The following is a 114520-nucleotide window of genomic DNA, read 5'->3' on the forward strand; positions in this document are numbered from 1 at the left end:
ACGGCGCGGACCTGTCGATCCACAAGATCGGTGCGGTCAGTCAGGATTGATCGGCGCTTGTTCATCAGTGTGTGGCGGCGGATAAAACCCGTGCAGCAAGCGATAGTGGTTCTGCCGCACTTCATCCACCCGAGCCTGTACCTGTTGGTCCGGCAGGCCCAGCAGGATCAGGGCGTGGGACGCGAGCATCAGGCTTGACTCAAGCAACTCGGGCACCACTTCGCTGGCCCCCGCGGCCTTGAGTTCAGCCAACTGGCTGTCATCACGGGTGCGCACCAGGATCGGCACCTGTGGGTTGATCCGTCGCGCTTCCTTGAGCACCACCAGCGCGACATCGCTGTTGTCGACGGCGATCACCACCAACCGCGCGCGCTCCAGGCCCACGGCACTGAGCAAGGCACCCCGGCGGCAGTCGCCATAATGCACGCTGCTTTCCTCGGTGGCGGCCTCCTGCACCCGTTCGGGGTCGTCATCCAGGGCGATAAACGCCTGGTGCTCGCGGCGCAAAAACCGCCCGATCGATTGTCCCACCCGACCATAACCGCAAATCACCGCGTGCCCGTGCAACTGAGCGTTGAGCGCGGTGATGTACTCCAGTTGCACTTGCTGGTTGGGCTTGCGATGCAGGCGCAGGGCAATGGCCGGCGCTGCGCGCAACAGCAGCGGCGTCAACAGCATCGAGCAGAACGTGGCGGCCAGTAGCAGGCCGTTGAACTCATCCGGAATCAACCGGCTCTGCTGCATCTGCGCCATCAGCGCGAAACAGAACTCGCCACCCTGGGCCAGGGCCAGGCCGCTGCGCCAGGCGGTTTCAGTGTCGCTGCCACGCAGCTTGACCAGTACGGCCACCACAGAGCCTTTGACCAACATCAGCGTAAGGGTCAGGCCGAGGATCAACAGGCTGTGGCTGACGAATAACTGCAGGTCGATCAACATGCCGATGCTGACGAAAAACAGCCCCAGCAGAATGTCGCGAAACGGCCGGATATCCGCTTCTATCTGGTGACGATAATGACTCTCGCCCAGCAACATACCGGCCAGAAACGCACCAAGGGCAGGGGACAGGCCGAGCAGGTGGGTGAGCCAGGCGGTGAGCAAGACAATTACCAGCGCCAGCAGCACGAACAACTCTGCGGAATGGGACGCGGCGACCTCATGGAACAACCGCGGCAGCAACCAGCGGCTGGCGAATAACAGGCCGACGAACAACACCACGGTTTTGCCCAGGGTCAGCGGCAATGCCCAGTACCAGGCTTGGTCACTGCTGCCGGCAAACACCGGCACCAGTGTCAGCAGCAATACCGCCACCACATCCTGGAACAGCAGCACGCCTATCGCATTCTGGCCGTGGCTGCTGAAGATCTCCCCAAGACTGGTCAGTTCCTTGCTGACGATGGCCGTGGACGACAACGCCAACCCTGCACCCAGTAACAGCGCGATGCCCGGCGCCAGGCCCAAGCCCATCAGCGCAGCGCCGAGCAGGGCGCCGCATCCCAACACCTGCAAACTGCCCAGGCCGAACACCACGCGGCGCAGGGCGAACATTTTCGACAGGGAAAACTCCAGGCCCAGGGAGAACAGCAGAAACACCACGCCCATCTCGGCCAAGTCCGGCAGGTCCTCGTTGTCGTTCACCCAGTCCAAAGCAGTCGGCCCCACCGCCAGGCCCACGCACAGGTAGCCCAGCACGGGCGGCAGTTGCAGCCGGCGAAACAGCGCAATCACCACCAGGGATGAGGCCAGGATGATCAGCAGGTTGGCAAACACAGGCATCTCCATTGCAGGTGGACGGGCAAAAAGCCGCGAGAATCGCTGAATCAGTTATAGGCCATGGTGACCTGGATCAGGTGTTTTGTCGGCAATGGGATTTCACGGCGCGAGCGGGTTTAGAATGGTCACTTGTTTTTCTGACCGGGTTCTTTCGTCATGCCTCCTGAATGCCAGCTGTTCGGCACCCTGGGTTGCCATCTGTGTGAAATTGCCGAAGCCGAAATCATGCCGCTCGTCGAACACGGGCTGCTGGTGGAGTTGGTGGATATCACTGAGCCAGATGACCTGACAGAAGACTACGGCCTGCGGATTCCGGTGCTTCGCCGCAAGGACACCGGGGCGGAACTGGACTGGCCGTTCGACACCGACCAGGTCGTTGCCTTTCTGCGCTGACGTTTATCCGATGGCGGGCTTGCGAATATTACGTTACTGTATATTCGTACAGCGATTGAATAGAGGGAACGCCCGTGGTGAATGTTGAACAATTGAAAAGCAGCGTCAATCGCATGTCCGCCGATGTGGTGCGCGACGCGGTCAACGAACTGCGCCTCGATGGGCTGGTCACGGAAGGCAAGACGCCCTTCAACAAAGTGCATTTCAACACCTGCTTTGCGGAAATCGAGGCGCTGTTCCAGCGTGCCGGTTATCACAAACAGTTGGATGTGGTGGGTTATCAAGGCTTGCTCTACGCGCTCTATGATCCGGGCCGTTGGGAAGCAGTGGACGTACTGCGCTGGCTCAAGGAGTTCACCGAGGCGGCGAGCGCTTCGCCGGTGCTGCGGGCCCAACTGGCCAAGGCATGAGAACGGCCCTAGGCGCAATCGCGCTCCATGCGGGATAATGCCCGCCTGTTTCCAGGTTCGAGCATTTGCATGTCCACTTCCGGTTTTTCCGCCGCCCAGCACCAAGCCAGCACGTTGTATCTGCCACCGGGGCCTTGGGCAACGGTGATCGACTGCCTGTGCGATCACTTCCCGGCCATTGGCCGTGAGCAGTGGCTGGACCGCATTGCCCGGGAACGAGTGCTGGATATCAATGGCAGCCCGATCAGCCTGGGCCTGGCCTACAAGGAAGGCCTGTGCATCTATTACTTTCGCGAAGTACCCAACGAAAAAGTGATTCCGGTACAGGAAACTATCCTGTACGCCGATGAACATCTGGTGGTGGCGGACAAGCCGCATTTCCTGCCGGTGACTCCCGCCGGCGAGTACGTTGAGCAAACCCTGTTGCGTCGCCTGATCCGTCGCCTGGACAACCCCGCCCTGGTGCCGTTGCACCGCATTGACCGGCACACGGCGGGGCTGGTGCTGTTCTCGGCCAACCCGCAAAGCCGCTCGGCGTACCAGCAACTGTTTCCCACGCGGCGTATCGACAAATTCTACGAAGCCATCGCCCCGGCCCTGCCGAATCTGAGCTTTCCCCTGGTGCATAAAAGCCGCCTGGTGGATGGCGAACCCTTCTTTCGGATGCAGGAAGGGCAGGGCGCCAGCAACACCGAGACGGCCGTTGAAGTGCGCGAGAAAAAGGGTGGTTTATGGCGTTACGGTCTGTTCCCGGTGACCGGCAAGAAACACCAGCTGCGCGTACACATGACTGCCCTCGGGGCGAGTATCTGCAATGACCCGTTCTATCCCGAGGTGGTCAAGGACGCCGAGGACGACTACGCCCACCCCCTGAAGCTGCTGGCCCAGGGCGTACGTTTCATCGACCCGCTAAATGGTGAAGAACGCAGTTTTCACAGCCGTATCACCCTCGATTGGTAAACGCCGCAAACGACAAGGCCCGCGCGAGGCGGGCCTTGTTGGCAAGCGTTAAGGCTTACAGATCTTTAACGGTGCGAACCTGGTCTTTATTGATGCGGGTGCGCTTGCCGTCAAGCTGTTGGAATTCGTAGAAACCCGAATCTTCGTCAAATTTCGGGGTGTCGACGGCCTGGATTTCGCGACCGTCATTCAGGGTGATCACTGTTGGCGAGGCGCAACCGGCGAGGGTGGCGAGGCCCAGTGCAAGCATGAGAGCGGCGATGGTCCGTTGAGTCATGAGTTTGTCTCCGAGAAAATACTTTTAAATTGCTGACCTTGTGACGTATGGGACGTCGGCAAAGTTCCTTGTGAAAGGCTCATTCTGACACGCCAGCCCGTGGGTGCAACAGCTCGGGCGTATTAAGATTGGCCAGGCGCGGGTCGTCGGCCGGGCATTCCAGGCCAACGCCACCCAGTTGCAGCAGGACCTTGCGCGGGCTGCGTTCACCCGCTTGCCAGGCCCGTTCCACCTGATCTTTCAGGTCTGTTGGGATAATGCACAGCAAGGGTTCCCAGAACTCGCCATGACGCACCATGACGGGAACCTGCGGATTGCGTTGGGCAATCTGACGCAAGTCGGCCAGCAGTCGCCCATCAATCTGCGGCACGTCGCACGGCAATATCAGCAGATGCTCGTGCCGTGCGGCGAGCAGTCCCGCACGCATACCTGCAAGCGGGCCGGGAAAGTCCGGGCTGTCATCACTGACCAGTTGGTCGGCATAGGGCGCGTAGTGTTCAAGGTTTCGATTGCACGAGATGATCAGGTCATCCGTGAGCGGCCTGGCCAGCCGTTGCAGGTGGGCAATCAAGGGCTCGCCCCGCCATTGAAGCAGCCCCTTGTCCCGGCCGCCCATGCGTTGGCCACGACCACCGGCCAACAACAGAATCGAACAAGGCAGGGGTGAAGATTCAAGAGACATGACGGTTCCACTGCGGCAGGTAAAGAGGGGCCTGTGATATAACATCGGGCTGTTTTTTCGACAACTGGACCGAGCCATGAAAGCCAAGGCCGATGCGCCCTTTGTACCCTTGAATATTGCTGTATTGACCGTCAGCGACACCCGCACCCTGGACACCGACACCTCCGGCCAGGTCTTCGTCGATCGCCTGACCGCCGCCGGCCACCACCTGGCCGAGCGCGTGCTGCTCAAGGACGACCTCTACAAGATTCGCGCCCAGGTTGCCCACTGGATCGCCGAAGACGTGGTGCAAGTGGTGCTGATCACCGGGGGCACCGGCTTCACCGGCCGTGACAGCACCCCTGAAGCCGTGAGCTGCCTGCTCGACAAGCAGGTCGATGGCTTCGGCGAACTGTTCCGCCAGATCTCCGTGGCCGATATCGGCACCTCCACCGTGCAATCGCGCGCCCTGGCCGGCCTGGCCAATGGCACCCTGGTGTGCTGCCTGCCGGGCTCCACCAATGCCGTGCGCACCGGTTGGGATGGCATCCTCGCCGAGCAACTGGATAATCGTCACCGCCCATGCAATTTCGTCCCGCACCTGAAGCAGGCCCAACCCTGTGAATCCCGTGGATAAGCCGGGCAAGACCGGCGCACTGATGCCGGTGGAAGCAGCCTTGCAGCGGCTGCTCGCCATGGCGGAATCGGCGCCGATCCGTGACCAGCATGTGCTGCCCCTGGCGCAGTGCGATGGCCGCGTACTGGCTCAGGACCTGATCTCGACGCTCGACCTGCCGCCGTGGCCCAACAGTGCCATGGACGGCTACGCCGTGCGCCTGGCGGACTGGACCGGGGAACCGCTGGTGGTGAGCCAACGGATTTTCGCTGGCACTGCGCCCGAGCCGCTGGCGGCCGGCACCTGCGCACGGATCTTTACCGGCGCGCCGGTACCCGAAGGCGCAGACTGCGTGCAAATGCAGGAAAACGCGGTGGTTCATGCCGATCAGCGCGTGAGTTTCACCGAGCCGTTACGGGTGGGCGACAACATCCGACCACAGGGCCAGGAGACTACGTTGGGTGAGTGCGTACTCAGCGCCGGAACGCGCCTGGGGCCCATCGAGTTGGGCCTGGCTGCGTCTCTGGGGCGGGATCGGCTCGATGTGGTGCGTCGCCCGCGCGTGGCCGTGCTGTCGACCGGCGACGAATTGATCGAGCCAGGCTTGCCGTTGGGCCCGGGGCAGATCTACAACAGCAACCGTCGCGTGCTGTGCAGCTGGCTGGCGCGCATGGGCTGCGAAGTGATCGATGCGGGGATTCTGCCGGATGATCTGGAACAGACCCGTACGTGTCTGGCCGGCCTGGGTAGCGTCGACCTGATCTTGTCTACCGGCGGTGTGTCGGTGGGCGAAGCGGACTTCCTCGGCATTGCCTTGCGTGAAGAGGGCGAGTTGGCGTTGTGGAAGCTGGCGATCAAGCCAGGCAAACCGCTGACCTTCGGGCATTTTCGTGGCGTGCCGGTGATCGGCCTGCCAGGTAACCCGGCCTCGACCCTGGTGACCTTTGCGCTATTGGCGCGCCCGTACCTGCTGCGCCGCCAAGGCGTGGCGCAGGTGCAGCCGCTGCGTTTCGAGGTGCCGGCAGGATTCGACTGGCCCAAGCCTGGCAACCGCCGCGAATACCTGCGCGGGCGTATCGAGCAGGGCAAGGCGATTATCTATCGCAACCAGAGCTCCGGGGTGCTGCGCAGTGCGGCGTGGGCGGAGGGGTTTGTGGAGGTGATGGAGGGGACCACATTGGCCATTGGCGACCGGGTCAATTTCATCCCCCTGAGCGAAGTCCTGAACTGAACACAGATCAAAAAATGTGGGAGGAGGCTTGCTCCCGATAGCGGTGTATCAGCCCCAGATAGGTTGGCTGTAATGACGCTATCGGGAGCAAGCCCCCTCCCACAGTGGATCTTGGTATGCCTGTGGCTACTCAGTAATCGTCGCCACGCTCAGTGACATCCCGCTCCATTGGCCCCGCATCCGGGTCGTAGCCCACCGGGAACTTGCCCTTCAACGTCCATGCAAACGCAATGATCTCGGCAATCGTGCGATAGAGCTCTTCTGGAATACTGTCCCCCAGTTCCATACGCGCCAGCAGCTTCACCAGCTCGGCATTTTCATAGATCGGTACTTCATTCTCCCGTGCCAGCTTGAGAATCGCTTCGGCCAGGGCGTCATCGCCCTTGGCGGTCAGGGTGGGGGCTTGTTGGCCGTCGTACTTGAGGGCGATGGCCTGGCGGGGTGGGGCGGCGTTCTTCATGCGGTTTCATCCACCCAGCGTTGTTCCAATCCGGTTTTTGCACCGCGTGGCGGGGTGCCCAGGTGGCAATCCAGGTCGCCGACGTTAAGTCCGGATGACACCAGGCGCTCGCGCAGGCTGCCCAGGTGACTTTCGATCAGGCTGGCGGTGAAAGGGCGACTGGCCCACAACTGGCTGGACAGTTTGCCCTGGGACAACTGCGCCTGAACTTGCAGCGGCCCCAGCGGCTCCATGTCGAAGGCCAGCTCGACGCGCCAGAGCATCTGCTTCGGATCTTTTTTATCCTTGCGCTCGGGCTGATCCTTGTCGGGCGCAGGCTCCTCGCGCTGAAACTTGACCTGCAACGGCACGATGTCTTGCAGGGTGCGCATGGGGATTTCCAACTGCCACGTGGTTTGCAGGCGGCCATCGGCGGTGGTGCCGGTCTGTTCCAGGCTCGACAGTTGGTGGCTCTGCAAGCGCGAGATCGCCCCGGCGGCCAGGCGCAGCAGGTTTTCCAGGTCGCCTTCACCTTCCAGTTTCGCGATCAGCCGCTCCGGCAAGGGGAAACCGGCAGGTATCTGCCGAGCGCCAACCTGGCCGAGAGTGTTCAACGGGCTGCGCACAAAGTGCGGCAGCACCTGGGCCAGGGTATTGGCGGCGAGGATCGCATTCAGGTTGGTGTTGGCGGGCAGGGCGGGCAGCAGGTCCGCGACCAGGCGCAACAGCGCGCCTTTCATATCCAGCGGTGGGATTTGTGGGTTCTGCCCAGCGAGCAATTTGGCTTCCAGGAAGGCGCCGCTGTTTTGCACCACTTGTGCCAGTACCTTGGGATTGCTGACTTGCGCCAGATCGGGCAAGGCTGCCAGTAAGCGCTCGGCAGCGGCCCGCAGCTCGGCCGAGGTGTTGTTGCCACGGGGCAGGTTCTGCAGGGCAGTGAACACCGCATCCAGCGAGCCTTGGCGACTTTGCTGGGTCGCCAGTTGCTGCGTCACGGCCAGTTGGTCTTTCAGCCCGCTCAGCGGCACAAAATTCAGGGTTTGCGCGTTCTGCACCACGGCACTGAGCAAGCTGCCGACCCGCAAGGGTTGAGGGCTTTCCAGCGTCAGCGTGGTACCGGCCAGGGCATTATTGAGCACACTCACCAGCGAGCGATAGATCGCCGCTTGCGCTGAGCCTTGAGGCAGCATCTGAGTGGTCAGCACCTTGGCTTGCAGCAGGGTGCCCACCGGCATTTGTGTGGTGTCGAGGCGGGTGAGGGCGGCCACGTTGGCGCTCATGGCTTGCTGCAAGCTGATGGCCAGGTTGCCCGCAGGCGTTTGGCTCACTGCCACATTGCTGCCCAGGGGCAAGGGCTGGGCGCTGCTGGCTTGAACCAGGGTCTGGCGACCACCTTCAAGGGTCAGCTTGAGCAACAGCTGAAAGGCTTCACTGCCTTGTTTCAGCGCGATGACTTCAGCGTTTACGGTTTTTCCGGCGCCAATCAACCCGGCCTGTGGCTCCAGGAGCTTGAGCAACTCGCCAGCCGCAGGCAGCGGGGCAGCCTTGGGTGCTGAGGCTGGAGGCAGTGGAGGAAGATTGATCTCACCGGTCATCGTGCGCATCGTCTCTGGGGAAATTGCCCTCTTTAGAGTAGGGCATCGCATGTATAATGCCGCCCGTCTGCAAAGAGAGCGGTAAAAACCGCACAACTATTTGATCCAGCTCTCTAAAATCGGTCGCCAAAGTCGTTATTGTGCATCTCTCTATAACGGCCGCTGCACCGCCGACTTGAACCGTAAAGGCCCGCGATCTCTTGACCAGCCCTCTTCTTGAAGCCGTAGCGCTTGCCTGTGAACGCGACCTGCGCCTGTTGTTCGAGCAACTCGACCTGCGTCTGGCGGCTGGCGACATGGTGCAAATCAGCGGCCCCAATGGCAGCGGCAAGACCAGTTTGCTGCGTCTGCTGGCCGGTTTGATGCAGCCCACGGCGGGTGTTGTTCGGCTCAACGGTAAGCCCCTGCACGAACAACGTGCCGAGCTGGCACGCAACCTGGTCTGGATCGGCCACGCCGCCGGTATCAAGGACGTGCTCAGCGCCGAAGAAAACCTCAGCTGGCTCAGCGCCCTGCATCACCCTGCTACCCGCGATAGCATCTGGCAGGCCCTGGCCGCCGTTGGCCTCAAGGGCTTTGAAGATGTGCCCTGTCACACGCTGTCAGCCGGCCAGCAGCGCCGCGTGGCCCTGGCGCGTTTGTACCTGTCCGGCCCGCCGCTGTGGATTCTCGACGAACCCTTCACCGCTCTCGACAAACAGGGCGTAGCCCAACTCGAAGAGCACTTGGCCCGGCACTGCGAGCAGGGCGGCCTGGTGGTGCTCACCACCCACCATACCCTGGCGCGCAAGCCGGGTGGTTACCGGGAGCTGGATCTCGGACGGTGGTCGGCATGAGTGTGTTTGCCCTGTTGGTGGCCCGTGAAGCGCGGCTGTTGTGCCGTCGCCCGGCCGAGCTGGCCAACCCGCTGGTGTTCTTTGCGATTGTGATCGCGCTGTTTCCGTTGGCGGTCGGCCCGGAGACTAAACTGTTGCAAACCTTGTCCCCGGGACTGGTGTGGGTCGCGGCGCTTTTATCGGTCCTGCTCTCGCTGGACGGGCTGTTTCGCGGTGATTTCGAAGACGGATCCCTGGAGCAGTGGGTCCTTTCGTCGCACCCCCTGCCACTTCTGGTACTGGCCAAGGTACTGGCACACTGGGCTTTTTCCGGCCTGGCGCTAGTCTTGCTCTCGCCGCTGCTGGCGATGATGCTGGGCTTGCCCGTCGAATGCCTGCCCGTGTTGCTGGTGTCCTTGTTGCTCGGTACGCCGGTGCTCAGCCTGTTGGGGGCGGTGGGCTCCGCCTTGACTGTGGGCCTGAAAAGGGGTGGCCTGCTGCTGGCCCTGTTGATTCTGCCTTTGTATATCCCGGTGTTGATCCTGGGCAGCGGCGCTTTGCAAGCCGCGCTCATGGGGATGCCGGCGACCGGTTACCTCTTGTGGCTTGGTAGCCTGACCGCCCTGGCGGTAACCCTGACACCCTTTGCTATAGCCGCCGGCCTGAAAATCAGCGTCGGTGAATAATGAGGTCTGACTCGGCGTTAATGACGTTGAGTCAGTAAAGACCCTAAGCTTTTCGCCACGACGAAAAGCACCCGTGATGGAAAATGCAATGAACTGGACCTGGTTTCACAAGCTCGGCTCGCCCAAATGGTTTTATGGCATCAGTGGCAAGCTGCTGCCGTGGTTGAGCGTCGCCGCCGTATTGCTGATCGGCACCGGCCTGGTCTGGGGCCTGGCCTTCGCGCCGCCGGACTACCAGCAAGGCAACAGCTTTCGCATCATCTATATCCACGTCCCTGCTGCGATGCTGGCCCAGTCCTGCTACGTGATGCTGGCGGTTTGCGGCATCGTCGGCCTGGTGTGGAAGATGAAACTGGCCGATGTGGCCCTGCAATGCGCTGCACCTATTGGTGCGTGGATGACCGCCGTGGCGCTGGTCACCGGCGCGATCTGGGGCAAGCCGACCTGGGGTTCCTGGTGGGTGTGGGATGCACGCCTGACCTCGATGCTGATCCTGCTGTTCCTGTACTTCGGCCTGATTGCCCTGGGCAACGCCATCAGCAATCGCGATAGCGCCGCCAAGGCCTGCGCGGTGCTGGCGATTGTCGGCGTGATCAACATCCCGATCATCAAATACTCGGTAGAGTGGTGGAACACCCTGCACCAGGGCGCCACCTTCACCCTCACCGAAAAACCGGCGATGCCCGTGGAAATGTGGGCGCCACTGCTGCTGATGGTGCTGGGGTTCTACTGCTTCTTCGGCGCCGTGCTGTTGCTGCGCATGCGCCTTGAAGTGCTCAAGCGTGAAGCCCGCACCAGTTGGGTCAAAGCCCAAGTGCAAACCAGCCTGGGAGCGCGGGGATGAACTTTGCTTCTTTCAGTGATTTTCTCGCCATGGGCCACCACGGCCTGTATGTCTGGAGCGCCTACGGCATCTGCCTGGCAGTGCTGGCCCTCAACGTTGCCGCGCCGATCCTGGCCCGCAAGCGTTACCTGCAACAAGAGGCGCGACGTCTGCGCCGGGAGACCGAAAAGTGAATCCGCTGCGTAGAAAGCGTCTGTTGATCATCCTTGCCATCCTGGTCGGCGTCGGCATTGCCGTGGGCCTGGCCTTGAGCGCCCTGCAGCAGAACATCAACCTGTTCTACACCCCCACCCAGATCGCCAACGGCGAAGCCCCGCTGGACACGCGCATCCGCGCCGGCGGCATGGTGGAGCAGGGCTCGTTGAGGCGTTCCGGCGATTCTCTGGACGTGACCTTCGTGGTCACCGATTTCAACAAGGCCGTGACCATCACTTACCGCGGCATCCTCCCGGACCTGTTCCGCGAAGGCCAGGGCATCGTCGCTCTGGGCAAACTCAACGCCGATGGTGTGGTAGTGGCGGACGAAGTGCTGGCCAAGCACGATGAAAAGTACATGCCGCCCGAGGTCACCAAGGCCCTGAAAGACAGTGGCCAGTCCGCGCCCGCGACCCCAGCCAAGGAGGGCTAAGTGATGACGTCCGCATTGTTTATTCCTGAACTGGGCCAACTGGCGATGATCCTCGCCCTGTGCTTTGCCGTGGTCCAGGCCGTGGTGCCGTTGCTCGGTGCCTGGCGCGGCGATCGTTTGTGGATGAGCCTGGCGCAGCCGGCCGCCTGGGGTCAGTTTGCTTTCCTGCTGTTCGCCTTCGGTTGCCTGACCTATGCCTTCATGACCGACGACTTTTCCGTCGCCTATGTCGCGAACAACTCCAACAGCGCCTTGCCCTGGTACTACAAGTTCAGCGCCGTGTGGGGCGCCCACGAAGGTTCGTTGCTGCTGTGGGCGCTGATCCTCGGCGGCTGGACCTTTGCCGTGTCGGTATTCTCGCGCCAACTGCCGCAAGTGATGCTGGCGCGAGTCCTGGCGGTGATGGGCATGATCAGCATCGGCTTCCTGCTGTTTCTGATCATGACCTCCAATCCATTCAGCCGCATCCTGCCGCAGATCCCCGCAGACGGGCATGACCTCAACCCACTGTTGCAGGACATCGGCCTGATTGTGCACCCGCCGATGCTCTACATGGGTTACGTGGGCTTCTCCGTAGCTTTTGCGTTTGCCATCGCGGCCTTGCTTGGCGGGCGGTTGGATGCGGCGTGGGCGCGTTGGTCACGGCCATGGACCATCGTCGCCTGGGCTTTCCTCGGTATCGGTATCACCTTGGGTTCGTGGTGGGCCTACTACGAACTCGGCTGGGGCGGCTGGTGGTTCTGGGACCCGGTGGAAAACGCGTCCTTCATGCCCTGGTTGGTGGGCACGGCGCTGATTCACTCCCTGGCAGTGACCGAAAAGCGTGGCGTATTCAAAAGCTGGACGGTATTGCTCGCCATCGCCGCGTTTTCCCTCAGCCTGCTCGGCACTTTCCTTGTGCGTTCGGGGGTGCTGACGTCAGTGCATGCGTTTGCCTCCGACCCCGAACGCGGCGTGTTCATCCTGATCTTCCTGCTGTTTGTGGTGGGCGGTTCCCTGACCCTGTTCGCCCTGCGCGCGCCGGTGGTCAAGAGCCAGGTCGGTTTCAACCTGTGGTCGCGCGAAACCCTGTTGCTGGGCAATAACCTGGTACTGGTGGTAGCCGCGTCAATGATCCTGCTCGGCACCCTCTACCCGCTGGTGCTGGATGCCTTGAGCGGCGCCAAGCTGTCCGTGGGCCCGCCGTACTTCAATGCGTTGTTCATCCCGTTGATGGGCCTGTTGATGGTAGTGATGGCGGTCGGTGTGCTGGTGCGCTGGAAAGACACCCCGGTGAAATGGCTGGCAGGCATGTTGATGCCGGTGCTGTTGGGCAGCGTGGCCCTGGCAGTGATCGCCGGGTTCGCCTACGGCGACTTCAATTGGGCGGTACTCGCCACGTTCCTGCTGGCAGCCTGGGTGTTGCTGGCCGGCGTGCGGGACATCTTCGACAAGACGCGCCACAAAGGCCTGATCAAAGGCTTGCCCACCCTGACCCGCAGTTACTGGGGCATGCAGATCGCTCACATTGGCATCGCCGTGTGCGCTTTGGGCGTAGTGCTCTCCAGCCAGAACAGCGCCGAGCGCGACCTGCGCCTGGCGCCGGGTGAGTCCATGGACCTGGCCGGTTACCAGTTCATCTTCGAAGGTGCCAGGCACTTCGAAGGGCCGAACTTCACCTCGGATAAAGGCACCGTGCGCGTAGTGCGCAATGGCAAGGAAATCGCCGTATTGCATCCTGAAAAGCGCCTGTACACAGTGCAAAGTTCAATGATGACCGAAGCCGGTATCGACGCCGGTTTCACCCGTGACCTGTATGTGGCGCTGGGTGAACCCTTGGGCGACGGCGCCTGGGCTGTGCGGGTGCATGTCAAACCCTTCGTGCGCTGGATCTGGTTCGGCGGGTTGCTCACAGGCTTTGGCGGTTTGCTCGCCGCGCTGGATCGGCGTTATCGGGTCAAGGTCAGCAGCCGTGTGCGTGAAGCATTGGGCCTTTCGGGAGCTGCGGTATGAAACGTTGGTTGATGGTGGTGCCGCTGGCATTGTTTCTGCTGATGGCAGTGTTCTTGTATCGCGGGTTGTACCTGGACCCGGCCGAGTTACCCTCGGCGATGATCGGCAAGCCGTTTCCCGCGTTCAACCTGCCGACGGTGCAGGGTGACAAGACCCTGACCCAGGCCGACCTGCAGGGCAAGCCGGCGCTGGTCAACGTGTGGGCCACCTGGTGCATCTCCTGCCGCGTCGAACACCCGGTGCTGAACAAGCTGGCCGAGAAGGGCGTGGTGATCTACGGCATCAACTACAAGGACGACAATGCGGCGGCCTTGAAATGGCTGGCCGAGTTTCATAACCCTTACCAGCTCGATATCCGTGATGAAGAAGGCAACCTGGGTTTGAACCTGGGCGTCTATGGCGCGCCGGAAACCTTCTTCATCGACGCCAAGGGCGTGATCCGTGACAAGTTCGTCGGCGTGATCGACGAGGTAGTCTGGCGTGAGCAACTGGCCGCCAAGTACCAGGCCCTGGTCGATGAGGCCAAGCCATGAAGCGTTGGTTGACCGCTGCTGTTTTAGCCCTGGGCCTGGCCGGTGTGGCCCATGCCGCCATCGACACCTATGAATTTGCCAATGACGCCGAGCGTGAGCGTTTCCGCGACCTGACCAAGGAACTGCGCTGCCCCAAGTGCCAGAACCAGGACATCGCCGACTCCAACGCGCCCATCGCCGCTGACCTGCGCAAAGAAATCTTCCGCATGTTGGGGGAGGGCAAGGATAACCAGCAGATCATCGACTTTATGGTCGACCGCTACGGTGATTTCGTGCGCTACAAACCGGCCCTTACCGGCAAAACCGCGCTGCTCTGGTTCGGCCCCGCCGGGCTGCTGCTGGCCGGCGTTGTGGTGATGGCGGTGATCGTGCGCCGTCGCCGCGCCGCGCCTACCGATGGTTCCGATGCGCTGTCCCCTGAAGAGCGTAAACGCCTCGACCAATTGCTGGACACCAAGACTGATGATTGATTTCTGGCTCGCAGCCGGCTTGCTGCTTCTGATTGCCCTGAGTTTCCTGTTGATTCCTGTACTGCGTGACCGTCGCGCCCAGCGTGAAGAGGATCGTACCGCGCTGAACGTGGCGCTGTATCAGGAACGCGTCGCCGAGCTGCAAGTGCAGCAGGACGAAGGTGTATTGAACGCCGTGCAACTGGATACGGGCCGCGCCGAGGCGGCTCGCGAGTTGCTGGCCGATACCGAGGGCGTGGAAAAGCCCCGTGAATCGCGCATGGGCAAACCGCTGCCGTTTTTGGCGGCGTTTCTGGTGCCGGTGCTTGGCGTTGCGCTGTACCTGCATTATGGGGCGAGCGACAAGGTCGAACTGACCCGTGAATTCTCACAGCCTCCGGTGTCCATGGCCGACATGACTCAGCGCCTGGAGCGTGCCGCGGCAGCCCAGCCGGATTCGGCCGAGGGCCTGTATTTCCTGGGGCGCGCCTACATGGCTCAGGACCGTTCCGCCGATGCCGCCAAAGTCTTTGAACGCACCGTAGCCTTAGCCGGGCGCCAGCCGGAATTGCTTGGCCAGTGGGCCCAGGCACAATACTTTGCCGACAATAAACAGTGGTCGCCCAAGGTGCAGGCGCTGACCGACGAGGCGTTAAAGCTCGATCCCAAGGAAGTCACCAGCCTTGGCCTGTTGGGGATCGCGGCTTTTGAAGGCCAGCGTTATCAGGAAGCGATCGATTACTGGAACCGTCTGCTGGCGCAACTGCCACCGCAGGACAACTCCCGTGTAGCGCTGCAAGGCGGTATTGACCGGGCTGGCGAGAAGCTTAAAGAGAGCGGCGGTACGGTCGCGCACAAGGCGGTAATGACCGTGCGTGTAGACCTGTCCGCCGAAGCGAAAGCCAAAGCCTTGCCGACCGACACTGTGTTCATCTTCGCCCGTGCAGTCAGCGGCCCACCGGCACCCTTGGCGGCCAAGCGCGTCACCGTTGCCGAACTGCCCATCACCGTCGAACTGGGCGATGCCGACGCGATGATGCCGCAGTTGAAACTGTCCAACTTCCCCGAAGTCCAACTGGTTGCGCGCATATCCCGGGCCGGCCAACCGACCACTGGCGAATGGATCGGCCGCAGCCAACCGCTGGCCAGCAGCACCACTGCGCTGCAGCAATTGACCATCGACACTCCGGACAAGTCATTCTGAGGAAACGCCCATGACCGCATTTGCACGCATCACCCTGCTCAGCCTGGTACTCGGCCTGAGCGCCTGTGCGGTCCACCGCCCACCTGCGGCACCCACCGGCCCGACCATCCCGCCATCGGGCCCGTCGACTCAGCCGAGTACCAAGCCTTCCGGCCCGGTGACCCCGCCGCCAAAGCCACTGCCAAGCAAGTCACCCACCTTTGCTCCACCACCGGGGGCTGCCAGCCACTGGGACGGCAAGATGCAGGTGTACGTGCTCGACGACCAGCCCGACACCTTCTACCGCCAGCGTACCTACTACCGCTGGAGCAACGGCTGGAGCCGTTCCATCAGCCCCAACGGGCCCTGGGAAGAAACCAATGTGCAAGGCGTGCCGCCGGGGTTGAGCAAGCAGTACGCGCAATGACCTGTGGCGAGGGAGCAAGCTCCCTCGCCACAGTTGCCAGTTCTGTCTTAACTGACTTGCAGCAGGGCTTGCCCCCTCCCACAGGTGCGCGGCAGCGCGCACTCGGGTAATGTGGCCGCCGCCGGCCTGGCTGGCGAAAAATTGCTGGATATACTTTCCAGTGGCCGCTACCTGGCGCAGGTCGGTTGCTGCGAAGCGTTGCCGGGGGCGCAACAAGCCTGGAGACAAGCCAAGAGGGTGTTTTGATGACGGGCAGGTTGATCTATCTCATCGGGCCATCGGGTTCGGGCAAGGACAGCCTGCTGGATGCCGCACGCCTGCGCTTGCAGGCGTGTGGTTGTCGCATGGTGCGCCGGGTGATCACACGCTCGGCGGAGGCAGTCGGCGAAGCGGCGCAAGGGGTGAGCCCGCAGGAGTTTGCGCGGATGGACGCCGAGGGCGCGTTTGCCTTGAGCTGGCAGGCCAATGGCTTGTCGTATGGCATCCCCAGGGAAATCGACGAGTGGCTGGCCGCAGGGGACGATGTGCTGGTCAATGGCTCTCGCGCCCACCTGGCGCAGACCCGTGAGCGTTACCCGACATTGTTGGTGTTGCTGCTGACGGTCGATCAAGCCGTATTGCGCCAACGTTTGATCGCACGCGGGCGTGAGTCATTGGCGGACATCGAAGAGCGATTGGCGCGCAACGCGCGATTTACCGCTGAGCTGATTGCCGGAAACGGCGCGGGTTTGTTTGTGTTGGATAATTCCGGGCCCTTGGTGCATACCGTCGAACGCTTGCTGTGCTGCCTGGATCAGGCGCACTCGGTAGCTGCGGGCAATCAAGGTGTGTAGGCATTGATCATGTTTCAGATCAGATAAAAGCCTTCACCTCAAGCGTGTTTTCTTCGGTATGTTTGAGTGGGTTTCTTGATGTTGTTAAGTAAAACTCTTGAATGAATTAAGTTGATTTGTTGAAAACTGTTTCTTCTGTGGCTTAACGCCTTTGTGGCGATTGGTATGTAGGGGTATGTCGATCCGATTAATACTTGTACGGACTTTTTGCTGTTGTGTTTAATAAATGCTTTCGCAAAAAAATAACGGTAGTTAAGGTGTTTTTGATATGGGATTTTTATCGGGCTGGCCACGGATAAGTCAGTGTCGGTAATTCATGTATGGACGGTTAACTCTTCACTGTTCAGAGTATCAATACACCATGCAAATCCCTGTTAGGCATTCTGCCCGTACGCGCGCTCCGGCGATGTCGCAGTCCCGGTTATCAGCCGCTGAGAACGCAGTTGTTCTCTGGGCAAACAATAAAAAAACCTTCACCACGGATCAGGCAGCGAAACATATTACGCGCAGTGGATCCAAGTTTCATGATCTCAATAAAGATGGCAAGGTTGTCGTCGGCTTTAATTTTGCTGGCGGTTTCAATGCCGCGCAGAAAGAGCGAGCCAGACAAGCCCTGCAATACTGGGCGGATGTCGCCAATATCGAATTTGTCGAAAACGGCTCGAACACCGATGGCACCATCAGTATCAAGGGCACGTCGGGTTCGTCGGGCTGGGCAAGGCTGCCTAACAGGCATTACTCCAGAGTCCAGGCCAACATCGGCACCAGCGGTGCGCATAACCCGACCATGGGCAGCCACTTCCTGGGTTTGTTGATCCATGAACTGGGGCACACCCTCGGGTTGAGTCATCCGGGTGGATACGATGGTGGTGGCTTCAATTACGAGCGCTCTGCCGAATATGCCCAGGACACCAAGGCACGCAGTGTCATGAGTTATTGGGCGGAGACTTATCAGCCTGGGCATAATTTTGCCAGGCACAGCCCGGTAGCGCCGATGATGGATGATATCGCCGCGGCCCAGCGGCTTTACGGGGCGAATAGCAAAACCCGCAATACCGATACCACCTACGGCTTCAACTCCAACTCCGCTCGGGAGTTCTATAGCCTCAAGCGCGGGAGTGACAAACCGATTTTCACGGTTTGGGACGGCGGTGGTAACGACACGCTCGACTTCTCCGGGTTCACCCAGAACCAAACCATCAGCCTCAAGGCCGAAACGTTCTCGGATGTAGGTGGCTTGCGGGGGAATGTGTCGATTGCCAAGGGCGTGAGCGTGGAGAATGCCATTGGTGGTTCCGGCGACGATACATTGATAGGCAACGAAGCTGGCAATCGTCTTACGGGCGGCCGGGGTGCGGATAAGCTTCACGGTGGTGCTGGGGCGGACACGTTCGTTTATCACCGTGTCGTCGATTCAACGCCGCAGAACCCGGACATCATCCAGGACTTCCAAAGCGGGATCGACAAGATTGACCTGACCGGAGTGCTTCAGACTGCGCAGCTCAAGTCGCTGAATTTCTCCGACCGATTCAAAGGCCGGGCGGGGGATGCGGTGCTCGGGCATGACTCGGCGACGGGGCGTTTCACCCTGGCGGTGGATACGACTGGCACTGGCACAGCGGATCTGTTGGTGACCAGCCAAGGCCAGATCAAACAGACGGATGTGGTGTGGAGCGGGCAGGCCCCAACGGTAATTCCTTTCCCCACCCCTGAAACCATTGTCGCGCCTGTTCCAGAACCTCTCCCGACGCCTATTCCAGAACCGACTCCAGACACAGACCAGCCGCACGAACCGGGTCCCAGGCCAGGGGGGAGCTTTATCCAGAACGTTTTTTCATCGTTCACGGGTTTTATAAGCAGGCTGTTTTCGATTTTTTCGTGAGTTTTCAACATTCGGTAAAACAGCCGCCAGTCCGGGCGATGCTTTTTGCGCTTGAATAATGGTAACTCTAGGGTTACTTTTATTCAGGCCAAGCCACGGAGGCAGCGGTGCAGAGCAGGCTATTGATCAAGGAGTTGCAGGAAGCGCGCCGGGTTGTTTCAGTTTTAAGGAGAGCATTCATGCAATACCCAATCTGTATCGAATGGGGCGATGATTTCACCGCCACCGGTATCCAGATCCCTGATATCCCAGGCGCGGTCACTGCCGGGGACAGTTTCGAAGAAGCCTACAATGCCGCCGTGGAAGTGGCGCATATCCTTTTGCAGGAAATCGCCGCAGAGGGTGGGGGGATTCCGATGCCAACCTCGGTCGCCACTCATCACGCTCATGAAGACTATCTGGGCATGGGCTGGGGCATGTTGGAACTGGACATCTCGCCTTATCTTGGCAAGACCGAGAAGGTCAATGTGACCTTGCCCGGCTATGTCATTCAGCGCATTGACCGTTATGTGCGCGAGCACAAGGTCAAAAGCCGGTCCTCCTTTCTGGCGGACGCGGCGCTGGAGAAGTTGGTGCGCTCTTAGGCGGTTGCCACCTTCACCTGGCGCGATGCAGAAAGGAAACGCAACAACGCCACCAGTGGGAAAGCGCTGCCCACCAGCATCACGCTCAGCCAGCCGCCGTGTTCATACACGCTGCTGGCAATTGCCGAACCGAACGCACCGCCGATGAAGATGCTGGTCATGTACAGCGCGTTCAGGCGGCTGCGGCTGTGGGCATCGAGGGCGTATACAGCGCGCTGGCCGAGGACCATGTTCATCTGCACGCAGAAGTCCAGAACCACGCCGGTCACTGCCAGGCCGATCACGCTGTACACCGGATGCACGAACGCGGGCAGGAAACTCAACGCGCCAAACAGCATTGCCAGCAGCGAGGCGCGGTGGGTGTGGCCGGCATCGGCCAGGCGACCGGCGATGGGCGCGGCGATGGCGCCCAGGGCACCCACCAGGGCGAACAGCGCGATTTCACTTTGGCTCAGGCCATGGTTGCGCGCCAGCTCCAGTGGAGCAGCGGTCCAGAACAGGCTGAAGGTGGCAAACATGCACGCCTGGTAAAACGCACGCTGGCGCAATACCGGCTGCTTACGCAGCAAGGTGCCCAGGGAGCGCAGCAATTGGGCGTAGCTGGCGCTGTGATCGGGTTGACGCTTGGGAATGGTCAGCATCAGCACCACGCTGATAAACGCCATCAAGGCGGCGGCGGCCATAAACATCGCACGCCAGCCGAAGTGGTCGGCCACCACGCTGGACACCGGCCGCGCCAGCAGAATGCCCAGCAGCAAGCCGCCCATGATGCTGCCGACCACACGACCACGGGACTCGGCAGGGGCCAGGTGCGCGGCGAGCGGGATGAGGATCTGCACCGATACCGAACTGAAACCGATCAGTAGCGACACCAGCAAGAACAGGTTGGGCTGTTCGGTGAACGCTGCGCCCAACAGGCTCGCGATAGCCACCACGGTGGTGAAGATCATCAGCCTGCGGTTTTCCAGCAAATCACCCAACGGCACCAGGAAGAACAGGCCCAAGGCATAACCGATTTGCGTCAGCGACACGATCAGGCTGGCCATCGCCGGCGTCAGGCCGATGTCCGGGGCAATCAGTTCGATGATTGGCTGCGCGTAGTAGATGTTGGCGACGATGGCGCCGCAGCAAAACGCGAACAGCATGACCATGCTCCGGGTCATGGTGCCTGTGGCGTGAGAGGTAGCGTTCATGGCGTGCTCGTAAGGCGAAGGACGATGGGGTGAGAGAGTAAAGGCAAGGGCCGGCAGTGAGTAGGCCGCTTGGCGTGATAACTGTCATGCCGCGAAATAATGACTCAATGCAAAACCCAATGTGGGAGGGGGCTTGCTCCCGATAGCAGTGTGTCAGTCAGCACAGGCATTGGCTGACACACCGCTATCGGGAGCAAGCCCCCTCCCACAATTTTGATCGAGTCTATTCAGCCAAGATCATTCACTGGCCGGAGTAGATCTGGTCAAACACCCCACCATCGTTGAAGTGGGTCTTCTGCACCGTGCGCCAGTCACCAAATGTTTTCTCCACCGACAGGAAGTCCACCTTCGGGAAGCGGTCGGTGTATTTGGCCAACACCTTCGGATCCCGTGGGCGCAGGTAGTTGTTGGCCGCAATTTCCTGACCCTCTGGCGACCACAGGTACTTCAGGTAGTCTTCAGCGGCAGCACGGGTGCCTTTCTTTTCGACCACTTTGTCGACCACCGAAACGGGCGGCTCGGCTTCGGCGGAAACGCTTGGATAGATCACTTCGAACTGATCGCGGCCAAACTCACGGGCGATCATTTCTGCTTCGTTCTCAAAGGTCACCAGCACGTCGCCGATCTGGTTGGTCATGAACGTGGTGGTCGCGGCACGCCCACCGGTGTCCAGCACTGGCGCTTGTTTGAACAGTTTGCCGACGAAGGCCTTGGCCTTCTCTTCGTCGCCGCCGTTCTTGAGCACATAACCCCAGGCCGACAGGTAGGTGTAGCGGCCGTTACCCGAGGTTTTCGGGTTGGGCACGATCACCTGCACGCCGTCCTTGAGCAGGTCCGGCCAATCTTTCAGGGCTTTGGGGTTGCCTTTGCGCACGATGAATACGGTCGCAGAGGTAAAGGGTGCACTGTTGTTCGGCAGGCGCGTGACCCAGTTGTCCGGCACCAGCTTGCCATTGTCGGCCAGGGCATTGATGTCGGTGGCCATGTTCATGGTGATCACATCAGCCGGCAGGCCGTCGATGACCGAGCGCGCCTGTTTGCTGGAGCCGCCAAAGGACATCTGCAGGGTCAACTTGTCGTTCGGGTGCTCGGCTTCCCAATGCTTCTGAAAAGCGGCGTTGTAGTCCTTATAGAAGTCGCGCATCACGTCGTAGGAGACGTTGAGCAGGGTGGTCGCTGCCTGGGCAGAGCCCGCCAGGGCCAGGCCGGCGGCCAGAAGAGAGGCGCTGAGGATTTTTTTCACTGCTCATTCCTTGTTGTTCGAGAAGAGGGGAGGCAATTTGCCAGCGACTATAGCCGGGCCTGCATAGACCTTTAAAGATTAAAACGAACTTTGCTTATTCCAGTTTATGGAAAAGATTGCTGCCACAGCGCGAGCAAAACGCGGCGTTGGGTTCGTGGCTGTCTTTCTTGCACGCCGGGCACTCGGTACGCAGCTGTTCACCACGCATGGCACTGGCCAGCTCGGCGGTAAAAATGCCCGTGGGTACGGCAATGATCGAATAACCGGTGATCATGACCAGCGATGAAATCACCTGGCCCAGCGGTGTCTTGGGCACGATATCGCCGAAGCCTACGGTGGTCAGGGTCACGATGGCCCAGTAGATGCCCTTGGGAATGCTGGTAAACCCGTGTTCCGGGCCTTCGATCACGTACATCAAGGTACCGAACACCGTCACCAGCGTGCACACGCTGACCAGGAACACCACGATCTTCTGCTTGCTGCCGCGCAGCGCCGCCATCAAATAATTGGCTTGCTTGAGGTACGGGCTGAGCTTGAGCACGCGGAAGATTCGCAGCATCCGGATGATGCGGATGATCAGCAGGTACTGCGCATCGCTGTAGTACAGGGCGAGGATGCCGGGGACGATGGCCAGCAGGTCCACCAGGCCATAAAAACTGAAGGCATAGCGCAGCGGCTTGGGCGAACAATACAGGCGCAGGCCGTACTCGATGGCGAAGATCAGCGTGAAGCCCCATTCGATATAGGCCAGCACGTCCGCGTAGTTCTGGTGGATCTGGTCGATGCTGTCGAGCATCACGATCACCAGGCTGGCGAGGATGATCAGCAGCAGGATGCCGTCAAAGCGCCGCCCGGCGACGGTATCGCTTTGAAACACCATGATGTAGAGCCGCTGGCGCCAGTCGTTGTTGCTGTCCATAAATCCTGCCTGAAGCGAATATCGAGCAAGCCTAGGGGGATTCGAACGGGCTGTCCATGCGGGGTTTGTGAAGCAACCGGTGACCGGCGCGCACCAGCCAGCAGGCGAGGATAAACGGTGCAGTCAGTGCGGGCAGGTGCAGGGCGGTGAAGCCCGGCGTGAGCAGGATGGCCAGGCCGATGCCCAGCAGCGGTAACCAGGGCTGGCGACGTAACGGGCTCAGGGCCAGGGCCGCCAATGCCGGGTTATAGCTGTGCAGACCGAGCAGGGCACCGGAAGGCTCATTCAACCACAGGCCGGCCAGCACACCGAGGCTGGCGCCGATCATGGCCCATGCGGCGGCACGGCGGTCAGCCAGCAGCAAACCCAGGGCGATTAAAAGACCCGCCAGGGGCTGCTCCAGCAGCATGATTTGCCCAAGACCGGAAAAGGGCGCCGTGAGTACCGCGAACATGTCGGCCTGGGCCGGCGCAAGCGTAGTTTGAGGTACATGGCCGAGCAGCAGCCAGCCGAGGCCAACAAAGGGGGCAGTGTAGGCGGGCAAATTGTGGGGCCGGCTGGCGTGTTTCAACCATTGCCGGGTGAGGATAGCGCTCAAGCCGCCGCCCGCCAGGATCAGCGGCGGCACCAGCGCCGACCAGGCAAAGTGCTGGCTGATCAACAAGCCCAGCAGTACGCCGTTGTAGCTATACAGCCCGGCCTGACGCTCAGCTTTGGGATACCCACGGCGCTGGGCGGTGAGCAACCCCGCGACACCGCCCAGCAACGCACCGCCCAGCAAGTCCGGGGCGCCGATCAGGATCGCCAGCAGGCACAGCAGGCCGCACAGCGGGTGGCGCTGCAGGAAAATCTGGCTGAAGCCGTTGAGCAGGGCTTCGGCCCAGTCGGGGCAGGTGTGGTTGTGCATGATAGGTATTCAATGAGACCGAGTTGTCCCCATCGCAGGCAAGCCAGCTCCCACATTTGACGGTGTTCACACATCCAAATGTGGGAGCTGGCTTGCCTGCGATGAGGCCCCTACAGGCGCTAGAGCAATGTCTCGATACGCAGCGAGTTGGTCGACCCCGGCTGCCCGAACGGCACCCCTGCGGTAATCACCAAGGTATCCCCACGCTGCGCCATACCCTGGGCCTGGGCAATTTCCAGCGCGGTGGAACACACCTCGTCGACCTGACGCAAACGATCATTGACCACCGAATGCACGCCCCACGCCACGCTCAAGCGTCGCGCCGTGGACAGGTTCGGCGTGAGGTTGAGGATCGGCGCCACCGGGCGCTCCCTTGCGGCGCGCAAGCTGGAACTGCCCGACTCGCTGTAGTTCACCAGCACCGCCACCGGCAGGATGCTGCTGATGCGCCGGATCGCGCAGCTGATGGCGTCCGACACTGTGGCATCCGCCTTGGGCCGGCTGACGTCCAGTTGCGCCTGGTAATCCGGACCATTTTCCACCTGACGGATGATCTTGCTCATCATCTGTACCGCTTCCAGCGGGTACTCGCCCGACGCGGTTTCGGCCGACAGCATCACCGCGTCCGCGCCTTCGGCCACGGCGTTGGCGACATCGGTGACTTCGGCACGCGTCGGCGCCGGGGAGAAGCGCATGGATTCGAGCATCTGCGTGGCGACCACTACCGGCTTGCCCAGTTGGCGGCAGGTGCTGATGATGTCTTTCTGGATCTGCGGCACGCTTTCGGCCGGCACTTCCACGCCCAGGTCGCCTCTGGCCACCATGATCGCATCGCTCAACTCGGCGATTTCCTGCAGGCGCTGCACGGCTGAGGGCTTCTCGATCTTGGCCATCAGGAAGGCCTTGTCGCCAATCAGCTCGCGGGCCTCGCGGATATCTTCCGGGCGCTGCACAAAGGACAGCGCCACCCAGTCCACGCCCAGCTCCAGGCCAAAGCTCAGGTCGCGGCGGTCCTTGGCGGTGAGCGGGCTGAGTTCCAATAGCGCTTGTGGGACGTTTACGCCTTTACGGTCGGACAGCTCGCCGCCGTTGAGCACGGTGGTGTCGATGGCATCGGCGTGTTTGGTGATCACCCGCAGGCGCAGCTTGCCGTCGTCGAGCAGTAGGTCCATGCCCGGTTCAAGGGCTGCGATGATCTCTGGGTGGGGCAGGTTGATGCGGCGTTGGTCGCCGGGTGTCGGGTCGAGGTCCAGGCGCAGAGCCTGGCCGCGAATCAACTGTACCTTGCCTTCGGCAAAACGTCCGACCCGCAGCTTCGGCCCTTGCAGGTCCATGAGGATGCCCAGCGGGTAATTCAGCTGGCGCTCCACTTGGCGAATCCACTGGTAACGCTGCGCATGGTCGGCGTGCTCACCGTGGCTGAAGTTGAGGCGGAAGATATTCACCCCGGCTTGCACCAGCTCGCGAATGTCATCGATACCGTCGGTGGCCGGGCCCAGGGTGGCGAGGATTTTAACCTTCTTGTCAGGCGTCATGGTTGGCAGTCTCAAGGATCAGGATGGCGCGGAAATCGTTGACGTTGGTGCGGGTCGGCTCGGTGACGATCAAGTCGCCCAGGGCGGCGAAATAGCCGTAGCCATTATTGTTATCCAACTCGTCGCTGGCGCTCAGGCCGAGGGCTTCGGCACGGCGGTAGCTGCAGGGGGTCATGATCGCGCCGGCATTGTCTTCCGAGCCGTCGATACCGTCGGTGTCGCCGGCCAGGGCGTAAACGCCGGGCATGCCCTTAAGGCTATCGGTGAGGCTGAGCAGGAATTCGGCATTGCGTCCGCCACGGCCGTTGCCGCGCACGGTGACGGTAGTTTCGCCGCCCGAAAGGATCACGCACGGCGCTGCCAGGGGCTGGCCGTGCTGCACAATCTGCCGGGCGATGCCGGCATGCACCTTGGCCACCTCCCGCGCTTCACCTTCCAGGTCACCGAGGATCAGTGGGCTGAACCCTGCCCGGCGGACCTTCACGGCCACGGCTTCCAGGGATTGCTGGGGGCGGGCGATCAATTGGAAGTGGCTGCGGGCAAGTATCGGGTCGCCAGGCTTGACGGTTTCCGAGGCGGGGTTTTGCAACCAACTGCGCACCGAGGCGGGAGCGTCGATGCCATAGCGCTTGAGGATTGCCAGGGCTTGTTGCGAAGTGCTCGGGTCACCGACGGTTGGGCCCGAGGCGATCACCGTGGCCTGGTCGCCCGGCACATCGGAAATTGCGTAGGTGTACACGGTAGCCGGCCAAGCGGCCTTGGCCAGTCGCCCGCCCTTGATCGCCGAGAGGTGCTTGCGCACGCAATTCATCTCGCCAATGGTGGCACCGGATTTGAGCAGGGCTTTATTGATGCTTTGCTTGTCGGCCAGGCTGATGCCTTCGGCGGGCAAGGCCAGCAGCGCCGAACCGCCGCCGGACAGCAGGAAAATCACACGGTCTTCTTCGCCCAGGTTGCTGATCAGCGCCAGTACGCGCTGGGCCACAGCCAGGCCGGCAGCATCCGGCACCGGGTGGGCCGCTTCGACCACCTCGATTTTTTTGCACGGCGCACCGTGCCCGTAGCGGGTGACCACCAGGCCCGATACCTCTCCCTGCCAGCAGTCTTCGACGACCAGCGCCATGGCGGCCGCGGCCTTGCCGGCGCCGATCACGATCACTCGGCCACTGCGGTCAACAGGCAGGTAGGGTTCAAGGACTTGCCGGGGGTGGGCGGCGTCGATGGCTGTGGCAAACAGCTCGCGAAGCAGGTGTTGCGGATCGACCGACATAAGCGGGCTCCCGGGGGATTCTTGTTGTTAGGAGTGCAGCCATTTCAGATTTGAAATGCGGTCAAAATGTGGGAGGGAGCTTGCTCCCGATAGCGGTGTATCAGTCGACATAGTGGTTGAATGACCGATTGCTATCGGGAGCAAGCCCCCTCCCACACTGGATTGCATTCCAAGGTGGGTTACTTGTCGCGGATGGAGAAATTGGCCATGTGCTCCAGGCCCTTGATCAGTGCCGAGTGGTCCCAGTTACCGCCGCCAATCGCCGTGCAGGTGCTGAACACTTGCTGGGTGCCGGCGGTGTTCGGCAGGTTGATCCCAAGTTCCTTGGCGCCGGCCAATGCCAGGTTCAGGTCTTTCTGATGCAGGTTGATGCGGAAGCCCGGATCGAAGGTGCCCTTGATCATGCGTTCGCCATGTACTTCCAGAATCTTCGACGACGCAAAGCCACCCATCAACGCTTCACGCACCTTGGCCGGGTCGGCACCGTTTTTCGAGGCAAACAGCAAGGCTTCGGCCACCGCCTGGATGTTCAGCGCGACGATGATCTGGTTGGCGACCTTGGCGGTCTGGCCATCGCCGTTACCGCCCACCAGGGTGATGTTCTTGCCCATGGCCTGGAACAGCGGCAATGCGCGTTCGAACGTCTGCGGTTCACCACCGACCATGATGCTCAAGGTACCGGCCTTGGCGCCGACTTCACCGCCAGACACCGGTGCATCCAGGTACTGCGCGCCGGTTTCGTTGATCTTCGCCGCGAACGCCTTGGTGGCGGTGGGGGAGATCGAGCTCATGTCGATCACTACTTTATTGGGTGACAGACCGGCGGCCACGCCATCGGCGCGCAACAGCACGTCTTCGACCTGTGGGGTGTCGGGCACCATGACGATGATGAATTCCGATTCCTGGGCGACCTGCTGCGGGTTGGCCAAGGCGATGGCGCCGGCAGCAAGCAGCTCGGCGGGCGCTTTGCCGTGGTGCTCGGAGAGAAACAGTTGGTGACCGGCTTTCTGCAAGTTGGCGGCCATGGGTTGGCCCATGATGCCGGTGCCGATAAATCCGATTTTAGCCATGATCAAAATCCTCTTTTAATGTGGGAGCTGGCTTGCCTGCGATGGCATCAACCGGACCTGACTGATACACCGAGGTGTTTGCATCGCAGGCAAGCCAGCTCCCACATTGTTTTATGTTGTGTCAGTTGTCAGATGGCGTTATGGGTCTTGAGCCAACCCAAACCCGCCTCGGTCGTGGTCAACGGCTTGTACTCACAGCCGACCCAACCTGCGTAACCAATGCGGTCCAGATGCTCGAACAGGAAGCGGTAGTTGATCTCACCGGTACCTGGCTCGTTGCGCCCCGGGTTGTCTGCCAGCTGGATATGGTTGATCTCACCCAGGTGCGTTTGCATGGTCCGCGCCAGGTCGCCTTCCATGATTTGCATGTGGTAGATGTCGTATTGCAGGAACAGGTTGGCGCTGCCCACTTGCTCGCGAATCGACAGAGCCTGCGCCGTGTTGTTGAGGTAGAAGCCCGGAATGTCGCGGGTGTTGATCATCTCCATCACCAGCTTGATACCCGCCGCCTGCAGCTTCTCGGCGGCGTACTTGAGGTTGGCGACGAAGGTTTTTTCCACGGTCTCGTCATCGACGCCTTGTGGCCGGATACCTGCCAGGCAGTTGACCTGGGTGTTGCCCAATACCTGGGCATAGGCGATGGCCAGCTTGACCCCGGCGCGGAATTCCTCGACCCGGTCCGGGTGGCAGGCGAGGCCGCGCTCGCCCTTGGCCCAATCACCGGCCGGCAGGTTGAACAGCACCTGGGTCAGGCCGTTGGCATCGAGCTGTGCCTTGATATCGGCAGAGCTGAATTCGTACGGGAACAGGTATTCCACACCTTCGAAGCCGGCATCGGCGGCTGCCTTGAAGCGAGCAAGGAAGTCCTGTTCGGTAAACAGCATGGACAGGTTGGCGGCAAAGCGCGGCATAGGGTTCTCCTTAATCGAGCAGGGAAATGGCAGTCGGCGCATCGTTGCCGACCAGGGCCAGGTCTTCGAATTCGTTGACGGCGTTGATCTCGGTGCCCATGGAAATATTGGTCACTCGCTCCAGAATAATCTCAACGATCACCGGCACTTTGAATTCTTCGATCATTTCCTGAGCCTTGCGCAGGGCCGGTTGGATCTGGCCCGGCTCGAACACACGCAGCGCCTTGCAGCCCAGGCCCTCGGCGACGGCCACATGGTCGACGCCATAACCGTTGAGTTCCGGGGCGTTGAGGTTGTCGAAAGACAGCTGCACGCAGTAGTCCATTTCAAAGCCGCGCTGGGCCTGGCGGATCAGCCCCAGGTAAGAGTTGTTCACCACCACGTGGATGTACGGCAGCTTGAACTGCGCGCCCACCGCCAGTTCTTCGATCATGAACTGGAAGTCGTAGTCGCCTGACAGCGCCACCACCTTGCGGCTCGGGTCGGCCTTGACCACGCCGAGTGCCGCCGGAATGGTCCAGCCCAGCGGGCCCGCCTGGCCGCAGTTGATCCAGTGGCGTGGCTTGTACACATGTAAAAATTGCGCGCCGGCAATCTGCGACAGGCCGATGGTGCTGACGTAGCAGGTGTCTTTGCCGAACACCTGGTTCATCTCTTCGTACACGCGTTGCGGCTTGACCGGCACGTTGTCGAAGTGCGTCTTGCGGTGCAGCGTGGCTTTGCGTTGCTGGCAGTCATGCAACCAGGCGCTGCGATCCTTGAGCTTGCCGGCGGCTTTCCATTCGCGGGCGACTTCAATGAACATCGTCAGCGCGGAACCGGCGTCGGAGACGATACCCAGGTCCGGGGTGAACACGCGGCCAATCTGCGTCGGCTCGATGTCAACGTGAATGAATCTGCGCCCTTCGGTGTACACCTCCACCGAGCCGGTGTGACGGTTGGCCCAGCGGTTGCCGATACCCAGCACCACGTCCGACTTGAGCATCGTCGCGTTGCCATAACGGTGGGACGTCTGCAGGCCGACCATGCCTACCATCAGCGGGTGGTCATCGGGAATGGTGCCCCAGCCCATCAGGGTCGGAATCACCGGGATGCCGGTCAACTCAGCGAACTCCACCAGCAACTCGCTGGCGTCGGCGTTGATCACGCCACCACCGCTCACCAGCAATGGGCGTTCAGCCTGGTCCAGCATCGCCAGGGCTTTCTCGACCTGGATACGGGTGGCCAAGGGCTTGGCCAGGGGCAGTGGCTGGTAGGCGTCGATGTCGAATTCGATCTCGGCCATTTGTACGTCGAACGGCAAGTCGATCAGTACCGGGCCTGGGCGCCCGGAACGCATTTCATAGAAAGCCTTCTGGAACGCGTAGGGCACCTGGCCGGGTTCGAGCACGGTGGTGGCCCACTTGGTCACGGGCTTGACGATGCTGGTGATATCGACGGCCTGGAAGTCTTCCTTGTGCATCCGTGCACGTGGCGCTTGCCCGGTGATGCACAGGATCGGAATCGAGTCGGCCGAGGCGCTGTACAGGCCGGTGACCATGTCAGTGCCCGCCGGGCCCGAAGTGCCGATGCACACGCCGATATTGCCGGCCTTGGTGCGGGTATAGCCCTCGGCCATGTGCGAGGCGCCTTCAACGTGGCGAGCAAGGACGTGATCGATGCCACCCACCTTCTGCAAGGCTGAATACAGCGGGTTGATCGCGGCGCCCGGGATACCGAAGGCGGTATCCACACCTTCACGGCGCATCACCAGGACAGCGGCTTCGATTGCTCTCATTTTGCTCATGGTTTTGGTGCCTCTTGCGTTTTGTAATTGTATACAAGTGGTGTCTGTCCAAAGTGTATTCACGGCGGACGGCGCAGGTCAATGCATTTTATGAAACGGCCTTTGCGTTCGTCGGAACGGCTTTTTTCGACGTATGGAGCCTTTGTTTGAAAATATTGTATACAAAAACAAATGTCATTGTGTTCTATTTATTCGATCGAGCATCTGATCAAACAGAACTCCACCGCTTTCCAATAACAAAAGAAGGACGGCACCATGAGCGCTTTAACCTTGAAACTCGCCACCCAGTTGGCCGGCCATGCTATCGCCGCAGGCCGCACGATTTCTGCAGCGCCGCTGACCATCGCGGTACTCGATAGCGGGGGGCACTTGATTACCTTGCAGCGCGAAGACGGCGCCAGCCTGCTGCGCCCGCAAATCGCCATCGGCAAGGCCTGGGGGGCGATTGCCTTGGGCAAGGGCTCACGTTTACTAGCACTGGATGCGCAGCAGCGGCCGGCGTTTATCGCAGCGTTGAACAGCCTGGGGCAGGGCAGTGTGGTGCCGGCGCCGGGCGGGGTGTTGATACGGGATCAGTCGGGGGTGGTGTTGGGGGCGATTGGAATCACCGGGGATACGTCGGATATTGACGAGCAGTGTGCGATCACGGCGATTGAGGGGGTGGGGTTGATGGCGGATGCGGGGGTGTCGGCTTGAGTCGTTCTGACTGTGAGTAAGCTATCGCAGGCAAGCCAGCTCCCACATTGACGGTGTTCACAGATCTAACTGTGTGAGCCCACTCAGTGTGGGAGTTGGCTTGCCTGCGATGCAGTCGACTCGGTCTACAGTCAAACCCAAATGGCATCCCATAGCGGATAGTCGCCAAATTTCTTTACCAGCCCGGCCCTGAGTGGATTGGCTACGATGTAACGTGCAATCCCCTCAAGGCTTTCCTCTCGACGCACGGCATGATCATGAAAGCCCGGCTGCCAGAGGCGACCTTGGCGGCCCGCCACCGCATTCACCACTCGTGTGCTCTTGGATTTAACTTGGCGCATCAAGTCGGCAAGCGAACCTTTCTCCAGAGAAACAAGCCAATGGAAATGATCAGGCATCACTACCCAGGCCAATGATGTTGCGAGCCCTTTATATTGAGCGATCCTGAATGGGTGTACGACCAGACGGCCAAGTCTGAAGTCGCTGAAGATGGGCTCACGTTCAAGGGTGTTGGTGGTGAGCAGGTAAATGCGGTTGGATTCGTTATAGCGACCGATGCGCAGGCGTTTTGAAGCAGGTAGATCAGGCATTCCTTGGCCTCTCTTCAGATGGTGTTCTGAGAGGCCAGACTGAGGGGCGAAGGCTGATCGGCAGGCTTTTAGCAGGATGTGTCTGGATGGGCGCTATCGCGGGCAAGCCCGCTCCCACAGGGGATTGTGACCACTTTACATTTTGTGTCCGGCGCAAATCCGTGTGGGAGCTGGCTTGCCTGCGATAGCCTCGCCGCGGTCTATCAATCCGGCTCACACCCCTTGAGCACCAACCGAATAATCGTCTGCGCCGCCGCCTCATAATCGGCTTCATCCAACTTGGCCTTGCCGGTAACGGCTGAGATCTGCCAGTCAAAGTCCGCATAGGTCTGGGTCGCCGCCCAGATGCTGAACATCAGGTGATTAGGGTCGATAGCCGCAATCAACCCACGATCCACCCAGTTCTGGATGCAATCGATATTGTGCTTGGCCTGGGCATTGAGCTGTTCAACCTGCTCGGCGCTCAGGTGTGGGGCGCCGTGCATGATTTCGCTGGCGAAGACCTTGGAGGCGAACGGCAGGTCGCGGGAGATGCGGATTTTGGAGAGGATGTAGTTGCTCAATACTTCCTTGGGCTCGCCTTCGGGGTTGAACGGCGTGGAAGCGGCCAGGATCGGCTCGATAATGCTTTCGAGTACCTCGCGATAGAGGTTGTCCTTGGACTTGAAGTAGTAATAGACGTTGGGCTTGGGCAGCCCGGCCTTGGCGGCGATGTCGCTGGTTTTGGTCGCGGCGAAGCCCTTGTCGGCAAACTCCTCGCTCGCCGCCCGCAGGATTTTTTCTTTGTTGCGCTCGCGAATGCTGCTCATAAACCAGACGTTTCCTTGCCATGACAGGCGGTTGCGCATGGTAGCACCGGCCATCAGCAGGCCTCAACAATCTGGCCGCAAGGCCGTGCGCCGGGCTATGCTCGCGTCATCTCTCTCTAACGGAAGTCCGGTTCATGGCAGGAAGCAGCTTATTGGTATTGATCGACGATATCGCGGCGGTACTCGATGACGTCGCGCTGATGACAAAAATGGCCGCCAAGAAGACATCGGGCGTGCTGGGCGATGACCTTGCACTGAACGCCCAGCAGGTCTCCGGCGTGCGCGCCGAGCGGGAAATCCCGGTGGTGTGGGCGGTGGCCAAGGGCTCGTTTATCAACAAGTTGATCCTGGTGCCTACCGCGTTACTGATCAGCGCCTTCGCTCCCTGGGCCGTGACCCCCTTATTGATGCTGGGCGGCGCTTACCTGTGTTTCGAAGGTTTTGAGAAGCTCGCGCACAAATTCCTGCACAGCAAGGCTGAAGACCAGGCCCAACACGCGCAGTTGGTAGAGGCTGTGGCCGACCCGGCAACCGATCTGGTGGCCTTTGAAAAAGACAAGATCAAGGGGGCGATCCGTACAGACTTCATTCTTTCAGCGGAAATCATCGCCATCACCCTTGGCATCGTTGCCGATGCGCAGCTGACTCAACAGGTGATCGTGCTGTCGGGTATCGCCATTGTCATGACCATTGGCGTTTACGGCTTGGTCGCCGGTATCGTCAAACTCGACGACCTGGGGCTGTGGCTGACGCAGAAGCCGGGTCAGGTGGCGCGCAGTATTGGCGGCGCGATTCTGAGTGCGGCCCCCTACATGATGAAGAGCCTGTCAGTGATTGGCACGGCGGCGATGTTCATGGTCGGTGGCGGCATCCTCACCCATGGCGTGCCCGTGGTGCATCACTGGATCGAAACGGTAAGCCATAGCACCGGGGCGCTGGCATGGTTGATGCCGACGTTGCTGAATGCGGTGGCGGGGATTATTGCCGGGGCTGTGGTGCTGGCGGCGGTCAGCATCGTGGGCAAGGGCTGGAAAGCACTCAGGGCATGACGTAGCACGTACAAAAAAGGCCATTCAATCGAATGGCCTTTTTCATGGGGGCGAATTACTCGGCAATCTGCAACTTGCGCGATTCGGTGTAGATATACCGCACCTTCTCATACTCGAACGGCGAGTTCATCTGGCCGTAGCGGAAGCTGGTCTGGTAGCGCTTATCGACGGCGCGCAGGGCCCAGACTTCCGGATGGTTGGAGCTGACTTCGGACACGTTGAGGAAGTTGATCTGCGATTCTGCCGTGTAGTCCACCAGCAAGCCGGTGGTATCACGCAGGTTCGACGGGCCAAAGATCGGCAACACCACATAGGCACCGCCCGGTACGCCGTAGAAGCCCAGGGTCTGGCCGAAGTCTTCACTCTGGCGTGGCAGGCCCATGGCCGTTGCCGGGTCCCACAGGCCGGCGACGCCGATGGTGGTGTTGACCAGCAGGCGCCCGGTGGTTTCCAGGGAGCGATGGCCCTTGAGTTGCAACAGGCTGTTCAACAGATTGGGCACATCGCCCAGGTTGTTGAAGAAGTTGCTCACACCGGTGCGCAGGAAGCTCGGCGTGACGTAGCGGTAGCCATTGACCACCGGCAGGAACACCCATTGGTCGAAGCGGTAGTTGAAGTGGTAAACGCGGCGGTTCCACGACTCCAGCGGGTCGTAGACGTTGAGCGCGGTAAGCGTGGAACGCTCGAATTCACGCTGGTCCAGGCCCGGGTTGAACTTGAGCTTGGTCAGCGGCTCCTTGAAGCCGTCGGCATCGACCTTGATGGGCTCTTGAGCTTTACTGTTGTCGGCATTGGCCACGCCTGCGCACAACATTGCGGCGAGCAGCAGAAGATATTTAGCCACGGAAGAACTCCAGCATGGCGTCGGCGTTGACGCGGTAATTGAGGTTGCCGCAGTGGCCGCCCAGCGGGTAGACGGTCAAGCGATCGCCGAAGGTTTTACGCAGGAAACCCAGATCGCCAGGGCCGAGGATCACGTCATCGGCGTTATGCATTACGGCGATTTTCGGGCTGTCGCGCAGGTAGTCCTTGAGGGCGTACAGGCTGACCTGATCGATCAGTTGCAGCAGGCTGCCGCCGTCGGAGCGGGCGCGCCACATCGGGATCACTTGCTCGGTGAGGTAGCAGTCGAAGTCGCATTGCAGGGCACGCTTGAGGAACGGCGTGAGGCTGGTGCCTTCGGTGATCGGGTATTTAGGCGGAATGATCAGGCCACGGCGGTTGATCAGGTCCGAGGTAAAGGCAATGTCGGCAGCCGAGAAGCGGAACGAGGTGCCGATCAACATGGCCATCTGTTCGTTGCTCAGGTGCTGCTTGGACTGCTGGAAGTCATAGAGCAGCGCATCGTTGAGGTCGATGTAGCCTTTTTGCTGGAAGTAGCGGGTCAGTTTGCTCAACACCAGTTCATAGAAAGTGGTGGTGTTGTTGATGCCCTTGACCTCGGTCTGTACCAGCTTGTCGAGGTTGGTGATCGAGGTGTAGAGGTTGACCGGCGGGTTGAGCAGCAGCACTTTCTTGAAATTGAAGGTGCGGCGCGTCTCATCGAGCTTGCTGACGAACGCCGCATCCAGCGCCCCCAGGCTATAGCCGGTGAGGTAGAAGTCGGTGACCGGCAGCGAGGCGTTCTGCGCGCGCACGGCTTGCATCACGCGGTACATGTCTTCGGCGTCTTCCTGGGTGATACCCGGGGTGGCGAAGCGCGAGGCAGCGCTGATGAAGTCGAAGCTGGTGGGCGATGACAACTGCACCACGTGGTAGCCGGCCTGGTAATACAGCTTCTTCAGGTATTCGTTGATGCTGCTGTCGAACCGCGCACCGGTGCCCGCGATCAGGAAGATCAGCGGCGCGGCGCGGTCCTGCTTGGCGATGCGATAGGTGAGCTTCTTCACTGCCCAGAAGTTATCGGGCAGGCTGAACTCACGCTCGGGGCGCATATTCAGGGTGTAATCGGATTGGTTGATCTCATCATCGGTCGGCAAGGTTGGCCGAAGGTCGGGAGGCGTGGTGGCGATGGTCGCTTCGAACGGGTTGGTCAAAGGGTAGCCATAGCTGGCCTGGTCGATATCGACGGCCAGTGCTGACGCACTCAAAAATAGGCTGCCCAGCAAGGCAGCACAGCGCAAGGAACGGAGCATGACTTAATCCCTAAGAGGAAACGTGCTGAATGAAATTCGCAGGCTATGACCACCGCGTTGCCACCGAAGTGCCAGGCAGCGGCACGAAAAGTCGGAAAAAACGTCGGAATCGGGGTAATAGTAGCCAGACGATACACTTTGCCATGCATTGTTGAACAGATATCTGCGCGAACACCTTGCTAACGGCCGCGGTGGGATTAAGCTGAGCGCCGTTTTTGCCTATCGGAGTGCCCCATGTCCCGCCGCTTGCCGTTGATTTTGCTGCTTGTTGCTCTGCCGTTATGGCTGGCTGCCAGTTATGCCGCACGTTATGGCTTTATGGAGGATGGGCAGTGGGTCGGCCTTTGCGCAGAGGAGGCCAGCCGCTGGGAGTGCCAGGTGCGTGCGAACCTGGGGTTGATGATTCACTTCAAGGTGCTGGGCTGGGCGGCGTTGATCACCTCGGTGTTGGGCTTTTTTGTACCGGGGCGTACGGGATGGGCGTTGGCAGTAGTGGGGTTGGTGTTCGGGTTGCCGGCGCTGGCGTTGTACAACACGACGTTTGCGGTGTTTGCGGTGGTGATTGCGGGATTGCGGTTGGTCAGGAAGCCTGGCGGCGCCTGATGTAGCCTCATCGCAGGCAAGCCAGCTCCCACAGTTGATTGGGTTCACACATTTCTATCTGTGAGCACGGTCAAATGTGGGAGCTGGCTTGCCTGCGATAGCGATCTTAAGCCTTGCGCACTCGCAAGCAACGCCACAAAGCCGCAACCATCAGCACGCTGACCACTGCCCAACCCCAGGCCTGCTGATTCAATAGCCCTTCGCGGTACAACTGCGGCGCAATGCCGGCACCGATAATGAAGGCCAGCAGCGCAATCTCCCGACGCGGCCCGGTCACCGGGCGCACCAGGTACACCAGGGCTGGCAGCACCAGCGCCGCGCTTGGAAAGCTGCGATAACGCGGGTCAAACACCAGCGCCAGCATCATCACCGCCCCCGCAAACCCGGCAATCGCCACCAGCCAGCCAGCGCGTTGCTCCAGCCAGTTGAATGCACGCTCGCGCCAGCCGTCACGGGCGCTGAGGGCCAGGGCGGCGTGGGCCAGCACCAACAGGTTCAAGGCCACCAGCAAGCCTGCCCATACCCATTCATCGTTGAAACGCGCAGTGACGCGGGTCAGTTCGGCCCAGGTGCCGATGGAGCAGGCAGCAACCGCACCGAGCAGTGGCAGGAGCACCGCGGAGCGCTTGCTGCGAATGCGGCCACCGAGCGCCAGGGTACCGAGCAGAATCACGGCGCCTACGCCCAGCCACAACGACCAGTACGGCACATTGGTCACCGGCCCTGCGAGGATGCCCTTGTCCTGGCGGTCTGCATCGAACAGCCCCCAATACCCGCCGACGGCACCTTCACTGGCGCGCTTCCAAGGTTGGTCAAACGCTTCGATCAGGTTGTAGCGCCAGCCATTGGCTTCGGCCATGGCGACAAAGCCGCGCATGAACCTGGCTTCATTCACCCGGCTCGGCACGGCAGTCTCGCGCTGACGGCCTTCGCTGGGCCAACCGGTCTCGCCGATCACGATGTCCTTGGGCGCGAACTTGTGGCCGAAGGTCTGGCGTACGTCGCCTACATGCTTGAGCGCCTGGTCGATGCCGGACGGCTCATCTTCCCAGTACGGCAGCAGGTGAATGGTCAGGAAGTCCACCGCCGGCTCGATTTCCGGGTGTTGCAGCCAGAACTCCCACACATCGGCATAGGTGACCGGTTGCTTGATCTGGCTTTTGACTTGATGGATCAGCGCCACCAGTTGCTTGGCCGTGACTTCCTTGCGCAGCAGCGCCTCGTTGCCGACGATCACCGAAGTGACGATATCGGGATTGGTGTTGGCCGCCGCGATCAGTTCGTTGATTTCTTTCTGGGTCGCCACCGGATCACTGCTGACCCAGGCGCCGGCCATGACCTTCAAACCATGCTTGCGTGCCATGTCCGGCAAGGCTTCCAGGCCGGTCATGGAGTAGGTGCGGATGCATTCAAAGCGTGTGGCCAGCAAGGCCAGGTCGGCATCCATGCGTTCGGGGCGCAGCTTGAATGGCTGGTCAAACGGCGACTGGTCTTTGTCGAAGGGCGTGTAGGACGCACACTGCAACTTGTGGCTGGCGCTCGCTACATCCGGCAGCACTACCGGCCGGCCGAGGCCATACCAGTAGCCAGCGAGTGCAAGCACACCAAGGATCAAGGCAAGAAAATAGGGCAGGGCAGGAAAGCGGGCAGTCGCAGGCATGGTCGGCTTATCTGGGGGAGCAAAGGCGCGCATCTTACCCGGATTTGGCGCGTGCCAGTGCGGCTGCATAATTTTGACATGCAAACTTCGGGCGGGATTCTGACGATAACTCCTACAAAACGTCCTGCTGGCGATGTGATGTCGTTTCTTGCTCAACCAAGGTCGCCCACAGAGCAGGGCAAAGGCCTACGCAGGTTGATGATAAAACTGTCAGTACTCCACTGATGCCTCAGCAACCGGATCGATGCGCGTGAAGGGGGCGCGGTGCACCGCATAACAACAGGTTGATGTCGCTCGGCATCCGTCGGGCGCAGCACTTTCGGGGAAGTACATATGAAGATGCGACGACTCTTGGGCGCAGCTGCCACGCTGGTAGTTGCGATGGGCTCCACACTGGTCAGTGCCGACAGCAAAACCCTGAGCATCGGTTACGTGGACGGTTGGTCCGACAGCGTTGCCACGACCCATGTGGCGGCGGAAGTGATCAAGCAAAAGCTCGGTTATGACGTGAAACTGCAAGCGGTCGCCACGGGGATCATGTGGCAGGGCGTCGCCACCGGCAAGCTCGATGCCATGCTGTCTGCCTGGCTGCCGGTGACCCATGGTGAATACTGGACCAAGAACAAGGACAAGGTGGTCGACTACGGCCCCAACTTCAAGGATGCAAAAATTGGCTTGATCGTACCGGAGTACGTCAAGGCCAAATCCATCGAAGACCTCAAGACCGACACCACCTTCAAAAACAAGATCGTCGGCATCGACGCCGGTTCAGGCGTGATGCTCAAGACCGACGACGCCATCAAGCAATACGGCCTGGACTACAAACTGCAAGCCAGCTCGGGCGCGGCGATGATCGCTGAACTGACACGTGCCGAAGACAAGCAGGAATCCATTGCGGTAACCGGTTGGGTGCCCCATTGGATGTTCGCCAAGTGGAAACTGCGTTTCCTGGACGACCCAAAAGGGATTTATGGTGCTGCTGAAACCGTCAACAGCATCGGCAGCAAGGGCCTGGAAAAGAAAGCGCCGGAAGTGGCAGCTTTCCTGAAAAAATTCCAGTGGGCCTCCAAGGATGAAATCGGTGAAGTCATGCTCGCTATCCAGGAAGGCGCCAAGCCAGACGCCGCGGCCAAGGATTGGGTGGCCAAGCACCCTGAGCGCGTCGCCGAGTGGACCGCTAAATAAAAGCCACTGATGCACCCCTGTGGGAGGGGGCTTGCTCCCGATAGCGGTAGGTCGGTCACAGATTTTTTGACTGGCACACCGCTATCGGGAGCAAGCCCCCTCCCACATTGGTTTCGCACCGCCTCAAATCTTCCTGCGCTTTGGCCATCCCTCGCTACACTCGATCTACTACTAAGGTCGTCTGGAACCTCTTCCGCAGCCGCATACAGTGGATATGTTCCAAAATAATAAAAAAGCTGTGCTGCGAGGATAAAAACAATGAACGACAGCATTTACCTCTCGATTCAAAACAGCCCGCGTTTCAAGGAGCTGGTCAGGAAAAGGGAAAGATTCGCCTGGATTCTCTCGGCGATCATGCTAGGGCTTTACTCCGCTTTCATCCTGTTGATTGCCTACGGGCCACAAATACTGGGGGCCAAGATCAGCCCCGGTTCCTCGATTACCTGGGGCATTCCCCTTGGCGTCGGGCTGATTGTGTCTGCCTTCATTCTCACTGGCATCTACGTACGCCGGGCCAACGGCGAATTTGACGACCTGAACAATGCGATTCTCAAGGAGGCTGCGCAATGATCCGGCGTCTATTGGCTATATTCGGCGCTTCGCTGTTTGCTCCGGCCGTCTGGGCGGCGGACGCATTGACCGGTGAAGTGCACAAGCAACCGCTGAACGTCTCGGCCATCGTGATGTTCGTCGCGTTTGTCGGCGCCACCCTGTGCATCACGTATTGGGCGTCCAAGCGCAACAAGTCGGCGGCTGACTACTATGCGGCAGGCGGCAAGATCACCGGTTTCCAGAATGGCTTGGCGATTGCCGGTGACTACATGTCGGCCGCGTCCTTCCTGGGGATTTCCGCGCTGGTGTTCACCTCCGGCTACGATGGCCTGATCTACTCGATCGGCTTTCTGGTGGGCTGGCCGATCATTCTGTTCCTGATCGCCGAGCGCCTGCGTAACCTGGGCAAGTACACCTTTGCCGACGTGGCGTCCTATCGCCTGGGGCAAACTCAGATCCGCAGCCTGTCGGCCTGTGGCTCGCTGGTGGTGGTGGCGTTCTACCTGATCGCGCAGATGGTTGGCGCGGGCAAGTTGATCCAGCTGCTGTTTGGTCTGGATTACCATGTGGCGGTGATCCTGGTCGGCATCCTGATGTGCCTGTACGTGTTGTTCGGCGGCATGTTGGCGACCACCTGGGTGCAGATCATCAAGGCAGTGCTGCTGCTCTCCGGTGCTTCGTTCATGGCGCTGATGGTGATGAAGCACGTCAACTTCGACTTCAACACGCTGTTTGCCGAGGCGATCAAGGTTCACCCTAAAGGTGAAGCGATCATGAGCCCGGGTGGGCTGGTGAAAGACCCGATCTCGGCATTCTCCCTTGGCCTGGCCCTGATGTTCGGTACCGCCGGCCTGCCGCACATCCTGATGCGCTTCTTCACGGTGAGCGACGCCAAGGAAGCGCGTAAAAGCGTGCTGTATGCGACCGGCTTCATTGGTTACTTCTACATCCTGACGTTCATTATCGGCTTTGGCGCGATTCTGCTGGTCAGCACCAACCCGGCGTTCAAGGATGCAGCAGGCGCCTTGCTTGGCGGTAACAACATGGCGGCGGTGCACCTGGCCAACGCGGTGGGCGGCAGTATCTTCCTGGGCTTCATCTCGGCCGTGGCCTTCGCCACCATTCTTGCAGTGGTTGCCGGCTTGACGCTGGCCGGCGCTTCGGCGGTGTCCCATGACCTGTATGCCAGCGTGATCAAGAAAGGCAAGGCCAACGAGAAGGATGAAATTCGCGTATCGAAGATCACCACCATCGCCCTGGCGGTGCTGGCGATTGGCTTGGGCATCCTGTTTGAAAGCCAGAACATTGCGTTCATGGTCGGCCTGGCGTTCTCGATTGCCGCCAGCTGTAACTTCCCGGTGTTGCTGCTTTCCATGTACTGGAAAAATCTCACCACCCGTGGCGCCATGATCGGCGGCTGGCTGGGCTTGATCAGTGCCGTGGGCCTGATGATCCTCGGCCCGACCATCTGGGTGTCGATCCTGCACCATGAAAAAGCCATCTTCCCGTACGAGTATCCGGCGCTGTTCTCGATGATCATTGCGTTCATCGGCATCTGGTTCTTCTCCATCACCGACAAATCGGCGGCGGCAGAGAAAGAGCGTGCGCTGTATTTCCCGCAGTTTGTGCGTTCGCAGACTGGCCTGGGGGCGAGTGGGGCGGTTAACCACTAAGGTTATAGCTGGATAGAAAATGCCCCGGTCGAAAGGCCGGGGTATTTTTTTGCCTGAAGATTTGTGTTGGGTGGACTTGCTCCCGATGGCGGTACACCAGGCACCACAAACAAAAACGGCCTCCGCTAAGGGAGGCCGTTCTCATGACAAACAAGCAGTTAAGTGCTTATTTGCGATCTTCCAGCTTGGTAATGTCACGCGACTCGTAGCCGGTGTACAGCTGGCGTGGGCGGCCAATCTTGTACGGGCTGGAGAGCATTTCCTTCCAGTGGGAAATCCAGCCCACGGTCCGTGCCAGGGCGAAGATCACGGTGAACATGCTGGTTGGAATGCCGATCGCCTTGAGGATGATCCCCGAGTAGAAGTCAACGTTCGGGTACAGCGAGCGCTCGATGAAGTACGGGTCGGTCAGGGCGATCTCTTCCAGGCGCATGGCCAGTTCGAGTTGCGGATCGTTCTTGATGCCCAGTTCCTTCAGCACTTCGTCGCAGGTCTGCTTCATGACGGTCGCGCGAGGGTCGCGGTTCTTGTAGACCCGGTGACCGAAGCCCATCAGCTTGAATGGATCGTTCTTGTCCTTGGCCTTGGCGATGAACGTATCGATGTTGGATACATCGCCGATTTCATCGAGCATGGTCAATACGGCTTCATTCGCACCGCCGTGGGCAGGGCCCCACAGTGCGGCGATACCGGCGGCGATACAGGCAAACGGGTTGGCACCCGAAGAGCCGGCCAGGCGGACGGTAGAAGTGGAGGCGTTTTGTTCATGGTCGGCGTGGAGGATGAAGATCCGGTCCATTGCCTTGGCCAGCACCGGGCTGATCGGTTTGATCTCGCACGGGGTGTTGAACATCATGTGCAGGAAGTTTTCCGCGTACGTCAGATCGTTGCGCGGGTACATCATGGGCTGGCCCATGGAGTACTTGTAAACCATTGCGGCCAGGGTCGGCATCTTGGCAACCAGGCGGATCGCGGAAATTTCGCGATGCTCGGCGTTATTGATGTCCAGGGAGTCATGATAGAAGGCCGACAGGGCACCGACCACGCCGCACATGACGGCCATCGGGTGGGCGTCGCGACGAAAGCCGTTGAAGAAGGTCTTCAACTGCTCGTGAACCATGGTGTGGTTCTTCACGGTGCTGACGAACTGGGCCTTTTGCTCGGCTGTTGGCAATTCGCCATTTAGCAGCAGGTAGCAGGTTTCCAGGTAGTCCGACTTTTCAGCCAGTTGTTCGATCGGGTAGCCGCGATGAAGCAGAATGCCATTGTCACCATCGATATAGGTGATCTTCGACTCGCAGGAAGCGGTCGACATGAAGCCTGGGTCGAAAGTAAAACGGCCCGTGGCCGTCAGGCCCCGTACGTCGATAACATCGGGACCAACGGTGCCGGTTAAAATGGGCAGCTCGACGGGGGCTGCGCCCTCGATGATCAACTGCGCTTTTTTGTCAGCCATGTGGCCTCCTATTTATGCTTCAAATCATCAGACAGACCCCCCACGCAGGGCCCGCACCACTATATTGATATAAATCCAGATGTCAATTTGCCTAAAGTCTTGCGCCAGAAGGCTTTAACCGTACTTTTTCGTCGAAATTGCCTGCCATTTACGCCTTTTATCCCGCCAGCGCAATCAGCTATTAGGGTGAGGTGTGCGCGTTGTCATTAGTAACCTAACTGTCTATACTCGGCCACCGACCGCCAAGGGCTTTTGGGCTTGCTTTCATTGGGGGTCGCACTCCCTGGGTGGTGCTTACCTGACCAGTCGCACTCCCCAACAACTTTGCCCTGATTGTTAGGGGCTCTTCAGTGTGAAAAAAAGCCGTGAATAGCCAACGACCTGTAAACCTAGACCTAAGGACCATCAAACTCCCCATCACCGGCGTTACGTCGTTCCTGCACCGTGTTTCCGGCATCATCCTGTTCCTGGGCTTGGGCATCATGCTTTATGCATTGAGCAAATCCCTGGGTTCCGAGGAAGGTTACGCCGAGGTGAAGGCATGCTTGACCAGCCCGCTGGCCAAGTTCGTAGCATGGGGCCTCCTGTCCTCTCTTCTGTATCACCTGGTAGCCGGTGTGCGCCACTTGATCATGGACATGGGCATCGGTGAGACGCTGGAAGGCGGCCGCCTGGGCTCGAAAATCATCATCGCCATTTCCGTGGTGCTGATCGTTCTGGCAGGAGTTTGGATATGGTAACCAGCGTAACGAATCTGTCGCGTTCGGGCCTCTATGACTGGATGGCACAGCGTGTGTCTGCGGTCGTTCTCGCGGCTTATTTCATTTTTCTGATCGGATACCTCGTCGCAAACCCGGGCATCGGCTATGAGCAGTGGCACGGCCTGTTTTCCCACAATGCGATGCGAATCTTCAGTCTGCTGGCCCTTGTAGCCCTGGGCGCACACGCCTGGGTCGGCATGTGGACCATCGCGACCGACTACCTGACGCCTATGGCGCTTGGCAAGTCCGCGACTGCAGTACGTTTCCTCTTCCAGGCAGTATGCGGCGTCGCGATGTTCGCTTACTTCGTCTGGGGTGTGCAGATTCTTTGGGGTATCTGATTCATGGCTAACATTCCAACTATTTCATTCGACGCCATCATTATTGGTGGCGGCGGTGCGGGCATGCGCGCTGCGCTGCAGCTGGCCCAGGGCGGTCACAAGACTGCCGTGATCACCAAGGTGTTCCCGACGCGCTCCCACACCGTATCGGCCCAGGGTGGCATCACCTGCGCCATCGCCTCCGCCGACCCGAACGATGACTGGCGCTGGCACATGTACGATACCGTCAAGGGTTCCGACTACATCGGTGACCAGGACGCTATCGAGTACATGTGTCAGGAAGGCCCGGCCGCAGTGTTCGAGCTGGACCACATGGGTCTGCCGTTCTCGCGTACCGAGCAAGGTCGTATCTACCAGCGTCCATTCGGCGGCCAGTCGAAGGATTACGGTAAAGGCGGGCAGGCTGCCCGTACTTGCGCTGCGTCCGACCGTACCGGTCACGCGCTGTTGCACACCCTTTATCAGGGCAACCTGAAAGCCGGTACCACGTTCCTGAACGAGTACTACGCTGTTGATCTGGTGAAGAACGGCAAGGGCGAGTTCGTCGGCGTGATCGCCATCTGCATCGAAACCGGTGAAACCACCTACATCCGCGCCAAGGCTACCGTGCTGGCGACTGGCGGTGCAGGCCGTATCTACGCCTCGACCACCAATGCCCTGATCAACACCGGTGACGGCGTCGGCATGGCACTGCGTGCTGGCGTACCGGTGCAAGACATCGAAATGTGGCAGTTCCACCCCACCGGCATCGCCGGCGCCGGTGTACTGGTAACCGAAGGTTGCCGTGGTGAAGGTGGTTACCTGATCAACAAGCACGGCGAGCGTTTCATGGAGCGTTATGCTCCGAACGCCAAAGACCTGGCTGGTCGTGACGTCGTGGCCCGTTCGATGGTTAAAGAGATCATCGCCGGTAACGGTTGTGGCCCGAATGGTGACCACGTACTGCTCAAACTCGATCACCTCGGTGAAGAAGTGCTGCACAGCCGCCTGCCAGGTATCTGCGAACTGTCCAAGACCTTTGCTCACGTTGATCCAGTGGTTGCTCCGGTTCCGGTTGTTCCGACCTGCCACTATATGATGGGCGGCGTACCGACCAACATTCACGGCCAGGCGATCACCCAGAATGCCGAAGGCGTGGACGAGATCATCCATGGTCTGTTCGCGGTAGGTGAAGTGGCTTGTGTATCGGTTCACGGTGCCAACCGCCTGGGCGGCAACTCGTTGCTCGACCTGGTAGTGTTCGGTCGCGCGGCCGGCCTGCATCTGGAAAAGGCGCTGACCGACGGCATCGAATACGATGACGCCACCGACGCCAACATCGAAGCGGCCCTGGCGCGCCTGAACGCTCTGAACGAGCGCACAGATGGCGAAGACGTGGCAACCCTGCGTCGCGAGCTGCAAAACTGCATGCAGAACTACTTCGGTGTGTTCCGTACCGGCGAATACATGCAGAAAGGTATCGCCCAGTTGGCTGACCTGCGCAAGCGTATCGCCAACGTCAAGATCAACGATAAGAGCCAGGCGTTCAACACCGCTCGTATCGAAGCCCTTGAGCTGCAAAACCTGCTGGAAGTGGCTGAAGCGACGGCGATCGCCGCCGAGGTTCGTAAAGAATCCCGTGGTGCTCACGCTCGTGAAGACTTTGAAGATCGCGATGACGAAAACTGGTTGTGCCACACCCTGTACTTCCCGGGTGACAAGCGCGTAACCAAGCGTGCCGTGAACTTCTCGCCGAAGACGGTGCCGACGTTTGAACCGAAGATTCGGACTTACTAAGGGTGGCTGCCATGTTGAAAGTCAGTGTTTATCGCTACAACCCTGATCAGGACGCTGCGCCGTTCATGCAGGAGTTCCAGGTCGATACCGGTGGTAAAGACCTGATGGTGCTGGATGTACTGGCACTGATCAAAGAGCAGGACGAAGGTTTCTCCTATCGTCGCTCTTGCCGTGAGGGTGTTTGCGGCTCCGACGGCATGAACATCAACGGCAAGAATGGCCTGGCGTGCATCACGCCGCTGTCTGCTGTTGTCAAAGGCAACAAGCTGATCGTTCGTCCTCTGCCAGGTTTGCCGGTTATCCGTGACCTGGTCGTCGATATGAGCATCTTCTACAAGCAATACGAGAAAGTTAAGCCGTTCTTGCAGAATGACACGCCGGCTCCGGCCATCGAGCGTCTGCAATCCCCGGAAGAGCGCGAGAAGCTTGACGGTCTGTACGAGTGCATCCTGTGTGCTTGCTGCTCGACGTCGTGCCCGTCTTTCTGGTGGAACCCGGACAAATTCCTGGGTCCTGCTGCACTGCTGCAAGCGTACCGCTTCCTGGCAGACAGCCGTGACACCAAGACGTCCGAGCGTCTGGCTTCGCTGGATGACCCGTTCAGCGTATTCCGCTGCCGCGGGATCATGAACTGCGTCAACGTATGCCCCAAAGGCCTGAACCCGACTAAGGCCATTGGTCACATCCGTAACATGCTGCTGCACAGCGGCGTGTAACTGACGTTGTAGTAAAGCAGGACCGTTGTGCCCGTAAATGCTGCGGCGCAGGCTTCAACCGGCGCCGTAGTTTTAACTTGAGCAGCGACTTACAAAGCCGCGGCTCTTATTTTGAAGAAATGAGACAAGCAGGGGCATTCGGGTTGGTACCCGAACTATCAGCGTGATCCTAAGTGGCTTGTTTTGGTCGCTGCACTTGGCCTTTTGCAAGCAAACTCGGTGTTTTCGCCGGTGGTGTCCCCAAATCGAGGGTGACCAAGCATGCAAGAAAGCGTGATGCAGCGCATGTGGAACAGCGGCTATCTTTCAGGTGGTAACGCTGCCTATGTGGAAGAGCTTTATGAGCTCTACCTGCACGACCCTAACGCTGTGCCAGAAGAATGGCGCACCAAATTTCAGACGTTGTCTTCAGACGGCAACGCTGCCACCGATGTATCGCACGCAACAATTCGCGATCAGTTCGTGCTGCTGGCAAAGAACCAGCGCCGCGCCCAACCGGTTTCCGCCGGCAGCGTGAGCAGTGAGCACGAGAAGAAGCAAGTTGAAGTACTGCGACTGATCCAGGCCTACCGTATGCGTGGCCACCAGGCAGCCCAGCTTGACCCGCTGGGGCTGTGGCAGCGTCCTGCACCTGCAGACCTGTCGATCAATCATTACGGCTTGACCAATGCCGATCTTGATACGACCTTCCGTGCCGGCGACCTGTTCATCGGCAAAGAGGAAGCGAGCCTACGCGAAATTCACGAAGCGTTGCAGCAGACATATTGCCGCACCATCGGCGCTGAATTCACGCACATCACCGATTCCGAGCAGCGCCAGTGGTTCCAGCACCGCCTGGAAGGCGTGCGTGGCCGTCCGGTCTTGTCCGCCGATGTCCGCAGCCACTTGCTGGAGCGCGTGACCGCGGCCGAGGGCCTCGAGAAATACCTGGGTACCAAATACCCGGGCACCAAGCGTTTCGGCCTGGAAGGCGGCGAAAGCCTGATTCCGATGCTCGACGAGCTGATCCAGCGTTCCGGTTCCTACGGCACCAAGGAAATCGTGATCGGCATGGCTCACCGTGGTCGCCTGAACGTGTTGGTCAACACCTTCGGCAAGAACCCGCGCGAGCTGTTCGACGAGTTCGAAGGCAAGAAGAAGGTCGAGCTGGGTTCCGGTGACGTCAAATACCACCAGGGCTTCTCGTCCAACGTGATGACCACCGGCGGTGAAGTTCACCTGGCCATGGCGTTCAACCCATCCCACCTGGAAATCGTTTCGCCAGTGGTCGAGGGTTCGGTACGTGCGCGCCAGGATCGTCGTAACGATGCCACCGGTGAGAAGGTTCTGCCGATTTCCATCCACGGTGACGCGGCATTCGCCGGTCAAGGCGTGGTCCTGGAAACGTTCCAGATGTCGCAGACTCGCGGCTTCAAGACCGGCGGTACCGTTCACATCGTCATCAACAACCAGGTCGGCTTCACCATCAGCAACCCGTTGGACGCGCGCTCCACCGAGTACGCCACCGATGTTGCCAAGATGATCCAGGCGCCGATCCTCCATGTGAATGGCGATGATCCGGAAGCCGTGCTGTTCGTGACCCAACTGGCAGTCGACTACCGCATGCAGTTCAAGCGTGACGTGGTGATCGACCTGGTTTGCTACCGCCGTCGCGGTCACAACGAAGCGGACGAGCCAAGCGGCACCCAGCCGTTGATGTACCAGCAGATCACCAAGCAGCGCACCACCCGTGAGCTGTACGCCGAAAGCCTGACCAAGGCCGGCGTGGTTGACGATGCGCGTGTTCAGGCGAAAGTCGATGAATACCGCAACGCGCTGGACAATGGCCTGCATGTAGTGAAAAGCCTGGTCAAGGAGCCGAACAAAGAGTTGTTCGTTGACTGGCGTCCGTACCTGGGCCACACCTGGACTGCACGTCACGATACATCCTTCGATTTGAAGACGTTGCAGGAACTGTCCGCCAAGCTGCTGGAAATTCCCGAAGGCTTCGTCGTACAGCGCCAGGTGGCGAAGATCTACGAAGATCGTCAGAAGATGCAAGCCGGCGGCCTGCCGATCAACTGGGGTTACGCCGAAACCATGGCGTACGCGACCCTGGCGTTCGAAGGTCACCCAATCCGCATGACCGGCCAGGACATCGGCCGCGGTACGTTCTCGCACCGCCATGCTGTATTGCACAACCAGAAAGATGCGGGCACCTACATCCCGTTGCAGAACCTGTACGAAGGCCAGCCACGTTTCGACCTGTACGATTCGTTCCTGTCTGAAGAAGCCGTACTGGCGTTCGAATACGGCTACTCCACCACCACGCCTAATGCGCTGGTGATCTGGGAAGCCCAGTTCGGCGACTTCGCCAACGGTGCCCAGGTGGTTATCGACCAGTTCATCACCAGCGGCGAGCACAAGTGGGGCCGCCTGTGCGGTCTGACCATGCTGCTGCCACACGGTTATGAAGGCCAGGGTCCGGAGCACTCTTCGGCCCGTCTGGAGCGTTACCTGCAATTGTGCGCCGAGCACAACATCCAGGTGTGCGTGCCGACCACCCCGGCGCAGATCTACCACTTGCTGCGTCGCCAGGTGATCCGCCCGCTGCGCAAGCCGCTGGTCGTGCTGACCCCGAAATCGCTGTTGCGTCACAAACTGGCCGTTTCGACCCTGGAAGATCTGGCCCAAGGTTCGTTCCAGACCGTGATTCCAGAGATCGATACACTGGACGCCGCCAAGGTCACTCGCCTGATCCTGTGCAGCGGCAAGGTCTACTACGATCTGTTGGAAAAACGCCGTGCCGAAGGCCGCGAAGACATCGCCATCGTGCGTATCGAGCAGCTTTACCCGTTCCCGGAAGATGACCTCATGGAGATCATCGCGCCTTACACCAACCTCACGAACGTGGTGTGGTGTCAGGAAGAACCGATGAACCAGGGCGCCTGGTACAGCAGCCAGCATCATCTGCGTCGCAGCATCGGCAATCACAACAAGGCCTTGGTTCTTGAGTACGCCGGTCGTGATGCTTCTGCTGCACCTGCGTGTGGCTATGCGTCGATGCACGCCGAGCAGCAGGAAAAACTGCTGCAAGATGCTTTCACTGTTTAACGCCTTCGCGCTGACTGAAACCGAATTTTAAGGACCTACAGATAATGGCTATCGAAATCAAAGCCCCGTCATTCCCGGAATCGGTTGCCGATGGCACCGTTGCCACCTGGCACAAGAAACCAGGCGAGGCCGTCAAGCGTGACGACCTGATCGTCGACATCGAGACTGACAAAGTCGTACTGGAAGTGTTGGCCGAAGCTGACGGCGTGCTGGGCGCGATCGTGGCTGAAGAGGGCGCTACCGTTCTGTCGAACCAGGTACTGGGTTCGATCGAAGAGGGCAGCGCTGCTGCAGCTCCTGCTCCTGCCGCCGCTGCTGCTGCACCGGCTGCTTCGGCGCCTGCCGCTGCACCGGCAGCCGGTGGCGAAGATCCAATCGCTGCACCAGCTGCGCGTCAACTGGCTGAAGAGAACGGCATCAACCTGGCTTCCATCAAGGGCACCGGCAAAGACGGCCGCGTGACCAAGGAAGACGTGGTTGCTGCGGTTGAAGCCAAGAAGAACGCTCCGGCTGCCGCGCCTGCCAAGGCTGCTGCTCCAGCGGCTGCTGCCCCGGTGTTCGCTGCCGGCGACCGTACCGAGAAGCGCGTACCGATGACTCGCGTGCGTGCCACCGTGGCCAAGCGCCTGGTTGAAGCGCAGTCGAACATGGCGATGCTGACCACGTTCAACGAAGTCGACATGACCGAAGTCATGGCCCTGCGCTCCAAGTACAAGGACCTGTTCGAGAAGTCCCACAACGGCGTGCGCCTGGGCTTCATGTCGTTCTTCGTGAAAGCGGCCACCGAAGCACTCAAGCGCTTCCCGGCAGTCAACGCTTCCATCGACGGCGGCGACATCGTTTACCACGGCTATGCAGATATCGGCGTTGCCGTGTCCAGCGACCGTGGCCTGGTGGTTCCAGTGCTGCGTAACGCCGAGCTGATGAGCCTGGCCGAAGTCGAAGGCGGCATCGCCGGCTTCGGCAAGAAAGCCCGTGACGGCAAGCTGACCATCGACGAGATGACCGGCGGTACCTTCACCATCACTAACGGTGGTACCTTCGGTTCGATGATGTCGACGCCGATCGTCAACCCACCGCAAGCCGCGATCCTGGGCATGCACAACATCATCCAGCGTCCGATGGCCATCAACGGCCAGGTCGTGATCCGCCCAATGATGTACCTGGCATTGTCTTACGATCACCGCCTGATCGATGGTAAAGAAGCCGTGACGTTCCTGGTGACCATCAAGAACCTGCTGGAAGACCCGGCTCGCCTGCTCCTGGACATCTGATAGAAGCAGCTGCAAGTTGCGAGCTACAAGCTGTAGGAAAAAGCAGCTTGGCTTGCAGCTTGTGGCTAGAAGCTTGTCGCAAATAGAGGATCTATTTTCATGACACAGAAATTTGACGTTGTAGTGATTGGTGCAGGCCCTGGCGGCTATGTTGCCGCCATCAAGGCTGCGCAACTGGGCCTCTCGACTGCTTGCATCGAAAAGTACACCGACAAGGAAGGCAAACTGGCGCTGGGCGGTACCTGCCTGAACGTTGGTTGCATTCCTTCCAAGGCGCTGCTGGACAGCTCCTGGAAATTCCACGAAGCCCAAGACGGCTTCGCGATCCACGGCATCAACCATGCTGGCGTGACCATGGACGTGCCAGCAATGGTCGGCCGTAAAGCCAACATCGTCAAAGGCCTGACTTCCGGCGTTGCCACCTTGTTCAAGGCCAACGGTGTGACTTCCATTCAGGGTCACGGCAAGCTGCTGGCCGGCAAGAAAGTCGAAGTCACCAAGCCAGACGGTTCGGTTGAAGTCATCGAAGCCGAAAACGTGATCCTGGCTCCTGGCTCGCGTCCAATCGACATTCCGCCTGCTCCAGTTGACAACAACGTGATCGTTGATTCGACTGGCGCCTTGGAATTCCAGGCTGTGCCTAAGCGCCTGGGCGTGATCGGCGCTGGCGTAATCGGTCTGGAACTGGGTTCGGTATGGTCCCGTCTGGGCGCTGAAGTCACCGTGCTGGAAGCCCTGGACACGTTCCTGCTGGCGGCCGACACTGCAGTCTCCAAAGAGGCGCTGAAAACCCTGACCAAACAAGGTCTGGACATCAAGCTCGGCGCCCGTGTCACCGGCTCCAAGGTCAACGGCGAAGAAGTCGTGGTGACCTACACCGATAAAGACGGCGAGCAGACCATCACCTTCGACAAGCTGATCGTTGCCGTTGGTCGCCGTCCAGTGACCAACGACCTGCTGGCTTCCGACAGCGGCGTGAACATCGACGAGCGTGGCTTCATCCACGTTGACGATCACTGCGCAACCACCGTACCGGGCGTATATGCGATCGGCGACGTGGTTCGTGGCATGATGCTGGCCCACAAGGCTTCCGAGGAAGGCATCATGGTCGTCGAGCGCATCAAGGGTCACAAGACCCAGATGAACTACGACCTGATCCCGTCGGTTATCTACACCCACCCGGAAATCGCATGGGTCGGCAAGAACGAACAGCAGTTGAAAGCTGAAGGCGTTGAAGTTAACGTCGGCACCTTCCCGTTTGCCGCTTCCGGCCGTGCCATGGCAGCCAACGACACCGGTGGTTTTGTCAAAGTCATCGCTGATGCCAAGACTGACCGCGTATTGGGCGTCCACGTGATTGGCCCAAGCGCTGCAGAACTGGTTCAGCAAGGCGCGATCGGTATGGAATTCGGCACCAGTGCCGAGGACCTGGGTATGATGGTGTTCTCCCATCCGACCCTGTCCGAAGCGTTGCACGAAGCAGCGTTGGCAGTGAATGGCGGTGCCATCCACATCGCCAACAAGAAGAAGCGCTAAGCGAGATAATAAGAAACCACGGCGGAGTTGCCCGTCGTGAGCCTTGCGCGCAAGACTCACCGCGGAATATCCGCTGGACGCAGCCTTGCGCAGCTTTACGGGCCATAAGCCCCGCAAGTTGCGCAAGCAGCAGTCACAGGTGGTGCGGCACTCATAATGAGCGCAGCGCCGAATGCGCAGTACCTAACGAAGACGGTAAAAAGCATGAATCTTCACGAGTATCAGGGTAAGCAGCTGTTCGCTGAATACGGCCTGCCAGTTTCCAAGGGCTACGCAGTAGACACCCCGGAAGCAGCAGCAGAAGCTTGCGACAAAATCGGTGGCAGCGAGTGGGTTGTCAAAGCCCAGGTCCACGCCGGTGGTCGCGGTAAAGCGGGCGGCGTTAAGCTGGTTCGCAGCAAAGAAGACGCCAAGGCCTTCGCACAGCAGTGGCTGGGCAAGCGTCTGGTGACTTACCAGACTGATGCCAATGGCCAGCCAGTCACCAAGATCCTGGTTGAATCGTGCACTGATATCGCTAAAGAGCTGTACCTGGGCGCTGTCGTTGACCGTTCGAGCCGTCGCATCGTGTTCATGGCTTCCACCGAAGGTGGCGTGGACATCGAGAAAATCGCTCACGAAACCCCAGAAAAAATTCTGAAGGCCACTATCGATCCACTGGTTGGCGCACAGCCGTTCCAGGGTCGTGAACTGGCGTTCCAGCTGGGTCTGGAAGGCAAGCAAGTTGCCCAGTTCGCCAAGATCTTCGTAGGTCTGGCCAAACTGTTCCAGGATCACGATCTGGCCCTGCTGGAAGTGAACCCGCTGGTGATCAAGGCTGACGGCGATCTGCATTGCCTTGATGCCAAGATCAACATCGACGCCAACGCCATGTACCGTCAGCCTAAGCTGAAGACTTTCCACGATCCGTCGCAAGACGATCCGCGCGAAGCGCACGCTGCCAAGTTCGAACTGAACTACGTGGCCCTGGAAGGCAACATCGGCTGCATGGTCAACGGTGCCGGCCTGGCCATGGGTACCATGGACATCGTCAACCTGCATGGCGGCAAGCCAGCCAACTTCCTCGACGTAGGTGGTGGCGCTACCAAGGAACGCGTTACCGAAGCGTTCAAGATCATCCTGTCCGACTCCAACGTCGCAGCAGTACTGGTCAACATCTTCGGCGGCATCGTTCGTTGCGACATGATTGCCGAAGGCATCATCGGTGCAGTGAAAGAAGTCGGCGTTAAAATCCCGGTTGTTGTTCGCCTTGAAGGTAACAACGCTGAACTGGGCGCTAAAGTACTGGCAGAAAGCGGTTTGAACATCATCGCGGCTACCAGCCTGACCGACGCTGCTCAACAAGTTGTCAAAGCTGCGGAGGGCAAGTAATGAGCGTCCTGATCAATAAAGACACCAAAGTTATCTGCCAGGGTATTACCGGTTCGCAAGGTAGTTTCCACACCCAGCAAGCCATTGAATACGGCACCCAGATGGTTGGTGGCGTAACTCCGGGCAAAGGCGGCACCGAGCACCTGGGCCTGCCAGTGTTCAACACCGTGAAAGAAGCGGTAGAAGCCACTGGCGCCACTGCCAGCGTGATCTACGTTCCAGCTCCTTTCTGCAAGGACTCGATCCTGGAAGCGGCATTCGGCGGCATCAAGCTGATCGTGTGCATCACCGAAGGCATTCCTACCCTGGACATGCTGGACGCTAAGGTTAAGTGCGACGAGCTGGGTGTAGTCCTGATCGGCCCTAACTGCCCAGGCGTGATCACTCCAGGCGAATGCAAGATCGGCATCATGCCAGGTCACATTCACTTGCCAGGCAAGGTCGGTATCGTTTCCCGTTCCGGCACCCTGACCTACGAAGCTGTGAAGCAGACCACTGACGCCGGTTTCGGTCAGTCGACTTGCGTCGGCATCGGCGGTGACCCGATCCCAGGCTCCAACTTCATCGACATCCTGAAGCTGTTCCAGGAAGACCCGAAGACCGAAGCGATCGTGATGATCGGTGAGATCGGCGGTTCGGCTGAAGAAGAAGCGGCTGCCTACATCAAGGCACACGTGACCAAGCCGGTTGTTTCCTACATCGCTGGTGTGACTGCCCCTGCGGGCAAGCGCATGGGCCATGCTGGCGCAATCATCTCTGGCGGCAAAGGCACTGCAGACGAGAAGTTCGCTGCACTGCAAGACGCAGGTGTGAAAACCGTGCGTTCGCTGGCAGACATCGGCAAGGCCCTGGCCGAGCTGACCGGTTGGGCTGTCAAGTAAGCCTCGCGCTTAGCTGACGCTTCACCACACAAAGGCCACCTTCGGGTGGCCTTTGTGCATTCTGAAATAGAGTGAGGATGTACTTGGTCCCGTGTGGGAGCTGGCTTGCCTGCGATGCAGGCACCTCGGTGCATCAGACACATCGAGTCGATGCCATCGCAGGCAAGCCAGCTCCCACAGGGGCCAGCATTGCCCAATTAAGTATGAAAACGCGACATTCAAATGTCGCTTATCGGACAGTTCGCCCCGCAACAGTGCGTTTGTCAGCCTGATTCTGTACTCTAGCCGCCTCTTTATGCGTCCGCATCCCAAAAGGAAGCTGCGCGCTAGACCGGTCGGTCCCCATAAGGGCCGGCAGCATTTCCCTCATCCATAGGGAAGCCCTCTCTAAATTCCGATTCAGTAGTGTGGTATTTCCTCAAATGAAAGTGTTGAAAAGCCAGGATATCCTGGCGCTGGGCTTTATGACCTTTGCCCTGTTCGTGGGCGCTGGCAACATCATCTTCCCGCCTATCGTGGGTTTGCAGTCCGGGCCCCATGTCTGGATGGCGGCGCTTGGCTTTTTGATCACCGCGGTCGGTTTGCCGGTGGTCACCGTGATTGCCCTGGCCAAGGTCGGTGGTGGCATGGATGCGCTGAGCAGCCCGATTGGCAAGGTCGCCGGTGGCCTGCTCGCGGCGGCGGCGTACCTGGCGGTGGGGCCGCTGTTCGCTACCCCGCGTACTGCGACGGTGTCATTCGAAGTGGGCCTGGCGCCACTGACCGGTGAAAGCCCGTTGGCGCTGTTCCTCTACAGCTCGGTGTATTTCCTGATGGTGTTCTTTGTGTCCCTGTACCCAGGTCGACTGCTGGACACCGTGGGCCGCTTCCTCGCGCCGCTGAAGATCATCGCCCTGGCCATCCTCGGCATTGCCGCGTTTGCCTTGCCGGCCGGTGAAGTGGGCGTCGCTACGCCGGAATACGTGGCCGCACCGTTCTCCCAGGGCTTTATCAATGGTTATCTGACCATGGATACGCTGGGTGCGCTGGTGTTCGGCATCGTGATCGTCAACGCGATCCGTTCACGGGGTGTCGAGTCGCCCCAACTGATCACCCGTTACGCCATTATCGCCGGCCTGATTGCCGGCGTGGGCCTGGCGCTGGTGTACATCAGCCTGTTCCGCCTGGGTTCGGGCAGCCATGCCGTGGCTGCCGGTGCCAGCAACGGCGCAGCCGTACTGCACGCTTATGTGCAACACACATTCGGCTCCCTGGGCAGCGGCTTCCTCGCCGTGCTGATCTCCCTGGCGTGCCTGGTCACTGCCGTCGGCCTGACCTGCGCCTGCGCCGAGTACTTCAGCAAAATCCTGCCGCTGTCCTACAAGACACTGGTGGTGATTCTGGCGTTGTTCTCGCTGTTCGTGTCCAACCTGGGCCTGACCAAACTGATCGCGTTCTCGATTCCGGTGCTTACAGCGATCTACCCGCCGTGCATCGTGCTGGTAGCCCTGAGTTTCTGCAAAGGCTTCTGGCAGGAACAGGGCCGTATCGTCGGCCCGGTGATGTTGGTGTCATTCATCTTTGGTTGTATCGACGCACTCAAGGGCGCGGGCCTGGCGGGTTGGATGCCTACACAATTGGCAAACTTGCCGCTGAGCGAGCAAGGCTTGGCGTGGTTGGTGCCATCAGTGATGACGCTGGTGGTGGCCGTGGTGATCGATCGTATGCTGGGCAAGCGTAGCGAAGCCGTCGCATAACCCGCGGTTTGTGCTGCACTGAAATGCCCCGTATCAAACGATACGGGGCATTTTTTTTGAGTCGATGGCAGTGTCTTTTTTTTGGGGATGGCGTCAAAAATCTCAAGTTGAAAACACCGGTCGGTGTGGGAGCTGGCTTGCCTGCGATGGCGGTACATCGGTTGGCGCGGTGGTGACTGCAAAGACGCTATCGCAGGCAAGCCAGCTCCCACATTTGGACCGTGTCGGCCCTATCATCCTGTGTACAAGGACCCGCATGTCGTTCGTCGAAACCAATCAAGTCCATCTGCTTGCCGCCCTCTGGTTCATCCTGTGCTGGGGTGGCTATACCCGTTATGCCACCTGGAAAGCCCGGGATACGGCCTGCCTGGCCAGCGTATTGCACCTGTACCGCGAAGACTGGATGCGTCGCATGTTGTTGCGCGATAACCGCATCGCCGATGCCAGCGTGATCGGCAACCTGGAGCGTAATGCCTCGTTCTTTGCCTCCAGCACCTTGATCATCCTTGCGGGTATTCTGACCGTGCTCGGTGCTTCCGAGCGGGCGGTGTCGTTGCTGGCAGACATTCCTATGGTGCAGCAGGCCTCCCAAGGCATGTCGGAGATCAAGTTGCTGTGCCTGGCCCTGGTATTTGTCTATGCGTTTTTTACTTTCAGCTGGTGCATGCGCCAGTACAACTTCGCTGCGGTGCTGGTGGGCTCGGCGCCGATGATTGGTGAGCGGCACGTGTCGGAGCAGGAGCGCAATGCATTTGCCTTGCGGGCGGCGCGGGTGATTTCGATGGCGGCCAACCAGTTCAACTTTGGGCTGCGCGCTTATTACTTCGGCATGACCATGCTGGCCTGGTTTGTCAGCCCTTGGTTGTTCATGTTGATGAGCAGCGGGGTGGTATTGGTGCTTTATCGCCGCGAGTTTCACTCCGACGTCTTGCAGGTGATGGTGTATACCCCGACTAATATGCAAGCTTCGGATGCTGCAAAAGAGAGTGTTTCTTAAAGGCCGGATAAAACAGCAGGCAAAGAAAAGCCCGCTTTATAAGCGGGCTTTCTTTTGCAGCACTACAGGTTCACACCCGGCAATTACTGCTTGGCAGGTTCTGCAGGTGCGGCAGGTGCAGCTTCTTTTGCAGCTTCGGCGTTCGATTCAGCCTGAGCTTTGGCAGCTTCGGCGTTTTCTTTCGCAGCGTCGTTCACTTTATCCTGTGCTTTAGCCATGTCTTGCTGTGCTTGCTCAGAATGTGCAGCGGCATCTTGGGCTTTGTCTTCGGATTTCTTGTCGCAGGCAGCCAGACCGAGTGCAGCGGCCAGCATCATGGAAATAGCTAATGTCTTGCGCATGGGGTGTTTCTCCTTATTGAAGATATCTACTGGCCTTTCGAACCCAAGGGGCCAGCATTAGTTCCTTTTGTCCCACAGATATATAACGCTTTTCGCACAAAAACTTTTTCCGGCGATTTAGTCCGCTGCTTTCACACTAATAAGAGTCTAAAAACAATGACCGAAAACCCCTTGTTAGAGCGTGCTGCGCGCTTTGTCTCGGCGCTGCGCCATTGTCAGGTGCTGGGTGTGGCTGTTCACGCTGCAAGCGAGGAGGGCATGACCCTGGTGTTGCCGTATGGGCCACATCTTGTTGGTGATCCCGCAACCTGCGTGATTCATGGTGGCGCCCTGACCTCGTTGATGGACACAGCCTGCGGCATGGCCACCTTGTGCGTGTTACCCGAATTCGAGGTGTGCCCGACCCTGGACCTGCGTATCGACTACATGCGTGCGGCCGAGCCGCACAAGCCGGTGTATGGCTTCGCGCAATGTTACCGGGTGACCACCGATGTGATCTTCACGCGCGGGTTCGCCTATCAGGATGACCCGCAACAACCCATCGCCCATGTGGTGGGCACGTTCATGCGTATGGGCAAGCGCCTAAAAGGCACGCAAGGGCTGGGCAGCACGATCAAGGGAGAGCAGGCATGACGCATCGATTCAAGACCCGTCTGGAGCAGGCTCTCGAGCGTGGCAACTACGACGCACTGCTGGGCTTGGTGCCCTACGCCAAGCTGATCGGCATCGAATGCACCCGTCTGGGAGATGAGCTGCTGTTTCGCCTGCCGGCCAACAAGGACAATATTGGTAACCCCATATTGCCGGCGTTGCACGGCGGGGTGATCGCCGGCTTCATGGAGCTGTCGGCGGCCCTGCATCTAAGGGTATTTACCGGGGCTCCGGGCCTGCCAAAAATCATCGATTTTTCCCTGGATTACCTGCGCGCCGGCCAGTTTCGCGACACTTACGCCAAATGCCAGGTGTGCCGCCAGGGCCGGCGCGTCGCCAATGTGGCGATCACCGCCTGGCAAACCACCGAGGCCGAGCCGATTGCCACCGCCCGCGCACATTTCAAGATTGAGGAATTGGCCCGCCCTTGAAATCCCGGTCTTAGCCCCCAACTTTGATGACAACCCGCCGCCAACCCTTTCGGGCGCGGCCACTGCCATCCAATTGGAGTTTGATGACCATGAGTGTGGAAACTCAAAAGGAAACCCTGGGCTTCCAGACCGAGGTGAAGCAACTGCTGCACCTCATGATCCATTCGCTGTATTCCAACAAGGAAATCTTCCTTCGCGAATTGATCTCGAACGCCTCTGACGCTGTCGACAAATTACGTTTCGAAGCCCTGTCCAAGCCTGAGTTGCTGGAAGGTGGCGCGGAACTGAAAATCCGTGTGAGCTACGACAAGGACGCCAAGACCGTCACGATCGAAGACAACGGTATCGGCATGAGCCGTGAAGACGCGATTACCCACTTGGGTACCATCGCCAAATCCGGCACCGCAGATTTCATGAAGAACCTGTCGGGCGACCAGAAAAAAGACTCTCATCTGATCGGCCAATTCGGCGTGGGCTTCTATTCGGCCTTCATCGTTGCCGACAAGGTTGAAGTATTCAGCCGTCGTGCCGGCCTCGACGCCAGCGAAGGCGTGCATTGGGCGTCCAAAGGCGAGGGCGAGTTTGAAATTGCCACTGTCGACAAGGCAGATCGCGGTACCCGCATCGTGCTGCACCTGAAATCCGGTGAAGACGAATTCGCTGATGGCTGGCGCCTGCGCAACATCATCAAGAAATACTCCGACCACATCGCTTTGCCGATCGAGCTGCCGAAAGAACAGACGGCTGCCGAAGGCGAAGAGAAGCCTGCCGAGGAATGGGAAACCGTCAACCGCGCCAGCGCCCTGTGGACCCGTCCGCGTACCGAGATCAAGGACGAGGAATACCAGGAGTTCTACAAGCACATCGGCCACGACTACGAAAACCCGCTGAGCTGGAGCCACAACAAGGTTGAAGGCAAGCTGGAATACAGCTCGCTGCTCTACGTACCGGCCCGTGCTCCGTTCGACCTGTACCAGCGCGAAGCGCCGAAGGGCTTGAAGCTCTACGTGCAGCGCGTGTTCGTGATGGACCAGGCGGAATCCTTCCTGCCGCTGTACCTGCGCTTTATCAAGGGCGTGGTCGACTCCAACGACCTGTCGCTGAACGTGTCGCGGGAAATCCTGCAAAAAGACCCGATCATCGACTCCATGAAGTCGGCGCTGACCAAGCGTGTGCTCGACATGTTGGAAAAACTGGCGAAGAACGAGCCTGAGCAATACAAGAGCTTCTGGAAAAACTTCGGTCAGGTGATGAAGGAAGGCCCGGCGGAAGACTTTGCCAACAAGGAAAAAATCGCCGGCCTGCTGCGTTTTGCTTCGACTCAGGGCGAAGACGGCGAGCAGGTTGTGTCCCTGGCTGACTACCTGGCACGCGCCAAGGAAGGTCAGGACAAGATCTACTACCTGACTGGCGAAACCTACGCGCAGGTTAAAAACAGCCCGCACCTGGAAGTCTTCCGCAAGAAAGGCATCGAAGTGCTGCTGCTGACCGACCGTATCGATGAGTGGCTGATGAGCTACCTCACCGAGTTCGACGGCAAGTCGTTCGTTGACGTTGCCCGTGGCGACCTGGACCTGGGCAACCTGGATTCCGAGGAAGACAAGAAAGCCGCCGAAGAAGTCGCCAAGTCCAAAGAGGGCCTGGTTGAACGGATCAAGGCGTCCCTGGGCGAAGCAGTCAGTGAAGTGCGTGTTTCCCACCGCCTGACCGACTCCCCGGCGATCCTGGCCATTGGCGAGCAGGACCTGGGCATGCAGATGCGTCAGATCCTTGAAGCCAGCGGCCAGAAGGTCCCGGACTCCAAGCCGATCTTCGAATTCAACCCGGCTCACCCGCTGATCGAGAAACTCGATGGCGAGCAGAGCGAAGAGCGGTTTGGCGACCTGTCGCACATCCTCTTCGACCAAGCGGCTCTGGCCGCTGGCGACAGCCTCAAAGACCCGGCCGCCTATGTGCGCCGACTGAACAAGCTGTTGGTTGAATTGTCGGTTTAACACCGTTGTAGAAAAAACCCGCTTCGGCGGGTTTTTTCGTTAATCCTCCTCAACTGGAGAAAATGATGAGCCAAGTCACAGTACGTTCCGTGGTCTATCAGATTGATGGCCAGTCTTATGAAAGCCGCCTGGCGTTCGATGCCAGCCACAAGGGCCCGCTGCCGGGGCTGCTGATGGCACCGAACTGGATGGGCGTGAGTGCGGGTGCCGAAGAAATCGCCAAGAGTGTTGCCGGCAAAGGCTACGTGGTGCTGATTGCCGACTTGTATGGGCAAACTGTACGCCCGACCAATGGCGATGAAGCCGGCGCAGCGATGATGCCGTTGAAAAATGATCGTCCATTGTTGAACAAGCGTATGCAGGCGGCCTTCGAGCAACTGCAAGGCCAGACCGAGGCAGCCGTTGATAAGTCGAAGCTGGCAGCCTTCGGTTTCTGCTTCGGCGGTTGCTGCGCTCTGGAATTGGCACGTACCGGTGCGCCGGTGAAGGCGGCTGTCTCTTTCCACGGTACCCTCGACACGCCGAACCCGGCGGATGCGAAAAACATCAAGGGTTCAGTGTTGGTATTGCATGGTGCGTCCGACCCATTGGTGCCCAAAGAGCAACTGCCAGCGTTCGAAGAGGAAATGAACGCAGCGGGTGTGGATTGGCAGTTGCTGAGCTACGGCGGCGCAGTGCATTCCTTCACCGATCCCCATGCCAATGTGCCAGGCAAGATGATGTACGACGCGAAGACCGCTGCGCGGGCTTTCCAGTCGATGCATAACCTGTTGGATGAAGTGTTCAAGGGCTGACTCTGCGGCGCCTGACCTGACGCCATCGCGGGCATGCCCAGCTCCCACATTTTAAGGTGTACACCCATCCAGTGTGGGAGCTGGCTTGCCTGCGATAGCTATTTCACAGGCAACTCAATTCGTTCTGACTCCCCCGGCACCCTCGGCCAGTCCCCAGCAGCCCAGCGCTGTCTGGCGTGCTCGATCACTGCCGGATCGCTCGCCACGAAATTCCAGTTGATCCGCCGCGGCCCGTCCAGCGGCGCCCCGCCAAACACCACCACGTGGCAGTCGGTTTCGGCAAACAATGTCATCTCTTGCCCTGGCGGCAATACCACCAGGCTATGCACTGCCAGCGGCTCACCGTCGAGCTGCGCCTCACCTTCCAGCACATACACCGCGCGCTCCTCATGCTCATCGGGGATCAGCAAGGTGGTGGCTGTTTGCATCTGCACCTCGGCATACAACGTCGGCGAGAGCACCGGCACTGGTGACTTGAGACAGAAACCATCACCGGCAATCAGGCGCACCTGCACGCCCAGGTTATCGCTCACCGGCAAGCTCGCCGCCGGGTGATGGCTGTAATGGCCGGGGCCGGTCTCGTGGTCCTTGGGGGAGGCCAGCCACACCTGCAGGCCGTGCAGGTTGAAACCACTGGCCTTGAGCGCTTCGGGGGTACGCTCGACATGGGCAATCGCGCTGCCAGCGGTCATCCAGCTGACATCGCCGGCCTGCACCACCTGATCCGAGCCGAGGCTGTCCTTGTGCTGCAAGGCGCCTTCAAACAGGTAGGTGAGGGTAGACAGGCCGATATGCGGATGTTGGCGGATATTCATGCCGGTACCCGGTGCATAGGCGGTGGGCAGCATATGGTCGAAAAACACAAAGGGCCCGACGCTACGGCATTCACGGGAAGGCAGCGGGCGCAGGATCGGCTGCCCTTCGACATCTTCGGCGCGGGGGCGGATCACGGTAAGGGTGGTCATGGTGCATCCCTGTCTGAGCGGGTTGGATGCGTCTGAGCATAACCCGCCCGATGGGACGTTGGCGCTATGCGCTGAAGGCACCTTCCGATAATTTCGTCTCGATGCTGATTTCGGCGGTGGTCATCAGCTTGTGTACCGGGCACTTGTCCGCAACGCGATGCAACTCCTCGCGCTGCTCATCGCTCAGCACACCCTTGAGGGTCAATTTGACGCTGAGTTTGTATTTGCCTTTCTGCTCTTCGGCGGCGTCGTGGGTCACTTCAACGGTCACGCCGGTGAGCGGGATATCTTTCTTCTGCGCGTAGAGCTTGACCGTCAAGGCTTTGCATGACGCCAGCGCAGCATCGAAATAGTCGTGGGGAGAGGGCGCCGAGTCGTCGCCACCCAGGCTCTTTGGCAGGTCGGTAAACAGTTCGTGGTGATTGATATTGACGCTGTGACGGAAGTTTTCAGCGTTCAATGTATTAACGGTAACAGGCATGGCGAACCTCTCAAGGGGCAGGATGAAGGTCATGCAGTTATAGAGCATGCTGGCGCCCAAGTGTTCCAGTTTTTCCGCGCTGAACCTCGAAGGTAGGCGCAAGGTCTACCCGTATCAGCCCTGATTGAGGTTTCACCGTGCTTCGGACCCGCCTGAGTCTTGCCTTGTTGCTCGCTGCCAGCAGCCTTGCCGCGCAGGCCCGCGACTATGCCTACAGTGACGCGCACATGCATTACGTGGATTTTTTCCAGGAAACGGCAGGCATGGACAAACTGCTCAAGGCGATGTCCGAGAACCGCATCGAACATGTAATGATTTCCGGCATCCCCGTGGCCAAGAAATGGCACGAAGACGAGCCCAAGCGCCCCCGCTACTACGCTGGTGATGACGCCGATGCCTATTGGTACAGCGCCACCGATGTGATTGTCGCGGCAGCGGTCAATAAGCTGACCCCCGAGCAGCGCCAGCACTTTCACCCGTTCCTGGCCGGCTTCAACCCCAACGACAAGAACTCCGCTGCCCATATCCAGCGCATGATCGACCTCAACCCCGGGCTGTGGCAGGGTATCGGTGAAGTGTTTACCCGCCATGACGACCTTACCGCCCTGACCTCAGGCGACACGCCCCGCGCCAACAACGAAGCCATGACGCGTATCTACCACCTGGCCGCCGAAAACGACCTGCCCGTGATGCTGCACTCCAACATCACTTCCAAGCGAGAGCGTAACCCACTGTACCTGGCGGAAGTCGAAGAGCCGTTGCGTAACCACCCGCATACGCGCTTTATCTGGGCCCATGCTGGCACCAGCAAGGAAATTCACCGGCATCAGGTGCAGATGGACTTTTTGCTGCCCACCTTGAACCGTATGCTCGAGGCGTACCCCAACCTGTATATCGACCTGTCCTGGAGCATGCTCACGCCCTATCTGCTGGATGAGGCGGGTCAGCCTCGGCAGGAGTGGGTGAAGCTGGTGGAGCGCTTCCCTGAGCGCTTTATGCTGGGATCTGACGTGGTAGGGCGTTTCAATAAGTTAGGTAAGGAGATGCGTCGCTTCGAGCCCTTCCTCGATGCATTACCCGAGGAGGTGGCGCACAAGGTGGCGCGGGATAATTTCCTTGCCATCCTGCCCAAGCCGCCTGGCAATGGTCAGGTGCGTTGATATCGCGTTTTCGTCTTACATAAATGGCGGAGGGTGCCGATAACTTCCAAGACCACACTGCAGGTGGATGCAGTACTTTTTTGGAAGGAATCCAGGCATGAATATCCGTAGTTTGAATATCGCGCCTCGCGCCGGCTTGGGCTTTGGCGTGCTGGCCTTGATGGTATTCGCGTTGGGCGGCTTTGCCCTGTTGCAGATGGCCAATATGCGCCAGCAGTCGGACCAGGTAGAGAACAACTGGTTGCCCAGCGTCATGGCGGTGGGGGAGATGAATCAGGACCTGCTGCGCGTGCGTGCGCTGACCCTGCGCTTGTTGGTTAACCGCGATCCGCAGGCGCTGGCACAAAACGAGCAGAAACTGACCGACCTCAAGAATGGCATGCCCCATGCGCAAGCCCTCTACGAAGGGCTGATCGTGCTCCCTGAAGAGCGCACGCTGTTCGATCGTTTCAAGGCCCAGGAACAGCAATACCTGCAACGTCAGGATCAGGTAATGGCGTTTTCCAAGGCCAACCGGCTCGATGAAGCGATCAAAGTGGCCAACGGTGAGATGAATCAGCTCGCCGATCAAATCGCCGTCACGTTGCGCGATCTGGTCACCCTCAATAAAACCAGTGCCAACCAGGCGGCCAGCCTCGCGCAAAGCGTTTTCAGTCAGTCGCGTACCGGGGTGATTGGCATGATCATCCTCACGGCATTGATCACCATTGGCCTGGCGGTCTGGCTGACCCGCAGCATCGTGCTACCGCTGGCCCAATCGCTGAAAGTAGCTCAGGGCGTGGCCAGCGGCGACCTGACCGGTGAGATCCGCGTGAGCGGCAGCGATGAGCCGGCGCGTTTGCAGCAGGCTCTCAAGGGCATGCAAGAGAATCTGCGCGATACTATCCGGCGCATTGCTGAATCGTCCAACCAATTGGCTTCTGCTTCCGAAGAACTCAGTTGCGTGACGGAGGATGCCACGCGCGGCCTGCATCAGCAGAACCAGGAGATTGAACAGGCGGCCACGGCGGTCAACCAGATGACGGCGGCGGTGGAAGAGGTGGCGAGCAACGCGGTGGCCACGTCCCATGCTTCACGCGATTCTGACCGCATTGCCCAGCAGGGCCGTGAGCAGGTGCAGCAGACGGTGGTGTCGATTGAAGCCCTGGCTACCGATGTGACCGCCAATGTGACCCAGGTCGAGGCGCTGGCGCAAAAGGTCTATGGCATCAGTAAAGTCCTGGACGTGATTCGCTCGATTGCCGAGCAAACCAACCTGCTGGCACTGAACGCGGCCATTGAAGCGGCGCGAGCCGGGGATGCCGGGCGCGGTTTTGCGGTAGTGGCCGATGAAGTGCGTGCCTTGGCCCATCGCACGCAACAGTCGACCCAGGAAATCGAGCAGATGATCAGTGGGATTCAGCAGGGCACCGACCAGGCCGTCAGTTCCATGCAACAGAGCAACACGCGGGCGCGTTCCACGCTGGATATCGCCAAGTCTGCCGGCACGGCGCTGGAAGAGATCGCCTCGGCATTCACCCTGATCAACGAGCGCAACCTTTTGATTGCCAGTGCTTCGGAGCAGCAGGCAGCAGTGGCGCGGGAGGTGGATCGTAACTTGACGAATATCCGCGACCTGGCGCACCAGACGTCTGCCGGGGCGAACCAGACAAGCGCGGCGAGCCAGGAGTTGTCGCGGTTGGCGGTTGACCTGAATTCGATGGTGGCGCGGTTTTCGGTGTAGGGCGGGGAACCGGGTTGACCCATTCGCAGGCAAGCCAGCTCCCACACTGGACTGCATTCCTTCAGGATGAACGCGATCGAAGGTGGGAGCTGGCTTGCCTGCGATGAATGCGACGCGGTTTCAAATCAAAGCGCAAAAAAAGCCCCGAACCAGTCGGGGCTTTTTCATGTGATCAACCTGCGAGGCTTACTTGCCCTGCCAGCGTTTCAGCACGAGGGTGGCATTGGTGCCACCGAAGCCGAAGCTGTTGCTCATCACGGTGTCGATTTTTGCATCTTCACGGGTCTTGGTCAGGATCGGCATATCAGCAACGGCTGGGTCCAGCTCGTCGATGTTGGCCGAGCCGGCCATGAAGTTGCCTTCCATCATCAGCAGGCAGTAGATCGCTTCGTGAACGCCGGCGGCGCCCAGGGAGTGACCCGACAGGCTCTTGGTAGAGCTGATGGCCGGAGCCTTGTCGCCGAATACCGCGCGCACGCCTTCCATTTCCTTGGCGTCGCCGACCGGAGTCGAGGTGCCGTGGGTGTTCAGGTAGTCGATTGGGGTATCAACGGTGGACATGGCCATCTGCATGCAGCGGATCGCGCCTTCGCCGCTTGGGGCAACCATGTCGTAGCCGTCGGACGTCGCGCCGTAGCCGACGATTTCCGCGTAGATCTTGGCGCCGCGGGCCAGAGCGTGTTCCAGCTCTTCAACCACGACCATGCCACCACCGCCGGCAATGACGAAACCGTCACGCTTGGCGTCGTAGGCGCGAGAGGCTTTCTCTGGGGTTTCGTTGTACTGGGTGGACAGTGCGCCCATGGCGTCGAACAGGAACGACTGGCTCCAATGTTCTTCTTCACCGCCGCCGGCGAATACGATGTCCTGCTTGCCCAGCTGGATCTGCTCAACGGCAGTCCCGATGCAGTGGGCGCTGGTGGCGCACGCGGAGGAGATCGAGTAGTTCACGCCCTTGATGGCGAACGGCGTCGCCAGGCAGGCGGAAACGGTGCTGCCCATGGTCCGCGTTACACGGTACGGGCCAACGCGCTTCACGCCTTTTTCGCGCAGGATATCCAGCGCTTCCATCTGGTTGAGGGTCGATGCGCCGCCGGAGCCGGCAATCAGGCCGGTGCGTACGTTCGAAACCTGGTCTTCGCTCAGGCCCGAATCGGCGATCGCGTCTTTCATGGCCAGGTAGGCGTAGGCGGCAGCGTGGCCGACGAAGCGATAGATCTTGCGATCGATCAGTTCTTCGAGGGGCAGGTCGATGGAGCCGGAAACCTGGCTACGCAGACCCATTTCGGCATATTCCGGGTTGAAGCGGATGCCAGGGCGACTTGCACGCAGGTTAGCGGTGACGGTCTCTTTGTCATTGCCCAGGCAAGAAACGATGCCCAGACCAGTGATAACGACGCGGCGCATGCGGATAACCCTTAAAAGTTGTCAGTGGAAGTGAATACGCCGACCCGAAGGCCTTCGGCAGTATAGATCTCGCGACCGTCGACAGTCACCGAACCGTCGGCGATGGCCAGGTTCAGCTTGCCCTTGAGGACGCGCTTGATTTGAATGTTGTAGGTGACTTTCTTGGCGGTCGGCAGGACTTGGCCAAAGAACTTCACTTCGCCCGAACCCAGGGCGCGACCGCGGCCCGGCAGGCCTTGCCAGCCCAGATAGAAGCCGACCAGTTGCCACATGGCGTCGAGGCCCAGGCAGCCTGGCATCACAGGGTCGCCTTCGAAGTGGCAGGCGAAGAACCAGAGGTCCGGGGTGATATCCAGCTCGGCGACCAATTCACCTTTGCCGTACTTGCCACCTTCTTCGCTGATATGGGTGATGCGATCCACCATCAGCATGTTCGGGGCGGGCAGTTGCGCGTTACCTGGGCCGAACAGCTCACCGCGACTGCAGCGCAGCAGGTCTTCCCGAGTAAAGGCGTTTTGTTTGGTCATGCGAGCTCCTCAATAATCCCATGCGGCTGGGTTGGGCAAATCTTCCCGAACCGAATGAAGCGTTCATGCCTCATAGCGGCAGCCTACACATAGACTATTGCGTTGTAGTGAAAGTCACAGCGGCAAGGCACTCAATGTACACTTGTTCACTGAAATTTTAAACCGGGCCTGTTTATCGGCCCGTTCGGGTGCCTAAGACTGCCGCACTTTCGTCTTTCACGCCAGTCGCAGTTGGTTGATGGCGCGGCGCTATTGCACCCAGCGTTGCAGGATTTGCTGCAAATCCGTGCGTTTGAACGGCTTGGCCAGGTAATCGTTCATTCCGGCTGCCAGACAGGCTTCGCGGTCGCCCTGCAAGGCATTGGCCGTCAGGGCGATGATCGGCAGATCGGCGCAGCCAGGCAGTTGGCGAATCTGGCGAGTGGCTTCGTAGCCGTCGATCAATGGCAGCCGGCAATCCATCAGGATAGCAGTGAAAATCAGACTCTCGGCGCTGCGGATCGCCTCGGCGCCGTCGGTGGCCAGGCTGACTTCAAAGCCCAGGCTGCGCAGCATTGCTTCGACCACGGTACGGTTGACCGGGTTGTCTTCCACCAGCAATACGTGGCGTCCGTCGCCGGCACTGGCCTTGCCGAGGGCGTCGGGCGTAATGGCCTGTACTTGTTGCTGATCGATGGCCAGCGGGATTTCCAGGGTAAACACCGAGCCCCGGCCTTCTTCGCTTTGGGCCCGCAAGGTGCCACCCATGCGTTCGGCCAGGGTGCGGGCGATGGGCAAGCCCAGGCCAGTCCCGCCGTAGCGTCTGGAAATGGAGCTGTCGGCCTGCTGGAACGCATCGAACATCAGCTCCAGGCGTTCGGCGCAAATACCGATACCGCTGTCGCGCACGGTGCAGGTGAACCACACCAGTTCGTGGTCCAGGGTTTGCCAATGGGGCTCGACGGTCACGCTGCCGCGTTCGGTAAATTTCAACGCATTACCGATCAGGTTTACCAGGATCTGCCGGATCCGCGTCGGATCGCCTCGCACCCGTAGGGCCTCCATGCCCGCAGGAATCGGCAGCTCCAGGCTCAGCCCGCGTTGCTGGGCACTGTGCTGGAAGGCTTGGGCGCAACTGTTGATCAGGTCGGCAAGGTTGAACGCAATATGTTCCAGTTCCAGGGCGGCGCGCTCAATGCGTGAGAAGTCGAGGATGTCGTTGATCACCTTGAGCAGGTGCTCGGTGGACTCGGAGGCCAGCGCCGCGTACTCGGTCTGTTCGGCAGTCATGTCGGTGGTTTCCAGCAGTTGCAACATGCCCAGCACGCCGTTCATGGGCGTGCGCAGTTCATGGCTCATCATCGCCAGGAAATCCGATTTGGCATTGTTCGCACGCTCGGCCTCCTCGCGGGTCTGGATCAACTGGGCCATGGCTTGTTGCTGCTCGCGACTGGCCTGGTTCAGGCCTTCGGCCAGGTTGTTGATATGCCGCGAAAGGTCACCCAGCTCCGAGTCATCGACAATCGGTAGCGGGGTTTTGTAATCGCCTTGCTGGATAGCCTTGACCGCATGGCCCATCGCGCTTATTGGTTGCGACAGGCTTGCCGCCAGGCGTCGTGCCAGCAGGAAGGTAAACAGCAAGGCGAACAGCGCCAGGATCCCGGCCTTGAACAGGATTTCCTGCTGGCGCTGGCTGAACGCGTCATTGGACATGCCGACAATCACCCGCCCCAGGTAGTCGGCTCGGGGTGCCTTGGGTTCGTTGAGGTTGTCCTGGAAAAAGTCATTGTTGAGCTGGATGTGTTGCAGGCGGATTGGCGCCTGGAACACCTTCACGGACAGCGAGCGGTCATGTCTTTCCGACGGCTGCTCGACATACACCAGAATGTTTTCGGCGCTGTTCTGAATTTCCAGGAAGCGCACGTGAGGCGTGGCCAAGGTCGCACGCAGCAGCGCTTCAAGCACATCGTTGTTGCCGGAAATCACTCCATACTCAGTCGCGGGCGCCAGTTGGTTGGCGATCAATTGGCCGGTGTGGTCCAGCTCCTGGCGCAAATCCTGGATCCGTACGAAGGTAAAGAAGCTGATCAACAGCAGGGTCAACAATAACGCGGGGCCCAGGGTAATGAGCTGGGTGCGGGTGTTGATATCCCAACGGCGACGCAAGGTCATGGGCGTTTCTCTCCTTCGGCCAAGCGGGCGGCGACGGCGGTTTCATCAACCTGTTCGATGCCCAGTGAGCGCGCGACTTGCGGGTTGCCCACGACTTTGAAGTGTTGCGGGTACAACGTGTGCGGCCAATTGGCCGGCGGGTGATCCAGCAGACGGTCGAGCACGGCAAGCCAGTCGGGCTGATCGCTGTAGGTGCTGGCCAGGCTGCCGGCCCGGACAAACCCGGCATTGGGCCCTATCAGGGGCAGTTGCTGGGCGTAGCTGCTCAGCAACAGGTTCTTTACCGTTTTGGGGTTGTACAGTTGCGGGTCGTCAAGGCCGAGCAGCACATCGCTGTTCTTGAACAGGGTTTGCAGCGGGCGGCTGTCACTGGTGTTGTCCCAGAGCTGAGGCACGATTTCCAGGCCCAGGGGGGTGGCAAACCGGATCAGCTCGCGCAGCAGGAATTCACTGTCGGCACCGTAAAGCACACCGATGCGTCGCGCCTGCGGCAGGGTGTCGGCGATCAGGCGCAACTGGCGCTCCAGCGGCGGGTCGCTCCATAGCAGGCTGATTTTGGCCGGGTGCGTATTACCCAGGCGTTGCCGCGCCTGCAGGCGGCTGATGCGCAGCACCAGGGTCGGCGGTCCCTGGGTATCCAGCAGGCGCCAATCGAGGCTGGGCAGGTCCAGGAGGATCAAGCGAGTGCCGGCGGGCAACTTGCTTGGTGCCGGCAAGTCCTTGAGCAGGGTGAAGCTGACCCGGTCCTCGGGGCGCTGCTGGGCAAGGGCCTGGGTGAAGGCTTGCACCCCGGCGCCGTCTTCGGCAGCCGTCAGCAGGATATCGGCACTCCACGCCGGCACCGCCAGCAGCAGGCACGCGAGCAGCACGCCACGGCGCCACAATCGTGAAAGCAGCAAGAGGGTCATCCGTGACTGATCGGCCATGTCAGAAGTCCAGCTCGGCGCTGAAGTAGAGAACGTGACGATGGTCGTAATTATTGTCGGCCCAGGTGGTGGGCTGGTCATCAAGGCGTTGCTGCAACATGCCGGCCAGCTCCACATTGGTTTTGCCCACGGCAATGCGTTTGGCTACCCGCAGGTCGACCCGTTGGAAGCGATACTGGTTAAGAGCGTCGTCGCCATAGTAGAACAGGGCGCTGGACCACCCTTGGCCCCACTCGCGCAGCCAACCGGCCGAGCCGCTGTTGCGCGCGGTTTGCGCCTTGTCCCGTGGGTTGCTGGAAGTAGCGTCGACATAAGCGTAGGTCAGGCGCAGGCGGTCGGTGTTGCTCATGCGCCAGTCGAACTGTGATTCGGCACCGGTAAAGCGCGAGCTGTTGGCGTTGCTGGCGATGTATTGGTTGTTGCGCAGCGGCGAGCTGATCATGTCGGTGATTTCGTCATAGAACAGCTTCACGTCGACATTCAGCCCCAGGTCGGCAAAGAACCCGTTGTAGCCCAGTTCTCGGGAGCGCATCAACTCTTTGTCGAGGTCGCCAGGGCCGCGCGTCACGACAAAATATTGCCCGGAGTTTTGTCCGTAGGCCGGGGAGCTGAGGTTGTTGACGCGGTAGCTCCAATTGACGTTGTTCTCGAACATGTCCGGCGAGCGGATCGCCTCGGAGTAAACCGCCCGCAACCCGTGACGCGGGTTGATCAGGTAATTGACCGCCACACGCGGCGTCAGTGAGTCGCCGCTCAGGTGACTGTCTTCGTACATGGCGCCACCCTGCAGCAGCCAGTGTTCGCTGGCCCGCCATTCAAGGTGCCCGAACAGGCGCCAGGTGGTGTCGTCCAGGGTTCCATTGAAGTAGGTGTCCGAGTCGGCGCGGTCATAGCGATAGTTGATGCCGCTGACCAGGCGCAAGCTGTCGGATAGGCTCAAGGTGTCCTGGATCTCCACGTCGTAGCGGCTTTCGCGGGTGCTTTGGTCGATATCGCCGCAGACGGTGTCCTTGCCGCCGTGGTTTTTCCATTGATCCAGCACCTGGTTGGCCAATGCCTGCTCGGCGGCGCTTCCCGGGGGTGGAGAGCCTTGGCTGTAGGTGTCCATGTGCCGCGCCAACAGTTCGGCATAGTTGGGGTTCAGTTGCCACAACTGGGTCAGCTGCGGGCTGAACGAGACCTTGGCATCACAGGCTTTCCAGACCTGTCGGCGGTCCCATTGCTGGGCTGAACCCTGGATATACAGACTGTGATCGGGATTGAAGTCGAAATTCCAGCGCAAAGAGCCAGCGTAGTCCTTGGCGACAACATCGGAATTGCTGCCGCCTTCGCTGATCCCGTCAAACACCGGGGTGTAGGTATAAGGGCGCTGATTGGTGCCTTCCTTGGCATTGAGTTGCCAGTCGATACTTTGTTGCGCGTTCAGCGTCTGGCTCACTGCCAGGCTGAAACGGTTGAGACGGCGACCGTCACGGCGGTCGGCGCCGACCGCGTCGCTGTCAAAACCGTCGTCCTGTTGCCCGGACAGGGATAAGCGCAAATCGCCGGTTTCCCAACCCACGCCCTGGCTGGCATAGAAGTCGTTGATCCCCCGTTCGCCGCGGGTGACCTTCACCCGCGAGCCCTGGCTGTTGGCGGGGGAACGGGTGAGGATATTGACCACCGCCATCAGTGCATTGGCGCCGTAGCTGACGGTATTGGGGCCGCGAAATACCTCAATGCGTTCGATATCTTCCATGGCCACCGGGATATCGCTCCAGTCCACCGTGGCCAGGCCGGCGCGGTACACCGAACGCCCGTCGATCAGCACCTGCATCCGCCGCGCATCACTGGCGCTGGTGCCGTGGTAGTTGACCGACGCCTGGTTGCCGGTGGTATAGCCGACCATCATCCCGGGCACCAGGCGCAGCAGTTCGGCGATGTCCCGGGCGCCGCTGGCCTTGATCAGCTCACTGTCGATCACCGTCATGCTGCCGGGCACGGCGGCGGCCGATTGCTTGAGGCGCGTGGCGGTCAACACCTGCGGCAGCGGCTGGCTGTCGAGAAACAGATCGTCAGCCAGGGCAGGTACGCTGCACAACAGCATCAACCATAGAGATGAGCGAGGAGGAGGGCCCAGGTACACGGCACGGCCTTGTTAATGACGGATAGCCGCCCATGTTAACTGAGGTGGGGCTATTTGCCAGTCGTCGGACTTGCAATTACTTCGTACAAACGTGGCATTTTCCGACAAGTGCGCGAATTGATACGGGGGCTGGCCGCAAGCCGGGCGGCCCGTATAATGCCGCCATCGCCATTGGTATGGATTAACGGATTGCATATGACTCAACAGCGCCCTATTGCGGTCCTGGGAGGCGGAAGTTTTGGCACCGCCGTGGCTAACCTGCTGGCCGAGAACGGCCATGCCGTGCGTCAGTGGATGCGCGACCCCGAGCAGGCTGAAGCCATTCGCGTGCACCGGGAAAACCCCCGTTACCTTAAAGGCATCAAGATTCATCCAGCTGTCGAACCGGTTACCGACCTGCTGGAAACGCTCACTGCTTGCGACCTGTGCTTCGTCGCGCTGCCCTCCAGTGCGTTGCGCTCAGTGCTGGCGCCGCACGCCGAGCGCCTGGCAGGCAAGTTGCTGGTCAGCCTGACCAAAGGCATTGAGGCCCAGACCTTCAAACTGATGAGTGAAATCCTCACCGAGATTGCCCCACTGGCCCGCATTGGCGTGCTGTCCGGCCCGAACCTGGCGCGGGAGGTGGCCGAACACGCCTTGACCGCCACGGTGGTTGCCAGTGAAGACGACGCCTTGTGTGAGCAGGTACAGGCCGTGCTGCATGGCCGCACCTTCCGGGTCTACGCCAGCGCCGATCGCTTTGGTGTCGAGTTGGGCGGGGCGTTGAAAAACGTCTACGCGATCATTGCCGGCATGGCCGTCGCCTTGGGCATGGGTGAAAACACCAAGAGTATGCTGATCACCCGTGCGCTGGCCGAGATGACCCGCTTTGCGGTGAACCAGGGTGCCAACCCGATGACGTTCCTGGGCCTTGCGGGCGTGGGTGACTTGATCGTCACCTGCTCATCGCCCAAAAGCCGCAACTATCAGGTAGGTTTTGCCCTGGGCCAAGGGCTGAGCCTGGAAGACGCTGTGACGCGTCTGGGTGAAGTGGCCGAAGGGGTCAACACCCTCAAGGTATTGAAGGCCAAGGCCCAGGAAGTGGGGGTGTATATGCCGCTGGTCGCCGGTTTGCACGCGATCCTGTTCGAAGGGCGCACCTTGGAGCAGGTCATCGAGTTGTTGATGCGGGCGGAGCCCAAGACCGATGTCGACTTTATTTCTACCAGTGGTTTCAACTGAGGAACGCGCCATGAACGATCCGAAAGCAGCCCCCAAATATGAGTCGATTGCCTTGCGCATTCTGTGGATGCTGGCGTTTGCGCTGGTGTGGCAGGTGGCGCAATTGCTGCTCGGCGCGTTGGTGGTGGTGCAATTGATTTACCGGCTTGTCTACGGTGCGCCGAACCTGGGCCTGATGAATTTTGGCGATAGCCTCAGCCAGTTCCTGGCGCAGATCGGCCGCTTCGGTAGCTTCCACACCGACCAAAAGCCTTGGCCGTTTGCCGATTGGCCAGCCCCGCGTGCACCCGAAGGCGAAGCCGCCCACAGCGTGCCGCCAGCACCGCACCCGGTGCGTGATGAAGAGCCAAAGCTATGAAGTTGTGGGTTTTGCGCCACGGGGAGGCCCAGGTGCACGCCCGCACGGACGCTGAACGCAATCTTACCGAGCATGGCCGTGCCGAAGTATTGCTCAGCGCTGCGCACCTGATCGGGCAGCCTCTCAGTGCCATCATCGCCAGCCCTTATGTGCGGGCGCAGCAGACGGCTCAATTGGTGCGCGGAGTTTTGGGGTTCGAGCCGGATGTGCGCACGGTGCCGTGGCTGACGCCTGATGGTGATGTTCAGCAGGTGCTGAGGGAGCTTGATACTGATGACAACGTGTTGCTGGTCAGCCATCAGCCTTTGGTGGGCAGTTTGATCAGCTTTTTGCAGCATGGGCATCAGCGCCAGCCACAGCCGATGTATACGGCCAGCCTGGCGGAGCTTGAGGGGGATTTTCCGCTGGCGGGTTTGATGAGTCTGGTGGGGGTGAAGAATCCCGAGGCATAAGGGGCGAGGCTGGGCCTGTGGCGAGGGAGCTTGCTCCCGTGACGACCTGTAAGTCGCCGAATCGATATCTGATGTGCTGGGGTCCAAATGTGGGAGGGGGCTTGCCCCCGATGGCGGCCTGAGGGCCGGCCAGGATGTTGGATCAAATCGAGTACATATCCATTGCTGCGGTAACGGCTGATATTGGTTCCGCTCTTACAGCGGGTCACTTTCGAAAAGCGCGAAAGTAACCAAAGCGCTCTTGCCCCACCACTCGGCACCTCGCTTAGGCTCGGTGTGCCCGTAATCCGCCATGGATTTGGGGGGCCGCCGCCACGCGCCATCCATGGCGCGGGGCGGCTAAACCGGCATCCCTGCCGGTTTACCCCCCAAATCCCTGTCGAATTCCGGCCAGCGTGGTTTGACGGGGCGCCTGAGATCAAGAGCAGATCAAGATCAAGAGCGGCTCGCTTCGCATCGTGGTTACGGTTGGCTGTTCTGTGTTCCCTGAGAAATGGTTGGCTTTGTGTGTGCTATACAGTCAGCCAAGCAAGTGCTTGGTTGGCTGTATCTCGGATCACAAAGGAGCGCGTCCCATGCCTGTCGCTTTTCGTTTGCCGTTGCAGGTCTTCTTCGAGCGTGAAGCGCGGCACCCGCGTAAGGTTTTTCTGGTGCAGCCCATTGACGGTGGCGAGGTGCAGACCCTCACCTGGGGCGATGTCGGCCACCAGGCCCGGTGCGCTGCCCACTGGTTGCGTGCACGTGACTTGCCCCAAGGTTCGCACATCGCCCTGATCTCGAAAAACTGCGCACACTGGATCATCGCCGATCTGGCGATCTGGATGGCCGGGCACGTTTCGGTGCCGCTTTATCCCAACCTCACCGCTGACTCTGTCGCCCATGTGCTGACCCATTCCGAGGCGGCGTTGGCGTTGATCGGCAAGCTCGATGACTGGCCGGCAATGGCGCCGGGTGTGCCAGCGGGTGTGCCAACCATTAGCCTGCCGCTGTGCCCGGCGGGGACGTTCGATTTCAGCTGGGCGGACCTGCAAGCCTGCTCACCGATCCAGGACCACCCCGAACCCCTTGGCTCGACACTGGCCACCATCGTCTACACCTCCGGGACGACCGGTTTGCCGAAGGGTGTGATGCAAACGTTCGGGGCACTGGGCTTCGCTGCCACCCGCGGCACCGAGTTGTTCGGCCTGGGGGAGGGCGATCGGTTGCTGTCCTACCTGCCGCTGTGCCACGTCGCCGAACGCATGTTTGTGGAAATGGCGGCGATCTACACCGGGCAAACCGTATTTTTTGCGCAAAACCTGGATACCTTCCTGCAAGATTTGCGCAGGGCACGGCCGACGGCCTTGTTTGGCGTGCCACGTATCTGGACCAGGTTCCAGTTGGGTGTCTACGCCAAGATCCCGGAAAAACGCCTCGACACCCTGTTACGCCTGCCTTTTATCGGCAAGCGCGTCGGTCATAAAGTGCTCGCGGGACTGGGGCTGGATGCACTGCGTATTGCCCTGTCCGGTGCGGCACCCGTGCCCGAGGCGTTGCTGGGTTGGTATCAGCGCCTTGGCCTGGACGTGCTGGAGGTGTACGGCATGAGCGAAAACTGCGGCTATTCCCATGTATGCCGCCCCGGTGCACAGATGCTGGGTTGGATTGGCCTGCCCTGCCCAGGCGTAGAAGTGCGCATCGACCCATCAGGCGAAGTGCAGGTACGCAGCGGCGCGACCATGCTGGGCTACTTCAAGGACCCGCAAAAAACCGCTGAGACCCTTACCGAAGATGGCTTCCTGCGTACCGGCGACAAGGGTGAGCAGGACGCAGACGGCCGTCTGCGCTTGACCGGGCGCCTCAAGGAGATTTTCAAGACCAGCAAAGGCAAATACGTGGCCCCGGCGCCGATTGAAAATCGCCTGGCCGAACATGCACGCATCGAACAGGTGTGTGTAGTCGGCGAGGGGCTTGGCGCACCGATCGGGCTATGCGTGTTGTCGGCACAGGGCCAAGCCCGCCAAACGCTTGAAACCCACCTTGACCACTGGCTGGCACAGGTCAACGCCGGGCTGGATAAACATGAGCGCTTGCGCCAATTGGTGGTGGTGAAAGACAACTGGGCGGTGGAAAACGGCTTTCTCACGCCGACCTTGAAGATCAAGCGCAACGTGATCGAGTCGACGTACGGGCCACATTTGCACACTTGGAGCGAGCGCGCTGAAACCGTTCTGTGGCAGGATTAGGATCGTAATAAAACCAACAAGGACAACCCTATGAGCCTGTGGCGCACCCAACCGAATATCGAACAACTCAACGCGATCCAGAAAAACACCATCGGTGAGTTGCTCGATATTCGTTTCGAAAGCTTCGACGAGCACTCCCTCACTGCCAGCATGGTGGTCGATCACCGCACCCATCAGCCCTACGGCCTGCTGCATGGTGGCGCCTCGGTGGTGTTGGCCGAGAGCGTCGGCTCCATGGCTGCTTACCTGTGCATCGACGCCAGCAAGTTTTATTGCGTGGGCCTTGAGGTCAATGCCAACCACCTGCGTGGCGTGCGCAGCGGGCGGGTGACGGCGGTGGCCAAAGCCATTCATATCGGGCGCACCACACAGGTATGGGATATCCGTCTGAGCAGCGATGATGGCAAGGCCAGTTGCGTCTCGCGCCTGACAATGGCCGTGGTACCGCTGGGCGAAAACCCGCCGGCACGATAGGCGTGGCGTGAGTGTCATCATTCCTGGCAGTTACAGTCATTGCTGTAGGCGGCCGGTATGGTGACAATCAACCTCTGTTTTTATCGATGGAACCTGTATGTCGCAGCACGTGTTTTTTACCCACGCCAATGGCTTCCCTTCGGCCACCTACGGCAAGCTGTTTGCCGCGCTGGCCCCGGAATATACGGTGGCGCATCTGCCCCAGCACGGTCACGACCCCAGGTTCCCGGTGGATGATAACTGGCAGAATCTGGTGGACGAGTTGATCCACCACCTTGAGCAACAGCCGGAACCCGTGTGGGGCGTCGGCCATTCCCTCGGTGGCGTGCTGCATTTGTACGCGGCCATGCGTTGCCCGCAGTTGTACCGTGGCGTGGTGATGTTGGATTCGCCGGTGCTCACCCGTGCCGACCGCTGGGTGATCCGCGCCGCCAAGCGCTTTGGTTTTATCGATCGACTGACACCGGCCGGACGTACCCTTGGCCGGCGTGAAGAATTCACCGACCTGGACACCGCACGCAGCTACTTCTCCGGCAAAACCCTGTTTCGTGGCTTCGACCCCGAATGCTTTGACGCGTATTTGGAGCATGGCTTGCAGCAAGTCGGCGACCGCCTGCGCCTGCGCTTCGACCCGGCCACCGAAATCAGCATCTACCGGGGCGTGCCGCACACCAGCCCGGGCCAGGTACGCCAGCTGAAAGTGCCACTGGCCGTGGTGCGTGGTCGCCAGAGCCGAGTGGTCATGCGTCACCATGCCAGCGGCGTCGGCCGCTTGCCCATGGGCGAAATGCTCACTATGCCAGGCGGTCATATGTTCCCCCTCGAACGCCCCCAGGACACGGCTGCCTTGATCAAGAACCTGTTCGCCCGCTGGCAAGCCCGCGAGCGCAGTTGCGCATGAGTACACCGGTCGAAGAGGTTCGCCTGAGCCTGGGGCATATCGAATTGGCCGCGCACCTGTTCGGGCCCGAGGATGGCCTGCCAGTGATTGCCCTGCATGGCTGGCTGGACAACGCCAACAGTTTTGCGCGCCTGGCGCCGAAGCTGCACGGGTTGCGCATCATCGCTCTGGATATGGCTGGGCACGGGCATTCGGCCCATCGCCCGGCAGGCGCCGGTTACGCCTTGTGGGATTATGTCTACGACGTGCTGCAGGTAGCCGAACAACTGGGGTTGAAACGTTTTGCATTACTTGGCCACTCCCTGGGCGCCATCGTCTCGCTGGTGTTGGCCGGGGCGCTGCCGGAGCGAGTGACGCACCTGGGTTTGATCGACGGTGTGATCCCGCCGACCGCCAGCGGCGAGAATGCAGCCGAGCGTCTGGGCATGGCCTTGCAGGCGCAACTGAACCTGCAAGAAAAGCGCAAGCCAGTCTACAACACCCTCGAAAAAGCGGTTGAAGCGCGAATGAAGGGCGTGGTGGCAGTCAGTCGTGAAGCGGCGCAACTGCTGGCCCAGCGCGGTTTGATGCCGGTACCGGACGGTTACACCTGGCGCAGCGACAGTCGCCTGACCCTGGCATCGCCGATGCGTCTGACCGATGAACAGGCCATGGCTTTTGTGCGTCGCGTCAGTTGCCCGGCGCAGTTGGTGGTGGCGGCTGACGGCATGTTGGCGAAACATGCTGAATTGCTTTCTCAGCTACCCTTCAGCGTTACTACGCTGCCAGGTGGCCATCATTTGCACCTGAATGATGAGTCCGGCGCCGCTCTTGTTGCAGACTGTTTCAATCGGTTCTTCTCCACGCCTTGACTTGGCGGGGTCAACTGCCGAGGCTGGGCGGATTGAAAGGGAGTCAACCATGAACACACTCAACATCGCTGTGACCTCCATTGGCCAGGGCCTATCGATCCGATGAGCCTGGGTAAAGGATGTATCCGTGCCCTTGGCCTTTGCTGTTTCAGCCCCCTGGTGTTTGCCGCCGATATACCCGGCAGCCAGGATTTACCTGCTGTGTCCCGCCAGGTTGACGCGCAAATAGTCGACTATCGCCCCGCTGAAGAGAAGGAACGCATCTACCCCATGGGCGCGATCCGCAAGATCAGCGGCCAGTTGCGTTACGAAGGCCAGGCCACCGCGCGCGGCCAGGCCACTGCAATCACCTATGAATTGCCCGCGGAGCACAGCTCCAGCGCCGCCTTTACTGCAACGCGCGAAGCTTTGCAGGCCAAGGGCGCGCAGCTGTTGTTCTGGTGCCAGGCCCGCGATTGCGGCGAGAGCAGCCTATGGGCCAATGAAGTGTTCGGCAACGCCAAGCTGGTGGGGGCCGATGGCCAGCAGGAATACCTGCTGCTGCGCCTGGCCGCCCCGCAGAACAACTCGCTGGTCGCGCTGTACGGCATTACTCGCGGCAACCGACGCGCTTACCTGCATGTGGAGCAACTCGATGCCAGCGCGCCCTTGGGCGATCTGCTACCCACCTCGGCCACCCTGCTGCGAGAGCTCAAAAGCACGGGCGAGCTGGATCTCCCTGCATTGGCCGCCGAGCCTGATGACACCTGGCTGACCTTGATTTCCCGTGGGTTGAACCTTGATACCACCTTGCGCGTGAGCCTGACCGGCCCGAAAGCCGAGGCCTGGCGCCAGGCCCTGGTCGACAAGGGCGTGCGCGCCGCACGCCTGGAAACCGGCAGCGGTGACGCTAAGGGTTTGCACCTGCATCTGATACGCTGACCGTTACAAGGCGAACGGACCCGTGCCGTTCGCCTAAGCTCTCTTCCTACAGCCTTATTCTCGAGATACCCGATGCTCAATAACGATCGCCTGCTGGTGCAAATCCTGCTGCTGGTGCTGTTTGGCGCCAGCTTCTGGGTCATGGCGCCGTTCTGGTCGGCGCTGTTCTGGGGCGCGGTGCTGGCGTTTGCCAGTTGGCCGCTGATGCGTTTGCTCACTCGCTGGCTGGGCGGGCGGGAGTCTCTGGCTGCCGGCATCCTGACCCTGGGCTGGATGCTGCTGGTGGCGGTGCCGCTGGTGTGGCTGGGGTTCAACCTGGCCGACCATGTGCGCGATGCGGTGGCGCTGATCAAAGACATTCAGGTCGACGGCTTGCCCGAGGCGCCGACCTGGTTGGGCTCGATCCCGTTCGTCGGCGAGCGCCTGGTGGCGATGTGGGACAGCATTGACCAACAAGGCGCGGCGCTGATGGTCAGCATCAAGCCGTACCTCGGCCAGGTCGGCAACTGGTTGCTGGCACGCAGTGCGCAAATTGGCGGCGGTATTCTTGAGCTGACCCTGAGCCTGGTCTTCGTGTTCTTTTTCTACCGTGATGGGCCGCGCCTGGCGATGTTTGTGCACCGTCTGCTGGAACGGCTGATCGGTGAACGTGCCGGCTATTACATCGAGCTGGTGGCCGGTACGGTGCAGCGGGTGGTCAATGGTGTGATCGGCACTGCGGCGGCCCAGGCCTTGCTGGCGCTGATCGGCTTCCTGATCGCCGGCGTGCCGGGTGCGCTGGTGCTGGGTATCGTCACTTTCCTGCTCAGCCTGATCCCCATGGGCCCGCCGCTGGTGTGGATTCCGGCCACGGCCTGGCTGGCGTGGAAGGGTGACTACACCTATGCGGTGTTCCTGGGGGTATGGGGTACGTTTGTGATCAGCGGTGTGGATAACGTGCTCAAGCCGTATCTGATCAGTCGTGGCGGTAACCTGCCGTTGGTGATTGTGCTGCTGGGGGTGTTTGGGGGGTTGATCGCCTTTGGCTTTATCGGGCTGTTTATCGGGCCGACGCTGCTGGCGGTGGCGTACAGCCTGTTGACGGACTGGAGCGCTACCCAGGCGCAAGTGCGTCGTGACGACAAGCCGTGTAATTGAGGGGCTAGGCATCAGGATGTGATGCGACGCTGCACCTGTGGGAGGGGGCTTGCTCCCGATGGCGGCCTCAGGGCCGACCAGGATGTTGGATCCGACTGAGTACATATCCGTTATTTGGGTAACGGCTGATATTGGTTCCGCTTTTACAGCGGGTCACTTTGGAAAAAGAGCCCCAAAGTAACCAAAGGGCTCTTGCCCCACCACTCGGCACCTCGCCTAGGCTCGGTGTGCCCGTAATCCGCCATGGATTTGGGGGGCCGCCGCCACGCGCCATCCATGGCGCGGGGCGGCTAAACCGGCATCCCTGCCGGTTTACCCCCCAAATCCCTGTCGGATTCCGGCCAGCGTGGTTTAGCGGGGCGCCTAAGATCAAAAGCAGATCAAGAGCGGCTCGCTTCGCATCGTGGTTACCGTGGGTGCGGCAAGCTGCACAGTTGTATAGAAGGGAGAAGCCTCAGCCCCTCGGCAACCACATCACTGCAGTCAACCCACCACCCGGCGTGTCCTCCAGGCTCAAGTGCCCGCCAAGCCGCTCGACGGCCTCTCTGGCAATGGTCATCCCCAAACCGACCCCTCCGGAATTGCGGTTGCGCGATCCCTCCAGCCGAAAGAACGGTTCGAACACCGCCTCGCGTTTATCGGCGGCGATTCCCGGGCCGTTATCGATCACTCTGATCACCAGTGCGCCACGGCTGTCGGCCAGTTCTACCCGGGCCATGCCGGCATAGCGCAGCGCGTTGTCGATCAGGTTGTTGAGGCATGAGCGCAGGGACATGGGCTGCACTTGCAAAGGCGCGCAGGTGCCTGAGAATTGCACGTCGCAGCCCTGGTCCTGGGCGTTCTCGCTGAGGGACTCCACCAGTGCCTGAACGTCAAGCCAATGCCGCGTTTCGCTGGTGCGTTGTTCATGCAGGTAGCTCAGGGTGGCGTCGAGCATATCGATCATGTCGTTCAGGTCCTGACGCATCTGGCCTTGCAGCTTGGTGTCTTCGATCTGTTCCAGGCGCAGTTTGAGGCGTGATAACGGGGTGCGCAGGTCGTGAGAGACCGCACCGAGCATACGTGCCCGCTGGCTGACTTGTTCGCGGATGCGCTTTTGCATCAGGTTGAAGGTCGAGGCCGCTTGCCTTGCCTCGCGCGGGCCGGATTCCACCAGCGGCGGGCTGTCGAGGTCGACGCTCAAGCGCTCGGCTGCGGCACTCAGGCGCTGGATCGGCCGGCTAAGCAGCTTGGCGCCGTACCAGGCTGCAATGATCAACGAGATGAATTGAAACGTCAGCGGTACCAGCGGGCCACCAAACCAAGGGCGAGGTTCCTTGCGCAGCGGTTTGAGGGTGCCGTCCGGTTGTTCGACGAACGCCTGGGGAGGCGGAGGCGGTGGCCGGCCGTAGTGGTGAAACCAGAAGAGCGCCAGCACGTGGGCCAGCACAATGGCCACCAGCAATAGGCCGAACAGTCGCCCGAACAGCGTATTGAAGGTAGCGCGCATCAACCGATATCCCGGGCGTCGAACAGGTAGCCTTCGCCGCGTACGGTCTTGATCAACTGCGGGGCCTTGGGGTCATCCCCCAGTTTCTGGCGCAGGCGTGATACCAGCAAGTCGATGCTGCGATCAAAGGCTTCGATGGAGCGACCACGGGCCGCATCCAGCAGTTGCTCGCGGCTCAATACGCGGCGCGGGCGTTCGATGAACACCCACAGCAAGCGAAACTCGGCATTGGACAGCGGCACCACCAGGCCGTCATCGGCCACCAACTGGCGCAGTACGCTGTTGAGGCGCCAGGTGTCGAAGCGGATGTTGGCCCGTTGCTCGGTGCGGTCATCGCGCACCCGGCGCAGGATGGTCTGGATACGGGCCACCAGCTCCCGGGGCTCGAATGGTTTGGACATATAGTCATCAGCGCCCAGTTCCAGGCCGATGATGCGGTCGGTGGGTTCGCAGCGGGCCGTGAGCATCAGGATCGGAATGTCCGACTCGGCACGCAGCCAGCGGCACAGCGACAACCCGTCCTCGCCCGGCAGCATCAGGTCCAGTACTACCACATCAAAGGTTTCGGCTTGCATGGCTTGGCGCATGGCGGTGCCGTCGGTGACGCCCGAGGCCAGGATATTGAAGCGCGCCAGGTAGTCGATCAGCAGTTCGCGGATCGGCACGTCGTCGTCGACGATCAGCGCACGGGTGGTCCAGCGCTTGTCTTCGGCGATCGTCGTGCCTTTAGGCTCTTCGTTTACGGGGACGGAAGGGGTCTGCATAGTGCGATCATCTGCCTGAGTAGTGCTGTCAGCATAGGCGCCCAGCGCCGTGGCTGGAAATGCTGGGCGTGCGATAGTGTGCGAGGCTAGCCGGGCGGCGTGTTGAGGGCGTGTCGTGAATGTATCGACTTTGAAACAAGTGCTCGAAATCGCGTGTATCGGGCACTTGATCAGTATTTACCGATCATCGGATCCCGCAACGGCGCTGCTTGCGCTACAATCCGCGCCGATTTCGACTTGCCTGAGAGCCCATTCCAATGTCCGTCTGCCAGACTCCTATCATCGTCGCCCTGGATTACCCCACTCGTGACGCCGCACTGAAGCTGGCTGACCAGTTGGACCCCACGCTATGCCGGGTCAAGGTCGGCAAGGAACTGTTCACCAGTTGCGCGGCGGAAATCGTCGGCACCCTGCGGGACAAAGGCTTCGAAGTGTTCCTGGACCTGAAATTCCATGACATCCCCAACACCACGGCAATGGCCGTGAAGGCTGCGGCCGAAATGGGCGTGTGGATGGTCAATGTGCACTGCTCCGGCGGCTTGCGCATGATGAGCGCGTGCCGCGAAGTGCTGGAACAGCGCAGCGGCCCCAAACCGCTGCTGATCGGCGTGACCGTGCTGACCAGCATGGAACGCGAAGACCTGGCCGGTATTGGCCTGGATATCGAGCCTCAGACGCAGGTATTGCGCCTGGCGGCTCTGGCGCAGAAAGCCGGCCTCGATGGCTTGGTATGCTCGGCCCTGGAAGCCCAGGCCCTGAAGAACGCCCACCCGTCGTTGCAACTGGTGACGCCGGGTATTCGCCCGGCGGGCAGCGCGCAGGATGACCAGCGCCGTATCCTGACCCCGCGCCAGGCCCTGGATGCCGGTTCGGACTATCTGGTGATCGGCCGTCCGATCAGCCAGGCGGCGGATCCGGCCAAAGCACTGGCGGCGGTGGTTGCCGAAATCGCCTGAATGTCCCCGATATTAATGTGGTAGCGGGCTTGCTCGCTCCCACATTTAGATCAGCAGTGCGTCAGACTACTTTTAAAACCAACTTCCCGAAGTTCTCGCCGCTGAACAGCTTCATCAGCGTTTCCGGGAAGGTCTCCAGCCCCTCGACAATATCCTCCTTGCTCTTGAGCTTGCCCTGGGCCATCCAGCCGGCCATTTCCTGCCCGGCCGCTGCGAAGTTCGCCGCGTGGTCCATCACCACAAACCCTTCCATGCGCGCACGGTTGACCAGCAACGACAAGTAGTTGGCCGGACCTTTGACGGCTTCCTTGTTGTTGTATTGGCTGATCGCGCCGCAAATCACCACGCGGGCTTTGAGTGCCAGGCGGCTGAGCACGGCGTCGAGAATATCGCCGCCGACGTTATCGAAATATACGTCCACGCCTTTGGGGCACTCGCGTTTGAGGGCGGCGGGTACGTCTTCGCTTTTGTAGTCGATGGCGGCGTCAAAGCCCAGCTCATCGAGCAGGAACTTGCACTTGTCGGCACCGCCGGCAATCCCCACCACGCGGCAGCCTTTGATCTTGGCGATCTGCCCGGCGATGCTGCCCACGGCACCCGCGGCGCCGGAAATGACCACGGTGTCACCGGCTTTCGGCGCACCGGTCTCCAGCAGGGCGAAGTAAGCCGTCATGCCGGTCATGCCCAGGGCAGACAGGTAACGGGGCAGGGGCGCAAGCTTGGGGTCGACCTTGTAGAAACCACGGGGCTCGCCGAGGAAGTAATCCTGCACGCCCAGGGCGCCATTCACGTAGTCCCCCACCGCGAAGTTCGGATGGTTCGAGGCAATCACCTTGCCGACGCCCAGCGCCCGCATCACTTCGCCGATGCCGACCGGCGGGATGTAGGACTTGCCCTCATTCATCCAGCCACGCATGGCCGGGTCGAGGGACAGGTATTCATTGCGTACCAGGACCTGGCCGTCGGCAGGCGTGCCCACCGGCACTTCCTGGTAGGTGAAGGTCTCTCGCGTGGCCGCACCGACCGGGCGTTTGGCGAGCAGGAATTGGCGGTTGGTCTGGGCGGTCATGGCAAGGACTCTTTGGAAATGAATCATGAGTGATAGCCCTTCAGTGACGCCAGGGCAAGGTTGTCTGCGGGAGGCGAATGCCCGTCGATAGGCATCGCTGATAACCATCCCGGTAGACTTATCACTGCGATTCATGCAGCGCTAACCCGCCGTCTGATAGTGCTGACGCGCTGATCCCTGTGTTGGCTAGACTCGCGCCACCGTTACCACTCCCATAGGACAGTTCCCATGAGCATGACATTTTCTGGCCAGGTCGCCCTGGTAACCGGCGCCGCCGCGGGTATTGGTCGCGCCACTGCGCTGGCGTTCGCGGCCGAAGGCTTGAAGGTGGTCGTTGCCGACCTCGACGTGGCGGGGGGCGAGGGGACTGTTGCGCTGATCCGCCAGGCCGGCGGCGAAGGGGTGTTTGTGCGTTGCAACGTCACGCTCGAAACGGACGTACAGCAATTGATGGCGCAGACGGTCGCCATCTATGGACGACTGGACTATGCCTTCAACAACGCCGGGATTGAGATCGAGAAAGGCAAGCTGGCCGACGGCAGCCTGGATGAGTTCGATGCCATCATGGGGGTTAACGTCAAAGGCGTCTGGTTGTGCATGAAGTATCAGTTGCCGCTGTTGTTGGCCCAGGGCGGCGGAGCAATCGTCAACACGGCATCGGTGGCCGGGCTGGGGGCGGCGCCGAAGATGAGCATCTATGCGGCGTCCAAACACGCAGTGATCGGCCTGACCAAGTCGGCAGCCATTGAGTATGCGAAAAAGAAGATCCGCGTGAACGCGGTCTGCCCTGCCGTGATCGATACCGACATGTTTCGCCGCGCCTACGAGGCCGACCCGCGCAAAGCCGAATTCGCGGCGGCCATGCATCCGGTCGGGCGCATCGGCAAGGTTGAGGAAGTCGCCAGCGCCGTATTGTACCTGTGCAGTGATGGTGCCGCCTTTACCACCGGCCAGTCACTGGCGGTGGATGGCGGCGCGACGGCGATCTAGGACGGCAAGTCGCACGGCATTCGAAAATAGGGCGAGGTGCTGTGGGGCGTTTCCATAGGGGGCAGTGGGCCGTGTTCGAATATGTATCAGTAGGTAAATAATCCAATAAAATCAATACTTTAATAAAACTTGGCAGCAAGTTTTGGCGGGCTTCTGTGCTTAACTGTTTTGGGTTAACAAACAGTTGAAGTGAGTGGCGCATGGATTTAGGGATCGATCGACAAGCCCTGGTACCGGTTGTTCAGCAAATCGTCAGCGCGGTGGCCCATTGGATTCGCAAGGAAGGAGTGAGCCCTGGAACGCGCTTGCCGTCCATTCGGCAACTGGCCCTCGACAACCTGCTGAGCCAGTCCAGCGTGATCGAGGCGTTCGAGCGGTTGGTGGCCCAGGGCCTGTTGGCTCCGAAGCACGGCTCGGGTTTTGTGGTGGCGCAACCCGCCACTGACCAGGAACGCCACTGGTACGAAGGCGCGGAGCAACTGTGGGGCGCTTTTACCGATAGCCCGCTGGGCGAGCTGAAGCTGGGATGCGGCTGGCTGCCGGACGCCTGGCGCGAAAGCGATGACATCAGCTATGCGATCCGCGAACTCAGTCGTACCGATACCGGGGCCTTGTTCAATTACAGTACGCCCTTGGGGCTGCCGGTGCTGCGCGAACAACTGCTCAAGCGCCTGACCCAGATTCACATAGCCACCCGCCTGGACTGTATTCTCACCACCCATGGCGTCAGCCATGCCCAGGACTTGCTGATACGTACCTTGCTCAAGGCTGGTGATGAGGTTGTGGTGGAAACACCCGGGTATGGCAACCTCTATCGCCAGTTGGCGTTGCAGGGTGTCACGCTGCTGGAGGTTCCGCGCGCCCGTGGCGGCCCGGATATCCCAGCCTTGGAGATATTGCTGCAAACCCATCGGCCCAAGTGCCTGTTCATCAATAGCCTTTATCACAATCCCACCGGCACCAGCCTGTGCCGTTCGGTGGCGCAGCGGTTGTTGGAACTGGCGCGAGAGCGGGATTTCCTGATCATCGAAGAGGATGTCTACGGCGACCTGCAACATGCCAGTTGCACGCGCTTGTCGGCGCTGGACCATAATGACCGGGTGATCTATGTGTCGAGTTTTTCCAAGACCCTGAGCAGCGCCCTGCGCGTGGGCTACCTCTGCGCCAGTGCCACGCTCATTGCGCAATTGGCTCACCTCAAGACCCTGACGGGGCTCGGCACCTCGCGCTTTGCCGAAGCCATGGTGGCAACCTTGTTGAGCAACGGCACTTACCGTAAGTGGGTGCAGCGCCTGCGCAAGCACCTGAATGCGCAGATGGCTGCGACTTTACAGGTGCTGGAGGATGAAGAGTGGCAGGTCTTTGCCGTTCCCGCAGGGGGCATGTTCCTGTGGGCGCGACCGGGCATCCCGGACCCATCACGGCTGCAGGCCTGTGCACGGCGGCTCGGCGTGCTGCTGTCGCCCGGCGCGCTGTTCAGCCCCACCGGGGAGCGTAGCGACTGGCTACGCATCAATGTGGCCTATGCAGGGGATCAGCGCGCACTGGCGTTGTTCCGTGCCATGGGGCCGACCAGATCGACCTCGACCATTCTGAAAACGACGGGCATGTAGCTTTTTGCCATTATTGCGACGCCAGCGGCTTGTGTTCGGGGCCTCGGGGTTGCCACTCTCACTGCTTGTAAACCTGGTTTATGGCATCTGCCATTGCAAGAGGATCAAGTGCAATGATTTGGGGCGTGCAACGACGATTCGCCAACCTTGGCATGGCAAAAAAACTGGGCTTGGGTTTTACCTTGGTACTCCTTCTGACGGCCCTGGTAGCGGCGATCGGTGTGGGGTCCCTGCACACCGTCGGTCAGCGCTTTGATGGCCTCAAGCAGATGTCTTCGCTCAATAGCGAGCTGCTCAAGGTGCGCGTGATCGAGCAGAACTACGCGCTGCACGCCGACCCCAAGGCTGTTGACGCCCTGCATAACAGTGTTGACGCGTTGCTGGCCCAGGCCATCAGCCTCAAGGCCCGGTCCGTCATCAACGAGCAGGTGATGAGCGATGTCGAGCAAGCTTTGATCGCCTATCGCAAGGCGTTCGATGAGTTCGTCGACTTGACCCAGGCCAAGGACCTGGCGCTGGAAATGGCCAGTTGGTCGGTGTCCAGCGTGGCGAATAACCTGGACGTGTTGCAAGCGGGCCTTGCTGACGATGGTGCCTATGGCCTCAAGGAGAGCCAGGGCAAGGAGGGCGCCGAGTTTATCGAGCAGGCGGGGCAGGTCAGCCAGGTGTCGCGCCTGATGCTGCAAGCCATGAACGAAGCGCGAGTGCGCCTGGATCAGAGCCGCAAGGCTGAAACAGACGACGGCGCACAGGGCAAGATCGAGCAGGCCGACCAGGCCCTGGCCGAGGTCGAGAAGTTGAAAGCCAGCGTCAAGGACGCGGGCTACCAGACCGTACTCAACGAAGTCAGCGGGCATATCGCGTCATTCAGTGAAAAGCTCGGCGAGTACATCGGGCTGCTGGCCCAGGAAAAGCTGGTCTACACGCAGCTGCATGATCGCGCCGAGCAAGTGGTCAGCCAGGTCAATCAGGCGTACGCCGCTGAAGATCAGTCCATGCAGGCGCAGTTGCAGCACAGCACGCTGCTGATCATCGCTTCCTCCGCCTTGGCGTTGCTGGTGGGCTTGATTGCTGCTTGGCTGATTACCCGTTTGATCGTTGCGCCGTTGCGCAGCGTGATCGCCGTGGCCCAGCAGATTGCCTCGGGTGACCTGAGCGGGCGCATGGAGGTCAGCCGCCGCGATGAAATTGGCCAATTGATGCAAGCCATGCAGCAGATGAGCAGCGGTTTGAGCCAGATGATCAGCGGGTTGCAGGCCGGCATTGAACAACTGGCCAGTTCCGCGCATTCGCTGTCCAGCGTTACCGAACAGACCAACCACGAGGTCAACAGTCAGAAGGAAGAAACCGAACAGGTTGCCACGGCGATGAACCAGATGACCGCCACGGTGCACGATGTGGCGCGCAATGCCGAGCAAGCGGCGCAAGCTGCACAGACGGCGGATGCCAAGGTCGACAGCGGCCAGCAGGTGGTGCGCATGAGCTTGCAGCGTATCGAATTGCTGGCCACGTCAAGCAACAGTGCCAGCGCGAGTATCGAAAGCCTCAGCGCAGAGATCCAGAACATTGGCGCCGTGCTGAGCGTGATCAATAGCGTGGCCGAGCAGACTAATCTGCTGGCCTTGAACGCCGCCATCGAAGCGGCGCGTGCCGGTGAGCAGGGGCGTGGCTTTGCCGTGGTGGCCGACGAGGTACGGGCCCTGGCCAAGCGCACCCAGCAATCGACCGAGGAGATCGAACGGCTGGTCAGCACCTTGCGCAGTGCGGCGCAGTCGTCGGTGCAGCAGATCCAGCAAAGTGGCGAACTGGTGAAACTGGCGGTCGGTGATGCGCTGGAAACCGAAAGTGCCTTGGGCAGCATTGCGGCCGCCGTGTCACTGATCCAGCAAATGAACCAACAGATCGCCGCCGCCGCCGAGGAGCAAAGCTCGGTGGCCGAAGAGATCAACCGCAGCGTCACCAGTATTCGGGCAAGTGCCGATCATTCGGCGCTGAGTATGCAAGGCAATGCAGCATCAAGCGTCCAGCTGGCGCAGTTGGGCGTGGAACTCCAGGGGATGGTGGGGCATTTCCGCCTGTGATCGCCGCTGGGGTGCGGCGAGCAAGGCGAAGGGGGTCAGGCGTTGTTGGCGAGGAAGGTCAGCAGTGCTTCGTTGACGAAGTCCGGGTTTTCGCGGCTTGAGATATGCCCGGCCTCGGGGATCAGGATCAGGTCGCAACCAATCAGTCCGGCCATTTCCTCGGATTCGGCAGGTGGGCGGGGGGTGTCTTGCTCGCCGCACAATATCAGGGTGGTGTCGGCGTCCAGACGCGGCAATTGCTCCAGGATATCTTCACGGCTGAAGATCAGGCGGCCCAGCGGTACGATGCTATCGAGCAGGCGTTCGCGGGGGAATCCCTGCAGGGATTTGCGAAAGTCCTGATACAGCGCCGATTCACGGTCGATGTTCGGGCGAAAGAAGATCGGTGCGATCACATCCAGTAGCGGCTCGGGGATGGCGCCGGCGTCTTCGATCATCTTGAACAGCGAGAAATAATACTGGCGAGTCGCTTCAGGTTCGGCGCCGAGGTAGGTGTCCATCAGCACCACGCTGTTGATGCGCTCGGGCGCCAGTAGTGCCAGGCGCGCGCCCCACATGCCACCGACCGACAGGCCCACCAGGTTGATCTGCTCGACGTCCAGGTGATCCAGCAGCGCCAGGGCCTGGCGAGCCAGATCATCCAGGGACCGGGTTTGCGTGGGCATCGGGCCCGACTCGCCATGGCCCCACAGCTCGGGGACTATTACACGGTATTGCTGGGACAGCGCTTCAATCTGCGGCGTCCACATGTCGCGAGCCCATAGGTAACTTGAACCAAGCAATACGACCGGGCCGCTGCCCTGGTCGAGGTAATGCAGCGGTTGTCCATCAATCACGGCAACAGGCATAGCAGGCCTCTAACTTCACGGAGTGAGGGGCACTTTTTTACGCTAGTCGGGGGCGGGGGGATAGATGCAAAGTGATGGCATATGGTGTGAGGGTGCCATCCAACTGACACCCCTCCCACGTTATTGACTGGGCTGTCAGTCGTAGATAGCTTTCTTTTTCCACTCGGCGTCGGCATCGACGACCTTCAAACCTTCGGTCAGCTCGTTGACTTCGTCTTCTGCCGGTTGGCTGTTGGTCAGCACCGTGGAGTTGGCGCGGGCCAGTTGTGACTCCAGCAGTTGCAACTGTGCGCTGTAGAGCACCGGTTCCGGTTGTTTGCGCAAGTACTGCACGCCGCGTTCGAACGCCAGGCGCGCCTGGCCGGGCTGGCCTTGCAGCAGGGCATGTTGGCCGAGGTTGTTGAAGAACTCGATATGCAGCAGTACCAGGATATGACGGATTTCCTTGATCCAGTGCTTGGCTTCATTGGTTGGCAGGAAACCGTCCTGGGCTGCGCGGGTGACTTGGCCGTGCAGGGCTTCGAGCAAAAAGCGCACGTCCTTGGCCTTGGCTTCGGTCTGGATCGGCGCAGGTGGGTTGGCCACCGGAATCGATTCGCCCTGGGCGATCAACGCATTCAGCTCGCTGATACGTGCCTTGATTGGTGCGCTGGACTTATTGAGGTTCAACAGGCGCTGGTTGACGTTCAGTTCCAGGCGAGCCAGCAACAGTTTGAGCGCCGGGGTCATCAGTTGGCCGGGGAAAGTCTCGGTGATTTCACCGCAGCGACGCAGGCGATCATTAAGCTCGATCTCGGTACGCTTCTTTTCCAGCTTGTTGTTTTCCACCACGTGGTTCATGTAGCCAATGGCGATCAGTATTACGATCCCGGCTATTACCAGCAGGGTGATCATGAGTGGTGTCACCGGTGTGACCTCTTTATAGGGTTTGCTGTGGAGTGTAGTGACTGGGGCACCCGGCGGATAGGACCGATCGACCAGTTGCCCGGGTAGTTTCTTCTATATAGGTAAGCGCTTCCGAATGGGTGCACATTGCCATCATTTGCCCAGGCAGACTATAACGCCTTGTTGAACGCCAGAATATAGGCGCCAAGGCTCCAGCGGCGACAATGCCCGCACGGGCCGGCAAACCATGGCGAAGTCATTGATTTAAATAAATTTATCCTTGGGGGTTGACGACCTTTCAATCCATCCATAGAATGCGCGCCACTTACAGCGTAAAGCACACAGCGAAACGCGGTAGGGAGTGAATGTTGTACGTGTGTCCCCTTCGTCTAGTGGCCTAGGACACCGCCCTTTCACGGCGGTAACAGGGGTTCGAGTCCCCTAGGGGACGCCATATGCGGGAATAGCTCAGTTGGTAGAGCACGACCTTGCCAAGGTCGGGGTCGCGAGTTCGAGTCTCGTTTCCCGCTCCAATTTACAAGCAGTGTGGCCCTCGGGCGGCATTGAGTGAAACCAGGACCAAGTCTTCGGACGAGGCCTCTGGGCACTGAAATACACACCATGTGTTTCAGTAGCGTGTCCCCTTCGTCTAGTGGCCTAGGACACCGCCCTTTCACGGCGGTAACAGGGGTTCGAGTCCCCTAGGGGACGCCATTTGCGGGAATAGCTCAGTTGGTAGAGCACGACCTTGCCAAGGTCGGGGTCGCGAGTTCGAGTCTCGTTTCCCGCTCCATATTCAACGAAAACGCCGATCAGAAATGATCGGCGTTTTTGTTTGTGCTGAATTTGGCCAGATACGGTTTTGCCGCGTTCAAACGGCCGCATGGGCTTGCGGGCTTGGCATAAAAATCGGGCAAACAGTTCGGACTGCGATTTGATATTGAGCTTGCTCTGCCAAGGCGGTTTCAAGCCGAGGATGAACTGCCCAGAAACGCGGCGATTTCGCTGGCGGTGCTGCGTGCCGTGCGTGTAACGCCGATCAACGTGGCAGAGGCTGAGCCCGTCCACTCGCCGTATCCCACCAGCCACAGCCTGGGCTCTTGCACCGAACGGGTCCCTTCCACGTCAACGCTGCCTTCGGTATTGATGATGCCCAGGGTGTCCAGGTGGGTCAGCGCGGGTCTAAAGCCGGTGCACCAGATCACCACATCCACCACCGATTCGCGGCCATTGGGCCAGACCACGCCGTTGCGAGTGAAGCGCGTGAACGGTCGGACAGCCTTCAGGACGTTGCGCTCGCGCGCTTCGACAACCGGCGGCACCATGACGATGTCTCCCAACCCCCCCACCGGTTGCTCGATGGGCCGGCCCTCCTGTTGGGCTTTCAGGCGTTCGGTGGCGCGTTCGAACAGAACCCGTCCGTCGACCTCGTCAGGCAGGAACAGCGGTTCAGTGGGAGTTACCCAGGTCGCCTCGGCAACTTTGGATACCTCGGCTAGAATCTGTGCGCCCGAATTGCCACCCCCCACCACCAGCACTTTCTTGCCTTTGAACGGCTGTGGCTCGAGATAGTGGGCCGAATGCAGCTGTTGACCGGTGAATTCGTCCGCTCCGGGATAAGCAGGAACGTAGGGGTTGCTCCAGGTGCCGGTCGCGCTGACCACCGCCTTGGCCTCCCAGGATTGTTTATCCGAACGCACCCGCAAGCCTGTGGATGCATGTTCCACGGCTATCACCCGCACCGGACGCTCCACTGGAAACTGGTAGCGTTGTTCATACCGCTTCAGGTAGTCGACAACATGATTACGCGAAGGATATCCATCTGGTGTGGGCGGCATCATCCAGCCGGAAATTGAACTCCAGGTAGCGGGGGAGAACAGCCGCAACGAGTTCCAGCCGTTTCGCCAGGCACCACCCGGTTCTTCCTGCGCATCGAGGATGACGAACGAGAGGGACGTGCGTCGCAGAAAATACGCCACCGTCAAGGCAGCTTGGCCGCCACCGATAATGACCACGTCATAGGGGGCGGGTTGTGAATGGAGCATGACAACGGGTCCTTGATCAAGGCGAGAAGAGCATCCATCGCCGGGCTTCCAGTTCAGTAAACAGCAGCATGCCCGTTGGCATCGTCAGCCAAGGATGACCACGGCGTAGTTGGGCCAATCAAGATTCATCAGTGTTCTGCAGTCCACGCGTGTTGATTTAAACCTGCCTCATAGCCTGGCCACAAAGCAAGGGCCCGTCGCTTAGCGAGGGCGCGCGTCCATGTGCTGCTGATGCTGTAGCATTTGTTCCATCATCATTTGCTGTATGCCCATGAACCTCTCCATCATGTACTGGTGCTGTTTCATCTGCTCAGGCGTCATTCGGGAATAGTGGCTGCCCATTTGCTTCCAGCCCATCATCGCGCCGTTGCTCTTCATGTGATTACCCATCAGGCCGCCTGCGCAGCATCCCATCATCCCATTCATCATCTGCATGCCTTGTTGCATCGTTGCCTGGTGATCCTGCATGAGTTTCTGGCGTTGCGCCGGATCGCTGGTGTTCTGGATCCGGTTCATTTGTTCCTGCATTTTCTTCAGGCTCTCCTGAGCGGTTGCCATCTGCTGATCAAACTGCTCAATGCTCATCGGCGGTTGGGACACCTTGGCGGCGTCGGCGTCTTGCTGGGCAAAGGTCAGCGTGGGAAAAAGCATGGCCGTCAAAGCGAGGGCGGCGAATCTGGATGCGTTCATGGTTAATGATCCTTGCAGCGTGGGTGGGCGGGGAGTCGTCACGGTTGACGATCGGACTCGGTTAAACGCAGTCGAAGCTGTTTCTCAATTTCGATGATGGCGAACAGCGCAATGCCCACTCCAATGATCAGCAGTCCGTCCATGAAGGGAACGGCTTGGGTTGCAAACACGGCTTGCAGGGGTGGGGCATAGGTGATGGCGAGCTGGGCGAGGGTGACCACCGCAACGGTCGCCCACACCACCCTGGTCCCACAGATGGCTTGCCAGGTCAGTGACGTTCCGTAGAGGTTGCGAATAAAGAACAGATGGAAAATTTCCATGACGACCAAAGTGTTCACCGCCAAGGTACGGGCCAGTTCCACGGTGTAGCCTCGGTCCAGGGCATAGAAAAAAATGCCGTACACACCACAGAGAAAAAGCAGCGAGACGAACACCATATGCCAGACCAGCGCGCCGCTTATCAGCGGCTCCTGCCTGGGGCGCGGAGGCCTGCGCATGGTGTTGTCTTCGGTCGGTTCGAACGCCAGCGCGATACCCAGCGTGATGGCGGTAATCAAGTTGATCCACAGGATCTGTATCGCCGTGACCGGCAGCGTCAAGCCAAACAGCAGCGCAACGATGAGCGTCATCGTCTCGCCGGCGTTGGTGGGCAATGTCCAGCTCAGTACCTTCTTGATGTTATCGTAGACCGTCCGTCCTTCACGCACCGCAGCCACGATGGAGGCGAAGTTGTCATCCGCCAGTACCACGTCCGCCGCTTCCTTGGCGGCCTCGCTGCCTTTACCGCCCATGGCGATGCCGGCATCTGCGCGTTTGAGCGCTGGTGCATCGTTGACGCCGTCGCCGGTCATCGCCACGGTCATGCCGTTCGATTGCAGTAGCGTCACCAACCTGAGTTTATGTTCGGGGCTGGTTCGAGCGAAAATATTCACGCGCTTGAGCGATTCCTTGAGTGTCGCATCGTTCAAGCTGTCCAGATCTGCGCCCGTCAACACGTCGTCCGGGTTGAGCAGACCGATCTGGCGCCCAATGGCGGAGGCGGTGCCGGCGTGGTCTCCGGTGATCATTTTCACCCCGATGCCTGCCGTCTGGCATTGCTTGATTGCCTGGATCGTCTCCGCGCGGGGAGGATCGATCATTCCGATCAGGCCAAGCAGGGTCAATGTCCCTTGCACGTCAGCAAACTCCAGGATGACGTGTTCGGGCGGGACTGACCTGACGGCGAGGGCCAGCACTCGCTGGCCTTTGCTGGCAATGAGATTGGCCTGCGCGTGCCAATAGTCGGCATCGAGCGGGGCGGTTGTCCCGTCGTTGCCCCGCTGTTGCGTGCACATGGCCAGGACCTGTTCCGGCGCGCCTTTGACATACACCGCCGCTTGCCGGTCGTGGTTGTGGTGCAGCGTCGCCATGAAGCGGTGTTTGGCATCAAACGGAATGGCATCGGTGCGGGCCCAGTTGCCTCGCTCTTCGTCGTCGTTGAGGCCGGCCTTGGCGCCAAACACCAGCAATGCGCCTTCCATGGGATCGCCTTCGACCTTCCAGGTCGCTTCGTGCTGCCTCAACCTTGCGTCATTGCACAGACTGGCTGCACGCCCCAGTTCGGCCAGCATCGGGTGATGGACGGTGTCGATCAATTGATCGGCAAGGTTCATGTTGCCCGAAGGCTGATAACCCGCACCGTCGACCGTGAATGTCAGATCGCGGGTGACGACCGACACCACCATCATCTCGTTGCGCGTGAGAGTGCCGGTCTTGTCTGTGCAGATGACCGATACCGAGCCCAGCGTTTCGATGGCCGGCAGACGACGAACGATGGCGTTGCGCCGAGCCATCGCCCGCACGCCCACTGCCAGTGTAATGGTGAGTACAGCGGGTAATCCTTCGGGTATGGCGGCAACCGACATACCCACCACCACCATGAATATCTCGGTGAAGATGTAGTGCCCGACAAAATAACCATAAACGAGTAACAGGCCGGCAATCAGCAGGATCAATATTGTCAGCCAGCGCGCGAATAGGTTCATTTGTTGGATCAGGGGTGTCGTCAGCTGCTCCACGTCCGCCAGCAGGTTGCTGATGCGTCCGATTTCGGCGGATGTCGCGGTGGCCACGACCACCCCCGTCGCCTGTCCGCATGTCACGAGGGTGCCGCTGAAGGCCATGCACCCACGATCACCCAAAGGCGCATCAAGGCGTACCGCTTCGGTGTGTTTTTGCGCAGGCACGGATTCACCGGTCAGGATGGCTTCCTGCACCTGGAGGCGATTGACGTGCAGCAGGCGCAAATCCGCGGGGACCTTGTCGCCAGCCTCCAGGAGAACGATATCGCCCGGTACCAGTTCTTCGCCTGCAATGCCCAAGCGTTCGCCGGCACGAATCACCGTTGCACGTGGAGCCAGCATTTCACGGATGGCATCCATGGCTTTTTCGGCCTTGCCTTCCTGGACATAACCAATAATGGCGTTGGCAACCACCACAGCGAGGATAACTGCTGTATCCCAAGGATGCTGCAGCACTGCGGTGATCGCAGCTGAACCGAGCAAGACATAAATCAGGATGTTGTGGAATTGCGCCAGAAATCGCCGCCACGAGGGCCTGCGGGACGACTCCGGCAGGCGATTGAAGCCGGTATGGGCAAGCCGGGCCTGGACTTGCGCCGCGTCCAGCCCAGCTTGCTCCTTGACACCCAGCCGTTCGATCACCTGCTCAGCGGACAGCATGTGCCAGGCCACGGCATCGGTGGAAATGGGCTGCTGGCGTGCGAGGGTATTGCTCGTTCGGTTCATCAGCCGTGACCCCTGGAACCCGAAGCGGTTGTTCTAAGGCCATCGGTGATGGCCTTTATGTCTCAGTCAAACTGCTGCGGTGCAATCACCCACAAGCTGCACGGCATCTTGTACAGCAGGCTTTCCACCGTGCTGCCGATCAGCTTTTCCAGGCCGCCATAGTGCACGCGGCCCATGACAATGACATCGACATCGTGAGCCCCCGCATAGCTGGCGAGCACCTTGGCCGGGTCGCCCATGATCATGCGCCGTTGCTGCGGGGCGATGCCGTTGCGTTCGGCCAGGGTGTCGAATGCTGCCCCTTGGGATTCGTAGAGCTGTCGGGCCAAGGTCGATGAGAAAAAGGTCGAGCCGTTGTCAAAACCGTATTCGGCGGCGGTGATGGAGGACAGGTCGTAGGCGTAGATGACTTCCAGTTCCGCATCGCAACTGGCCGCCAACTTGTTGGCTTCAGCCAGGATCCGGTCGTTGAGGTCTTTGTAGCGACCGTCTCGGTGGAAGGGGTCGATAGCGGCCAGGATTTTGCGCGGGCGCGCATGGGCCACTTTGTTGACGAAGTGCAGTGGCACCTCGCATTCGCGCAGCAGGTGCACGTCCAGAGGCGTGAACATCAGGCGCGAGATCCAGGATTCAGGATCCACAGTCTTGATCAGCGCGGCCATCGGCGTTTCCTTGAGGTGAACCAGGATTTCCTGCAACGGGCGTTCGACCCACGTCACTTCGGTCGTGACCTCGATACCGAGTTTGCGCAGCGGCCTGGCTTTCTCTTCCAGCCACTGGCGATGACGTTCAATGTAGCCCAGGCGCATCTGCTCCAGTGCTTGCTCATTGACCAGCCCGGCCGTGGCCAGGCCTTCGAGATAATCAAAGGCGACAATGTGCAGTGCGGCGCCTTCGGCCTTGGCCAGTGCGGCGGCGCGCTCGAACGCCGGGTTGTGTTGCATCAGTGGCGAAACGACCAGCATCAAGCGTGATTGCGTAGACATGACAAACCTCCTGGGCAAGGACCTGTTGGCGCCGTGCGACGGTCGCGCGGGCTGTGTCTGGTTCGATCATGGGCGCGTTGAGCCTGGGTAGTTTGATTTGCATCAAACACACTGAATTGCGTCGGATCGGCACCGGCGACGGACGAGCTGCAGCGCAATGTTTGATCATGATCAATCCGCCCTAATCAATTAGGCGCAGGCTGGGTTCCGACTTGTGAGTCCAGGCACACCCGCTTTGGGAGGTTGGTCATGATTATCTGGCTTGAAGAGCCACAGGCAGGTACGCGATGGGTCGTGCATTTGGATGCCTTGTGCATAGGCTTCAGGAGCGTTGATGAAGCGCGGGCGTTTACCAGGACGTTGCAGGCGCGAATCGATGCGCCCCATGTCTGGCCGCGCAGCGTGATCGAGCGCACGGGAGCCGCGCATGTCGCGCCAGCGGCATCCCCGCGAACATCTGCTCCAATCCCGTCGTAGCGCCTAGCCATGACCGAAGCCCTGGGCTTTGTAAATGCGGGCGCCGCGCTGGGGATCGGCCTGCTCGTGGGACTTGAGCGTGAGCGGCGCAAGGGCGAGGAGGGCAGACGCGATGTTGCCGGCTTGCGCACGTTTGCCGTCACCTCGATGTTGGGGTATGTAACGCTCTGGACCGGCGGCCCTTTATTGCTAGGGTTTGTCGCGCTCGCGCTGGGTGCATTGGTCACCATTGCGTATTGGAGGAGCCTCGATCAGGACCCGGGCATCACCAGCGAGGTGGCATTATTTACGGTGCTGGTGCTGGGCGCGCTCTGTGTCAGTGCCCCTGCCTTGGCGATTGCGATAGGCGTGGTAATGGCGGGGCTGCTGGCCAACCGTGAGATGCTGCATCAGTTTGCGCGCATCCAACTGACCGCTGCTGAATTGCGCGATGGCTTGCTGCTATTGATCGCCGCACTAGTTTTGCTGCCGCTCGCCCCAGATCGTTATCTGGGGCCTTACAACGCGATCAATCTGCGCACCATTTGCGCCCTGACTGTCATGCTGATGAGCGTGGGGGCGTTGGGGCACGTTGCTGTCCGTACCTTTGGCACTCGCTACGGCTACGCCCTTGGCGCCATTGCATCGGGCTTTGCCTCCGCTACGATGACTGTCGCGACCATGGGGCACATTGCCGCGAAAGAACCGCTCGATGTAAAGCTGCTCAGCGCGGCCGCAATGTTGGCCAACCTGGCGACATTGGCACAGATGGCGTTGATTCTCGGTGCCGTGGAGCCAGCGTTGCTGCATCGGATGGGGTGGTCGTTGCTGTGCGGATTGCTGGCGGTATTGTTTTACGCCAGCGTGTTGATGTTTCCCCGGCCCAGGGCGCATGCGCAGGATGGGATCAAGCACGGCGGGGCCTTCAGCCTGAAACTGGCGTTGATGGTCGTTGTGGCGATGACCGTTATCACCGTTGTGTCGTCGGCTATGCTTGATGAGTTCGGGCAGGCCGGGGTGGTCGCTACCGCAATTTTCAGCGGTCTTGTTGACGCCCATGCCTCGACGGCCTCCATTGCGTCTTTGGCGAAGGGCGGATTGCTACCCTTCGACGGCATCGCCGTGCCCGTCCTGATGGCCCTGACCAGCAACTCCCTGAGCAAATGCGTGGTGGCCTGGGTCAGCGGGGGGCGGCAGTTCGCTGGGTTCGTCATTCCAGGTCAGCTATTGATGACCTTGGCGATGTGGGGCGGGCTTTGGCTCTCTAGTCTGTGAGCCTGGATGATGGCAGTTTGATGAAGATCAAGTCCTGCACTGGCCATGCGTTCATTCTGCAATCCTCCATTCACTCAGTGGTTAACGCCACGTGTCGAGGTGCTCCATGTCCCAGGCTTCCCGTTTGTTGTTATTGGCGCCTGACGCCATGATCCGTACGCCGGCGTTCGACCGCGCCACCGAGTTGGCGCTGGCTTTGGAGCTGGCGCTGCATATTGTCGCGATCGATTATCTGGAGCTACTGTCGGTGGGCGGTCTGTTTGCGCCGGATCAGGCCAAGCAGGCCCTCGAGGGCTACCTGGAAACTCATCGGCATTGGCTGTTGCAACAGGCCGAACTGGCGCGCCGGCATGGCGTCGAGGTGACGTGCGAAGTGGTCTGGGGCAAGGATGCCTTTCAAGCCCTGCAGCAGTACATCAAGGAATCGCCGCTGGCGCTGATCATCAAGGATGCACAGCCGGAGCCGGTGATGAAGCGGATTTTTTTCACACCGCTGGACTGGCGCTTGCTGCGTGACTGTCCCGTGCCGGTGCATCTGGTCACCGATTCGCGCAACCCGCGGCCGCGGCGGGTCCTGGCGATCGTCGACGTGCTGCGCAGCGAGGAACAGGACCTGGTGTTCAACGACCAGATCGTCGATGCGGCCGTCAAGCTGGCTGAGCAATGCAACGCCGAAGTCGAACTGCTGCATGCCTTTGACTGGACGGCTGTCTATGCGTCCGACATGGGTTTCGGCGTACTGCCCCTGGCAACCGGCATTTATGAAGCGTTGGGCGAGGCGCAGCATGAAGTTTTCGAATCCTTGGCCGAACGCCACGGGGTCATGCCGCAGCAACGACATTTCATCGAGGGAGCGCCGTTGAGCAGTATCTGCACGTTCGCCGCCGATCATCAGGCGGATGTCATCGTCATGGGGACCACGGCGCATCATGGCCTGGACAAGCGCCTGGGGACGACCGCCGAACTCTTGCTGCAACGGGCGCCCTGCAGTGTCTGGGCGATTAAGCCGCAGGCATAACGGGAGCCACCTGCGCGAGGGCCATGGAATGTGGCACTCGCGCAATGTCCTGGCTAAAGATAAAGACGGTGGATGACCTGCCGAGTGTCGTCGGGGTCGGTATGGGTCTCGAACCCCAGGCTATGGGCCAGGTCCCGCATGGCGGCATTGCTCGCGGCATCGACGGAGTACATCTGCCGGTAGCCGTTTTTACGTGCCACGTCGATCAGATGCTCCATCAATAACGTCCCCAGGCCCAGGTGCTGCCATTGATCGGCGACGGTCACCGCGCACTCGCATTCGTGCTCGGACGTGGCGCAGTAGCGACTGACGCCGATTTCGATCAACTGGCCGTTGTCATGAACCAGAGCGATATAAGCCAGGCGCGTCTTGCAGTCGACATCCATCAACTGATCGAGCATTGCCGCTCCGGGTTCATTGATTTGCGACAGAAAGCGCATGTGACGTGATTCCGGAGACAGGCGCTTGATGAAGTCATATTCGCGCTGGCGATCCTCGTCCCGCAGCGGTCGGATCAGCACATGCCGGCCGTCTTTGAGCGTCTGGATCCAGTGCTTGCCGCTGATACTTGCGTACAAGGCGGCGGCGCGTTCGTTGTGGTCTTTGACTGTGAGCATGAGTCGATCCTCCATCGGGTATAGGCATGCGGTGCGCTAAAAAGCTTCGCGTTCCCAGCTGTTCTACGCCCGTGGTGGACGTCGGTTCTGATCTGTATCAGCCCTGGCGCCGCCAATCATCGATTGCGCTGCATTTGATTCAAATCAAACCGCATGGGCTGGGGCCGGAGCAACGTGCCGACCGTCTAAGGAAACAACTCGATGCAGGTGTGCGATGGTTGACGCCGTGGTGATGGGAACCGCGCACCGTGTCGGTCTGGAGCGTTTGATCGCCAGCACGACTATTGGGTACCGGGCAGCCTGTTGGCGGTCAGGGAATGAGCACGATGGCACCGTTGACCTGTCCGCTTCGTAGCCGTTCCAAAGCCTGGTTGGCTTCGATCAGGGGGTAGCAGGTCACGTTGCAATGAACGGCAGTGCGTTGGATCTGCTCGAAAAATGCAACGCCATCGGCGCGAGTCAGGTTGGCCACTGAACGCACGCTGCGCTCCTCCCATAACAGGCGATAAGGAAAGCGCGGAATGTCGCTCATATGAATGCCGGCGCATACCACACAGCCGCCTTTGGCGCTGGCTTGCAAGGCCAGGGGTACCAACGCGCCGACAGGTGCGAAGATCAGGCTCGCGTCCAGCAGGTGCGGGGGAAGTTGATCTGAGGCTCCAGCCCAGCTAGCGCCGAGTGATCGGGCATACGCCTGGCCATCTTCGTCGCCTGGACGGGTGAAAGCGTAGACCTGCTGGCCTCGGCCCACGGCGATCTGGATCGCCAAGTGGGCAGCGGCGCCGAAGCCATAGAGGCCCAGGTGTTTAGCGTCTTGCGCCATCTGCAAGGCGCGAAAACCAATCAGCCCCGCACACAGCAGAGGTGCCGCTTCAGCAGTATCCAGCGCGTCGGGGAGGGGGAAACAGAAACGCGCGTGCGCAACGGTGTAGTCGGCATAGCCGCCGTCCAGCTGGCAGCCGGTGAACAATGCTTGGTCACAAAGGTTTTCCCGTCCTGACTGGCAGAACTCACAAATCCCGCAAGTCCAGCCCAGCCAGGGCACGCCTACTCGCCGACCGACCCAGCCGGTCGCCACGTCTGTTCCGACTCCGGTGACGTGCCCGACAATCTCATGGCCCTGGACCCGGGGTAGCCGGGCCTGAGGCAGTTCCCCGTCAAACAGATGCAGGTCGGTGCGGCATACGCCGCAGGCCAGGACTTTGATCAGCAGTTGCCCGCGCGCCGGTACGGGCAACGGCCGTTCTTCCAACTGCAGGGGGTGGCCGGGCGAGTGCAGGACCATGGCGCGCATGAGCGTTCTCCTGTCTGAACAAGCAGTACCGACGAACCCGCACCTTCTATCACCCTGGCGTCCTTGGTTCTGATGTAAATCAAGTCGAGATCATTGCGCCATCGCAGAATCCACTCATGACAGCCGGTACTTTTCACGGCATCGACGCTGAGTCTTGGCGCACGAGCCTTACGCGGGAGCCCCATCATGAGCCAGTACCAACGCCTGTTGCTGATCCTCAACCCGGCACAACGACATTCTCCTGCCCTTCATCACGCCGCCGCCCTGGCGGCTGCCAGCGAGGCGCATCTGCATGTCACGGCATTGATCCCTTCGCTGAACATTCTGTCGGTGCTTGAGGAGGAGCCCCGTGAAGAGGCACGGCACAACTATTTTCGGGACCAGCGCAATTGGCTGGAGGAGGAGGCCGACAAGATGCGTCGCCGGGGCCTGCGGGTCACCACCGAAGTGGCGTGGGTGGACAACATGCGCGAGCAGATTCTGCAACACGTCGCTCAGATCCAACCCGACTTGCTGATCAAGCAGGTCCAGCATGAGTCACTGCTCAAGTGCGCATTTTTCACACCGCTGGATTGGCAACTGCTGCGCAAGTGCGCCGTGCCGTTGTTCATGGTGGGCGCTGCAGGCCATGCCTTGCCGCGCAGAGTGGTTGCGGCCGTGGACCCTTCAAGCGCTTTTGCACAAAACAGCGGGCTTAATGACCGGATTATTCGCCAGGCCCTTGGCCTGGCGCTGCAATGCAACGCCGAGTTGCATCTGGTTCATGCCTTTGAGGTGTCCTCGGTCTACCTGGGCGATGCGGGAGGCGGCGGCTTGTCGCTGTCGCAGCTCAGCAAGGAACTGCGCAGAAGCCTGGAGATGTCCTTCCTGGAGTTGGCCAACCTGTTCGGCGTGCCTGCTGAGCGCAGGCATTTTCTACTGGGGCATCCTGTATCGGTGCTCAGTGAGTTTGCCTTGGAGCATGACGTGGATGTGGTGGTCATGGGCCGATCACAGCACAGTGATCCGTTTGGGCTGCTAGGCAGTACGACAGAGCACATTCTGTATCAGGTGCAGTGCAGCGTCCTGGCTGTCTGATGAAGCAGGGCTTGGCGCAAACAATACAAACCCATCGCTTGCCTATCGATTGTCCAGGAGCACCACCATGCGCATGACATTTCTCGGGGCCGCGGGCACCGTTACCGGCAGCAAATACCTGCTGGAACACGACGAACAGCGAATCCTGATCGATTGCGGCCTGTTCCAGGGCTACAAGCAGTTGCGCCTGCACAACTGGGATCCCTTTGAACTGACGATGCGTGACCTGGATGCGGTCGTATTGACCCACGCCCATCTGGACCACAGCGGCTACTTGCCGGTGCTGGTCCGTAATGGCTACCGTGGGCCTGTCTACGCCACGCCAGCGACCTGCGAGCTGGTGAAAATCCTGTTGCGCGACAGCGCCCGCCTGCAAGAAGAAGAGGCTGAATACGCGAACCGCAAGGGGTTCTCCAAACACGCGCCGGCCCTCCCGCTGTACACCTGCGAACACGCTGAACGAGCGCTGAAACTGTTGCATCCGATTGCATTCGAGCACCCGGTGGCGATCGCCAGGGGCATCACGATCTTGCTGCGGCGTGCTGGGCATATTTTGGGCGCCGCCACCGTTCAAGTACAAGCCGGGGGCGTGACGCTGGTGTGTTCCGGTGACCTGGGCCGGCCGGAGGATCCGGTGATGTTCGCCCCGAAGGCCATCGAGCAAGCGGATGGCCTGCTGGTGGAGTCCACTTATGGCGACCGCCGCCATCCGCACGAATCGCCGGAAGACCAATTGGCCGAGGTGATCACCCGCACCGCGTTGCGCCGTGGCATCACCCTGGTGCCCTCGTTCACGGTCGGTCGCGCTCAATTGTTGATGTATCACCTGTATCGCCTGAAACAACGCCGGGCAATACCCGATATCCCGATCTACCTCAACAGCCCTATGGCCATCGACGTGACTCGGTTGTACCAGCGTTTCGGTGACGAGCACCGATTATCCCGGGAGGAATGTGAAGGCATGTGCCACATCGCCAATCCGGTGCGCTCGGTCAAGGATGCCATGGCCCTGGACCTGCAACGCACCCCGGCGGTGATCATCGCCGCCAGTGGCATGGCCACGGGGGGACGGGTCCTGCATCACCTCAAGAGCCTGGCGCCCAACCCCATCAACACCTTGCTGATGCCCGGTTTCCAGGCCGGCGGTACGCGAGGCGCCAGGATTGTGGCGGGCGAGCCTTCGGTGCGTATTCATGGCAAGGACGTGCCGATCAATGCCGAAGTGGTGCCCATGCAAACGCTGTCGGCCCATGCCGATGCCGACGAGATCATTCAGTGGCTGCGCGGCTTCAAGACCCCGCCACGGCATACCTATGTCGTGCATGGCGAGCCCAACGCGTCGGATGTCTTGCGTCATCGTATCTGCGAAGAATTGGGTTGGTCAGTATCGGTGCCGGAGTACCGCGACAGCGTGGAACTCTGAAAAACAGTCTTCGCGAGCAGGCTCGCTCCTACAGGGGATTTGCTGTGGACGCCGGACTTGATCCCGCCACGGTCCAGTGTGGGGCTTGCCCGCGAAGTGCCGGCAGCTTCATCCATCTATTGGGTCAATCAGCACAGGCATGAAAAAGCCCCTCGCCGTTGGCCGGCGAGGGGCACGGGTTCAAAACCGTCAGTCAGCCTTGATCGGCACGACCTTTTCCGCTTTCAGTGCTTCTGGTTTTTTCGGCAGTATCAACGTCAGCACGCCTTTGCTGAACTGGGCTTGGATCTTGTCACTGTCGATGCTTTTAGGCAGGTTGAACACGCGCTCGAACGAACCGTAATGACGTTCGGACAAGTGATAACCCTTTTTCTTTGCCTCTTTCTCCTCTTTTTTCTCCCCCTTGATGATCAGGTTGCCGTTGGCCAGGCGGATCTCTATATCTTTCTGATCCATGCCAGGCAGTTCAGCGGTGATTTCAAAGTTTTTTTCTTTCTCGCTGATGTCCACGGCCGGCAGGCTGGTGGAAAACTCCCGACGCCAGAAGGGCTCGATATCAAACAATCCACGACTGAAGGGCGATAAGCCTGTACCACGGTTGAAATCTTCGAACAGGTGATCCACTTGTTGACGAAGTTTTTCCATCGGGTGCCAGATATCGGTCCTGGCAGGATGTTGAGCTTTTTCGTCGGTGTGGACCGGCATTTTTTTCACTGAATTGGACATTGGATATTCCTCCTGGGTGATGTCCGCAAGGGCCTGGGCACAATTGCCAGACACCTTTGCCGAACGCTTCAATGCACGCTTACGAAACTTACAAGGACAGTTGGCCGGACCAGAGCATCCAGCCAGCGAAGATCGCCGCCAGCCAGATCACCAGCAACAGGCCCCAGCCAAAACCATTGAGGGCTCGGCTCGTCCTGGCCCGTTGGGCGCTCAGGTAGATCAGCGAGCCGGGGGCATAGAGCAGGGCACTGAGCAGCATGTATCGGGGCCCGGCGGCGTAGAGCAGCCAGATGCAATAGGCTGTTGCGACCAAGGCAATAGCCATGTCGCGCAGTTGCAGGCCGCGATGGCCGGCGTAGGTCTGGCCTTGCCAGGTCATCTTCAGTGCATACAGCCCGCTGAACAGGTAGGGCAGCAGGATCATCGAGGTGGCGAGTGAAATCAGAGCCAGGTAGCTGGCGCTCGAATACAGGGTCAGCAACAGGAACAATTGAATGCAGCCATTGGTGATCCACAACGCGTTGGCCGGAGCGCCATGTTGGTTTTCCGTGGCCAGCAGGCGCGGCATGACTTGTTCCTTGGCCGGGGTGAACACCGACTCGGCCGCCAGCAGCGTCCAGGCCAGCAACGCGCCGCTCACCGACACGATCAGGCCGATGCTGATCAGCACCGCGCCCCACGGCCCGGCTACCGCCTCCAGTACACCGGCCATGGAGGGATTCTTCAGGGCTGCCAATTCCGGTTGCCTGAGGATGCCCAGCGACAATAGCGAAACAGCGATCAGCAGCATCAACGTAAGGATGAAGCCAATTACGGTGGCGCGGCCGACGTCGGCCCGTTCGGCGGCCCGGGCGGAGAATACGTTGGCGCCCTCAATACCGATGAACACCCAAACGGTGACCAGCATGGTGCTCTTGACCTGATCCAGCGTGCTGCCCAGTGCCGGTGCGCCCCAGAAATCCACCCTGAAGGTGTCCTTGGAGAACGCGGCAATGACCAGCCCGATGAACAGCAACAGCGGCACCACCTTGGCGATCGTCGTCAAGGCGTTGGCCTTGGCGGCGGTGCGCATTCCGCGCAGGATCATCCAATGCAACGCCCACAGCACCACAGATGCACCGGCAATCGCCGCTTTGTTATTGCCTTCGCCGAATAGCGGGAAAAAATAACTGAGCGCCGCGAACAGAATCACCAGGTAACTGACGTTGCCGATCCAGGCGCTGATCCAATAGCCCCACGCCGAATTGAAACCGAGGAATTCGCCGCCCAATGCACGGGCGTAGGCAAACACACCGTTATCCAGTTCCGGTTGGCGATTGGAGAGGGTCTGGTAGACCAGGGCCAGCGAGAGCATGCCCACGCCGGTGATGAGCCAACCGATCAGGATTGCACCGGCGCCCGCACTGGCCGCCATGTTCTGGGGCAGGCTGAAGATGCCGCTGCCGATCATCGAGCCGACGACCAGCGCGATCAGCAGGCTCAGCGACAGGCGCCTGGGCTCGACCTTGCGCAATCTGCCGGCCAGAAGATGAGGTTTGACGGTCGGGATGACCGGTTCTGTTCCTTGCAGTTGCGTTGCCATGATCAGGGCCTCCATGAGACGGAAGATTCGGTCACCTTCGTCGATACGAAGGTTCGAACGCTGCGTCTTAATGTCGACCTATAGCATTGAGGGGTATTGATGTAGATCAGAGGTCACGCAGCGCAGGCATTACAGCTCGGCGTGACGATGGCAACCGGCGACTTTTTGCTTGAGGCCGGGCAAGTCCAGGATCGTGACGTTGCGTCCATGCATGTCCACCAGTTCCTCCTGGCGCAGGTGGGCGATGCACCGGCAGATGGTTTCCAGGCGCAGGCCCAGGTATGAGCCGATGGCTTCGCGACTCATGCGCAGGACAAATTCCCGAGAGGAATAGCCGCGCATGTTGAACCGTTGCGACAGGTTCAACAAAAACGCCGCTAGGCGCTCGTCGGCGTTCATGTTGCCGAGCATCAACAGCATGCTGTGGTCGCGCACGATTTCCTGGCTCATGAGTTTGTTCAGGTTGTGCTGCAACGAAGGTAAATCGTGGGCCAGTTTTTCCAGGAGGTTGAAAGGCAAAGGGCAGACTTCGCTGTCTTCCAGGGCGATGGCGTTACAGGCGTAGTGATCGGGGCTGATGGCGTCCAGGCCAAGCATTTCGCCTTGCATCTGGAAACCGGTGACTTGTTCGCGACCGTCAACTGAAAGGACGCTGGTCTTGAAAAAGCCCAACCTCACGGCATACAGCGAGCGCAGCGGGTCGCCGGTGCGATACAGCGCAGCGCCTTTCTTGACCTTCACCCGCTGGGCGATCAGGGTGTCGAGGCGCTCGACTTCACCGCCCGTCATACCGATAGGTAGGCACAGTTCAAGTACGCTGCAGTTCGAGCAAGCAGCCTTGAGGGCGTGCACCTGCAGAAGCCGCGGTTCTGGTTCAGCCATTGGGAAATTCCTTTAGTGGGAGCAAGCATAGAAGATCTAATCCGCTACGCCTTGTTTTTGTCGCTCAACGGTTTGCCGGCTTCCGATAGACGCAGCCCCAACCTGCTCACCACGTCAGATCTAATGTATGTGTGAAACGGTTAGTGATTGAATTTGGGAGGAAAACTGAGCGTCTGGTTGGAGGAGGGCGAATTGCGATTAACCAAAAAGTAATTTGCTCGTCCGATGAAAGGTAACGACTTTATCGTTAAGTATCCTTTGGACAGGGGATGAAGGACGTACACCTCGGTTTTGGACGTCATCATAGCGCCCGATTGAGGCGTCCAAAATCATTAGGCCAGTTCATCCGGTCTTGGCATAAAAAACCGCGCAAACAGTTCGGACTGTGACTTGATATTGAGCTTGCTGTAGAGGTTACGGCGGTGGACCTTGATGGTTTCCGTCGACAGCAACAGCTTCCCGGCGATTTCCTTGTTGGAAAAACCGCTGAGCAGCAACTTCAACACGTCTTTCTCGCGTGCCGTTATGTGTACTTCCAGTTGGGTAAGCGCCTCAGTCCATGGGGCGGGCTCGGCGATGTTCTTTTGTGGGTCAATTTCAAAGCACATGCGTTGATGCATCATTGCCGTCACCCACGGCTTGATCATGTCCAGTAGCGTGACTTGCGCCTGGGTGAAGCGCACGTTACTGCCAAACGACATGCACAAGGTTCTGTCGGCATCGAGTTGCACGTTGTACTGCGCCTCATCGACCGAGATGTATTGCGCGAAATATTGCTGGTAGTACTCGGTTTCAAGAAAGTGTTCCGGCGCAATATCGAGCAGATGGAAGAACCCGCTCTGCGGGTTTTCCCGATTAGCGATATAAAACGGGTCCAGCAGGTAAAGACCTTTCACATACCGATGAATAAAGGCATCCACTTCTTCGCTGTCCGCCACCTCCGGCAGGCTGATCACCCGCACGGCGTGATCGCTGAAAACCAGCACAACCCAGTTGTCTATCTGCACATATTCATTCAATACGCGAATCAATGAGCTCCAGAACTCTGGTCGATCAAGCTGCATGATCAGTTTTCCAACCGATCGATGCCAAGCCAGGTTGTGAAGGTCAAGCGACATGTTCTACCCCTTTAGGGTTAGGGATTTGCAGGCCAGGGCTAAGTACTTGTAGGTATTTACTATTCGACAACGCCCGGTATATTCACCCCGAGCTTACGATAGCCATGAAGGCGCGTCGGGTAGACAAGGATAGTCATATGAGTCGATCACACTTGCGAGCTATTTTTTTAGCCTCGCTGCTTGGCGCCGCCATCAGCACGCCGGCCAGCGCCGCGCAATCTTCGGTGTATCTGTATAACTGGTTCGGGTTTCTCGAGCCGCAAACCCCGAAGGAGTTCCAGCAGGAAAGCGGCATCAAGCTGCATATGGATGCCTTCGACAGCGCCGAAACCATGCAGAGCAAAGTCATGGCCGGGCGCACCGGTTATGACCTGGTCGTGGCTACTTCCAATGTGCTGCCCGGCCTGATCAAGGCGGGGGTGTTGCAAGAGCTGGACCGCTCGCAACTGAGTAATCTGTCGCATATCGATCCCGATATCCTGTCTCTGCTGGCGGTCAATGACCCTGGTAATCGCTACGCCGTACCCTACGTCTGGGGCACCACCGGCATTGGCTACGATGTGGACAAGGTCAAGGCCGCCCTGGGTGATAACGCCCCGGTGGACAGCTGGGATCTGATCTTCAAAGAAGAAAATATCAGCAAGCTCAAGGCCTGTGGCGTGGCCATGCTCGACTCGCCCAGCGAAATCATTTCGATCGCCTTGCACTACCTGGGGCTGCCCAGCAACAGTACCAACCCTGAGGATTACCAGAAGGCCCAGGCTCTGCTGCTGAAAATCCGTCCCTACGTGCTCTATTTCGATTCCTCGCGAATCGACACCGATTTGGCTGACGGCAATATTTGCGCAGTTGTAGGCTGGGCCAATGGTGCGCTGGCTGCGCAGGCGATCAATGAAAAATCCAACAGCGGACGCAAGATTGCCTACAGCCTGCCTCGAGAAGGCGCATTGGTCTGGTCTGAAAACTGGGTACTGCTCAAAGACGCTCGGCACCCCAAGGCCGCGCTGGAGTTCATTAATTACATGCTGCGCCCCCAGGTGATTGCCAAGACTTCCAACTACATGCTCTATCCCAACGCCAATAAAGATGCCACGCAGTTCGTCGAGCAGAAGTTGCGCGATAACCCGTGGATTTATCCCGATAAAAAGACCATGGCCACGCTGGTTCCGCTTGAGCCGTTGCCGTTGAAGGCGGAGCGTATTCGTACCCGGGTCTGGACCAAGGTCAAGAGCGGTACGTGAGTGTAGGCCTATTGGGCGTTTGACCCAGGGGCCGGGGAGGCCAACAGCATGCGCCAAGGCGGTGATCAGTGCTATTTGGAGTCAGACGACTACAAAGCGTACAAAGAGATTGAAGAGCAGATCGGCCTCTGCACGCCGGAACAAGCCTGGGCCATGTATTACGTCTCGACGGGCATGGTGCGAGAAAACATCACCCTGGCGGTGATGGAGCACATCGGCAGGGGGAATCGCGCATTGTTGCTTGAATTCCCCGACCTGGTACGGGTCAGGGGGCGAGACTATGAGCCCGGAGCACTCGCGTCCAACTGGCCTTTGTTGCGCAGGCATCGTGGATAACGCCCTGCGCAGCGCCTATGCAAAGCAAAGCTTGATCGCAGGATATCCATGTAAGGCATATTGCACTGGCTACGGCGCTGGGGCTCGTTGAGGTCGTCTCATAGCCAGCCAGGTGGATAAGGGTGGGCTCGATAGAAGCGACGTAGGGCGAGCACGTCTCGCTCGACGGTTTTTTTTACCCAAGCCTGATAAGCCGCTTGCACTGTCATTTCGCCAGCCGGCCAGGACCGACAATCGATAATCGCCGAGGCCGCCTGCATGCCGGATATCAATGCCTTGATCACGCCGTGAGAGGCGCACGGGTCCAGCGTCGCAGCGGCGTCACCGACTAGAAAATAACCGCTCCCGGCTGTCGTGCGGCACAGTCGCCACGAGACATCTGCTCCGCGAATCCGGCCGATCATCCTCAGTGGCTCCAATGCCTTGGGTATCAGGCGGTGCGGCACGTCTTGAGCAAACGCCAGTTGGGTCCAGTGCAGGCAGGTTGGGCTGATACGGGCAATCCAGTGCCAGCCGTCTGAGTGGGCAAACAGCCCGAGTTTTTCATCCGGCAGGTTGCTGTCTTCGCAGTAGCCGTAACGTGCGACCAACCGCGGTGAAAAACGGCGCAAGGGTATTTTCAATTGGCGTTGCAGCCAGGCGTGATGCCCAGTGGCATCTACTACAAATTGCCCGGTCCATTGTGCTGCTTGCGCCTGGACGCCTTGAACACGACCTTGCTCCAGCAATACCCGGCTCGGATGTCTGAGATGAACGATCTGCACGCCGAGATTGCGTGCCTGTTCAAGTAATTGCTGGTCGAGTAACGCTCGCGGAATCTGGAAGCCCCTCCATTGCTCGTCGCCACTTGCGCTGAATGCCTGGAAACGAGGCGGGCCATCCCAGTGAATCCAATGGCCCGTGTGGCGGTGGTAATTCTGGAGGGTGATCCCCAGTTGGCGCAGCAGCGGCTCAACGCCAGGGTGCAGTGTTTCTCCCGGCCGGTGTCTGGGAAAACTGGTCTTCTCCAGCAGGACTACCCGTAGCCCTTGCTGTGCGCAGTGGATTGCTGCAGCGCAGCCAGCCGGGCCGCCGCCGACAACAACGACGTCAAAGTGACTCATCGAGGTGTCGCCAGGGCTCCCCGTCCCGGCGGATAAGCAGCGCGTCCTGGCTCATATACAGTTCGATCTCTTGCTCTATTTCCACATGACGAAGTTTGAAGTCGTGCGCTGGGGTGCTGATCGCGCCGTGTTTGTAAAGCCTGTAGTACGCCACCTCGCCTTCCAGTCGCAAACCGGCCTCTTGCTGTGCGACGTCGAAAGCTTCGTCCGGTAATTGCACCTGAAAAAACGACAGCAGCGGCCAGCGTTTTCGTTGCTCGCTGTCTGAGCCCGCACCGACTGCTTGATAGGCGCGGCGCATGCCCAGGACACGCTGATGGTACTGCCTGGTGCTGGTCTGCCCGGTCGCGGCCAGTGAGATCCGGCCATCCAGCGCGGCCTGGGTGTAGTCGCCGTATTCATAAGCCTGGTATTGAACCAGCGTGCGCCCCTCCAGTTCGATCAGTGAGGGGCCGCTACGCCCATCCCAGGCAGGCTGGTCTAGCAGGCCGATTTCGTTGTCAGTCAGCGGGATGACCGTAGCAGAGACATTGCGTGGTTCGAACGTACGGGTTGAATCAGGCGCCACCCCTGGCCAGTACGAACCCAGCGCAGCACAGATGCGTGCATCTTCCGTGAACGGGCTGGCTAACTGATAGCCACACAGCATATTGGTGAATGGGGCATCTACCAAACCACGGCCGACTTCCCAGCCAGGCCCGAAGACGCCGCTGGCGAAATCCGGCAGGCAGGATTGTCGCTGGGCATAGGCCGCCGGATGTCCGGGGCTTGGAGTCGTGGACGTTTGGGGGTGCGAGACGATCGCAGTGGCGCCGCGGTCTTCAGCGGAAAAATAACCGCCCCTGAGCGATTGATTGATGAAAAACCGCACATCGGACAGTGGGTTGACTCGCGTGTGCCATACCTGCGGACAGGGTGGGGTAGGACAAGGAAAAACCTGCGGGTCGCTGGACCATTGCTTGAGTTCCCGTTGTCCACACAACGGGTAAAAATCCGGTGCTCCGATAATCGAATAGGCGGCGATGCTCTGCAGTTCCAGTGCTGGACAGAGTGCGCGCACCCAGCCATCGGCCATTGCGTCCTGATAGTGTAAGGCTCGGTAGCCTCCGGCCTTGACGATGGCATCGACATCCTCACGTTGATTCAGGTCTTCAATCGAGCCGTCGTCACGCACATGATGGCGCCCATGCACCAGGCCGCCGGTGCCCGGGGGCATCATGAAGGACAACGGTCGACCTTGGTAGTGAGCCAGCTGCACCAGCCGCTCCTTGGCGTTGGGCACCAGCAAGCCTGGTGCAAAGCCATCGATATCCGCCCAATGACATAACCCCTCGGTAATGACGAACGGTGCGTTGAGAATGTCAGGCTCTTGCCAACCGGTATTGCGAAAGCGTCTGTGGATTTGACCGATCTTTTCATTGACCTGGTGATTGACCAACTGAACGCTCAGGTCCATACCCGCCACGCACTCGTCGCCATCGAATACCTTATGCAAGGGCACCCAGAACTCAAGATCATGGTCGATGGATTGAGCATTCATCGGGCCGAACCGCTCGGGCTGACCCACATGCCGTGCCGCTATGAACGCGCCGTAGCGCGCCGGGATAACGCGCATTTGATTGGGCTGGTCCTCGACAAAGGGCAAAAAGCCCCTGCGTTGCGGGTCATACAGCGCTGGCGCCGTACCGACCCGGGCGATTCCGGTGCGGGAAAAGCACAGGTCGGCCTGGCGCCCATGCACGGTCTCGGGGCGGGGGCGGTGTTCATAGGCAAACACGGCAATCGCCAGCTCTGCATCACCGGCGGCCAGTTGCAAAACCTCCATGCTGGGAGGATTGGCACCGTAGACATAATTAAGGATGTGTTCGGTTTCAGCAGGGGTAGGGAAGGCTGTGAGTGTACTGCCGTTGATTCCGAGGTTCACATTCGGCGAGGCGAATGCATGAAACAGCAGGCTGGCGGCCGGGTGCCCAGGCTCGACGCCACGTACGCCATCGGCCGAAAAGTCCTCAAAGCCGGGCT

At 60.0% G+C, this 114520-nt stretch carries 106 protein-coding genes, 4 tRNA genes and 2 pseudogenes (2 of these 112 only partly in view); 67 read left to right on the top strand and 45 right to left on the bottom strand.

Annotated elements, in window-relative coordinates:
• A protein-coding gene (locus TK42_RS21270; RefSeq protein WP_032877119.1) for an ammonium transporter crosses the window boundary here: on the top strand, positions 1-50 show its final stretch. The gene continues 1159 nt to the left of window position 1, outside the view; only the last 50 of its 1209 coding nucleotides appear in the window; its start codon lies beyond the left edge, outside the window; it ends in the stop codon at positions 48-50.
• Here TK42_RS21270 and TK42_RS21275 read toward each other — a convergent pair.
• A complete protein-coding gene (locus tag TK42_RS21275) occupies positions 37-1773 on the bottom strand; it encodes a monovalent cation:proton antiporter-2 (CPA2) family protein (protein ID WP_146097890.1) in 1737 nt (578 codons plus the stop codon). The two genes, TK42_RS21270 and TK42_RS21275, sit on opposite strands and share 14 nt — an antisense overlap.
• Positions 1774-1926: 153 nt before the next feature.
• On the opposite strand from TK42_RS21275, the gene TK42_RS21280 reads away from it, so the two are divergent.
• The 3 genes from TK42_RS21280 to TK42_RS21290 all read left to right on the top strand — a co-directional run bounded on the left by TK42_RS21280 (position 1927) and on the right by TK42_RS21290 (position 3533).
• Positions 1927-2163: a glutaredoxin family protein gene (locus TK42_RS21280; RefSeq protein WP_005786480.1), complete on the top strand. Its 237-nt coding sequence runs from the start codon at positions 1927-1929 to the stop codon at positions 2161-2163.
• Positions 2164-2237: 74 nt separating this feature from the next.
• Positions 2238-2573: a hypothetical protein gene (locus tag TK42_RS21285; RefSeq protein WP_003189932.1), complete on the top strand. Its 336-nt coding sequence runs from the start codon at positions 2238-2240 to the stop codon at positions 2571-2573.
• Positions 2574-2642: 69 nt separating this feature from the next.
• Complete coding sequence (locus TK42_RS21290; protein WP_103735121.1) at positions 2643-3533, top strand: pseudouridine synthase; 891 nt, start codon at positions 2643-2645, stop codon at positions 3531-3533.
• A 55-nt stretch (positions 3534-3588) separates the two neighbouring features.
• Here TK42_RS21290 and TK42_RS21295 read toward each other — a convergent pair whose 3' ends face one another.
• A complete protein-coding gene (locus TK42_RS21295) occupies positions 3589-3810 on the bottom strand; it encodes a YgdI/YgdR family lipoprotein (RefSeq protein WP_005786486.1) in 222 nt (73 codons plus the stop codon).
• A gap of 79 nt (positions 3811-3889) precedes the next feature.
• On the bottom strand, positions 3890-4492 hold the full coding sequence (gene mobA, locus TK42_RS21300; RefSeq protein WP_103735064.1) for a molybdenum cofactor guanylyltransferase MobA: 603 nt from the start codon (positions 4490-4492) through the stop codon (positions 3890-3892).
• Between the two features lie 76 nt (positions 4493-4568).
• Here mobA and moaB point away from each other — a divergent pair, with 76 nt between their 5' ends.
• Both moaB and glp read left to right on the top strand, forming a co-directional pair.
• Positions 4569-5108: a molybdenum cofactor biosynthesis protein B gene (gene moaB / locus TK42_RS21305; RefSeq protein WP_032877117.1), complete on the top strand. Its 540-nt coding sequence runs from the start codon at positions 4569-4571 to the stop codon at positions 5106-5108.
• Positions 5092-6318, top strand: coding sequence for a gephyrin-like molybdotransferase Glp (gene glp, locus TK42_RS21310; RefSeq protein ID WP_103735065.1), 1227 nt, complete (start codon positions 5092-5094; stop codon positions 6316-6318). The genes moaB and glp overlap by 17 nt, the downstream gene beginning before the upstream one ends.
• Positions 6319-6448: 130 nt before the next feature.
• On the opposite strand, the gene TK42_RS21315 is transcribed toward glp, so the two are convergent.
• Together TK42_RS21315 and TK42_RS21320 are read right to left on the bottom strand one after the other, a co-directional pair.
• Positions 6449-6778 carry an EscU/YscU/HrcU family type III secretion system export apparatus switch protein gene (locus tag TK42_RS21315; protein WP_032877115.1) on the bottom strand — a complete coding sequence of 110 codons (330 nt, stop codon included), beginning with the start codon at positions 6776-6778 and terminating at the stop codon, positions 6449-6451.
• Positions 6775-8352 (bottom strand): flagellar hook-length control protein FliK, encoded by a 1578-nt coding sequence (locus tag TK42_RS21320; protein ID WP_103735066.1) that lies wholly within the window; start codon positions 8350-8352, stop codon positions 6775-6777. Before TK42_RS21320 ends, TK42_RS21315 begins: the two co-directional genes overlap by 4 nt.
• Before the next feature lie 200 nt (positions 8353-8552).
• Here TK42_RS21320 and ccmA point away from each other — a divergent pair, with 200 nt between their 5' ends.
• The 13 genes from ccmA to TK42_RS21385 all read left to right on the top strand — a co-directional run bounded on the left by ccmA (position 8553) and on the right by TK42_RS21385 (position 19208).
• Complete coding sequence (gene ccmA / locus TK42_RS21325) at positions 8553-9188, top strand: cytochrome c biogenesis heme-transporting ATPase CcmA (protein ID WP_103735067.1); 636 nt, start codon at positions 8553-8555, stop codon at positions 9186-9188.
• Positions 9185-9853, top strand: a complete 669-nt coding sequence (gene ccmB, locus TK42_RS21330) for a heme exporter protein CcmB (protein ID WP_103735122.1) — start codon at positions 9185-9187, stop codon at positions 9851-9853. The genes ccmA and ccmB overlap by 4 nt, the downstream gene beginning before the upstream one ends.
• Before the next feature lie 88 nt (positions 9854-9941).
• Complete coding sequence (locus TK42_RS21335) at positions 9942-10697, top strand: heme ABC transporter permease (protein ID WP_032877112.1); 756 nt, start codon at positions 9942-9944, stop codon at positions 10695-10697.
• Complete coding sequence (gene ccmD, locus TK42_RS21340; protein ID WP_078820712.1) at positions 10694-10870, top strand: heme exporter protein CcmD; 177 nt, start codon at positions 10694-10696, stop codon at positions 10868-10870. The genes TK42_RS21335 and ccmD overlap by 4 nt, the downstream gene beginning before the upstream one ends.
• Complete coding sequence (ccmE, locus tag TK42_RS21345; RefSeq protein WP_103735068.1) at positions 10867-11325, top strand: cytochrome c maturation protein CcmE; 459 nt, start codon at positions 10867-10869, stop codon at positions 11323-11325. Before ccmD ends, ccmE begins: the two co-directional genes overlap by 4 nt.
• A gap of 3 nt (positions 11326-11328) precedes the next feature.
• Positions 11329-13317, top strand: a complete 1989-nt coding sequence (locus TK42_RS21350) for a heme lyase CcmF/NrfE family subunit (RefSeq protein WP_032877111.1) — start codon at positions 11329-11331, stop codon at positions 13315-13317.
• The gene (locus TK42_RS21355) at positions 13314-13850 is read left to right on the top strand and encodes a DsbE family thiol:disulfide interchange protein (RefSeq protein WP_103735069.1); all 537 of its coding nucleotides are present in this window, start codon (positions 13314-13316) and stop codon (positions 13848-13850) included. The genes TK42_RS21350 and TK42_RS21355 overlap by 4 nt, the downstream gene beginning before the upstream one ends.
• A complete protein-coding gene (locus TK42_RS21360) occupies positions 13847-14320 on the top strand; it encodes a cytochrome c-type biogenesis protein (RefSeq protein ID WP_005786512.1) in 474 nt (157 codons plus the stop codon). Before TK42_RS21355 ends, TK42_RS21360 begins: the two co-directional genes overlap by 4 nt.
• Complete coding sequence (ccmI, locus tag TK42_RS21365; protein WP_103735070.1) at positions 14313-15503, top strand: c-type cytochrome biogenesis protein CcmI; 1191 nt, start codon at positions 14313-14315, stop codon at positions 15501-15503. The genes TK42_RS21360 and ccmI overlap by 8 nt, the downstream gene beginning before the upstream one ends.
• Positions 15504-15513: 10 nt before the next feature.
• Positions 15514-15909, top strand: a complete 396-nt coding sequence (locus TK42_RS21370) for a hypothetical protein (protein ID WP_005786516.1) — start codon at positions 15514-15516, stop codon at positions 15907-15909.
• Positions 15910-16154: 245 nt separating this feature from the next.
• Complete coding sequence (gene phnN / locus TK42_RS21375) at positions 16155-16742, top strand: phosphonate metabolism protein/1,5-bisphosphokinase (PRPP-forming) PhnN (RefSeq protein ID WP_103735071.1); 588 nt, start codon at positions 16155-16157, stop codon at positions 16740-16742.
• A 361-nt stretch (positions 16743-17103) separates the two neighbouring features.
• Positions 17104-18624: a M10 family metallopeptidase C-terminal domain-containing protein gene (locus TK42_RS21380; protein ID WP_103735072.1), complete on the top strand. Its 1521-nt coding sequence runs from the start codon at positions 17104-17106 to the stop codon at positions 18622-18624.
• A gap of 179 nt (positions 18625-18803) precedes the next feature.
• Positions 18804-19208 (top strand): type II toxin-antitoxin system HicB family antitoxin, encoded by a 405-nt coding sequence (locus TK42_RS21385; protein ID WP_103735073.1) that lies wholly within the window; start codon positions 18804-18806, stop codon positions 19206-19208.
• Here the strand turns inward: TK42_RS21385 and TK42_RS21390 are convergent.
• The 9 genes from TK42_RS21390 to gcl form a co-directional block, all read right to left on the bottom strand.
• Complete coding sequence (locus tag TK42_RS21390) at positions 19205-20401, bottom strand: MFS transporter (protein WP_081883284.1); 1197 nt, start codon at positions 20399-20401, stop codon at positions 19205-19207. The genes TK42_RS21385 and TK42_RS21390 overlap by 4 nt on opposite strands.
• Positions 20402-20642: 241 nt before the next feature.
• Positions 20643-21644 carry a sulfate ABC transporter substrate-binding protein gene (locus tag TK42_RS21395; protein ID WP_005786529.1) on the bottom strand — a complete coding sequence of 334 codons (1002 nt, stop codon included), beginning with the start codon at positions 21642-21644 and terminating at the stop codon, positions 20643-20645.
• Between the two features lie 94 nt (positions 21645-21738).
• A complete protein-coding gene (locus TK42_RS21400) occupies positions 21739-22563 on the bottom strand; it encodes an ion transporter (protein WP_005786531.1) in 825 nt (274 codons plus the stop codon).
• A 31-nt stretch (positions 22564-22594) separates the two neighbouring features.
• Positions 22595-23470 (bottom strand): urea transporter, encoded by an 876-nt coding sequence (locus TK42_RS21405; protein WP_078820717.1) that lies wholly within the window; start codon positions 23468-23470, stop codon positions 22595-22597.
• Positions 23471-23589: 119 nt separating this feature from the next.
• The gene (pyk, locus tag TK42_RS21410) at positions 23590-25005 is read right to left on the bottom strand and encodes a pyruvate kinase (protein ID WP_032877103.1); all 1416 of its coding nucleotides are present in this window, start codon (positions 25003-25005) and stop codon (positions 23590-23592) included.
• A complete protein-coding gene (locus TK42_RS21415; protein WP_078820718.1) occupies positions 24995-26275 on the bottom strand; it encodes a glycerate kinase in 1281 nt (426 codons plus the stop codon). The genes pyk and TK42_RS21415 overlap by 11 nt, the downstream gene beginning before the upstream one ends.
• A gap of 179 nt (positions 26276-26454) precedes the next feature.
• On the bottom strand, positions 26455-27345 hold the full coding sequence (locus tag TK42_RS21420; protein WP_103735074.1) for a 2-hydroxy-3-oxopropionate reductase: 891 nt from the start codon (positions 27343-27345) through the stop codon (positions 26455-26457).
• Positions 27346-27473: 128 nt separating this feature from the next.
• A complete protein-coding gene (gene hyi / locus TK42_RS21425) occupies positions 27474-28256 on the bottom strand; it encodes a hydroxypyruvate isomerase (protein WP_032877100.1) in 783 nt (260 codons plus the stop codon).
• 10 nt (positions 28257-28266) lie between these two features.
• Positions 28267-30042: a glyoxylate carboligase gene (gcl, locus tag TK42_RS21430; protein WP_032877099.1), complete on the bottom strand. Its 1776-nt coding sequence runs from the start codon at positions 30040-30042 to the stop codon at positions 28267-28269.
• A gap of 255 nt (positions 30043-30297) precedes the next feature.
• Between gcl and TK42_RS21435 the strand changes: the two genes are divergently transcribed.
• On the top strand, positions 30298-30738 hold the full coding sequence (locus TK42_RS21435) for a heme-binding protein (protein ID WP_032877098.1): 441 nt from the start codon (positions 30298-30300) through the stop codon (positions 30736-30738).
• Positions 30739-30869: 131 nt separating this feature from the next.
• Here TK42_RS21435 and TK42_RS21440 read toward each other — a convergent pair whose 3' ends face one another.
• Positions 30870-31328 carry a transposase gene (locus TK42_RS21440; protein WP_103735075.1) on the bottom strand — a complete coding sequence of 153 codons (459 nt, stop codon included), beginning with the start codon at positions 31326-31328 and terminating at the stop codon, positions 30870-30872.
• Positions 31329-31531: 203 nt separating this feature from the next.
• Positions 31532-32137 (bottom strand): TetR/AcrR family transcriptional regulator, encoded by a 606-nt coding sequence (locus tag TK42_RS21445; RefSeq protein ID WP_103735123.1) that lies wholly within the window; start codon positions 32135-32137, stop codon positions 31532-31534.
• Positions 32138-32271: 134 nt separating this feature from the next.
• Here TK42_RS21445 and TK42_RS21450 point away from each other — a divergent pair, with 134 nt between their 5' ends.
• A complete protein-coding gene (locus TK42_RS21450; protein WP_103735076.1) occupies positions 32272-33186 on the top strand; it encodes a DUF808 domain-containing protein in 915 nt (304 codons plus the stop codon).
• A gap of 55 nt (positions 33187-33241) precedes the next feature.
• On the opposite strand, the gene TK42_RS21455 is transcribed toward TK42_RS21450, so the two are convergent.
• Together TK42_RS21455 and TK42_RS21460 are read right to left on the bottom strand one after the other, a co-directional pair.
• Positions 33242-34030: a VacJ family lipoprotein gene (locus TK42_RS21455; RefSeq protein ID WP_103735077.1), complete on the bottom strand. Its 789-nt coding sequence runs from the start codon at positions 34028-34030 to the stop codon at positions 33242-33244.
• The gene (locus tag TK42_RS21460; RefSeq protein ID WP_032877094.1) at positions 34023-35321 is read right to left on the bottom strand and encodes a serine/threonine protein kinase; all 1299 of its coding nucleotides are present in this window, start codon (positions 35319-35321) and stop codon (positions 34023-34025) included. Before TK42_RS21460 ends, TK42_RS21455 begins: the two co-directional genes overlap by 8 nt.
• Before the next feature lie 234 nt (positions 35322-35555).
• Here TK42_RS21460 and TK42_RS21465 point away from each other — a divergent pair, with 234 nt between their 5' ends.
• Positions 35556-35924, top strand: coding sequence for a hypothetical protein (locus tag TK42_RS21465; protein WP_103735078.1), 369 nt, complete (start codon positions 35556-35558; stop codon positions 35922-35924).
• 106 nt (positions 35925-36030) lie between these two features.
• On the opposite strand, the gene TK42_RS21470 is transcribed toward TK42_RS21465, so the two are convergent.
• Positions 36031-37584, bottom strand: a complete 1554-nt coding sequence (locus tag TK42_RS21470; protein ID WP_103735079.1) for a glycosyl hydrolase family 17 protein — start codon at positions 37582-37584, stop codon at positions 36031-36033.
• A 333-nt stretch (positions 37585-37917) separates the two neighbouring features.
• On the opposite strand from TK42_RS21470, the gene TK42_RS21475 reads away from it, so the two are divergent.
• The 3 genes from TK42_RS21475 to TK42_RS21485 all read left to right on the top strand — a co-directional run bounded on the left by TK42_RS21475 (position 37918) and on the right by TK42_RS21485 (position 40994).
• Positions 37918-38769 carry a glycine betaine ABC transporter substrate-binding protein gene (locus TK42_RS21475; RefSeq protein WP_032877092.1) on the top strand — a complete coding sequence of 284 codons (852 nt, stop codon included), beginning with the start codon at positions 37918-37920 and terminating at the stop codon, positions 38767-38769.
• Positions 38770-39027: 258 nt separating this feature from the next.
• Positions 39028-39339 carry a DUF485 domain-containing protein gene (locus tag TK42_RS21480; RefSeq protein WP_005786564.1) on the top strand — a complete coding sequence of 104 codons (312 nt, stop codon included), beginning with the start codon at positions 39028-39030 and terminating at the stop codon, positions 39337-39339.
• Positions 39336-40994, top strand: coding sequence for a cation acetate symporter (locus TK42_RS21485; protein ID WP_005786566.1), 1659 nt, complete (start codon positions 39336-39338; stop codon positions 40992-40994). Before TK42_RS21480 ends, TK42_RS21485 begins: the two co-directional genes overlap by 4 nt.
• A gap of 166 nt (positions 40995-41160) precedes the next feature.
• Here the strand turns inward: TK42_RS21485 and gltA are convergent, their stop codons facing one another.
• Entirely contained in the window at positions 41161-42450 is a 1290-nt protein-coding gene (gene gltA, locus TK42_RS21490) for a citrate synthase (protein ID WP_005786568.1), read from the bottom strand.
• A gap of 365 nt (positions 42451-42815) precedes the next feature.
• On the opposite strand from gltA, the gene sdhC reads away from it, so the two are divergent.
• From sdhC to TK42_RS21550, 11 genes are all read left to right on the top strand, one after another.
• Positions 42816-43190: a succinate dehydrogenase, cytochrome b556 subunit gene (sdhC, locus tag TK42_RS21495; RefSeq protein WP_003190005.1), complete on the top strand. Its 375-nt coding sequence runs from the start codon at positions 42816-42818 to the stop codon at positions 43188-43190.
• Positions 43184-43552: a succinate dehydrogenase, hydrophobic membrane anchor protein gene (gene sdhD / locus TK42_RS21500; RefSeq protein ID WP_003172805.1), complete on the top strand. Its 369-nt coding sequence runs from the start codon at positions 43184-43186 to the stop codon at positions 43550-43552. The genes sdhC and sdhD overlap by 7 nt, the downstream gene beginning before the upstream one ends.
• Positions 43553-43555: 3 nt before the next feature.
• A complete protein-coding gene (sdhA, locus tag TK42_RS21505) occupies positions 43556-45328 on the top strand; it encodes a succinate dehydrogenase flavoprotein subunit (RefSeq protein WP_005786572.1) in 1773 nt (590 codons plus the stop codon).
• Positions 45329-45339: 11 nt separating this feature from the next.
• On the top strand, positions 45340-46044 hold the full coding sequence (locus TK42_RS21510) for a succinate dehydrogenase iron-sulfur subunit (protein WP_005786573.1): 705 nt from the start codon (positions 45340-45342) through the stop codon (positions 46042-46044).
• A gap of 261 nt (positions 46045-46305) precedes the next feature.
• Positions 46306-49137: a 2-oxoglutarate dehydrogenase E1 component gene (locus TK42_RS21515; RefSeq protein ID WP_005786575.1), complete on the top strand. Its 2832-nt coding sequence runs from the start codon at positions 46306-46308 to the stop codon at positions 49135-49137.
• A gap of 44 nt (positions 49138-49181) precedes the next feature.
• Entirely contained in the window at positions 49182-50411 is a 1230-nt protein-coding gene (odhB, locus tag TK42_RS21520; protein ID WP_103735080.1) for a 2-oxoglutarate dehydrogenase complex dihydrolipoyllysine-residue succinyltransferase, read from the top strand.
• Positions 50412-50510: 99 nt separating this feature from the next.
• Entirely contained in the window at positions 50511-51947 is a 1437-nt protein-coding gene (gene lpdA, locus TK42_RS21525; protein ID WP_005786578.1) for a dihydrolipoyl dehydrogenase, read from the top strand.
• A 204-nt stretch (positions 51948-52151) separates the two neighbouring features.
• Positions 52152-53318 (top strand): ADP-forming succinate--CoA ligase subunit beta, encoded by a 1167-nt coding sequence (gene sucC / locus TK42_RS21530; protein ID WP_003190011.1) that lies wholly within the window; start codon positions 52152-52154, stop codon positions 53316-53318.
• Positions 53318-54199 (top strand): succinate--CoA ligase subunit alpha, encoded by an 882-nt coding sequence (gene sucD, locus TK42_RS21535; protein WP_003190013.1) that lies wholly within the window; start codon positions 53318-53320, stop codon positions 54197-54199. The genes sucC and sucD overlap by 1 nt, the downstream gene beginning before the upstream one ends.
• Before the next feature lie 422 nt (positions 54200-54621).
• Complete coding sequence (brnQ, locus tag TK42_RS21545; RefSeq protein ID WP_103735081.1) at positions 54622-55935, top strand: branched-chain amino acid transport system II carrier protein; 1314 nt, start codon at positions 54622-54624, stop codon at positions 55933-55935.
• A gap of 256 nt (positions 55936-56191) precedes the next feature.
• A complete protein-coding gene (locus TK42_RS21550) occupies positions 56192-56932 on the top strand; it encodes a DUF599 domain-containing protein (protein ID WP_005786585.1) in 741 nt (246 codons plus the stop codon).
• A gap of 83 nt (positions 56933-57015) precedes the next feature.
• On the opposite strand, the gene TK42_RS21555 is transcribed toward TK42_RS21550, so the two are convergent.
• Entirely contained in the window at positions 57016-57273 is a 258-nt protein-coding gene (locus TK42_RS21555; protein ID WP_005786587.1) for a hypothetical protein, read from the bottom strand.
• A 156-nt stretch (positions 57274-57429) separates the two neighbouring features.
• On the opposite strand from TK42_RS21555, the gene TK42_RS21560 reads away from it, so the two are divergent.
• The 4 genes from TK42_RS21560 (at position 57430) to TK42_RS21575 (ending at position 61143) form a co-directional block, all read left to right on the top strand.
• The gene (locus TK42_RS21560; RefSeq protein ID WP_005786588.1) at positions 57430-57906 is read left to right on the top strand and encodes a PaaI family thioesterase; all 477 of its coding nucleotides are present in this window, start codon (positions 57430-57432) and stop codon (positions 57904-57906) included.
• A complete protein-coding gene (locus TK42_RS21565) occupies positions 57903-58355 on the top strand; it encodes a PaaI family thioesterase (protein WP_005786590.1) in 453 nt (150 codons plus the stop codon). Before TK42_RS21560 ends, TK42_RS21565 begins: the two co-directional genes overlap by 4 nt.
• 89 nt (positions 58356-58444) lie before the next feature.
• Positions 58445-60349 (top strand): molecular chaperone HtpG, encoded by a 1905-nt coding sequence (htpG, locus tag TK42_RS21570; RefSeq protein WP_005786592.1) that lies wholly within the window; start codon positions 58445-58447, stop codon positions 60347-60349.
• 65 nt (positions 60350-60414) lie between these two features.
• On the top strand, positions 60415-61143 hold the full coding sequence (locus tag TK42_RS21575) for a dienelactone hydrolase family protein (RefSeq protein ID WP_103735082.1): 729 nt from the start codon (positions 60415-60417) through the stop codon (positions 61141-61143).
• A gap of 98 nt (positions 61144-61241) precedes the next feature.
• On the opposite strand, the gene TK42_RS21580 is transcribed toward TK42_RS21575, so the two are convergent.
• Complete coding sequence (locus TK42_RS21580) at positions 61242-62108, bottom strand: pirin family protein (RefSeq protein ID WP_032877088.1); 867 nt, start codon at positions 62106-62108, stop codon at positions 61242-61244.
• Positions 62109-62172: 64 nt separating this feature from the next.
• Positions 62173-62589, bottom strand: a complete 417-nt coding sequence (locus TK42_RS21585; protein WP_005786596.1) for an OsmC family protein — start codon at positions 62587-62589, stop codon at positions 62173-62175.
• Positions 62590-62726: 137 nt separating this feature from the next.
• On the opposite strand from TK42_RS21585, the gene TK42_RS21590 reads away from it, so the two are divergent.
• From TK42_RS21590 to TK42_RS27425, 3 genes and pseudogenes are all read left to right on the top strand, one after another.
• Positions 62727-63749 carry an amidohydrolase family protein gene (locus TK42_RS21590; RefSeq protein ID WP_103735083.1) on the top strand — a complete coding sequence of 341 codons (1023 nt, stop codon included), beginning with the start codon at positions 62727-62729 and terminating at the stop codon, positions 63747-63749.
• A 97-nt stretch (positions 63750-63846) separates the two neighbouring features.
• Positions 63847-64617: pseudogene (locus tag TK42_RS27420) on the top strand (MCP four helix bundle domain-containing protein); the annotation flags it as partial.
• Positions 64609-65472, top strand: a complete 864-nt coding sequence (locus tag TK42_RS27425; protein ID WP_371920281.1) for a methyl-accepting chemotaxis protein — start codon at positions 64609-64611, stop codon at positions 65470-65472. The pseudogene TK42_RS27420 and the gene TK42_RS27425, both read left to right, overlap by 9 nt.
• Positions 65473-65658: 186 nt before the next feature.
• Here TK42_RS27425 and fabB read toward each other — a convergent pair whose 3' ends face one another.
• From fabB to TK42_RS21620, 5 genes are all read right to left on the bottom strand, one after another.
• Positions 65659-66879: a beta-ketoacyl-ACP synthase I gene (gene fabB, locus TK42_RS21600; RefSeq protein ID WP_005786601.1), complete on the bottom strand. Its 1221-nt coding sequence runs from the start codon at positions 66877-66879 to the stop codon at positions 65659-65661.
• An 11-nt stretch (positions 66880-66890) separates the two neighbouring features.
• The gene (gene fabA / locus TK42_RS21605) at positions 66891-67406 is read right to left on the bottom strand and encodes a 3-hydroxyacyl-[acyl-carrier-protein] dehydratase FabA (RefSeq protein WP_003210552.1); all 516 of its coding nucleotides are present in this window, start codon (positions 67404-67406) and stop codon (positions 66891-66893) included.
• A 249-nt stretch (positions 67407-67655) separates the two neighbouring features.
• Positions 67656-69557 carry an ATP-binding protein gene (locus TK42_RS21610; protein WP_032877085.1) on the bottom strand — a complete coding sequence of 634 codons (1902 nt, stop codon included), beginning with the start codon at positions 69555-69557 and terminating at the stop codon, positions 67656-67658.
• Positions 69554-70483 carry an ABC transporter substrate-binding protein gene (locus TK42_RS21615; protein ID WP_032877084.1) on the bottom strand — a complete coding sequence of 310 codons (930 nt, stop codon included), beginning with the start codon at positions 70481-70483 and terminating at the stop codon, positions 69554-69556. Before TK42_RS21615 ends, TK42_RS21610 begins: the two co-directional genes overlap by 4 nt.
• Before the next feature lies 1 nt (position 70484).
• Complete coding sequence (locus TK42_RS21620) at positions 70485-72608, bottom strand: TonB-dependent receptor domain-containing protein (protein ID WP_316247298.1); 2124 nt, start codon at positions 72606-72608, stop codon at positions 70485-70487.
• A gap of 195 nt (positions 72609-72803) precedes the next feature.
• On the opposite strand from TK42_RS21620, the gene TK42_RS21625 reads away from it, so the two are divergent.
• The 9 genes from TK42_RS21625 (at position 72804) to TK42_RS21665 (ending at position 81148) form a co-directional block, all read left to right on the top strand.
• A complete protein-coding gene (locus TK42_RS21625) occupies positions 72804-73829 on the top strand; it encodes an NAD(P)H-dependent glycerol-3-phosphate dehydrogenase (RefSeq protein WP_005786614.1) in 1026 nt (341 codons plus the stop codon).
• 10 nt (positions 73830-73839) lie between these two features.
• Complete coding sequence (locus tag TK42_RS21630) at positions 73840-74187, top strand: DUF4389 domain-containing protein (RefSeq protein ID WP_032877083.1); 348 nt, start codon at positions 73840-73842, stop codon at positions 74185-74187.
• Positions 74184-74639 carry a phosphohistidine phosphatase SixA gene (gene sixA / locus TK42_RS21635; protein ID WP_032877082.1) on the top strand — a complete coding sequence of 152 codons (456 nt, stop codon included), beginning with the start codon at positions 74184-74186 and terminating at the stop codon, positions 74637-74639. The genes TK42_RS21630 and sixA overlap by 4 nt, the downstream gene beginning before the upstream one ends.
• 575 nt (positions 74640-75214) lie before the next feature.
• On the top strand, positions 75215-76864 hold the full coding sequence (locus tag TK42_RS21640; RefSeq protein WP_103735084.1) for an AMP-binding protein: 1650 nt from the start codon (positions 75215-75217) through the stop codon (positions 76862-76864).
• A gap of 30 nt (positions 76865-76894) precedes the next feature.
• On the top strand, positions 76895-77338 hold the full coding sequence (locus tag TK42_RS21645; RefSeq protein ID WP_078820736.1) for a hotdog fold thioesterase: 444 nt from the start codon (positions 76895-76897) through the stop codon (positions 77336-77338).
• 97 nt (positions 77339-77435) lie between these two features.
• Positions 77436-78239, top strand: a complete 804-nt coding sequence (locus tag TK42_RS21650) for an alpha/beta fold hydrolase (RefSeq protein WP_103735085.1) — start codon at positions 77436-77438, stop codon at positions 78237-78239.
• Positions 78236-79090, top strand: coding sequence for an alpha/beta hydrolase (locus TK42_RS21655; RefSeq protein ID WP_032877078.1), 855 nt, complete (start codon positions 78236-78238; stop codon positions 79088-79090). Before TK42_RS21650 ends, TK42_RS21655 begins: the two co-directional genes overlap by 4 nt.
• A 102-nt stretch (positions 79091-79192) precedes the next feature.
• A complete protein-coding gene (locus tag TK42_RS21660; protein ID WP_078820738.1) occupies positions 79193-80011 on the top strand; it encodes a DUF4892 domain-containing protein in 819 nt (272 codons plus the stop codon).
• A gap of 72 nt (positions 80012-80083) precedes the next feature.
• A complete protein-coding gene (locus tag TK42_RS21665; RefSeq protein WP_005786630.1) occupies positions 80084-81148 on the top strand; it encodes an AI-2E family transporter in 1065 nt (354 codons plus the stop codon).
• A 454-nt stretch (positions 81149-81602) separates the two neighbouring features.
• Here TK42_RS21665 and TK42_RS21670 read toward each other — a convergent pair whose 3' ends face one another.
• Positions 81603-82637, bottom strand: coding sequence for a HAMP domain-containing sensor histidine kinase (locus tag TK42_RS21670; protein ID WP_103735086.1), 1035 nt, complete (start codon positions 82635-82637; stop codon positions 81603-81605).
• Entirely contained in the window at positions 82637-83401 is a 765-nt protein-coding gene (locus TK42_RS21675; RefSeq protein WP_032877075.1) for a response regulator, read from the bottom strand. Before TK42_RS21675 ends, TK42_RS21670 begins: the two co-directional genes overlap by 1 nt.
• A 257-nt stretch (positions 83402-83658) precedes the next feature.
• On the opposite strand from TK42_RS21675, the gene pyrF reads away from it, so the two are divergent.
• The gene (gene pyrF / locus TK42_RS21680) at positions 83659-84357 is read left to right on the top strand and encodes an orotidine-5'-phosphate decarboxylase (protein WP_005786636.1); all 699 of its coding nucleotides are present in this window, start codon (positions 83659-83661) and stop codon (positions 84355-84357) included.
• 61 nt (positions 84358-84418) lie between these two features.
• Here pyrF and TK42_RS21685 read toward each other — a convergent pair whose 3' ends face one another.
• Complete coding sequence (locus tag TK42_RS21685) at positions 84419-85426, bottom strand: NADP-dependent oxidoreductase (RefSeq protein WP_103735087.1); 1008 nt, start codon at positions 85424-85426, stop codon at positions 84419-84421.
• A gap of 228 nt (positions 85427-85654) precedes the next feature.
• Here TK42_RS21685 and TK42_RS21690 point away from each other — a divergent pair, with 228 nt between their 5' ends.
• From TK42_RS21690 to TK42_RS27435, 4 genes and pseudogenes are all read left to right on the top strand, one after another.
• A complete protein-coding gene (locus TK42_RS21690; protein ID WP_032877073.1) occupies positions 85655-86416 on the top strand; it encodes an SDR family oxidoreductase in 762 nt (253 codons plus the stop codon).
• Positions 86417-86616: 200 nt separating this feature from the next.
• Entirely contained in the window at positions 86617-88029 is a 1413-nt protein-coding gene (locus tag TK42_RS21695) for a PLP-dependent aminotransferase family protein (RefSeq protein ID WP_032877072.1), read from the top strand.
• 995 nt (positions 88030-89024) lie between these two features.
• Positions 89025-89204 (top strand): annotated as a pseudogene (locus TK42_RS27430) (HAMP domain-containing protein); the annotation flags it as partial.
• Between the two features lie 201 nt (positions 89205-89405).
• On the top strand, positions 89406-90110 hold the full coding sequence (locus TK42_RS27435) for a methyl-accepting chemotaxis protein (protein ID WP_371920282.1): 705 nt from the start codon (positions 89406-89408) through the stop codon (positions 90108-90110).
• Between the two features lie 35 nt (positions 90111-90145).
• On the opposite strand, the gene TK42_RS21705 is transcribed toward TK42_RS27435, so the two are convergent.
• Positions 90146-90958: an alpha/beta fold hydrolase gene (locus TK42_RS21705; RefSeq protein WP_032877070.1), complete on the bottom strand. Its 813-nt coding sequence runs from the start codon at positions 90956-90958 to the stop codon at positions 90146-90148.
• A 135-nt stretch (positions 90959-91093) separates the two neighbouring features.
• Positions 91094-91852, bottom strand: coding sequence for a hypothetical protein (locus TK42_RS21710; RefSeq protein ID WP_005786648.1), 759 nt, complete (start codon positions 91850-91852; stop codon positions 91094-91096).
• A 369-nt stretch (positions 91853-92221) separates the two neighbouring features.
• Here TK42_RS21710 and TK42_RS21715 point away from each other — a divergent pair.
• The 4 genes from TK42_RS21715 to TK42_RS21730 all read left to right on the top strand — a co-directional run bounded on the left by TK42_RS21715 (position 92222) and on the right by TK42_RS21730 (position 92636).
• A tRNA-Glu gene (locus TK42_RS21715) sits at positions 92222-92297 on the top strand.
• Positions 92298-92300: 3 nt separating this feature from the next.
• Positions 92301-92376: transfer RNA gene (locus TK42_RS21720), tRNA-Gly, on the top strand.
• Between the two features lie 105 nt (positions 92377-92481).
• A tRNA-Glu gene (locus TK42_RS21725) sits at positions 92482-92557 on the top strand.
• A gap of 3 nt (positions 92558-92560) precedes the next feature.
• Positions 92561-92636 (top strand) — tRNA-Gly (locus TK42_RS21730).
• Positions 92637-92808: 172 nt separating this feature from the next.
• Here the strand turns inward: TK42_RS21730 and TK42_RS21735 are convergent.
• The 4 genes from TK42_RS21735 to TK42_RS21750 form a co-directional block, all read right to left on the bottom strand.
• Positions 92809-93888, bottom strand: a complete 1080-nt coding sequence (locus TK42_RS21735) for an ArsO family NAD(P)H-dependent flavin-containing monooxygenase (RefSeq protein WP_103735089.1) — start codon at positions 93886-93888, stop codon at positions 92809-92811.
• Positions 93889-94089: 201 nt separating this feature from the next.
• Entirely contained in the window at positions 94090-94578 is a 489-nt protein-coding gene (locus TK42_RS21740; RefSeq protein ID WP_103735090.1) for a hypothetical protein, read from the bottom strand.
• Between the two features lie 38 nt (positions 94579-94616).
• On the bottom strand, positions 94617-97364 hold the full coding sequence (locus TK42_RS21745; RefSeq protein WP_103735091.1) for a cation-transporting P-type ATPase: 2748 nt from the start codon (positions 97362-97364) through the stop codon (positions 94617-94619).
• 62 nt (positions 97365-97426) lie between these two features.
• Positions 97427-98350: a universal stress protein gene (locus TK42_RS21750; RefSeq protein ID WP_103735092.1), complete on the bottom strand. Its 924-nt coding sequence runs from the start codon at positions 98348-98350 to the stop codon at positions 97427-97429.
• 486 nt (positions 98351-98836) lie between these two features.
• On the opposite strand from TK42_RS21750, the gene TK42_RS21760 reads away from it, so the two are divergent.
• Positions 98837-100081 carry an MgtC/SapB family protein gene (locus TK42_RS21760; RefSeq protein WP_103735093.1) on the top strand — a complete coding sequence of 415 codons (1245 nt, stop codon included), beginning with the start codon at positions 98837-98839 and terminating at the stop codon, positions 100079-100081.
• A gap of 106 nt (positions 100082-100187) precedes the next feature.
• Complete coding sequence (locus tag TK42_RS21765) at positions 100188-101099, top strand: universal stress protein (protein ID WP_103735094.1); 912 nt, start codon at positions 100188-100190, stop codon at positions 101097-101099.
• 53 nt (positions 101100-101152) lie between these two features.
• Here TK42_RS21765 and TK42_RS21770 read toward each other — a convergent pair whose 3' ends face one another.
• Both TK42_RS21770 and TK42_RS21775 read right to left on the bottom strand, forming a co-directional pair.
• Positions 101153-101716 carry a GNAT family N-acetyltransferase gene (locus TK42_RS21770; RefSeq protein WP_103735095.1) on the bottom strand — a complete coding sequence of 188 codons (564 nt, stop codon included), beginning with the start codon at positions 101714-101716 and terminating at the stop codon, positions 101153-101155.
• Between the two features lie 310 nt (positions 101717-102026).
• The gene (locus TK42_RS21775) at positions 102027-103010 is read right to left on the bottom strand and encodes a zinc-dependent alcohol dehydrogenase family protein (protein WP_103735096.1); all 984 of its coding nucleotides are present in this window, start codon (positions 103008-103010) and stop codon (positions 102027-102029) included.
• Positions 103011-103196: 186 nt separating this feature from the next.
• Here TK42_RS21775 and TK42_RS21780 point away from each other — a divergent pair, with 186 nt between their 5' ends.
• Both TK42_RS21780 and TK42_RS21785 read left to right on the top strand, forming a co-directional pair.
• Positions 103197-104087: a universal stress protein gene (locus TK42_RS21780; RefSeq protein WP_103735097.1), complete on the top strand. Its 891-nt coding sequence runs from the start codon at positions 103197-103199 to the stop codon at positions 104085-104087.
• 67 nt (positions 104088-104154) lie between these two features.
• Entirely contained in the window at positions 104155-105510 is a 1356-nt protein-coding gene (locus TK42_RS21785; protein ID WP_103735098.1) for an MBL fold metallo-hydrolase RNA specificity domain-containing protein, read from the top strand.
• A 189-nt stretch (positions 105511-105699) separates the two neighbouring features.
• Here TK42_RS21785 and TK42_RS21790 read toward each other — a convergent pair whose 3' ends face one another.
• The 4 genes from TK42_RS21790 to TK42_RS21805 all read right to left on the bottom strand — a co-directional run bounded on the left by TK42_RS21790 (position 105700) and on the right by TK42_RS21805 (position 109818).
• Positions 105700-106236 carry an Hsp20/alpha crystallin family protein gene (locus tag TK42_RS21790; RefSeq protein WP_103735099.1) on the bottom strand — a complete coding sequence of 179 codons (537 nt, stop codon included), beginning with the start codon at positions 106234-106236 and terminating at the stop codon, positions 105700-105702.
• 88 nt (positions 106237-106324) lie between these two features.
• Positions 106325-107818, bottom strand: coding sequence for an arginine-ornithine antiporter (gene arcD / locus TK42_RS21795; protein WP_103735124.1), 1494 nt, complete (start codon positions 107816-107818; stop codon positions 106325-106327).
• A gap of 129 nt (positions 107819-107947) precedes the next feature.
• The gene (fnr, locus tag TK42_RS21800; RefSeq protein WP_103735100.1) at positions 107948-108700 is read right to left on the bottom strand and encodes a fumarate/nitrate reduction transcriptional regulator Fnr; all 753 of its coding nucleotides are present in this window, start codon (positions 108698-108700) and stop codon (positions 107948-107950) included.
• 332 nt (positions 108701-109032) lie between these two features.
• Positions 109033-109818, bottom strand: a complete 786-nt coding sequence (locus tag TK42_RS21805; protein WP_032877059.1) for a helix-turn-helix transcriptional regulator — start codon at positions 109816-109818, stop codon at positions 109033-109035.
• Positions 109819-109955: 137 nt separating this feature from the next.
• On the opposite strand from TK42_RS21805, the gene TK42_RS21810 reads away from it, so the two are divergent.
• Together TK42_RS21810 and TK42_RS21815 are read left to right on the top strand one after the other, a co-directional pair.
• Positions 109956-111059, top strand: coding sequence for a polyamine ABC transporter substrate-binding protein (locus tag TK42_RS21810; protein ID WP_103735101.1), 1104 nt, complete (start codon positions 109956-109958; stop codon positions 111057-111059).
• A gap of 48 nt (positions 111060-111107) precedes the next feature.
• Positions 111108-111395 (top strand): hypothetical protein, encoded by a 288-nt coding sequence (locus TK42_RS21815; protein WP_005786654.1) that lies wholly within the window; start codon positions 111108-111110, stop codon positions 111393-111395.
• A gap of 98 nt (positions 111396-111493) precedes the next feature.
• Here the strand turns inward: TK42_RS21815 and TK42_RS21820 are convergent, their stop codons facing one another.
• Positions 111494-112498 (bottom strand): NAD(P)/FAD-dependent oxidoreductase, encoded by a 1005-nt coding sequence (locus TK42_RS21820; RefSeq protein ID WP_103735102.1) that lies wholly within the window; start codon positions 112496-112498, stop codon positions 111494-111496.
• Positions 112485-114520: the 3' portion of a hypothetical protein gene (locus tag TK42_RS21825; protein ID WP_103735103.1), read on the bottom strand. It continues 145 nt past the right edge of the window; the window shows 2036 of its 2181 coding nt (coding positions 146-2181); its start codon lies off the right edge, out of view; it ends in the stop codon at positions 112485-112487. The genes TK42_RS21820 and TK42_RS21825 overlap by 14 nt, the downstream gene beginning before the upstream one ends.

The organism is Pseudomonas sp. GZJR-8 (assembly GCF_002916705.1).
In the GTDB taxonomy this organism is placed as follows: domain Bacteria; phylum Pseudomonadota; class Gammaproteobacteria; order Pseudomonadales; family Pseudomonadaceae; genus Aquipseudomonas; species Aquipseudomonas synxantha_A.

Coding starts and splice junctions, on each gene's coding strand:
- TK42_RS21275 (WP_146097890.1), bottom strand. CDS start 1,773: ATGCCTGTGTTTGCCAACCTGCTGATCATCCTGGCCTCATCCCTGGTG.
- TK42_RS21280 (WP_005786480.1), top strand. CDS start 1,927: ATGCCTCCTGAATGCCAGCTGTTCGGCACCCTGGGTTGCCATCTGTGT.
- TK42_RS21290 (WP_103735121.1), top strand. CDS start 2,643: ATGTCCACTTCCGGTTTTTCCGCCGCCCAGCACCAAGCCAGCACGTTG.
- TK42_RS21295 (WP_005786486.1), bottom strand. CDS start 3,810: ATGACTCAACGGACCATCGCCGCTCTCATGCTTGCACTGGGCCTCGCC.
- mobA (WP_103735064.1), bottom strand. CDS start 4,492: ATGTCTCTTGAATCTTCACCCCTGCCTTGTTCGATTCTGTTGTTGGCC.
- moaB (WP_032877117.1), top strand. CDS start 4,569: ATGAAAGCCAAGGCCGATGCGCCCTTTGTACCCTTGAATATTGCTGTA.
- TK42_RS21315 (WP_032877115.1), bottom strand. CDS start 6,778: ATGAAGAACGCCGCCCCACCCCGCCAGGCCATCGCCCTCAAGTACGAC.
- TK42_RS21320 (WP_103735066.1), bottom strand. CDS start 8,352: ATGACCGGTGAGATCAATCTTCCTCCACTGCCTCCAGCCTCAGCACCC.
- ccmB (WP_103735122.1), top strand. CDS start 9,185: ATGAGTGTGTTTGCCCTGTTGGTGGCCCGTGAAGCGCGGCTGTTGTGC.
- TK42_RS21335 (WP_032877112.1), top strand. CDS start 9,942: ATGAACTGGACCTGGTTTCACAAGCTCGGCTCGCCCAAATGGTTTTAT.
- ccmD (WP_078820712.1), top strand. CDS start 10,694: ATGAACTTTGCTTCTTTCAGTGATTTTCTCGCCATGGGCCACCACGGC.
- TK42_RS21350 (WP_032877111.1), top strand. CDS start 11,329: ATGACGTCCGCATTGTTTATTCCTGAACTGGGCCAACTGGCGATGATC.
- TK42_RS21355 (WP_103735069.1), top strand. CDS start 13,314: ATGAAACGTTGGTTGATGGTGGTGCCGCTGGCATTGTTTCTGCTGATG.
- TK42_RS21360 (WP_005786512.1), top strand. CDS start 13,847: ATGAAGCGTTGGTTGACCGCTGCTGTTTTAGCCCTGGGCCTGGCCGGT.
- ccmI (WP_103735070.1), top strand. CDS start 14,313: ATGATTGATTTCTGGCTCGCAGCCGGCTTGCTGCTTCTGATTGCCCTG.
- TK42_RS21370 (WP_005786516.1), top strand. CDS start 15,514: ATGACCGCATTTGCACGCATCACCCTGCTCAGCCTGGTACTCGGCCTG.
- phnN (WP_103735071.1), top strand. CDS start 16,155: ATGACGGGCAGGTTGATCTATCTCATCGGGCCATCGGGTTCGGGCAAG.
- TK42_RS21380 (WP_103735072.1), top strand. CDS start 17,104: ATGCAAATCCCTGTTAGGCATTCTGCCCGTACGCGCGCTCCGGCGATG.
- TK42_RS21385 (WP_103735073.1), top strand. CDS start 18,804: ATGCAATACCCAATCTGTATCGAATGGGGCGATGATTTCACCGCCACC.
- TK42_RS21390 (WP_081883284.1), bottom strand. CDS start 20,401: ATGAACGCTACCTCTCACGCCACAGGCACCATGACCCGGAGCATGGTC.
- TK42_RS21400 (WP_005786531.1), bottom strand. CDS start 22,563: ATGGACAGCAACAACGACTGGCGCCAGCGGCTCTACATCATGGTGTTT.
- TK42_RS21405 (WP_078820717.1), bottom strand. CDS start 23,470: ATGCACAACCACACCTGCCCCGACTGGGCCGAAGCCCTGCTCAACGGC.
- pyk (WP_032877103.1), bottom strand. CDS start 25,005: ATGACGCCTGACAAGAAGGTTAAAATCCTCGCCACCCTGGGCCCGGCC.
- TK42_RS21415 (WP_078820718.1), bottom strand. CDS start 26,275: ATGTCGGTCGATCCGCAACACCTGCTTCGCGAGCTGTTTGCCACAGCC.
- TK42_RS21420 (WP_103735074.1), bottom strand. CDS start 27,345: ATGGCTAAAATCGGATTTATCGGCACCGGCATCATGGGCCAACCCATG.
- hyi (WP_032877100.1), bottom strand. CDS start 28,256: ATGCCGCGCTTTGCCGCCAACCTGTCCATGCTGTTTACCGAACAGGAC.
- gcl (WP_032877099.1), bottom strand. CDS start 30,042: ATGAGCAAAATGAGAGCAATCGAAGCCGCTGTCCTGGTGATGCGCCGT.
- TK42_RS21435 (WP_032877098.1), top strand. CDS start 30,298: ATGAGCGCTTTAACCTTGAAACTCGCCACCCAGTTGGCCGGCCATGCT.
- TK42_RS21440 (WP_103735075.1), bottom strand. CDS start 31,328: ATGCCTGATCTACCTGCTTCAAAACGCCTGCGCATCGGTCGCTATAAC.
- TK42_RS21445 (WP_103735123.1), bottom strand. CDS start 32,137: ATGAGCAGCATTCGCGAGCGCAACAAAGAAAAAATCCTGCGGGCGGCG.
- TK42_RS21450 (WP_103735076.1), top strand. CDS start 32,272: ATGGCAGGAAGCAGCTTATTGGTATTGATCGACGATATCGCGGCGGTA.
- TK42_RS21460 (WP_032877094.1), bottom strand. CDS start 35,321: ATGCTCCGTTCCTTGCGCTGTGCTGCCTTGCTGGGCAGCCTATTTTTG.
- TK42_RS21465 (WP_103735078.1), top strand. CDS start 35,556: ATGTCCCGCCGCTTGCCGTTGATTTTGCTGCTTGTTGCTCTGCCGTTA.
- TK42_RS21470 (WP_103735079.1), bottom strand. CDS start 37,584: ATGCCTGCGACTGCCCGCTTTCCTGCCCTGCCCTATTTTCTTGCCTTG.
- TK42_RS21475 (WP_032877092.1), top strand. CDS start 37,918: ATGAAGATGCGACGACTCTTGGGCGCAGCTGCCACGCTGGTAGTTGCG.
- TK42_RS21480 (WP_005786564.1), top strand. CDS start 39,028: ATGAACGACAGCATTTACCTCTCGATTCAAAACAGCCCGCGTTTCAAG.
- TK42_RS21485 (WP_005786566.1), top strand. CDS start 39,336: ATGATCCGGCGTCTATTGGCTATATTCGGCGCTTCGCTGTTTGCTCCG.
- gltA (WP_005786568.1), bottom strand. CDS start 42,450: ATGGCTGACAAAAAAGCGCAGTTGATCATCGAGGGCGCAGCCCCCGTC.
- sdhD (WP_003172805.1), top strand. CDS start 43,184: ATGGTAACCAGCGTAACGAATCTGTCGCGTTCGGGCCTCTATGACTGG.
- sdhA (WP_005786572.1), top strand. CDS start 43,556: ATGGCTAACATTCCAACTATTTCATTCGACGCCATCATTATTGGTGGC.
- TK42_RS21510 (WP_005786573.1), top strand. CDS start 45,340: ATGTTGAAAGTCAGTGTTTATCGCTACAACCCTGATCAGGACGCTGCG.
- TK42_RS21515 (WP_005786575.1), top strand. CDS start 46,306: ATGCAAGAAAGCGTGATGCAGCGCATGTGGAACAGCGGCTATCTTTCA.
- odhB (WP_103735080.1), top strand. CDS start 49,182: ATGGCTATCGAAATCAAAGCCCCGTCATTCCCGGAATCGGTTGCCGAT.
- lpdA (WP_005786578.1), top strand. CDS start 50,511: ATGACACAGAAATTTGACGTTGTAGTGATTGGTGCAGGCCCTGGCGGC.
- sucC (WP_003190011.1), top strand. CDS start 52,152: ATGAATCTTCACGAGTATCAGGGTAAGCAGCTGTTCGCTGAATACGGC.
- sucD (WP_003190013.1), top strand. CDS start 53,318: ATGAGCGTCCTGATCAATAAAGACACCAAAGTTATCTGCCAGGGTATT.
- brnQ (WP_103735081.1), top strand. CDS start 54,622: ATGAAAGTGTTGAAAAGCCAGGATATCCTGGCGCTGGGCTTTATGACC.
- TK42_RS21550 (WP_005786585.1), top strand. CDS start 56,192: ATGTCGTTCGTCGAAACCAATCAAGTCCATCTGCTTGCCGCCCTCTGG.
- TK42_RS21555 (WP_005786587.1), bottom strand. CDS start 57,273: ATGCGCAAGACATTAGCTATTTCCATGATGCTGGCCGCTGCACTCGGT.
- TK42_RS21560 (WP_005786588.1), top strand. CDS start 57,430: ATGACCGAAAACCCCTTGTTAGAGCGTGCTGCGCGCTTTGTCTCGGCG.
- TK42_RS21565 (WP_005786590.1), top strand. CDS start 57,903: ATGACGCATCGATTCAAGACCCGTCTGGAGCAGGCTCTCGAGCGTGGC.
- htpG (WP_005786592.1), top strand. CDS start 58,445: ATGAGTGTGGAAACTCAAAAGGAAACCCTGGGCTTCCAGACCGAGGTG.
- TK42_RS21575 (WP_103735082.1), top strand. CDS start 60,415: ATGAGCCAAGTCACAGTACGTTCCGTGGTCTATCAGATTGATGGCCAG.
- TK42_RS21580 (WP_032877088.1), bottom strand. CDS start 62,108: ATGACCACCCTTACCGTGATCCGCCCCCGCGCCGAAGATGTCGAAGGG.
- TK42_RS21585 (WP_005786596.1), bottom strand. CDS start 62,589: ATGCCTGTTACCGTTAATACATTGAACGCTGAAAACTTCCGTCACAGC.
- TK42_RS27425 (WP_371920281.1), top strand. CDS start 64,609: ATGCAAGAGAATCTGCGCGATACTATCCGGCGCATTGCTGAATCGTCC.
- fabB (WP_005786601.1), bottom strand. CDS start 66,879: ATGCGCCGCGTCGTTATCACTGGTCTGGGCATCGTTTCTTGCCTGGGC.
- fabA (WP_003210552.1), bottom strand. CDS start 67,406: ATGACCAAACAAAACGCCTTTACTCGGGAAGACCTGCTGCGCTGCAGT.
- TK42_RS21610 (WP_032877085.1), bottom strand. CDS start 69,557: ATGACCTTGCGTCGCCGTTGGGATATCAACACCCGCACCCAGCTCATT.
- TK42_RS21615 (WP_032877084.1), bottom strand. CDS start 70,483: ATGGCCGATCAGTCACGGATGACCCTCTTGCTGCTTTCACGATTGTGG.
- TK42_RS21625 (WP_005786614.1), top strand. CDS start 72,804: ATGACTCAACAGCGCCCTATTGCGGTCCTGGGAGGCGGAAGTTTTGGC.
- TK42_RS21630 (WP_032877083.1), top strand. CDS start 73,840: ATGAACGATCCGAAAGCAGCCCCCAAATATGAGTCGATTGCCTTGCGC.
- sixA (WP_032877082.1), top strand. CDS start 74,184: ATGAAGTTGTGGGTTTTGCGCCACGGGGAGGCCCAGGTGCACGCCCGC.
- TK42_RS21640 (WP_103735084.1), top strand. CDS start 75,215: ATGCCTGTCGCTTTTCGTTTGCCGTTGCAGGTCTTCTTCGAGCGTGAA.
- TK42_RS21645 (WP_078820736.1), top strand. CDS start 76,895: ATGAGCCTGTGGCGCACCCAACCGAATATCGAACAACTCAACGCGATC.
- TK42_RS21650 (WP_103735085.1), top strand. CDS start 77,436: ATGTCGCAGCACGTGTTTTTTACCCACGCCAATGGCTTCCCTTCGGCC.
- TK42_RS21655 (WP_032877078.1), top strand. CDS start 78,236: ATGAGTACACCGGTCGAAGAGGTTCGCCTGAGCCTGGGGCATATCGAA.
- TK42_RS21660 (WP_078820738.1), top strand. CDS start 79,193: ATGAGCCTGGGTAAAGGATGTATCCGTGCCCTTGGCCTTTGCTGTTTC.
- TK42_RS21665 (WP_005786630.1), top strand. CDS start 80,084: ATGCTCAATAACGATCGCCTGCTGGTGCAAATCCTGCTGCTGGTGCTG.
- TK42_RS21670 (WP_103735086.1), bottom strand. CDS start 82,637: ATGCGCGCTACCTTCAATACGCTGTTCGGGCGACTGTTCGGCCTATTG.
- TK42_RS21675 (WP_032877075.1), bottom strand. CDS start 83,401: ATGCAGACCCCTTCCGTCCCCGTAAACGAAGAGCCTAAAGGCACGACG.
- pyrF (WP_005786636.1), top strand. CDS start 83,659: ATGTCCGTCTGCCAGACTCCTATCATCGTCGCCCTGGATTACCCCACT.
- TK42_RS21685 (WP_103735087.1), bottom strand. CDS start 85,426: ATGACCGCCCAGACCAACCGCCAATTCCTGCTCGCCAAACGCCCGGTC.
- TK42_RS21690 (WP_032877073.1), top strand. CDS start 85,655: ATGAGCATGACATTTTCTGGCCAGGTCGCCCTGGTAACCGGCGCCGCC.
- TK42_RS21695 (WP_032877072.1), top strand. CDS start 86,617: ATGGATTTAGGGATCGATCGACAAGCCCTGGTACCGGTTGTTCAGCAA.
- TK42_RS27435 (WP_371920282.1), top strand. CDS start 89,406: ATGACCGCCACGGTGCACGATGTGGCGCGCAATGCCGAGCAAGCGGCG.
- TK42_RS21705 (WP_032877070.1), bottom strand. CDS start 90,958: ATGCCTGTTGCCGTGATTGATGGACAACCGCTGCATTACCTCGACCAG.
- TK42_RS21710 (WP_005786648.1), bottom strand. CDS start 91,852: ATGATCACCCTGCTGGTAATAGCCGGGATCGTAATACTGATCGCCATT.
- TK42_RS21735 (WP_103735089.1), bottom strand. CDS start 93,888: ATGCTCCATTCACAACCCGCCCCCTATGACGTGGTCATTATCGGTGGC.
- TK42_RS21740 (WP_103735090.1), bottom strand. CDS start 94,578: ATGAACGCATCCAGATTCGCCGCCCTCGCTTTGACGGCCATGCTTTTT.
- TK42_RS21745 (WP_103735091.1), bottom strand. CDS start 97,364: ATGAACCGAACGAGCAATACCCTCGCACGCCAGCAGCCCATTTCCACC.
- TK42_RS21750 (WP_103735092.1), bottom strand. CDS start 98,350: ATGTCTACGCAATCACGCTTGATGCTGGTCGTTTCGCCACTGATGCAA.
- TK42_RS21760 (WP_103735093.1), top strand. CDS start 98,837: ATGACCGAAGCCCTGGGCTTTGTAAATGCGGGCGCCGCGCTGGGGATC.
- TK42_RS21765 (WP_103735094.1), top strand. CDS start 100,188: ATGTCCCAGGCTTCCCGTTTGTTGTTATTGGCGCCTGACGCCATGATC.
- TK42_RS21770 (WP_103735095.1), bottom strand. CDS start 101,716: ATGCTCACAGTCAAAGACCACAACGAACGCGCCGCCGCCTTGTACGCA.
- TK42_RS21775 (WP_103735096.1), bottom strand. CDS start 103,010: ATGCGCGCCATGGTCCTGCACTCGCCCGGCCACCCCCTGCAGTTGGAA.
- TK42_RS21780 (WP_103735097.1), top strand. CDS start 103,197: ATGAGCCAGTACCAACGCCTGTTGCTGATCCTCAACCCGGCACAACGA.
- TK42_RS21785 (WP_103735098.1), top strand. CDS start 104,155: ATGCGCATGACATTTCTCGGGGCCGCGGGCACCGTTACCGGCAGCAAA.
- TK42_RS21790 (WP_103735099.1), bottom strand. CDS start 106,236: ATGTCCAATTCAGTGAAAAAAATGCCGGTCCACACCGACGAAAAAGCT.
- arcD (WP_103735124.1), bottom strand. CDS start 107,818: ATGGCAACGCAACTGCAAGGAACAGAACCGGTCATCCCGACCGTCAAA.
- fnr (WP_103735100.1), bottom strand. CDS start 108,700: ATGGCTGAACCAGAACCGCGGCTTCTGCAGGTGCACGCCCTCAAGGCT.
- TK42_RS21805 (WP_032877059.1), bottom strand. CDS start 109,818: ATGTCGCTTGACCTTCACAACCTGGCTTGGCATCGATCGGTTGGAAAA.
- TK42_RS21810 (WP_103735101.1), top strand. CDS start 109,956: ATGAGTCGATCACACTTGCGAGCTATTTTTTTAGCCTCGCTGCTTGGC.
- TK42_RS21815 (WP_005786654.1), top strand. CDS start 111,108: ATGCGCCAAGGCGGTGATCAGTGCTATTTGGAGTCAGACGACTACAAA.
- TK42_RS21820 (WP_103735102.1), bottom strand. CDS start 112,498: ATGAGTCACTTTGACGTCGTTGTTGTCGGCGGCGGCCCGGCTGGCTGC.